At 38.6% G+C, this 94,400-nt stretch carries 75 protein-coding genes, 4 tRNA genes and 1 other RNA gene; 42 read left to right on the forward strand and 38 right to left on the reverse strand.

The window, feature by feature from the left end; genetic code table 11:
- The first annotated feature begins 174 nt into the window (after positions 1–174).
- Positions 175–1,029, forward strand: a complete 855-nt coding sequence (locus B2W36_RS11320; RefSeq protein WP_293881704.1) for an endonuclease/exonuclease/phosphatase family protein — start codon at positions 175–177, stop codon at positions 1,027–1,029.
- On the opposite strand, the gene B2W36_RS11325 is transcribed toward B2W36_RS11320, so the two are convergent.
- Positions 1,026–3,824, reverse strand: coding sequence for a hypothetical protein (locus tag B2W36_RS11325; RefSeq protein WP_293887815.1), 2,799 nt, complete (start codon positions 3,822–3,824; stop codon positions 1,026–1,028). The genes B2W36_RS11320 and B2W36_RS11325 overlap by 4 nt on opposite strands.
- A 701-nt stretch (positions 3,825–4,525) precedes the next feature.
- Here B2W36_RS11325 and mgtE point away from each other — a divergent pair.
- From mgtE to B2W36_RS11350, 5 genes are all read left to right on the forward strand, one after another.
- Complete coding sequence (gene mgtE / locus B2W36_RS11330) at positions 4,526–5,902, forward strand: magnesium transporter (protein ID WP_293887816.1); 1,377 nt, start codon at positions 4,526–4,528, stop codon at positions 5,900–5,902.
- A 248-nt stretch (positions 5,903–6,150) separates the two neighbouring features.
- Positions 6,151–6,224: transfer RNA gene (locus B2W36_RS11335), tRNA-Asn, on the forward strand.
- A 51-nt stretch (positions 6,225–6,275) separates the two neighbouring features.
- A tRNA-Asn gene (locus B2W36_RS11340) sits at positions 6,276–6,349 on the forward strand.
- Positions 6,350–6,436: 87 nt separating this feature from the next.
- A tRNA-Asn gene (locus B2W36_RS11345) sits at positions 6,437–6,510 on the forward strand.
- A 57-nt stretch (positions 6,511–6,567) separates the two neighbouring features.
- Positions 6,568–7,482 carry a PfkB family carbohydrate kinase gene (locus B2W36_RS11350; RefSeq protein ID WP_293887817.1) on the forward strand — a complete coding sequence of 305 codons (915 nt, stop codon included), beginning with the start codon at positions 6,568–6,570 and terminating at the stop codon, positions 7,480–7,482.
- Here B2W36_RS11350 and B2W36_RS11355 read toward each other — a convergent pair whose 3' ends face one another.
- From B2W36_RS11355 to murB, 3 genes are all read right to left on the reverse strand, one after another.
- Positions 7,483–7,728 carry a cytochrome b5 domain-containing protein gene (locus tag B2W36_RS11355; protein ID WP_209576049.1) on the reverse strand — a complete coding sequence of 82 codons (246 nt, stop codon included), beginning with the start codon at positions 7,726–7,728 and terminating at the stop codon, positions 7,483–7,485.
- 31 nt (positions 7,729–7,759) lie between these two features.
- On the reverse strand, positions 7,760–8,269 hold the full coding sequence (locus B2W36_RS11360; protein WP_293881714.1) for an RNA polymerase sigma factor: 510 nt from the start codon (positions 8,267–8,269) through the stop codon (positions 7,760–7,762).
- A 262-nt stretch (positions 8,270–8,531) separates the two neighbouring features.
- Entirely contained in the window at positions 8,532–9,596 is a 1,065-nt protein-coding gene (murB, locus tag B2W36_RS11365) for a UDP-N-acetylmuramate dehydrogenase (RefSeq protein ID WP_293887818.1), read from the reverse strand.
- 56 nt (positions 9,597–9,652) lie between these two features.
- Here murB and B2W36_RS11370 point away from each other — a divergent pair, with 56 nt between their 5' ends.
- Positions 9,653–10,267, forward strand: coding sequence for a TetR/AcrR family transcriptional regulator (locus tag B2W36_RS11370; RefSeq protein ID WP_209576044.1), 615 nt, complete (start codon positions 9,653–9,655; stop codon positions 10,265–10,267).
- Here the strand turns inward: B2W36_RS11370 and B2W36_RS11375 are convergent.
- Positions 10,260–11,243, reverse strand: a complete 984-nt coding sequence (locus B2W36_RS11375; RefSeq protein ID WP_293887819.1) for a YpdA family putative bacillithiol disulfide reductase — start codon at positions 11,241–11,243, stop codon at positions 10,260–10,262. The two genes, B2W36_RS11370 and B2W36_RS11375, sit on opposite strands and share 8 nt — an antisense overlap.
- A gap of 31 nt (positions 11,244–11,274) precedes the next feature.
- Positions 11,275–13,467 (reverse strand): FUSC family protein, encoded by a 2,193-nt coding sequence (locus B2W36_RS11380; protein ID WP_293887820.1) that lies wholly within the window; start codon positions 13,465–13,467, stop codon positions 11,275–11,277.
- Between the two features lie 334 nt (positions 13,468–13,801).
- Between B2W36_RS11380 and B2W36_RS11385 the strand changes: the two genes are divergently transcribed.
- From B2W36_RS11385 to B2W36_RS11405, 5 genes are all read left to right on the forward strand, one after another.
- Positions 13,802–16,378: a phosphoenolpyruvate carboxylase gene (locus B2W36_RS11385; protein WP_293881722.1), complete on the forward strand. Its 2,577-nt coding sequence runs from the start codon at positions 13,802–13,804 to the stop codon at positions 16,376–16,378.
- A gap of 75 nt (positions 16,379–16,453) precedes the next feature.
- Positions 16,454–16,996, forward strand: coding sequence for a hypothetical protein (locus B2W36_RS11390; protein WP_293881724.1), 543 nt, complete (start codon positions 16,454–16,456; stop codon positions 16,994–16,996).
- Positions 16,997–17,186: 190 nt separating this feature from the next.
- Complete coding sequence (locus tag B2W36_RS11395) at positions 17,187–18,065, forward strand: exopolyphosphatase (RefSeq protein ID WP_209576038.1); 879 nt, start codon at positions 17,187–17,189, stop codon at positions 18,063–18,065.
- A gap of 74 nt (positions 18,066–18,139) precedes the next feature.
- A tRNA-Leu gene (locus tag B2W36_RS11400) sits at positions 18,140–18,223 on the forward strand.
- 288 nt (positions 18,224–18,511) lie between these two features.
- Positions 18,512–19,537: a hypothetical protein gene (locus tag B2W36_RS11405; RefSeq protein WP_293881728.1), complete on the forward strand. Its 1,026-nt coding sequence runs from the start codon at positions 18,512–18,514 to the stop codon at positions 19,535–19,537.
- A gap of 39 nt (positions 19,538–19,576) precedes the next feature.
- Here B2W36_RS11405 and B2W36_RS11410 read toward each other — a convergent pair whose 3' ends face one another.
- Positions 19,577–20,029, reverse strand: a complete 453-nt coding sequence (locus tag B2W36_RS11410; protein WP_293881730.1) for an SRPBCC family protein — start codon at positions 20,027–20,029, stop codon at positions 19,577–19,579.
- A gap of 3 nt (positions 20,030–20,032) precedes the next feature.
- The gene (locus tag B2W36_RS11415; protein ID WP_293887821.1) at positions 20,033–20,701 is read right to left on the reverse strand and encodes a DinB family protein; all 669 of its coding nucleotides are present in this window, start codon (positions 20,699–20,701) and stop codon (positions 20,033–20,035) included.
- A 308-nt stretch (positions 20,702–21,009) separates the two neighbouring features.
- Between B2W36_RS11415 and B2W36_RS11420 the strand changes: the two genes are divergently transcribed.
- Positions 21,010–22,953 carry a glycoside hydrolase family 97 protein gene (locus B2W36_RS11420; protein WP_293887822.1) on the forward strand — a complete coding sequence of 648 codons (1,944 nt, stop codon included), beginning with the start codon at positions 21,010–21,012 and terminating at the stop codon, positions 22,951–22,953.
- A 48-nt stretch (positions 22,954–23,001) separates the two neighbouring features.
- On the opposite strand, the gene B2W36_RS11425 is transcribed toward B2W36_RS11420, so the two are convergent.
- Positions 23,002–25,365: a glycoside hydrolase family 127 protein gene (locus B2W36_RS11425; protein WP_293887823.1), complete on the reverse strand. Its 2,364-nt coding sequence runs from the start codon at positions 25,363–25,365 to the stop codon at positions 23,002–23,004.
- A 283-nt stretch (positions 25,366–25,648) separates the two neighbouring features.
- Between B2W36_RS11425 and B2W36_RS11430 the strand changes: the two genes are divergently transcribed.
- Entirely contained in the window at positions 25,649–26,239 is a 591-nt protein-coding gene (locus B2W36_RS11430; protein WP_293881738.1) for a TIGR00730 family Rossman fold protein, read from the forward strand.
- 671 nt (positions 26,240–26,910) lie between these two features.
- Here the strand turns inward: B2W36_RS11430 and B2W36_RS11435 are convergent.
- From B2W36_RS11435 to B2W36_RS11475, 9 genes are all read right to left on the reverse strand, one after another.
- Positions 26,911–27,705 (reverse strand): (Fe-S)-binding protein, encoded by a 795-nt coding sequence (locus B2W36_RS11435; protein ID WP_293887829.1) that lies wholly within the window; start codon positions 27,703–27,705, stop codon positions 26,911–26,913.
- Positions 27,706–27,712: 7 nt separating this feature from the next.
- Positions 27,713–29,011, reverse strand: coding sequence for a (Fe-S)-binding protein (locus tag B2W36_RS11440; RefSeq protein ID WP_293887824.1), 1,299 nt, complete (start codon positions 29,009–29,011; stop codon positions 27,713–27,715).
- 188 nt (positions 29,012–29,199) lie between these two features.
- A complete protein-coding gene (locus B2W36_RS11445) occupies positions 29,200–29,874 on the reverse strand; it encodes a TetR/AcrR family transcriptional regulator (protein ID WP_293881742.1) in 675 nt (224 codons plus the stop codon).
- A gap of 328 nt (positions 29,875–30,202) precedes the next feature.
- Positions 30,203–30,772: an OmpH family outer membrane protein gene (locus B2W36_RS11450; RefSeq protein WP_209576020.1), complete on the reverse strand. Its 570-nt coding sequence runs from the start codon at positions 30,770–30,772 to the stop codon at positions 30,203–30,205.
- Positions 30,773–30,875: 103 nt separating this feature from the next.
- Positions 30,876–31,409 (reverse strand): OmpH family outer membrane protein, encoded by a 534-nt coding sequence (locus B2W36_RS11455; RefSeq protein WP_209576018.1) that lies wholly within the window; start codon positions 31,407–31,409, stop codon positions 30,876–30,878.
- Positions 31,410–31,756: 347 nt separating this feature from the next.
- A complete protein-coding gene (gene bamA / locus B2W36_RS11460; RefSeq protein WP_209576016.1) occupies positions 31,757–34,321 on the reverse strand; it encodes an outer membrane protein assembly factor BamA in 2,565 nt (854 codons plus the stop codon).
- Between the two features lie 113 nt (positions 34,322–34,434).
- Complete coding sequence (locus tag B2W36_RS11465; protein WP_293881749.1) at positions 34,435–35,172, reverse strand: isoprenyl transferase; 738 nt, start codon at positions 35,170–35,172, stop codon at positions 34,435–34,437.
- Positions 35,173–35,479: 307 nt separating this feature from the next.
- Positions 35,480–36,364, reverse strand: a complete 885-nt coding sequence (locus B2W36_RS11470) for an NAD kinase (RefSeq protein WP_209576012.1) — start codon at positions 36,362–36,364, stop codon at positions 35,480–35,482.
- Positions 36,365–36,413: 49 nt separating this feature from the next.
- Positions 36,414–37,076, reverse strand: a complete 663-nt coding sequence (locus B2W36_RS11475; protein WP_293881751.1) for a CBS domain-containing protein — start codon at positions 37,074–37,076, stop codon at positions 36,414–36,416.
- Between the two features lie 251 nt (positions 37,077–37,327).
- Between B2W36_RS11475 and B2W36_RS11480 the strand changes: the two genes are divergently transcribed.
- Positions 37,328–38,161 carry a 1-acyl-sn-glycerol-3-phosphate acyltransferase gene (locus B2W36_RS11480; protein WP_293881753.1) on the forward strand — a complete coding sequence of 278 codons (834 nt, stop codon included), beginning with the start codon at positions 37,328–37,330 and terminating at the stop codon, positions 38,159–38,161.
- Positions 38,162–38,166: 5 nt separating this feature from the next.
- Complete coding sequence (locus B2W36_RS11485) at positions 38,167–39,126, forward strand: GNAT family N-acetyltransferase (RefSeq protein ID WP_209576006.1); 960 nt, start codon at positions 38,167–38,169, stop codon at positions 39,124–39,126.
- Between the two features lie 57 nt (positions 39,127–39,183).
- Here the strand turns inward: B2W36_RS11485 and B2W36_RS11490 are convergent, their stop codons facing one another.
- The 3 genes from B2W36_RS11490 to B2W36_RS11500 are packed head-to-tail and all read right to left on the reverse strand — an operon-like array spanning position 39,184 to position 43,037.
- Positions 39,184–39,924 (reverse strand): MIP/aquaporin family protein, encoded by a 741-nt coding sequence (locus tag B2W36_RS11490; RefSeq protein ID WP_293881757.1) that lies wholly within the window; start codon positions 39,922–39,924, stop codon positions 39,184–39,186.
- A 9-nt stretch (positions 39,925–39,933) separates the two neighbouring features.
- Positions 39,934–41,433 (reverse strand): glycerol kinase GlpK, encoded by a 1,500-nt coding sequence (gene glpK / locus B2W36_RS11495; RefSeq protein WP_293881759.1) that lies wholly within the window; start codon positions 41,431–41,433, stop codon positions 39,934–39,936.
- A gap of 26 nt (positions 41,434–41,459) precedes the next feature.
- Positions 41,460–43,037 (reverse strand): glycerol-3-phosphate dehydrogenase/oxidase, encoded by a 1,578-nt coding sequence (locus B2W36_RS11500; RefSeq protein WP_293881761.1) that lies wholly within the window; start codon positions 43,035–43,037, stop codon positions 41,460–41,462.
- A gap of 455 nt (positions 43,038–43,492) precedes the next feature.
- Between B2W36_RS11500 and B2W36_RS11505 the strand changes: the two genes are divergently transcribed.
- Positions 43,493–43,996, forward strand: coding sequence for a thioredoxin family protein (locus tag B2W36_RS11505; RefSeq protein WP_293881763.1), 504 nt, complete (start codon positions 43,493–43,495; stop codon positions 43,994–43,996).
- 88 nt (positions 43,997–44,084) lie between these two features.
- On the opposite strand, the gene B2W36_RS11510 is transcribed toward B2W36_RS11505, so the two are convergent.
- On the reverse strand, positions 44,085–44,246 hold the full coding sequence (locus tag B2W36_RS11510) for a hypothetical protein (RefSeq protein WP_293881765.1): 162 nt from the start codon (positions 44,244–44,246) through the stop codon (positions 44,085–44,087).
- A gap of 250 nt (positions 44,247–44,496) precedes the next feature.
- The gene (locus B2W36_RS11515; protein WP_121123983.1) at positions 44,497–45,888 is read right to left on the reverse strand and encodes an arginine decarboxylase; all 1,392 of its coding nucleotides are present in this window, start codon (positions 45,886–45,888) and stop codon (positions 44,497–44,499) included.
- A 108-nt stretch (positions 45,889–45,996) separates the two neighbouring features.
- Between B2W36_RS11515 and argS the strand changes: the two genes are divergently transcribed.
- From argS to B2W36_RS11530, 3 genes are read left to right on the forward strand one after another with little or no spacing between them, the layout of a single operon-like run.
- Positions 45,997–47,781 carry an arginine--tRNA ligase gene (gene argS, locus B2W36_RS11520; protein ID WP_293881769.1) on the forward strand — a complete coding sequence of 595 codons (1,785 nt, stop codon included), beginning with the start codon at positions 45,997–45,999 and terminating at the stop codon, positions 47,779–47,781.
- A gap of 1 nt (position 47,782) precedes the next feature.
- Complete coding sequence (locus B2W36_RS11525; protein ID WP_293881771.1) at positions 47,783–48,862, forward strand: oxidoreductase; 1,080 nt, start codon at positions 47,783–47,785, stop codon at positions 48,860–48,862.
- Positions 48,863–48,878: 16 nt separating this feature from the next.
- Positions 48,879–50,069 (forward strand): NAD(P)/FAD-dependent oxidoreductase, encoded by a 1,191-nt coding sequence (locus B2W36_RS11530; protein ID WP_293881837.1) that lies wholly within the window; start codon positions 48,879–48,881, stop codon positions 50,067–50,069.
- 106 nt (positions 50,070–50,175) lie between these two features.
- On the opposite strand, the gene B2W36_RS11535 is transcribed toward B2W36_RS11530, so the two are convergent.
- Complete coding sequence (locus B2W36_RS11535; RefSeq protein ID WP_293881773.1) at positions 50,176–51,192, reverse strand: helix-turn-helix transcriptional regulator; 1,017 nt, start codon at positions 51,190–51,192, stop codon at positions 50,176–50,178.
- A gap of 157 nt (positions 51,193–51,349) precedes the next feature.
- Between B2W36_RS11535 and rnpB the strand changes: the two genes are divergently transcribed.
- Both rnpB and B2W36_RS11545 read left to right on the forward strand, forming a co-directional pair.
- Positions 51,350–51,728, forward strand: an RNA gene (gene rnpB, locus B2W36_RS11540) — RNase P RNA component class A.
- 67 nt (positions 51,729–51,795) lie between these two features.
- Positions 51,796–53,187 (forward strand): sigma-54-dependent transcriptional regulator, encoded by a 1,392-nt coding sequence (locus B2W36_RS11545; RefSeq protein WP_293881775.1) that lies wholly within the window; start codon positions 51,796–51,798, stop codon positions 53,185–53,187.
- Positions 53,188–53,334: 147 nt separating this feature from the next.
- Here the strand turns inward: B2W36_RS11545 and B2W36_RS11550 are convergent, their stop codons facing one another.
- From B2W36_RS11550 to B2W36_RS11565, 4 genes are all read right to left on the reverse strand, one after another.
- Entirely contained in the window at positions 53,335–54,000 is a 666-nt protein-coding gene (locus B2W36_RS11550; RefSeq protein ID WP_293881777.1) for an HAD family hydrolase, read from the reverse strand.
- Positions 54,001–54,074: 74 nt separating this feature from the next.
- Positions 54,075–55,976: a DUF3857 domain-containing transglutaminase family protein gene (locus tag B2W36_RS11555; RefSeq protein ID WP_293881779.1), complete on the reverse strand. Its 1,902-nt coding sequence runs from the start codon at positions 55,974–55,976 to the stop codon at positions 54,075–54,077.
- Entirely contained in the window at positions 55,973–57,946 is a 1,974-nt protein-coding gene (locus B2W36_RS11560) for a transglutaminase domain-containing protein (RefSeq protein ID WP_293881781.1), read from the reverse strand. Before B2W36_RS11560 ends, B2W36_RS11555 begins: the two co-directional genes overlap by 4 nt.
- A gap of 65 nt (positions 57,947–58,011) precedes the next feature.
- Positions 58,012–58,386: a hypothetical protein gene (locus tag B2W36_RS11565; protein ID WP_209575985.1), complete on the reverse strand. Its 375-nt coding sequence runs from the start codon at positions 58,384–58,386 to the stop codon at positions 58,012–58,014.
- Between the two features lie 324 nt (positions 58,387–58,710).
- Between B2W36_RS11565 and B2W36_RS11570 the strand changes: the two genes are divergently transcribed.
- Together B2W36_RS11570 and B2W36_RS11575 are read left to right on the forward strand one after the other, a co-directional pair.
- The gene (locus tag B2W36_RS11570) at positions 58,711–59,235 is read left to right on the forward strand and encodes a hypothetical protein (RefSeq protein WP_293881783.1); all 525 of its coding nucleotides are present in this window, start codon (positions 58,711–58,713) and stop codon (positions 59,233–59,235) included.
- A gap of 100 nt (positions 59,236–59,335) precedes the next feature.
- Positions 59,336–60,235, forward strand: coding sequence for an OmpA family protein (locus B2W36_RS11575; protein WP_293881785.1), 900 nt, complete (start codon positions 59,336–59,338; stop codon positions 60,233–60,235).
- Between the two features lie 50 nt (positions 60,236–60,285).
- Here the strand turns inward: B2W36_RS11575 and B2W36_RS11580 are convergent, their stop codons facing one another.
- The 3 genes from B2W36_RS11580 to B2W36_RS11590 all read right to left on the reverse strand — a co-directional run bounded on the left by B2W36_RS11580 (position 60,286) and on the right by B2W36_RS11590 (position 64,541).
- Positions 60,286–60,918 carry a gluconate 2-dehydrogenase subunit 3 family protein gene (locus tag B2W36_RS11580; RefSeq protein ID WP_293881787.1) on the reverse strand — a complete coding sequence of 211 codons (633 nt, stop codon included), beginning with the start codon at positions 60,916–60,918 and terminating at the stop codon, positions 60,286–60,288.
- Positions 60,919–60,922: 4 nt separating this feature from the next.
- Entirely contained in the window at positions 60,923–62,659 is a 1,737-nt protein-coding gene (locus B2W36_RS11585) for a GMC oxidoreductase (RefSeq protein WP_293887825.1), read from the reverse strand.
- Between the two features lie 286 nt (positions 62,660–62,945).
- On the reverse strand, positions 62,946–64,541 hold the full coding sequence (locus tag B2W36_RS11590) for an ABC-F family ATP-binding cassette domain-containing protein (RefSeq protein ID WP_293887826.1): 1,596 nt from the start codon (positions 64,539–64,541) through the stop codon (positions 62,946–62,948).
- Positions 64,542–64,771: 230 nt separating this feature from the next.
- On the opposite strand from B2W36_RS11590, the gene B2W36_RS11595 reads away from it, so the two are divergent.
- Together B2W36_RS11595 and B2W36_RS11600 are read left to right on the forward strand one after the other, a co-directional pair.
- A complete protein-coding gene (locus tag B2W36_RS11595) occupies positions 64,772–66,109 on the forward strand; it encodes a sigma-54-dependent transcriptional regulator (RefSeq protein WP_293881792.1) in 1,338 nt (445 codons plus the stop codon).
- Complete coding sequence (locus B2W36_RS11600) at positions 66,106–67,851, forward strand: ATP-binding protein (RefSeq protein WP_293881794.1); 1,746 nt, start codon at positions 66,106–66,108, stop codon at positions 67,849–67,851. The genes B2W36_RS11595 and B2W36_RS11600 overlap by 4 nt, the downstream gene beginning before the upstream one ends.
- An 84-nt stretch (positions 67,852–67,935) precedes the next feature.
- Here B2W36_RS11600 and yiaA read toward each other — a convergent pair whose 3' ends face one another.
- Positions 67,936–68,403, reverse strand: a complete 468-nt coding sequence (gene yiaA / locus B2W36_RS11605; protein WP_293881796.1) for an inner membrane protein YiaA — start codon at positions 68,401–68,403, stop codon at positions 67,936–67,938.
- Between the two features lie 142 nt (positions 68,404–68,545).
- On the opposite strand from yiaA, the gene B2W36_RS11610 reads away from it, so the two are divergent.
- Positions 68,546–70,057 carry a hypothetical protein gene (locus B2W36_RS11610; RefSeq protein WP_293881798.1) on the forward strand — a complete coding sequence of 504 codons (1,512 nt, stop codon included), beginning with the start codon at positions 68,546–68,548 and terminating at the stop codon, positions 70,055–70,057.
- Here the strand turns inward: B2W36_RS11610 and B2W36_RS11615 are convergent.
- Entirely contained in the window at positions 70,039–71,142 is a 1,104-nt protein-coding gene (locus B2W36_RS11615) for a DUF695 domain-containing protein (RefSeq protein WP_209575969.1), read from the reverse strand. The genes B2W36_RS11610 and B2W36_RS11615 overlap by 19 nt on opposite strands.
- A gap of 233 nt (positions 71,143–71,375) precedes the next feature.
- On the opposite strand from B2W36_RS11615, the gene B2W36_RS11620 reads away from it, so the two are divergent.
- From B2W36_RS11620 to B2W36_RS11640, 5 genes are all read left to right on the forward strand, one after another.
- Positions 71,376–71,882, forward strand: a complete 507-nt coding sequence (locus B2W36_RS11620; RefSeq protein WP_209575967.1) for a BON domain-containing protein — start codon at positions 71,376–71,378, stop codon at positions 71,880–71,882.
- 11 nt (positions 71,883–71,893) lie between these two features.
- Positions 71,894–72,313, forward strand: coding sequence for an SH3 domain-containing protein (locus B2W36_RS11625; RefSeq protein ID WP_209575965.1), 420 nt, complete (start codon positions 71,894–71,896; stop codon positions 72,311–72,313).
- Positions 72,314–72,539: 226 nt separating this feature from the next.
- Entirely contained in the window at positions 72,540–73,379 is an 840-nt protein-coding gene (locus B2W36_RS11630; RefSeq protein ID WP_293881804.1) for a hypothetical protein, read from the forward strand.
- Between the two features lie 238 nt (positions 73,380–73,617).
- Entirely contained in the window at positions 73,618–74,817 is a 1,200-nt protein-coding gene (gene tyrS, locus B2W36_RS11635) for a tyrosine--tRNA ligase (RefSeq protein ID WP_293887827.1), read from the forward strand.
- Positions 74,818–74,952: 135 nt separating this feature from the next.
- Entirely contained in the window at positions 74,953–76,704 is a 1,752-nt protein-coding gene (locus tag B2W36_RS11640; RefSeq protein ID WP_293881808.1) for an aromatic amino acid hydroxylase, read from the forward strand.
- Between the two features lie 106 nt (positions 76,705–76,810).
- Here B2W36_RS11640 and B2W36_RS11645 read toward each other — a convergent pair whose 3' ends face one another.
- Positions 76,811–77,716 carry a flavin reductase family protein gene (locus B2W36_RS11645; protein ID WP_293881810.1) on the reverse strand — a complete coding sequence of 302 codons (906 nt, stop codon included), beginning with the start codon at positions 77,714–77,716 and terminating at the stop codon, positions 76,811–76,813.
- An 11-nt stretch (positions 77,717–77,727) separates the two neighbouring features.
- Positions 77,728–78,702, reverse strand: coding sequence for a fumarylacetoacetate hydrolase family protein (locus B2W36_RS11650; RefSeq protein ID WP_293881812.1), 975 nt, complete (start codon positions 78,700–78,702; stop codon positions 77,728–77,730).
- A gap of 316 nt (positions 78,703–79,018) precedes the next feature.
- Here B2W36_RS11650 and B2W36_RS11655 point away from each other — a divergent pair, with 316 nt between their 5' ends.
- The 8 genes from B2W36_RS11655 (at position 79,019) to B2W36_RS11690 (ending at position 88,874) form a co-directional block, all read left to right on the forward strand.
- A complete protein-coding gene (locus B2W36_RS11655; RefSeq protein ID WP_293881814.1) occupies positions 79,019–80,176 on the forward strand; it encodes a homogentisate 1,2-dioxygenase in 1,158 nt (385 codons plus the stop codon).
- 33 nt (positions 80,177–80,209) lie between these two features.
- Positions 80,210–81,337, forward strand: a complete 1,128-nt coding sequence (hppD, locus tag B2W36_RS11660) for a 4-hydroxyphenylpyruvate dioxygenase (protein ID WP_293881816.1) — start codon at positions 80,210–80,212, stop codon at positions 81,335–81,337.
- A gap of 4 nt (positions 81,338–81,341) precedes the next feature.
- Positions 81,342–82,577 carry a Glu/Leu/Phe/Val dehydrogenase dimerization domain-containing protein gene (locus B2W36_RS11665; RefSeq protein WP_293887828.1) on the forward strand — a complete coding sequence of 412 codons (1,236 nt, stop codon included), beginning with the start codon at positions 81,342–81,344 and terminating at the stop codon, positions 82,575–82,577.
- Positions 82,578–83,323: 746 nt separating this feature from the next.
- A complete protein-coding gene (locus tag B2W36_RS11670) occupies positions 83,324–84,103 on the forward strand; it encodes an N-formylglutamate amidohydrolase (protein WP_293881820.1) in 780 nt (259 codons plus the stop codon).
- Positions 84,093–85,925 carry a flavohemoglobin expression-modulating QEGLA motif protein gene (locus B2W36_RS11675; protein WP_293881822.1) on the forward strand — a complete coding sequence of 611 codons (1,833 nt, stop codon included), beginning with the start codon at positions 84,093–84,095 and terminating at the stop codon, positions 85,923–85,925. The genes B2W36_RS11670 and B2W36_RS11675 overlap by 11 nt, the downstream gene beginning before the upstream one ends.
- A 13-nt stretch (positions 85,926–85,938) precedes the next feature.
- Positions 85,939–86,952: a glutathione synthase gene (locus tag B2W36_RS11680; RefSeq protein ID WP_293881824.1), complete on the forward strand. Its 1,014-nt coding sequence runs from the start codon at positions 85,939–85,941 to the stop codon at positions 86,950–86,952.
- 112 nt (positions 86,953–87,064) lie between these two features.
- Complete coding sequence (locus tag B2W36_RS11685; protein ID WP_293881826.1) at positions 87,065–88,048, forward strand: lipoate--protein ligase; 984 nt, start codon at positions 87,065–87,067, stop codon at positions 88,046–88,048.
- Positions 88,049–88,088: 40 nt separating this feature from the next.
- Positions 88,089–88,874 (forward strand): methyltransferase domain-containing protein, encoded by a 786-nt coding sequence (locus B2W36_RS11690; protein ID WP_293881828.1) that lies wholly within the window; start codon positions 88,089–88,091, stop codon positions 88,872–88,874.
- On the opposite strand, the gene ybaK is transcribed toward B2W36_RS11690, so the two are convergent.
- Together ybaK and B2W36_RS11700 are read right to left on the reverse strand one after the other, a co-directional pair.
- A complete protein-coding gene (gene ybaK / locus B2W36_RS11695; RefSeq protein WP_293881830.1) occupies positions 88,861–89,337 on the reverse strand; it encodes a Cys-tRNA(Pro) deacylase in 477 nt (158 codons plus the stop codon). The two genes, B2W36_RS11690 and ybaK, sit on opposite strands and share 14 nt — an antisense overlap.
- Positions 89,338–89,340: 3 nt before the next feature.
- Complete coding sequence (locus B2W36_RS11700; protein WP_293881831.1) at positions 89,341–91,002, reverse strand: DNA polymerase/3'-5' exonuclease PolX; 1,662 nt, start codon at positions 91,000–91,002, stop codon at positions 89,341–89,343.
- Positions 91,003–91,235: 233 nt separating this feature from the next.
- Here B2W36_RS11700 and B2W36_RS11705 point away from each other — a divergent pair, with 233 nt between their 5' ends.
- A complete protein-coding gene (locus B2W36_RS11705; protein WP_293881832.1) occupies positions 91,236–92,360 on the forward strand; it encodes a lipid II:glycine glycyltransferase FemX in 1,125 nt (374 codons plus the stop codon).
- Positions 92,361–92,363: 3 nt separating this feature from the next.
- Here the strand turns inward: B2W36_RS11705 and B2W36_RS11710 are convergent, their stop codons facing one another.
- Positions 92,364–93,620, reverse strand: a complete 1,257-nt coding sequence (locus B2W36_RS11710) for a hypothetical protein (RefSeq protein WP_293881833.1) — start codon at positions 93,618–93,620, stop codon at positions 92,364–92,366.
- Positions 93,621–93,916: 296 nt separating this feature from the next.
- Here B2W36_RS11710 and B2W36_RS11715 point away from each other — a divergent pair, with 296 nt between their 5' ends.
- Positions 93,917–94,345 (forward strand): nuclear transport factor 2 family protein, encoded by a 429-nt coding sequence (locus B2W36_RS11715; RefSeq protein WP_293881834.1) that lies wholly within the window; start codon positions 93,917–93,919, stop codon positions 94,343–94,345.
- Positions 94,346–94,400 lie beyond the last annotated feature (55 nt).

Raw genomic sequence — 94,400 nt, forward strand, 5'->3', positions numbered from 1 at the left:
TGAGACTTTTTCAGTGCCCTCCATTGGGTTGTCCCTTTTTTATTTTATGGATCGCGCTATCGCTCGTGCTGAACTATGGATGTAATGTCAGATTATATCAATTATCCGTTAATTATCTGTACAGTACTCGTGAGTTTTTATTGTAATTGCTAAATTTATCAGACAAGGTTATATATGCAGATATCGATGGATGCAAATAAGAATAGAGAAAAAATAAGTTCCGGTTTTTTTTCAGTGCTGACGTATAATGTCGCGGGATTACCCGGGATTATTTCGTCGGCAATTACAGGTAGAAGCAGGAGTATTGCCGAAATTGGAAGGAAGATCAATCCTTTTGATATCGTGAATGTGCAGGAAGATTTTAACTACAATAGAAGTTTGTATTTAGGCGGTAATTTACATCCATATCGTACAAAAACAAAGGGCCGTGTTCCCTTTGGTGATGGTTTAAATACCCTGTCTCATTTCCCAATGACTGATGTTATCCGTATTCCATGGAAAAAACGTACGGGGGCAGATTTTTTAACACCCAAGGGCTTTACTTTTGTTCAAGTGGAGATTGTGCCTGATGTTTGGCTGGATGTCTACAATGTCCATGCAAATGCACAAAATAGCAGAAAAGCTTCAAGTGCACGTCGCGATAATCTGAATCAGTTGCGCGATTATATCCGTGAACATTCGGGCGATAGGTCAATTCTTGTGATGGGCGATTTTAATGCACATTATAGTTTTTGTGATGATAATCTGCATGATTTTATGGATTCAACGGCTTTGGTTGATAGCTGGGTTGAACTGGAAAATGGGGGCTTAGTGCCAGAGGCTCGCCACGAGTTTAAACCCCAGCATATGTTGTCGATATGTAATCAGAGCGAATCCATTGATAAGATTCTTTACAGGAGCAGCAGTGACCTCAGTCTTGCTGCCCGGGACTATAATATAGAAAACAATCTATTCACAAATGTCAAGGGGCTGCCGTTGTCGGATCATTATGCGTTGGCACTCAATTTTAATTGGGCGATCCACCCTTAGTAGCTGTAACTTAGACTGAATGTTGGCACTATACGTTGCGTTGTCGTGTTGTCATTGATATAGGTTCCCTTAATGATGAATTCGAAATCCGGAAGCGGATATCTGAAGGCGTTAAAGTCAAGTGAAACGTATGCGCCGAAGCTTTTTGGTGAAACGTCAGTGTGTTTGTGAATATTTTGATAGTCGGCGAACATTCCGCCTTTTACGCGCTTAATATAAGCCAGTGACCCTAATCCAAGGTCGGGATAAGCTATTGGAAAACGGTAGTTGACCAATACGGTATTTTTTACTTTTTCATATTTGTAATAGCTAAATCCGCTCACTAAAGGGATATCGTTGATATATTGATAAATTCCCGATCCTGTTTGGGCACTCAATCGGATCTGAAAACCGTGATTGCTCCTAAACCCTGGAAGATAAAATATTGTTCGTGCCGATAGGATATCACCTTTTGCGTGGTTTTCAAAGGGCGTATGTCGATAGGTGACACTCATATTTTGCCCCCATCTTGGGTAAAGATCCATTCTGGCCATTCGGGCGTTGCGATTGAGATAAAGCTGGTATGTCAATGGAAAGGCGGTTTCATCATTAAAATTTTTGACATCGGTACGGCTCAGATCATAACGTTTAAGATAGGCGGTAGCCAGGTTGAAACCGGTGGAATAGATGTAGTCTCTTCTGTAAAAGGAAATGGGGATAGCGATTTGTGAGGATATATAATGCTCCCTCCAGTCAAAGCGGATGCTGCTATCCGGTTTGTTAGGGATGCTTGCCGCGGCGATCTGCCCCCTGTTTTCGTAACGCAAGGAAAATTTTGGAAAGTATTTATTGTAAGTAAGTTCGGCGGAATATATTCCTTTTCGAATATCCGTATCGTATTCGTATCCTAATGCAATTTGTGTGGTGTTTAAGATGTTGTTTGACAACCAGAACACGCCAGGTTTAAAGTTGTCAAAACTCTCAAAATTACTGCTGCTTAAGGAAAGACTATGAAAATTGAAGGTTCGTCCGAGACCATTATAGGGGACGATTTGGCTATACTGACTGGTATCTACTGAGATTGAAGCGATGTTTTTGACACTGTCTTTGGTCAATGCAGTAGCGTAGTAGTGTGAAAAATAATCCGTTTCGGGAGCAATAGCAAATGAGGTGTCAATAGATGTTTGACCGATTTTATAACCATCAAATTGGTAATCATTGAAGAATAATTGTTTAGTTTCTTTATCGTAAAATGGGTTAAATGCGCCAAACTGTGCCTTCGTCAGAAGTTCCTTGTTGCCGGTTAAAAGGTCTATTGTGTAGATGTTGTCGATACCATTAAAGTTTGCTTTTGCCATAATTTTCGTACTCGAAAGGTATTGTGGTCGCTCAAATTGCTGACTCCCCCAAGCTGTTAGGTTAGTAATTTTATCACTTTTTAGATCAATTTCGCATATAGCAGTTCCTGTTTGTGACAATCGTATAGCAATAACTTTGTCGCCTTGGGCGTTGAAAGCAGGATGTTGGAGCTGTTCAGCATCACTTATTTTGATCCGTTTGACGACAGTGTTGTTTTTAAGGCTTATTAGCGTTAGATAACTATCGTTGGATAAATCTACTTCGACGCAAGCGATGACCTCCTCTAATGGGCTAAAAACAGGTGAATAATATCTAGATTGCTTGGTAATCTGTTTAATTTTTCCTGTTTGGAGGTTCATGATATTAATGATGCTATATGTTCGCTTATTGAAACGGGGGTCTTTGTGAAGCTCATCCCACATGATGTAGTGACTATTTACATCGAAATGTGCCGTTAGTTGGATGCCCGTTTTAACCAGCATATTTTCTGCTTTTGTTGACGTATCAAAAGTATATATAGCGTTTGTCTTTTGTGGATTTTCCCGGATAAAATAGATCGTCCCATTCTTGTATTTCGGCAATAAATTGCTGTTATAATATCGGTTGTTTTTTTTGTCTATTTCTGTGTATTTTTTGTAGTGATAATTGGCTGTTTTTGTCTTCCATATTGTGTCCAAATTTGCAATAGTTTTACGGTATAGATAGGCGCTATTCCCACCGATTTTTTTCTTTAAGACACGATTGATATTATAAGGGAACAGTGGTTTTCGATTTAGTTCTGAAAAGAGATCCGCTTCATAATTTGGCGGCAATTCTGATTTTAACGTCGAGGTCATCAGATAGCCTATTGTGTAGTAACTGGGAACGATATCTTTATAGGATCCCAATAAATATTTATTAAAACTATAGTTACGATTTGTTTGAAAGTTAGCTTTTATCGGCATTTCAAAAGCGGGTAATCTTCCCCTTCCTCCTTCAGAATATAGGGTCTCCGTCAGGGTGGCATCGCCTTCGAAGTACCACGAAGGAACAGTCAGTCCATAGTAAGCAAGAGCGAGCTGCTCAAAAAATGGTGCGCGTAATTTTCCTGTCAATTTGTCAAACTGATTGACGTGCCTAGACTCGTGAAGGATCAAATTGGGTAACCAAGTTTGGTTGTCGGGCTCTGCTCCAGCGGTGCTATATAACTCAGATTTACGCGGCGATAACTGGACAAAACCATTTGTTTGGAGGTTGGTGTTGTGAATAATGAAGGGAATCTTTCTAGGTTTAATTTTATAGTTTCTTGAAGTTGCACGGAGTGATCGGCTAAGTTGATCCGCTAGGGTGGGGGCTTTGTCCTTCATTTCCGCTGGGAAAATAAGTTGAAAATTTGCTGTCTCAATCTTCAGCCATTTTTGGCTTGAAGGTGCTTGGCTATCTTCAAAAAACTGAGCAAAAGATTTTTTTGAAGACATGGTTAATGTGATTACTGTTAATAAACTGATAATTATATGTTTATGATTCATTATTTTTCATATATTAGGGTTTTGCTATTTTTTTTAGTTTTATTTTTCCTTTATATGTCAACTTTAAGTTTCTATATTTAGTATTTAACTATTGAATATTAGATGTTTGTATATTTTTAATTTCTTTTTTTTATTATATTTTTTTTGTCTAAAATAGGCTTGAAAAGTGTTTAGGATATTACTTGAATGTTCCTTTACTTAACAGGTTAAAGCACACGACGAATATACTTAAATAATTGGCGATTCAATGCTTTTGCACTAAAAATTTGATCGCTTTTTTTAATCGGTTTCTCTGACTTTATTGCTTTGGCACTTGCACTGGATTTGTGCGTGAACGGGTGCTGAATTCATTTTTTTTGTTGTGAAAAGTCACGTAGTAAGTTTTAAATAGATAGGTCATATCTTTTCCTTTTCACATTGTACCTATTAGAGGTGATCATGTAATTAGATTAGCCTTTTTCTACATAATGACATAATGTCTTGTTTTTGTGTTGAGAGGTGGATTGCAATTACGATGTGCATGCGAAATACCTTGCTCAATAACTGCATTTTATTATTTATTTTTTTATGCAGAATTTGCTTTAAAAAAGCGATTTTTGTAACATATAAATTTTGTGTAGATGTAGGATTTTTTAAATGGATTAGGAGATATGGAAGAACTGGAAATGCACGTGAATCAAATAGAGCAATTGATAGCAAGTGGAGATGTTGTTGGTCTGGAAGAATTTTTGAATGAATTGAATATTTCTGAAGTAGAGGAGCTGATTGATGAACTGCCCGAACATGGTTCGCTATTTATAGAGTCATTAAATTTGAACCGTGCAGTAAACGTTTTTCGTATCCTGGATTTTCCTACGCAGAACAGGATTTTTAAAAAGCTTTCTAAAGCAAAAATAAGCGCCCTAATTAACGAGTTACCACCGGATGATCGTACCTCATTTTTTTCCGAAATGAAGGATGATATCAAGCATTTAATTTTATTGTTACCGCCCAAAGATCGCGTTGAGGCATTGGCGCTGCTAGGGTACCCGGAGGATAGTGTTGGACGCTTAATGACCCCTGATTATATCACCGTAAAAGAGCATTGGAGTATTGAGCGGATATTGGGTCATATCAGGCGTTATGGAAGGGATTCTGAGACGATAGATGTATTGTATGTGATTGATGGTGCGGGTAAGCTAATTGATGATATACGCATCAAAGATGTATTGATGGCGGAGCCCGATACAGTGGTTGGGGAATTGATCGATCATCGCTTAATATCGTTAAATGCTTATGACCCGCAGGAGGAAGCAATCAACATCTTCCGGATGAATAATCGGGTGGCCTTGCCTGTTGTTGATGAACATGGCGTGATGTTGGGGATTGTTACCGTTGATGATATTCTTTGGGTTGCCAACGAGGAGTATACCGAAGACATGCAGCGTATCGGGGGAACCGAGGCATTGGATGAGCCCTATCTGGATGTATCGATTAAGAACTTGGTGAAGAAGAGAGCCGGTTGGCTTATTGTGCTTTTTCTTGGGCAACTTTTGACAGCGACAGTGATTGAACATTTTGAAGAGCAAATGGCGAGTGCGATTATGTTATTCGCGCTGATGCCTGTTATTATTTCCAGCGGTGGGAATAGTGGTTCACAGGCGTCGACATTGATTATTCAGGCTATGGCTTTGGGGGAAGTTACGCTAGGCGACTGGTGGCGGGTGATGCGCAGGGAGATCATATCGGGCTTGCTCTTGGGACTTATTTTGGGTACATTAGGTTTTGTAAGGATCATGGCTTGGCAGTCTTTTGCACATAGCTATGGGGAGTACTGGGTACTGGTTGCGTTGGTTATTTCTTTATCCTTAGTCGGTGTTGTACTATGGGGGTCGCTAATGGGATCTATGTTGCCTTTTGTGATGAAGCGGCTAGGAGCTGATCCTGCGAGTTCGTCGGCACCCTTTGTGTCGACTTTGGTCGATGTCACCGGCTTGTTGATTTATTTTAGCGTGGCTACGCTTATTTTGAAAGATGTATTGCTTTAAGTGGGATCGAATTTGCATTATTAGTGATGGATATGTTCATATTCTTCGCTAACAAAAGAACAGTAAAGTTCGTTTCGAAGCTGAGAAAGGGGTTTTTTAAAGTGGAGTGGGAAAATAAAAATAAATTATTCTAATTGGAATTTAGGAAGTTGTAAAAAATGTGCTCAAAAAATTTGTAGTATTCTAATAATCTTCCGATACTTGCATCACGGAAACGCAATAGGGTCTCCGGAAAAATTGAAAAATACTCCTGAATAGCTCAGCAGGTTAGAGCATCTGACTGTTAATCAGAGGGTCGCTGGTTCGAGCCCAGCTTCAGGAGCAATGCGATAACTTACATAACCGGGGTTATCTATACTATTCAATTTTTCATTCCTGAATAGCTCAGCCGGTTAGAGCATCTGACTGTTAATCAGAGGGTCGCTGGTTCGAGCCCAGCTTCAGGAGCAGCAATGCAATAATTTTATTTGCATAACAAATTAAAATGTACTACTTTTGTACACTCAATGAGAAAGTAATTTCTCGGGATTAAATTCCTGAATAGCTCAGCAGGTTAGAGCATCTGACTGTTAATCAGAGGGTCGCTGGTTCGAGCCCAGCTTCAGGAGCAATATTTAAACCGGCTTTATGCCGGTTTTTTTGTTTACCATGCTTATAAAAAGACTATGAGTTTAGTAATTATTGGTACGGTGGCTTTCGACACAATAGAGACGCCGTTCGGTAAAACTGACAAAATTCTAGGTGGTGCCGGCACATTCGCAAGTCTGGCGGCATCCTATCTGTGTGATCAAATCAAGTTGGTCAGCGTTGTTGGAGAAGATTTTGGAAACGACCATTTTGATCTTATCAAGAACCGTGGTATAGATGTAACGGGCGTGCAGGTGATAAATGGCGGGCAAACTTTTTATTGGTCGGGCAGATATCATAATGACATGAATAGCCGCGATACTTTAGCTACGGACTTAAATGTATTGGCTGAATTTGACCCCATTATTCCAGAGAGCTACCAGGATTGTGAATATCTTCTCTTAGGTAACCTTACCCCTCATATACAATTGACAACCTTGGCGCGCTTAAAACACAAGCCGAAGTTAGTTGTACTCGATACAATGAATTACTGGATGAATGTTGCGATGGATGACTTAAGAAAGGTTCTTCTGAAGGTGGATGTATTAGCTATAAATGATTCAGAAGCCAGACAACTATCTGGCGAATATTCTCTTGTTAAGGCTGCAAAAGTTATTTTAGAAATGGGGCCGCGCTATTTAATTATTAAAAAGGGTGAGCACGGTGCACTTCTTTTCGGTGAGAATCAGATTTTTTCTGCTCCGGCACTTCCCCTGGCAGATGTTTTCGATCCAACCGGTGCAGGTGATTCCTTTGCAGGAGGTTTTATTGGATATCTAGCGAAAGTAAAAAGTATAAACTTTACAAATATGAAGAATGCGTTGATTTTCGGTTCTGCGCTAGCTTCATTTTGTGTAGAGAAATTTGGAACAGATCGCTTGGTTAGCCTCACTCAAGAGGACATACAAAAGCGATTGAACGCGTTTGTAGCCCTGTCTCAGTTTAATTTATAATCACTTATCTTTCAGTTTTCCGATAATTTGGAATTTTAAAAATACAGCGTCTGAATGAGGAGCGTCTTGAAGCTCCTCAGTTAGATCTTGTCCAGCCCAATGCTCGTAATGCATGCCATTTTTCCACAGTCTACTTTCGCCGACATCATAAATGTATCCACGATAGGCAACCCAGATCTGCGGTTTGTCGCAGCCGTTCCTTAAAGCCAATTGACTTTTGCTATATTCTAATAATTCCTCTGCCATTAGTAATGTTAAGTTGGCGAAGATATAAAAACTAGGCTACTTTATACGCCGATAGCGATCTTTTCATTAATTTTCTGGCTACATGTATTCTTGTCTTTACTGTTCCGATGGGGATATTGAGGTGTTCAGATATCTCATGATATTTAAAACCTTCAAAGTACAATGTAAAGGGGATATAATACTCTTCGGAAAGACTTGATAATGCTTCGTGGATGTCTTGCAGTACAAATTTACTTTCTCCCTGATTGGAGGAAGCAGACAAGAGGAGGTTTGCATTAGAAATATCCTGATCTTTCGTGATGAAGGAATTTGTTTTTACAATGCGTCTATAATTATTAATAAACGTGTTTTTCATGATGGTATAGAGCCATCCTTTTAAATTTGTTCCTTCTCTGAAATTTTTAAAATAGGTTACAGCTTTCAGAATTGTATCCTGAACGAGATCGTTTGCATCTTCGTAATCACTGGTAAAATTTCTGGCGTAGAGTTTTAATGAGTCAGATTGCTCAATCACCATGGTGTCAAATTCATTCTTAGTCATAGCTTAATGAATTATAACTGTTCTTTTTACAAAACAGTAAGTTTATAAAATGAGGTTCATTAAGTATGAGGCAAATAATGCGCCAAAAATGATAAAATATGATTTGTTAATGTAATTTTAAGGTTATTTTAAGGCCAATAAAAATGTTTTATGGCTAACTTTAAGTAAATAAAATTAGCTAAAAGTGATTCTATGGTGCTTTGAAGCGTTTTTCTAACCCGCTTTTATTTGTGGAAAGTCAAAACGGATTAGTTAGCGGTTTTTATAATAAATTTACCTCACGCTCTAACGTAACGCCGAATTTATCGGCTACGTCGCTTATTATATGTTCCGACAGCTTGTAAATTTCCTGTCCACTAGCGTTTTGTCTATTTATTAGTACAAGTGCTTGATTTTTCCATACACCCGCTTGTCCATATGTTTTTCCTTTCCAACCGCATTGCTCTATTAACCATCCTGCAGCTAATTTTGTTTCATTATTGGGCATGGGATAGTGCGGAATAGTTGGGTATTCTTTTTGGAGCGTAGCAAAGAATGATTCAGTGACTATGGGATTTTTAAAAAAACTTCCTGCATTTCCGACTGTACTCGGGTCGGGAAGCTTTTCCACGCGTATTTTGGAGACAACGGTTGCAACGTCGGCGATACTTGGATTGGTTATATTTTCTTTATCAAGCTCCACTTCTATTGCGCCATAACTTGTATTGATATGAGGGATTAGGCTGAGTTTATAGGTTACTTGAGTGATAATAAACCGGCCCTTATGTGCTGTTTTAAAGATACTATCCCTGTAGGAAAAGCAGCAATCTTCTTTCTGGAATCGTATAAAGCTACCTGTACGTGTATCAAAAGCCTGGCATTCGTGGAAGATATACATTAATTCTGCCCCATATGCACCTATATTTTGAACAGGAGAGGCGCCTACAGTTCCAGGAATCAGCGCCATGTTTTCGACCCCAGCGTAATTATGCTCAATGCAATACCAGACGAAGTCGTTCCAGATTTCTCCCGCTTGCGCTGTTACATAGACATCGTTGCCATCAATTTTTGACTGTATGCCTTTGCTTGTCATGCGGATGATATATCCCTCGAAAGCTTTGGTGAACAAAACATTGCTTCCAGCTCCCAAAACAAAAAAATTGTCTTTAAAAATGTTGTTTTTAAAAATTTCGGTCAATGTTTCATTATCATTCACTTCAATGAGAAAATTTGCCTTTTCCTCTATTCCAAACGTATTGAAAGGTTTCAAAGAAATATTCGATTGAACGTTTAATTCCATATTGACTTTAATTTTCAGAAATTCAAAAAAATCAGCTATCTTTAGCATGATAATCGGTAAAGATAGTATAAACCGTTTATTTAACGATAAAAAATATAAGTTTAATGGGTAATGCAGATGTAAAAAGAATCAAAATTCTAGAGGCTGCGACAAGGCGCTTTGCACACTTCGGAATGGCTAAGACAACGATGTCGGAAATAGCTAAAGATCTCAATTTTTCAAAAGCATTGCTGTATTACTATTTTCCAGACAAAAATAGCTTATATTCTGCTGTCTTCGAATATGTAATTGATAAAATGATCGAGGATCTGGAGGATGTCATAGGGAGGGGAGGCGACTTCGAGGAAATCATGATGTACTCCATTGATATGCGTGTCAAAATTATCAATCAATATTATAATTTGTTTGAATATACCATGAAGATGGTGAAAGAACTTCCCGATGAATTGGAGCAGGTGTTTAAAGAGTCTTATCTTCGGGAAGTTGAAATTATTGAGAAGATTCTGAAGATCGGCATCGATGCTGGAGAAATACAGGTTGAAGATATTAATGAAACGGCGAGAATTCTTTTATACTCGCTGTTCGGTATGCGTATGGGCATACTGAAGGATATGAAAAACATGTTATTTCCCACAAAAGAGGAATTCGATCATATCCTCAGTTTGCAAAAGAAAATGATGAAAATCTTCTTAAATGGCCTACGATTTCAGGTTAAGTAAGTGTTGATTGAAGAATGTGTCCGATAATCTGTTTGGCATGGATTCGTGAATTTTCAATAAACCATAGGTGAGTGTTTAAGCCGCCACAAACCACACCTGCTAGATAGATTCCCGCTACATTTGTTTCCATCGTGTCTTCATTATGACTTGGAATACAAGGCGCTTCTAGTGGAATATCAATCCCGATCTTTTTCAAAAAATCAAAATTGGGTCGATAACCCGTTAATGCCAGCACAAAGTCATTTTCGAGTTCGATAGTACCCTTTGGGGTTTGTATGTGCGCGGAAGTCGGTGTTACTTCGGTCAAGCAGCTATTATAATAGACATTAATTTCCCCCGCAGCAATTCGATTTTCAATATCAGGTTTTACCCAGTATTTTACCCGATGGCTAATTGCGCTACCACGGATAACCAAAGAAACTTGAGCTCCTTTTCGAAAAGTTTCCAGCGCAGCATCAATAGATGAATTACTAGCCCCCACAACAATTACTTTTTGACTGCTATAATAATGCGGGTCATCGTAATAATGCCTGACTTTGGGAAGTTCTTCGCCCGGAATATTGAGCAACATCGGAATGTCGTAAAAGCCGGTTGCAATAATGATTTTTTTGCTCAAATACATCCTTTTGCTGCTGGTAACCAAAAATCCGGATCCTTCCTGCTTGATATCAAGTACTTCTTCGAAGAGGTGTGTATCTAGGGCGAACTTTTGCTGTATACGTCTGTAATACTCCAAAGCCTCCATCCGTTTGGGCTTAGGATTGGTTGTTACAAAAGGAATATCTCCAATTTCTAATCTTTCGGAGGAAGAGAAAAAAGTCATATTCTGGGGATAATTATAAAGAGAATTAACCAAACAGCCTTTTTCAAGGATAAGATAATTTAAATTTGATTCTTTCGCTTCTAGGGCACAAGCTAAGCCAATTGGCCCGCCGCCAACTATAATCAGGTCGTACTGTTTCATGCTATCACTCATGATGTAAATGTCGATAATTTTATAGAATAAATCAGCTTAAAGCCTTTTGCAGATCATTTTCTGACATTGTTGTGCTTTTGGTGTGGAGATCCTGAACTATTTTATGTAGATCTTGAGCAATTTTACTTAAAAATTCTAACTGTTCGGTCAGGAGCTGTCCATCTACTGAACTGGTGTCTGCATGGGCAAATCGATCGTTTGGAATCTCGATGATCAAAGGAACGAATTCCTTGGTACTATCTTCGGAATGTAGGAGCTGAATGGATTGTTCAAGTGAGCTTAAGATTTTTCGGATTGCCCGAACATGGTCCTTATTGATATAATTATTGTCCATTTCGTCAAGATGGTTCATTAAAGTCACCGAGAAAGAAGCCAAAATATGGTTGAATATGACGAATTTATTGACTTCCTTCGTATATTTTTGACGTTTTTTTGGTTCCGTCAGCATCCGTTGGAATGTAGAACCCATATTGGCTGTTTCTACATAGACAGCCTTGCGGGTCAATTTATAATCGGTGACAGAAGGTGCTTGGCCTGCAATTTCTTTCAACGCCTGAACGATGTAATTGTAGTTGGCGATCAGTAGCTTACGCATGGATTCCTTGACTTGCATGCTTTCCCAATTAGGGAAAATAACATAACTGGATAGGAACGCGATCATACCGCCTATAAAAGTATCCAATATTCGTTCTTTTGTGACATCCAAGGTATTGGCACTGACGAAGCTCAGCATAATCAATACATATGGTGTCATAAAAAGTACGGCAATAACATAATTGACTCGGAACAAGCTATATGCAGTTAGAAAAAAGAATACCAACAGTACGAATAGCACAGTGGGGTCATGAATGGTTAAGAGGATAAGAGCTCCTATGAGCCCACCTATTGTTGTTCCGATAAGCCGTTGAATATTTCGTTCTTTTGTGAGTCCAAAGCCAGGTTTTAAGATCACCATAATCGTGAGCAGGATCCAGTATACATTGTTGGTGATATTGGTTACTTCAAACACATAATAAGTGATCGACATGACAATTGCCATCCGGCAGGCATGTCGAAATATAGTCGATTTTAAAGTAAGGTTTTCACGAAACTTTTTTAAATCGATTGCGGAGCTCTGAACAAAGCGTTTTGCATCATCAATTTCTTTTCGTTTGACATCATCGGGCTGTAGATGTGAATAGCCATATATATTTCTGATTCGGCGGACAAGATCGCGCAAATTGATTAATACTTTGCGTAAAGCGAACGTGCTGTACTGCTGGTTTCTATCCAGCTGATCGATTTTAGCATGAAGACGGCTGAGATCAGCGTCGAAATCATATAAGGGTTTAGGCTGAGTATTTGTATTGAGCTGATACGCTAAATTATCAAGCTCATTGGTGTATTTTAAGATTACATTTTTGAAATCTTCTAATATTCCAGTGGGGCCAAAGCGCTCACTGATGGCGTTATAATCATAATGCGCTGCCATACTTTGCTCAAAGAGGTCAACGATATCGTTGAAAACGAGTGTTAGGTAGCGTCCCACTTTCGTGGTATCTTTAATCGATCGTTTACTCTGAAACAGTACATCCCGTAAGTTTTCCTGATGCTGATTGACTTCAACTTGTTTGTCAATGAGCTTCAGGTAATTTTTGTCGTTATCGATTTTGGCATCGTAAAAATTAGCTTTCAGCCGGATGTAATCTGCGACATAACGGATAGTTTCGGATAGTTCCTGTTCAGCCAACCGGTAAGGACGAACCTGGGTGATGGAAAGACTGATGGCGATATACCATAATCCTCCTAATGTATAAAAGCCTAAATAGTTGAAGGCTTCGGCGATGGGGTAGTGAATCTGTACATGAATCAACATCATCAGAATACACATGAGACCGACATTGGCAGCTCTGCTATTGAATACCGCAAACATGGCGAATATAAAGCAAGCCATGCCGATGAATACTGCTAGTAGATATACATTTTGATTAACTAAATTGGTCAGAATAAAAGTTAACGTAGTCAAAATTGCTCCCGCAATCATCCCTTTCCTTCTGTGGCTGGGGGCTCCCGGTGTATCGGAAAGGCCCACTAGAAGGGCACCCAAGGAAACGATTGTTCCATTGGTAAACTGTCCGAAAGTAGCAAATATAAGGACAGGCACGATACATCCGATAGTGATTCGGAGTCCATCAGCAAAATATTGGCTGTAGAAAAAACTTTTTATTTCTTGTGTCTGTTTCATAATGTATAGTACAAACTTAGATAAATTGCGTTTCATATTAAAAACAATTGTTCTTCGATATTACTCCATGGGCGCTGTAAATCGCTATTTCATTTATAGCCCTCTTTCGTATGAAGAAGCTTAATTTTTAATATTGATGGTGAACTCAGGATGGCAATATTAGTAGTGTTTGTTATTATGTTTATAATAATATAATTGTTTTTTTGATCAATTTATATTTTTTTATTTGTTTAAATATAATATTATTATATTTGGAGGCATAGGGTAATTTCAGAGATATTACAGAATTTCAAGAGTCACCTAAACTCTCTTGACCACTTTCAAAGATTTAAATATGAAGCAAAGTAAAAATGAAGCCGTCTTTCAGGACGAGGTATTGACACGCTTTGAGCTTTTCAAAAGTTTGTTTTTAACATTGCCGTTTCAACGTGTTAAAGATACCGGAACTTTATTGCCATTTTTTGCAAAGCAATGTGAAAAGGGTGTCGATCAACATTTAACTCCTGATGAGATCATAAAGAGTTTCTTCGATCAGCATGAGGAATTTTCTTCGGAAGAGCAACGTATCGATTTGTTGTTTCGATTTGTTCAATATATAGAGCGTCAGGTCGTCTTATTTGACGCGATCGAAGATTCTTCATTTCAGATGGTCGGCCGTGGCGATGATGAAAACGTTTTGGGAGCATTGATTAAGAATGCCGAAGGCAGTGATGATATGCGCCGTAAGATCGTTTCTAAATTGAAGGATTTTTCTGTACGTCTCGTGTTGACTGCACATCCTACCCAGTTTTATCCCGGGCCAGTATTAGGTATTATAAACGACCTAATTGATGCAATCAAAACCAATGATATCCATAGTATTCACTTGTTGCTGCAGCAATTGGGTAAGACCCCATTCATCAATAAAAATAAACCTACTCCAGTAGATGAGGCTGCCAGTTTAGCGTGGTTTTTGGAAAATGTGTTTTATAAAGTCGCTTCGGAGATTCAGTCGTTTATTGATGATGAACTGAATGTAGAGACAGAAGAAGTGAAACAATTGATCGAATTGGGCTTTTGGCCGGGAGGAGACCGAGATGGTAATCCAAACGTAAGTGTTGAGAGCACCAAGAAAGTTGCAGCCCTATTACGTACTATTTTATTTAGATGTTATTACAGGGATTTTCGTATCGTTAGGCGGCGAATTACCTTTCGTGGGGTTGAAGAATACATGGAAAATCTGCAAACATTGTTCTACGAAAATAGCTTTAATCCAGTTGATCATCCTGTGGACGAAACCGACAATATTATCGCTAATCTAAAAGCAATCAAAAATGTTTTAGAGGAATACCACAATGGTCTTTTCGTTGAGATTGTTGATGATTTACTCCGCAAAGTGATGACTTTTGGTTGTTTTTTCACTACATTGGATATCCGACAAGATAGTCGCATATTGCGTGAGGCTACCAATTATCTGATCCAGCACAACCAAGAGAAGACCGGGATGCCATTGGATTACCTAACACTGAGCGAAAGCGATAAGCAAAAGGCATTAAAATTCAAAGAACTTGACTTGACGGTAGGAGAGGATGCTGATGCGTTGACGAAGGATACTTCCGGAGTGATAAAATTATTGAAAGATATCCAGCGTTCGGGTTCTGAGCGAGCAGCACAACGCTTTATCATTAGTAATTGCCAACAGGCCAGTGACATCTTGGGACTCCGTCAACTATTTTTATGGTCAGGATGGAAAAAAGAGGCTTTGACGATAGATTTTGTGCCTTTGTTCGAGACTGTTGATGACTTGACTAGGGCCGCAGATGTAATGAAAACCTTGTACAGTAATAAGGAGTATAAAGCACATTTAAAACGAAGAGGAAATAAGCAGACGATCATGTTGGGCTATTCCGATAGCACGAAAGACGGTGGGTATCTGATGGCGAATTGGTCGATTTATCGTGCTAAAATCGAACTTACGGCGATATCACGCGAGTATGAAGTAGATCTGGTATTTTTTGACGGTCGTGGTGGCCCGCCAGCCCGGGGTGGAGGAAAAACACAACGTTTTTATGCATCTATGGGAAAAGAAATCGCAAATGATCATATTCAGTTGACGATTCAGGGACAAACAATCAGTAGTCAGTACGGTTCTTTAGATACAGCGCGATTTAATATTGAGCAATTGTTGCATGCCGGAATTATTTCTGACTTGAAACAACGTGTGGGCGACACATTAACGAAACATCAACAAGAAATCATTGACAAACTGGCTGAGCTAAGTCACCATAAATTTATGGATCTACGTACGAATGAATTATTTTTGCCGTATTTGGAAACCATGTCGCCATTAAAAGCGTTATCATCGATCAATATTTCAAGTAGACCTGTTAAACGTAATTCAGGCCGTGAGTTGCGGTTGGAAGATCTGCGCGCAATTAGTTTTGTGACCTCTTGGAGCCAACTGAAACAAAATATCCCTGGATTTTATGGGGTGGGAACTGCACTGCAATGGGCGGAAAAAAATAACCTTTGGAAGGATGTGCAGCAACTGTATGTTTCTTCGGGATTTTTTCAGACATTGATCGATAACTGTATGATGTCGATGACAAAATCCAATTTTGACATTACCGCTTACATGAAAGACGATCCGATTTATGGTGATTTTTGGAAATCACTGTACGCCGAATATCAGATCACCAAAGAATACCTGTTGAAACTTAGTGGAACGTCAAAACTGATGGAGAATTATCCAGTGGATCGTGAGTCTATTTTAGCGCGGGAAGGAATTGTGCTGCCCTTATTGGTTATACAGCATTTTGCTATTCGTGCATTGAATTCGGATCAGCTGACGGATGCACAACGTGAAGATTATTCGAAATTAATAGCGCGTACAATCTTTGGCGTTGTGAATGCGGGAAGAAATGTTGCGTAATTTTTCTTTCTTTTCGAGGATAGGGTTTCGGAGAACATATATTTTATCTACTTTTGTATAGTTAACAAAATTGATATGAAGATTAATAAGTTATTTATTGTTGCGGCTTGTGCGGGTACATTATTTGCATCTTGTGGACAAACAGCTGAAGATAGACAGCGTCAATATGCAAATGCATCCTTAGCAGATGGTGATGCATTTGCAATGATTAAATTCGTTGGCGAAAATGGAAACTGCTTGGTAAATCTTGCCGATGTAGCAGCAAAACAATCTACTTCAGCTGAGGTGAAAAATGTAGCTGCTAAGATTAAAGAAGCATACGTAGCCGTGTTACCAGAATTGGACAATCTAGCAAAGGAATTGCATGTTGGCGACGCACAACGCGGGGTGCCTGCATTTCAGATTCCAGCGTCAATAGGCTCAGACAGTATATCCGCATTCAACGATAAAGCATTTTTAGCACTTGTGGTTGAAAAACAAGGAGAGATCAATACAAGATTATCGCATGAGGAGCACAATACGAATAAAGATGTGATTCATGTTTCGGAAGAATCTTTGAAAAAATTGACAGAAATCTATACCTTAGCCGGTGGTAAAGTTGAAGAACATCACCACTAAGCAGTAGGCTAAAGAAATGAAGAAAGGAGTATTCATGTAAATGAATACTCTTTTTTTATGGCTAAGTCTGATCAAACTCCCTGCAATAATCGTTTGTTATTTGTTAAATTAATGATAACTTAACATTCGTATAACATAGTTTTTAATTACTGTGTTTATTTTAGCATAATTTAATGAAATTATATATAAAGTGAGATACGCCGCAATAGATATAGGCTCCAATGCAGTTCGTCTTTTGATAGCTGACATTATAGGACAAAAAGACCAATATAATTTTAAGAAAACTACACTGCTACGTGTTCCACTTCGTTTGGGGGATGATGCTTTTATTCATCAGGAAATATCACCACGGAAAGCAGAAAGTTTGGTGAAAACAATGAAAGCATTTCGCGAACTGATGGACGTATATCATGTGGAAGATTATATAGCCTGCGCCACTTCCGCTATGCGTGATGCGAGGAATGGAGCTGACATTGTTGCTGAGGTAAAGAAAAACGGTATAAACATCGATATTATAGAAGGTGCGAAAGAAGCCGAGATTATTTACAATAGCCATTGGGATAATAAGATGGAAAAGGATAAAGTTTACCTTTACATTGATGTAGGCGGTGGTAGTACAGAATTGTCGTTGTTTGCGAATGGCATTTTGGTCAACTCGCGGTCTTTTAATTTAGGAACAATACGAATTCTGGACAATCAGGACAAGGCCGAAACCTGGGATGAATTGAAAGAATGGGTGCGAAGTAATACACATATGTATAAGCAGGTGATTGGCATTGGTACGGGCGGTAATATTAATAAGCTTGCGCGCCTATCCAATGAAAAATTGGATAGGCCATTATCCTATGCCAAATTAAAAGCTGTATATGAACATTTATCGTCATTTTCTCTAAAAGAGCGTATAATTTTATTGGGTTTAAACGAAGATCGTGCAGACGTAATTATTCCTGCGAGTGAAATTTTCCTGACGATTATGAAGCATGGTCGTCTTAAACAAATCATCGTACCAAGAGTTGGGCTTGTTGACGGTGTAATTAGAACGTTGATCAATAGGAATTTAGTAAAATAATGCTTTAAAAAGGTGTTTTCGACTTGTAAAAGACCGAAAATTCTTTATTTTTGTGGTACCAAAGGTGATCATAAGCCCAGGTGGCGAAATTGGTAGACGCACCATCTTGAGGGGGTGGCGCTCGTATGGGCGTGGCAGTTCGAATCTGCTCCTGGGCACTTTAGCAGACAACTCTTTAAATTGAGTTTGTCTGCTTTTTTTATGCGTAAAAATCCGTTACTTCTTCGATAATTTCAATATTCAGCTGTTCTAACAACATCACAATACTTTATCCTATATGCAAAATTAAGAGGTTGTTATTTTGACAAAAATTTAATAATGTTTGGATATATGTTGGATTTGTATAAAATAAACGTTATCTTAGGTTATTAAATTTAATTTTTCTGATAATAAATACATATCGTTTATTTTTACCGATAGTAGAACTAGCCCATTAAAACGCGATTATGCTTACTAGAAATCTTTTGCTTCTTATCAGCACACTTGTATGGCTTAGCTGTACCAAAGATCCAATCGAGCCAAAAGTGGAACCACCTGTGGTGGTACCTACAGATACCACGAAAAATGAACCTACTTTTCCAAAGGATAAGTACGAAATTCGGAAAGTACAGTTACAGATGAGTGAACTTTTTGCCGATGACAACATTGATGAGCAGGTTTACTTAGGTGGTATATGGCACCTCAAGGATACGATAGAAGGTCCCCGTTTGGAAAGCCTGGAATCTAAGGCAAAAAAAGTAAAATTCCATTTTTTATCTCATAACGACGCATCTGTCGATTTGGGATTTTTTGAACCTAGTTATAATAATGTCCTTAACTATGCAAATAAGTTCGAAAAATCGAAACAGGTGAGCAGCATAATATTCAGTTCCAGTACGTTTGAAGATTATGCCCAAATACAAGGATATCTCGGTAACTCAAAAGATGTCAAAAAAATATTGTCGCTGGTTAAGAGGGGTGACTCAACGACAATTAACAAAACAAATAGTACACTGCGGGTAAGCAATGTCAATAAACTCACACTATTTATCGATTATACGGAATATCATGATGCTTATCCAGACTCTGAAGTGGCTGTTTTTACCAAGGCCGGTTATTCTCCTTACGTACTCTCCTCAGTAACTTACGGTACGCATACGATTCTGATGGGAGAAACGGATTCAACACGGGTAAGCTTAAATACAGCCATAGATAAAATATTGGATAACAAAACACTGGATGAATTAGATATTAAGGTACTTGATTGCAGTAGGCTACTGCTCTATTACCGTGGTGGCGGAAAGAGCAGCTTTATTCAATATCCAGCAGGAGCAAAAGCCATCAAAACAGCGCTTAGTGATATGCTTCTCTATAAAAAGCAAACGGAAAATAGTTTTAATAATCCTCTTACCTATGACTTTATGAGTCTTCAGGATTATAGCACGTTGCGGTATTACAATATATTTGACATAAGGGTTAAAAAACAAAAGTAAACGAGACAAAAGGGAAAGGAAATAAGTAGCGATACTATTTTATTCCATTTCACTCAGATTTTTCAAGCGTTGTAATGCATTCGGCCAAACCTCATTAAAGTAGTCGATGAAGTCGTTGTTCGTATCTACTTCTACTTTCAATTCCGTGTTTCCTTCAATAGGGGTAAAGAAATAATTTTCCAGTGCGCCGGCCCAATCCTCGACAGCGGGACCCGATAATATTTCTTGACCCTTATTCAAGATTCCCAAATGCCTGATCGATACAAATGCATTGGGAATATATTCTGCAATCTCAGCGATCATCCCTTCTTTCTCACCATGTTCATTGATTCCGATGAAATTAATTTTTTGACCCTGCTCCCAAATACCTTCGAAATCAGAGCTTGGATTGAATGCGCTTGTCCACTGTTTATAGGTTTCTTTATCGAGCATTGTTTTAAAAACACGTGAGACAGGAGCATTAATCTTAATTTGATAAGTCAGTTTCTTCATTTTCTATTTTTTAGGAAAGTTTGGATCTGCTTTTATTTCCGCGATCTGTTTGGTATGACGTGCACAGTGTCCGGCACTAAACATCAAAGCTTGGAAACCATCAATGGGACCAGTCGGAGAATCGCTGACATGATTCCTGAGATCTTCTACATCAGCCTTTTTAATATAATCAAGCACGGGTTGGCGAGCTGCATTGAAATCAGTGAGTGCAGTTCTTACATTTTTATAAATCCCTTCTGGCTGAAGTTCCTTAGGCGCTTGATATTTTTGGCTCCGGTCAGTGAGGGCATTCTTGAGATTTTCATCTGTCAATTTGATTTCATTCCTTCTTTCAGGTTGGGGATCTTGATTTAGGCCCTTCTTCGCCATGTCAAATGTCATCCGTTCCGAGCGGATAATATGCTCAAGACATTGGCTGATAGACCATTTGTCGGATGCAGGTTTAAACTGAAGTTGGGCTTCGCTTAGTCCAGCAACTTGTCTTTCAAGTTCTGCACTTGTCTGGTTAAAGTATTGCAGTAGCGAGTCGGTTCCGACGTACTCATCTTTTAAAGTCTGTCTTTCTTGTAAAAAAGCAACGCTTTGATGGTTCTGAATGACGAATGAGGGGAGTTCAGCTCGTGAGGGCGCTGAGAAAGCAGTTGCTACACTGGCAATTGCTATCACGTTCATAATTAGATTCATAAGTTAATACATTTTAAGATTAAAAATAAATGTCACTACTTCTTTACAATTATAATGCATTTTTGTTTTTTATAACTTGCCATAGGATAAGAAAAAGCCATTATGAAGACATTTCTATCCAGAACAATGATTTGTCGGTCGTAGTGGTACAAGTTAGTGTGAAAAGGAACTATCCGATAATAAGTGTTTGTTGTACATTTATAAATAAAAAGCTTATCTTTAGCATAATAACAGACCTACAATTTAATAAATCTATGTTTAATAATATTTATAGGCACCTTTTTAGACGATCAACAGTGAAGCGGTGCATTTTATTGTGTGTGGTGTCATTAACCAGCACAGTTGCTTTAGCACAACAGACATCGGTATCTAGTCCGGATGGTGCTTTGACCGTTAAACTGAATCTCAAAAATGGCAATCTCTTTTATGAAGTTGAATTGGGTGGAAAGACTATGTTGGAAGCTTCACCGCTTGGACTCCAAAGCAGTACGATTAATTTAATTGATAGTCTGCGTCCAATAGCGGAAAAGAGGTCAGAAATCTCCAGTAATTATAACGAATTAAAAATAAAGCGTAGTCAGGTCACGTATCAGGCAAATGAGCTGCTTTACCGCTTAGAGAATCCTTCAAAGCAGCAGATAGAGGTCACTTTTAGAGTAAGCAATAACAATATTGCGTTCAGATACTATGTGCCTCAGATGGGGGAGCCGGCCAACTTTGCCTTGATAAAAGAAGAGAGTGGATTTAAATTTCCGATATTTACAACGACATTTTTGACAGCTCAGGCTCCTCCGATGATCGGTTGGATGAAGACAAAACCAAGTTATGAAGAGGAGTATGAAGCAGATCAGCATCTGGGACTTCCTTCAAAATATGGTGTGGGCTTCACTTTCCCAGCACTCTTTCATGTCGGAGATCGCGGATGGGTACTTGTCTCAGAAACTGGCGTATCAAGTGCGTATTGTGGATCTAAATTAAGTGAGGGAACGAAGGATGGCCTTTACAAGATAGCTTTTCCAGAAGATGGGGAAAATAATGGGATTGGACGGGCGGCTCCCACGATTTCATTACCTGGTTATACACCTTGGCGAACACTAACTGTTGGAAGTAATTTAAAACCTATTGTCGAAACCACCATTCCCTTCGATGTCGTCGAACCTCAGTATAAGCCTTCGAAGCAATACGAATTCGGACGGGCGACATGGAGCTGGTTGGAATGGCAAGATGGTAGTATTAATTTTGAAGACCAAAAGAAGTTTATAGACCTTTCATCTGCAATGGGTTACGAATTTGTTTTAATAGACAACTGGTGGGATACAAAGATTGGTCAGGCCAAAATTAAACAACTGGTTGCTTATGGAAAAGAACGCGGAGTCGGTATTTGCTTGTGGTACAACTCAAATGGATATTGGAACGATGCGCCACAAACACCTAAAAATAAAATGAATACATCCATCGCGCGTAAGGCGGAGATGCAATGGATGCAGCAAGTGGGGATTAAAGGCATTAAAGTCGACTTTTTTGGGGGTGATAAACAGGAAACACTTAAGCTATACGAGGATATTCTTTCGGATGCTAATGATTATGGATTAACCGTTATATTTCACGGATGTACTTTACCTAGAGGGTGGGAGCGAATGTACCCGAATTTTGCGGGTAGCGAAGCTGTATTGGCTTCTGAAAACTTAATTTTCACACAGCATGCAAATGATATGGAAGCTTTTAATGCGACATTGCACCCTTTTATCCGCAACTCGGTTGCCGCCATGGACTTTGGTCCGGTTTTGTTAAACAAACGCCATAACCGCGAAAATAATGGTGGTACTATCCGCAAGACAACGGAAACTTTCCAAATAGCAACCGCTGTTTTATTTCAAAATCCGGTTCAAAATTTTGGTTTGACACCGAATAACTTACAGGATATGCCAATCCATGTAATTGATTTTATGAAGCAGGTTCCAACACTCTGGGATGAGACAACTTTTATCGATGGTTATCCAGGTAAATATGTTGTACTTGCCCGCAGGAAGGCGGATACGTGGTATGTAGCTGCTATCAACGCAGCGGGTAAGGAAAAAACTATTTCGGTAACATTACCTATGTTTAGCACAGATACGGTACAGCTGATCGAAGACAATACAGCGCGTGCATCTGAACAAAAACAAATCCGACTTTCTAAGGCTAAAACAATAAAATTGACATTACAGCCTGAAGGTGCTGCTGTTTTAATAGGGAAATAGCCACAAGCACGTCTCTGGTAATTAAAGGAAGCTTTGAGGAAGCTTCCTTTAATCAGGCAGAAGGGTTCGGACTTCTAAGATCTTGTGACTTGTTGAAGCCGTCCCGGCCTTAATTTTCAGTTCTATTTTCGTCTTATCTATAGCATCTTGAGGAAGAGGTATTCGTATTGTCTTAATAATTGTCTTCTCATCCTTGTCTTCCAATGTACTTATGGTTTTACCATTGATCATAACTTCAGTTACCCGAGGCGAGCTATCTGCCAGCAATTTGATTGCTACCAGTTTAGTCTCGGGTGTTATTTTCATCGTATAACTAAACCAGTTTTTTGTATCTCGCCATCGCGTATCGCCGAATGCTCCCGCATTGCTACCTTCCTCGCGAAAAAAGTGATCTGATTCTGGTTGCTGTTCACCAGCCACTACTTTATCGACCGTTTTAGCATTAAGGGCCAAACTTTCTATCTCGTCTCTACTCATTTTATCCTGTAATTCCTGTAATTCTTTCGCTGTAGCTTGAGGCCAATAGATCATATAACGAGAATCATGAATACCAAAAAAAGGTTCGAGTTCCATTTGAAGACTTTCTTTTCCGATATAGAGATCCGAGAGTGTAAAATGCAAAGGTTTGGATGCTATAGGTTTTATAAGAGCTGGAATATTATTAGGCTCAGCCTTAAGGATTGGAAGATCACGTAAAGGGATTTGTTTTCCTGATGCGATGTGTCCCATTCGGCTATCATCTGCCTGCAGTCCGGTGAGGTTTTCCTGTCCTGTGCGAGCTCCCAAAACAATAGGTCCATATAAAATACTGTAATAGTTACTCTTATCGGGTAATTGTTCAGTATGTATCTCCATAGGCAGTTCTACGCTAACAATATCACCTTTTCGCCATGTTCGTTTGATTTCGATATGCTCATTCGTCAACTGGAAATTTTCGTAGCGCTTACCATTGACAGACACCTTTGGATTAGTGTTTAACCAGCCCGGTTTACGAATAAACAGGCTGAATGAAGTCGGCTTTTTGGGATTGATTCGTATGTTTGTGTTTGCTTCTGTTGGAAATTTTGTTTCTTGAATAACTTCCATATTTTGCTCCTTCCATTCTAGGCGTGAAGGAATGTAGAGATTGACATATAAATCATTGTTACGATGGGCATAGATCATTTCACCATATTTGGCGTGATTTTCCATACCTGACCCAACACAGCACCACATACTTGTCTGTGTCTGTGAATAAACGCGATAATGTCCCGGACGGATCTGTGTGAAATACACTAATCCACCATGTTCTGGGTGTTGTGTCGATAGAATATGATTGTAAAGAGCGCGTTCATAAAAGTCGAGATATTTGCCCTGCGGATCAGTTTGGTATAGCATTTTTGTGAGGCGTAACATATTGTATGTATTACAGGTTTCGGGGCCCTCGATGCTGTGGATCATCTTTGAAAAATCATCTGTCGGATTAAAATGTTCACTCACACTATTTCCACCAATGGAAATGGAGCGCTGTTCAACAACGTTGTCCCAAAAATACCTAACGGCTTCCGCCCATTTTTCGTCATGGGAAAGGTCAGCTATACGTTTGAAACCCAGAACCTTTGGAATCTGTGTATTCGCATGAAGTCCTGTTAAATGGTCTTCACGCTGCAAAAGAGGATCGAGAATGGATTTATGGCTGAATTTGCGGGCAAGTTCGAGATAAGCGCTATTTTGGGTAATAGCAGCGACATCTGCGAAGGTTTCATTTAGGCCGCCGTGTTCACTCCTTAGCATATCCTGTATTTGGGCTTCTGAAAGCTGACTAACCAGCTTAAGTGCCCAATCGGTCATTTTAATAAGCATCCTTTTAGCAGATTCATTTCCGGTCAAAACATAGGCATCCCGTAGACCCGCATAGGTTTTGTGTATATTGTATAGCGGCACCCATTTCCCATTCAGGTTGAAGCTACCAGCATTGATCTTGCCTTGTTGAACTTCCGCCCAAATAACTTGACCACCAGGTACACCACCAATATACCCATTTCCGTTTGCATCCTGACATCGTTTCAAGTTGTCGAGCATATAATTAAGGCGTTCCTTGATACGACGATCTCCTGTAGAAGCATACATATATGCTAGAGCGGATAAATAGTGCCCGCCAATATGTCCATCTAATCCCGTATTTTCCCAATTGGTATAAGATTCTTTTTTGAGTGGTAAACTGGCTTCACGCAAAAAGGGAGCTAGTAGTCGATCTGGATCCATTTCCAATAAATAATTGATGTCCAGATCTTCTGCATGTTTAAAAAAGCCAGGCAATAACCTTACCTCCCTTAAATCAAAATAATTTAATCGGGGTGTTGTTTGGGCGTAAAGCGCCAAACTAAATAAACTTGCAAGAACGATGTGGAAAAATTTGTTTTTTAAAATCATATCGAATGAAATTATCGTGTGTTTTTAACAAGATCTGATGAGCTTGTCTGGTTAGCAATTATTTAAGAGGAACGGTAAATCAAAGATATTAAATGTGTTACTTATTTTAAATGTTTTTTTTACATTTATACTCCTTTGTTCTAAAATAGGAGATAATTTTTGCGAATAAGGTGATATTGATGAGGCGTAATTTCGAAGCTGAATGGAGTGTGGGTGTTTTAACTTTGTGTAAGACCATATGAAAAATAAAGTTGATCCGTTAGTTTTTTAGCTATACTTGTATATGAATAAAGTTAAAAGTATTGTAGTTTTTTGTGCTTCCAGTTTAGGTAATTCGGCAATTTATGAAGTACAGGCTGCCCATGTTGGTCAGGTTTTGGCTAAATCTGGTATTCGTTTAGTTTATGGTGGTGGACGGGTTGGCTTAATGGGTGCTGTTGCGAACGGAGCTCTCGCTCAGGGAGGTGAGGTAATCGGAGTTATTCCTGACTTTTTAAATTCGAAGGAAAGAGAGCATACGGGAGTAACAAAACTGATTACTGTAGATACCATGCACGACCGTAAACGGATTATGAATGATTATGCGGAAGGGGTTATTGCTCTGCCAGGAGGTTTTGGTACGTTAGAAGAGCTTTTTGAAATGATAACATGGGGGCAGTTGGGTTTACATAAAAAGCCCGTTGGTTTGTTAAATATTAATGGATTTTATAATCATTTAATTCAATTTGTGGATCACATGGTAGAAGAGGGGCTTGTTAAATCGGAAAATAGAGCGATGCTATTGGTTGCTGATACGATTGAGGAGCTGATTGAAAAGATGCAACAGTATGAGGCACCAATGGTTCCTAAGTGGATTGAGAGAGATGAAGTTTAGACAACAATCGTTATTAAAATAGATCGTTTTTTTCAATAGCCTATTAGAAAAAAGCAGATTAGATTAAATCATTTGGTAATTATATGCTGAACAGCTCCTTGTAAATAATTGTTGGGGCGCATCGATTCTATTCTTGATAAAATGCCCGATCATTTGATTCGGGCATTTTTAGTTCAAAGACCTTAAAACCAATCTTTAAAACTCGTATAAAGGCGCTTTGCTTAATCCAGCACAGTAAGTATGCTGTTGTGTTCCCACATTCAGAACGGGCGTTCTTTACGTATAAAACATCCGAAAAATGTGGCCTAAATGAATTTTGTTTCAGATAGCCCTATAGAAATTATGACCAGATTAAAGAGCTTTAATGCCCATTAATAAGTTGAATAGCTATTAATTCAGATCATTTTTTTATAAATGGCAAGTTTTGAACAACATTTTCAACGAAATGAACAACAATTGATCGACCGATTGGGTGTATCTTTGTTATGGCTAGATGTTAGAGTCGTTTGGTCAGCAAAAATACAGCGCTGATCTTCGATTCGGGGGAATCCCCTATATTTTAACCGGCTTTGGGATTCCCCTAATTTACTCGTGAAAAGGAGATATTCTTCTCCCTACACAAAAGGCCCGATCGTATGATCGGGCCTCTTTTAATTTGTATGGCAATATATTTACAAGTGATTTGCCCGTGCAGTGATTTCTGCTATATCTAACACTTCAATCGCTGATTCTTTTTCTTTGATCTTTACGCCATCTTTTAACATAGTCATACAGAAAGGACATGCTGCAGCAAGAACATCAGGCTGCGCATCAATGACTTCTTCAATGCGTTCTATATTAATGTCTTTTACCCCTGGTTCTGGTTCTTTAAACATCTGACCGCCTCCTGCTCCACAACAGAGCCCGTTGCTCTTACAGCGCTTTAGTTCAATCAACTGGGCATCCAGGCTTTCCAATACCTTTCTTGGTGCTTCATACACTTCATTTGCACGGCCAAGGTAGCACGGGTCATGGTAGGTTATTTTTTTTCCTTTGAATACATTGTTGTCAGCTGGTTTCAATTTTCCTTCATCGATCAGACTTTGGATCAATTGTGTATGGTGAATGACCTCATAGTTTCCACCTAGCGACGGATATTCATTCTTCAATGTATTGAAACAGTGGGGACAGGCAGTAACTATTTTCTTAATTTCATAACCATTTAGTACTTCGATGTTCATCATGGCCTGCATTTGAAATAGAAATTCGTTTCCACTTCTTTTAGCCGGATCTCCGGTACACGTTTCTTCTGTACCTAAGATGGCATATTTTAAACCAACATGTGCTAATATTTTGCAGATATCGCGTGTAATTTTTTGTGCACGTTCATCAAAACTGCTAGCACAGCCAACCCAAAATAGTATATCTGGAGTTTCTCCTTTAGCCAACAGTTCTGCTACTGTCGGAACTTTTAATTCATTGTCCATCATAAAACTATTTTTGTTGAGTCCAATTAGCGCGGTCCAGTTGTGCATATTTCCATGGTGCGCCGTTGTTCTCAATATTTCCAAACATATTATTAATACTCGAAGGAGCTTGTGATTCTTCCATAATAGCAAAGCGACGAAGTTCAATAATAATTTCAAGGGGATTAATATTGACGGGGCACTGTTCTACACAAGCATTGCAGCTCGTACAGGCCCATAATTCTTCTCGGCTGATATACGTATCAATTAAAGATTTCCCGTCATCTTGAAAGCTCCCGTTTGTTTTGATATTGGTGCCTACTTCACTTAGTCGATCCCGTGTGTCCATCATTATTTTTCGTGGCGATAGCAGCTTTCCTGTCATATTTGCGGGGCAAGAAGATGTACAACGCCCACATTCAGTACAGGTATACGCATCCAATAAATTCTTCCAGGTCAAATCCTGTACATCTTTGGCCCCAAAACGTGCATTTGCATCTGTGGAAGGCGGAGTGAAACTAGGATCAAGCATGGCTTTTACCTCATTGGTGACAGCAGGCATATTAGATAGCTTACCTTTGGCATTTAGATTCGAAAAATAAGTGTTTGGAAAAGCCAGAATAATATGAAGATGTTTAGAATAGGGTAGGTAATTCAAGAAGGCAAGTACGCCAAGAATATGAAACCACCAGCAAAACCGTTCTATTAAAAATAATATATCTGTCGAAGCTGGAAGGTAGGGAAGGAGATAATGGCTTATTGGAAATGAACCTACAGAGGTAAAATGTGCATAGCCATACAGCTGCAATTTAAGATCGGAAGCGTTCATGAGTAAAAAAGCCGACATTAAAAGAATCTCTGTGATTAAAATAATATTTGCATCCGTCTTGGGCCAATTTTTCAATTCCAGGCTATTTAAACGAGCTACTTTAGCGCTATTTCTCCTGATTAAGAAAATGACACAGGATAGCAGCACGCCGAGTGCGAGCCATTCAAATGCTCCGATTAAAAAATTATAAAAGCTTCCTAAAAATGAAAAGATCCGATGTGTGCCGAATAACCCGTCTATGATAATTTCCAACATTTCAATGTTGATGATAACAAAGCCGAGGTATACGAATAAATGCAAGACTGCAGGAAAAATTCGCTTGAACATTTTTTTTTGTCCAAAGGCGACAAGGAGCATCATCTTCCAACGCTCTGCAGGTTTATCCGAACGATCCGCTGGGCGGCCCAGCTTGATGTTCCGATAAATCTGTTGTGCATTTTTGCTAAAAAGGAATAATGCTACAGCGAAACAAACTGCAAATATTAGTTGACCTATCATATGTTTGAATCTTGGTTATAAACAAATATACTATATTATTTTGTTATGCTAACATAGTAAAAATAAATCAAAAATGGATATATAGCAATATTTTATTGAAATTTTAAATGAGGATTATGGGTGCTAATGAAAAACGTCCAAAAATGATTATTCTCTTTGGACGTTTTCTTTATTTATAGCCGATTAGTCTATAGCTGGACATCAGCGAAGGTCTGCTCTAAAATTTTGCGCACGGTTTTTTCAATCCGTTGTTTCCCTGCTTCGGTATTGATATCGATACCAAAAAAAGCACTGCCTGTCGATTTCGCTTGTAGGCTCATATAGTTAATGGAACTCAACAGAATAGCAAATGTTGCCCGGAGGTCGTTTTCCGAATTTTCAAACTTAGAGTCTATGTGTTTAAACAATTCTTCACCAAGCATTTCTCTTCTTTCGGCAATGTTTTTTAACGCTTTGGTCTTTTCGCCTAATCCCCAATGAATGACTTTTTGTTTCGTTTTATCCTTTAAAAAGGTGTTAAACTGAGATTTAAGTAATTCTTCTAGCGAGGAGATAGTGATGGAGCGCGGATTCGAGATCATTTGCTCTAAGACTCCCTTATCTCCGATTTGCCAAAAGTCTTTTTGTGCCATGTAAGCTTCCACGAGTTGATCAAGACCACCAAAATAATTCCATATTAGTGCTTTGTTCAGCCCACATTCCAAAGCAATATTAGGCCCGTTCAATGCGTGATATCCTTTTTTCTGAATTACCTTTCCGACAGCTGCAATCATTCGAGCCTTGGTGCGTTCCTTGTCACGAATAGGACCGGAAGTCACCTTTCTTTCTTTTTTAGGATTATCCTCAATTACTTTCTTTTTCATGCGAATAAAATCAAATTAACGAAGAAGCATTCTTGGGCACCTCTTATTCGTCTGTTAAAGAACAAATTTGGGACCACGAAGTTTTCATTAGGGTAGATATGTTTGTTTTTCTGGAACAATATCCAAAATTTAGCTGGTAAATGCAAGAAAATCAAGTATGAGATTTTTAGTTTATCATATTCTTTAGGCTCAAGGGAAAGCTATGTTGGAGGAATTGTACGATCTATTACAATAAAATTGGGTTTGATTTATTGAAATGGAGTTTACATAAAAAAAAGGATCATCCATACTGATGATCCTTTTTTTATGTATCAAGTTATATACTAACTTATTTTCTTGCTGGAGCAGCAGCAGGAGCTGCCGTTGCTGAAATACCTAATTTAGTCTTTACAGCAGCAGTTAAATCTTCTCCACCTTGGAAGTAAGGTATATTTGTACTTGAAATATCAAATACATAAGCCATACCTTTTTCTTTAGAAACAGCATTTACAGCTTCGCCAACTTTTCTATGGATTGGAGCAATTAATTCTTCTTCTTTTTTATTTAGGTCTTCTTGAGCAGCTTGTTGAGCTGTCTGAATACGAGCTTGAATATCTTGCAATTCTTGACCTATTTTGTTGATTTCTGGATCAACTGTTTCTTTATTTGCTTCACTTCTGTTACGCAATTTATCGTTTGCATCTTTTTGTTTTGTTTGATAGATGGTAACCATATCTTGAATTTCTTTGGTTTTACCATCACTCAATGTTTTCAATTGCCCTTCAGCCGCTTTAAATTCAGATGTAGATTGAATAATTTCTGCAAAGTTGATATGACCAATCTTTTGTTGCGCATTTGCAAATTGAGTTGAGAAAAATACTGCCACTAAAGCAACCGCACCCTTTAATAAATTTTTCATGCTTTTCATTTTAATCTAATGAGCCATCACTATGGCAATCTTTTAGTTTTTTAATTAATTACTATTAATATTATTTGTGTTCACAATGATAATAAACTCCAGCTTAGTTTGCAAGACTAGGATTAGGTTTATACCCTAATTTTGTAATGACATCATTACTTTTATTCAATTTTGGATTAGCATAAAGAAAAGTTGACTCATTACCTTTATCCATAATAAAATCTACACCCTGTGCAGTAGCGACTTCTTGGATAGCTTTTGCTACACGATCTTGAATAGGCTTCATTAATTGTGCCCTTCTTTTAAAGAGGTCGCCTTCAAATCCAAACTTTTGTTTTTGATAGTCTTTTACTTCTTTTTCTCTTGTTACGATTTCATCCTCACGGCGGCGGCGCATGTCTTCATTAAGTAAAACTTGATCTTTTTGATACGCCTGATAGAGCTTTTCGATTTCCGCATACTTCTGATCAACTTCTTCTTGCCATTGTTTAGACAGATCATCCAGCTGCTTTTGCGCGGTTGTATATTCAGGAATATGTTTTAAGATATATTCTGAATCAGCATATGCAATTTGTTGGGCAAATGTCGCTGTAGCACTAACGACTACAAAAGCTATAACTAACAATAATTTTTTCATATTTCCTGTAAGTTTTTATAGACTATACGTTTAATTGTTTAACACTAATTTACCTTATGACTTTTGATAATTCCAAAAGTTTAATTCGATAAAATCGTTCTACGTAAATTTAACGCTCAAAAATAAGAAAAAAGAAGCAATCTAATAGATATTTGTCAGGTTTAACACTATTTAACTTGTTGGCCAATCGACCGATCATTGTTCTCCCAATGTTGGCATGGTTTTCTTTTTAGTGCTAACGCAAGGCATGATTTTGAGGAAAACGTTTTAAAGCAAAAAAGCTATCTACAATTTCTTGCGATAGCTTTTTTAAACTTTATGTCCCAATAGCTTGGAATCAACAAGGACTAGAAACCGCCCATATTTTGCATGATACTAAATGTAAAGTTTTGTTTCCATGTACTGCTCGGCAAACCAGGAATAGGATCGAATGCATGTCCATAGTCTATTCCCAACATACCAAAGATAGGTAAGAAGATTCGAGCACCTACACCCGCAGAGCGGCGTACTTTAAATGGATTATATTCGGTGAACTTGTTCCACGTATTTGCGGCTTCAGCAAATGCCAAGACGTAGACAGTCGCTTGGTCATTTAACATAACTGGATGACGTAACTCCATTTGATATTTTGTATAAATTGGACTACCTGAATTTCGTGCTACATTCACATTTTGTGTCCCTTCAGGAATGATTACGCCATTTGCATAACCACGTAATGCAACAATTTCCGACCCTTGTAAGTAATCAAACCCTTGCATACCGTCGCCACCCACTTTGAAACGCTCGAAAGTTGATATTTCAGTTTTGCTCGAATATTTACCCAAGAAACCAAATTGCGCTTGTGCTTTGAAAACAAGTTTACCAACAATTTTTGCATACCACTGCGAATCAAATTTCCATTTGTGATATTCAGTCCAACGGTAGCGTTCTTGTGCGGAACCATTTTTATAGTCAATGTTATTGAACAATGAATATGGAGGGGTCAATTGCACCGAAAATTTGATGTTCGAGCCCGAAGTAGGATAGATAGGAGCATCGATTGAGTTGCGGCTGAATTCTTGTGTCAAGTTGATATTATAGGCTGTACCATTATCAAACAGGAAGTAATTTCCATAGTTTTGTAGCTTATAGCGCTGGAATGACAAAGAAGTATTTGCCTGGAACCAGTTGTCTGGCCATTGCAAGCGTTTACCTAAAGTAGCCGTAACACCTGTCATCCAGATGCGGTTTAACTCTGAATCTTTTACAATTTGTTCGCCAGTATAGTAGTTAAACCCTCCATACGATGAGCTTGACGTATAGGCACTCAAACCAAAATAAATTGGTTTTTTGCCACCTAGCCAAGGTTCTGAGAACGAGAAGCTATACGATTGATAGCGTTTGCCCGAAGTTTGGCCACGTACACTCAATTTCTGCCCATCCCCACGTGGCAACGGTTTCCATGAACTTTTGTCAAAGAAATTGCTGGTAGAGAAGTTATTGAAGGTTAAACCTAAGGTTCCGATAATCTGACCTGCACCATAACCACCAGAAAGTTCTACCTGATCCGAAGGTTTTTCTGTTACGTTATATACAATGTCCACCGTACCCTCTGCATAGTTTAAATTGGTGGGTACCGGATTGGTTTTTTGTTCATCAAAATTTCCCAGCTGCGCAATTTCGCGCACACTCCGCATAATTTGTTCTTTTGAGAACTTTTGACCTGGTTTTGTGTAAATTGAACGTAATACAACACGGTCATTGGTAACATCATTACCTTTGACAATAACATTGTTGATCGTATATTGAGCCCCCTCATAGACGCGCAAATTCAAATCGATCGTGTCGTTGTAAATACGGGTTTGTTCCGGGTCTACCGAAAAAGTAAGATAACCATCGTTCATATAGATGGAAGAGATGTCATCACTATTTTTTGTGGGGCCCATCAATTTTGCGGTTAATTTTTCTTCTGAAAATACATCGCCACGTTTGATCCCTAAAATTTTGTTAAGTAAGGTATCAGAATATTTAGCGTTACCTGTCCAGACAATATTACCTACATAATATTTAGGACCTTCGTAAATGTCAAAATTCACCAACACATTTTTCTCACCCTCACGAATAACAGTATCTTTTAGGATAGTCGCATCACGATATCCTTTGTCAGCCATTTTTTTGATCAGGTTTTCTTTACCTTCTTTGTATTTTTCTTCCTTGAATTTTCCTGGGCCAAAAATACGGTACCACATTTTTTGTTTGATAGGTTTGGCCATTTTTCTCAACTCTTTCTGAGAGAAATGCTCATTTCCCGTAAAAGTCATTTTTTTGACTCTAACCTTATGTTTTTTATCTACATCGGCAATAAGTATTTCATTATTAGCCTGTGCCGAGTCTTTTACCGTCTTCAACGTAATCTCTGGATATAAATAGGCTTTTTCTTTCAGAAAACGCTGAATGGTAGCACGCGTAGTATTCATCAAATTTTCATTGACAATTTTGCCTGTGTTGCTATTTAAACGTTTGCGGACTTCTTCGGTTTGACTTTTACTTAAGCCATTGATGTCAATTCGAGTTAAACGGGGACGTTCTACTACACGAATGGTTAAAAATATATTTTCACCTTCAATTTTATCTGCCCATAATTCGACATCATCAAAGAGGCCTTGAGCCATCATATCCTTCACTACTTTTGCAGTTGCCTCACTTGGAACTTCCAAATATTGACCTACCGACAATTTAGATATGGTAATTAATACATTTTTATCTAAAAATTGTGTTCCAGTTATATCAATTGCACTAATTACATAGTTTTTAGGATTGAGATAGCTGATTTTTTCTGGGTCATTTAAATTGAACGCACCTTTGTCCTGTCCGTAGACGAGTTGCATTGATGAGAGACCAAAAAATAGTATTACGGGTAGTATACGCTTCATTTATCTATAATTATTGGCGCTAAAGTACACCAATCGTTTGTTAATTTTTGTTAATTAAGAAAATTTAACCAGCTTGTTTTCTTCAAATCAGTGGACAAATTTAATAAAATCATTTATAACTGCTCACTTGTTTTTCCAAACCTTCTTTCGCGTTGTTGGTAGTCTACAATCGATTTGTATAAATCCTCTTTAGTAAACTCAGGCCACATCTTATCTAAGAAGCACAGTTCTGAGTAAGCAATTTGCCAAAGTAAAAAGTTGCTAATTCTCAATTCTCCACTTGTGCGTATGAGCAGATCAGGGTCTGGAAGGTTTTGCGTATAGAGGTTTGAAGTAAATAAGTCATCGTCAATTTCATCTATAGTGAGTAGTCCATCTTTTACTTGTTGTGCTAGATTTCGAGTAGCATCCACGATCTCTTGGCGGGAACTGTAGCTCAATGCTAGCGTCAACGTACAGTGTTTATTTTCTTTCGTCGCTGCTATGGTCTCTTGAAGCTTTTTTTGTGCATGTGAAGGTAGTTTGCTAATGTCGCCAATGACATTCAAGCGAACCCCATTTTCCTGAAAAGTTTTGATTTCTTTTTTGAGTGAAGAAACCAATAGCTCCATAAGAGCCATTACTTCAAGTTTAGGTCTATTCCAGTTTTCTGCAGAAAATGCATAAAGTGTCAGAAATTTAATATTGGCTTGTACACATCCCTCTAAAGCTTCTCTCACTGCTTTTACGCCATTTTGGTGCCCAAAAACACGAAGTTTTCCTTTCTGTTTTGCCCAGCGGCCATTTCCATCCATGATGATGGCGATATGCTGTGGCAACTTAATATTATCTATCTGATCTAAAAAACTCATTTTTGCTGTTTTCAATAAAATTAACACCTTAGCCGGTCATGCTGTTTCGGCGTCTTAAAACCTATTCTCGGTTTTCTGTATTCCTATCAATGATTAGTGTTTATTAAACTTTTCATCGAATGAATGATTTCATGCGGATTTCTCATCGGAATTTGATCATTCTACCGTCCTTTATTTCTTCCAAATATCGATTTTTAATTGGAAATTCAGAAGTACAATATATATAAAGATTAATTGAAATATCTTGGGCAATCAGTTTTGGTGCTTTTTTTCAACTAGCGCAAGCTAGTTTGAACCTAGCAATAGCTTAGTAGTTCCTGACATCAATCCCCCAAAGTAATTTTTCTCGCAATGTGCTGAAAAAGCTTTCATGGGGAAGTCTAATAAGATTAATCGTAAATGGAGCCTGCTTAATCGTTAATTTTACGGATGTATCAATAGACTCATTTTTCGAATCACAGCTCAGAATATATTGATTGCTACGGCTTTCTATTTCTAACTCTAGGGTAAACTGATTGGAAATGACAATCGGTCTAACATTGAGATTGTGAGGTGAAATAGGGGTAATCACGAAATTACCGCTTTCGGGCATAATAATAGGCCCGCCACAACTCAGAGAATACGCCGTGGAGCCGGTAGGTGTAGCGATAATCAGTCCATCCGCCCAATATGAATTAAGCCATTCACCGTTAATGCGGGCATTTACGGTAATCATAGCCGAGCTATCGTAACGAAATACCGTAATATCGTTCAGTGCGTAGTGATTACCTTGGAACAAATTTGTCTGCTCGGATTCGACAGAAAGCAATACGCGCTTTTGTACACTATAACGCTGGTTAAGAATGTCATCCAAAGAGTCTTCAAAATCGTTTTTATTGATTGAAGCTAAGAAACCAAGTCGACCAAAATTCATTCCAGCGATTGGAATTCCAGAATCTTTTATTAGTGAAACGGCAGACAACATTGTTCCATCACCACCCAAACTCAGCATAATGTCGATACAGCCTTTAATTTCTTGGTACGTAGTGTATGTGGAGAAGTTAAAATCACATTCAAACTGTGTGATGAGAAATTTATGAAATGGTTCATACACCCAAATTTCAATATTTTTATCAACAAGATATTCAAATAAGTGTTTCACATGTGTTATAACAGAGGGTTGAAACTCTCTTCCATATATTGCGATTCTCATATTGTTTTCAATTTTAATGGGGGCAAAGATGAGAAAAAAATAATTCTAATTATATGTTGATGTAATTCATGAGCTGCTGATAGCGGTCGGCAGTGTCATCGAAGGCTGCAATCGTATTGTGAGTTTCCAAAATTAAGTAGTTATGCCGCAGAAATGAATTGAGCAAGGTGCCAATATTTGATTTGTCTATTTTTAGCGTAACTTCAATATTATCGTTGTCCAAATTTATTTTGGTAGCACAATTGAGAATTCTGCAATTATCACTTTCCACGAGATGCGCAATTTGAGACAATGAAAAATCATGTAGTCCGATTGCTAAGACAATAATTGCGCCCGATTCATTTTGTGATTGAATCAAACTGATTGCTTTTAAAATATCTAACTGCGTACAAACTCCAATATATTTGTTGTCCTGGTCCAAAATAGGAATAATTGTGCTATTGTACACAGTCATCATCACCAGGGCATCATAAGGATGTTGATTAAACTTTAACTGTATTGGAACTGTATTTATGGGGATGGAAGAAAGCAATGCCTCCTCGTCTTCGGCTTCCAATAAAATGGTTTCATTGACTAAGCCAATATATTCGTCTCCATTTAAAACAATTAATTCTTTACAAAGCATATCCTGGAGCTTTTCGAGCGCCTGTTGTATTGAATCAGCATTTTGAATACTGAAATCTGCGTTTGAAAGAAATTGACCTATTAGCATATCCAAACTTAATAAAAAAACTAGGTCAAAAGAAATTTTCAGGATGAGATTTCTGCTTAATTCTTTGAGTCGCTCTAGCACTTCAAAAACTCAGGCAAAAGGACAGATTGCATAATTGCAAATAAGTACATTTTTAAAGTTTAAAATTGTACTTTTATTACCGTTCTGTTATTATTTTTGTCAGCGAATTGAGAAAGGCTTGGTTAGAAGCCTTTCTAAGGATGTAATTTCTAATCAGAAAAATAGGATTGATGACCACAAGCGAGAATAAAAAATTTATTGATATACGTGAAGTTATTCACAAAAAGAACGCGGGGCTTGCTAAATGGATTCCGTCTTTTTTAATGAATTATTTAAAAAGGACAATTCATGAAGATGAGATAAATGATATTATGACGCGCTTTGCAGATCTTCAGGGATTGGATTTTGTTGATGCTCTGATCAATGATCTGGATGTAAAGGTCAATTTATACGGTGCGGAAAATATTCCAGCATCGGATCCTGTAATTTTTGCATCCAATCATCCTTTGGGAGGATTGGACGGTATCGCATTTATGAATGCTATTGGTAAGCAGCGGCGTGACGTCAAATTTTTAGTGAATGATATTCTGCTAAATATAGGCAATTTGAGACCTCTTTTTGTGGGTGTAAACAAGCTCGGAGGACAGGGAAAACAGGCTATTACAGCGATTGAAGAGGCATATGGTGCAGATGACGCGCTACTGGTATTTCCGGCTGGTTTAGTTTCCAGAAAACAAAAAGATGGGCATATTGAGGATCTTGAATGGAAGAAAAGTTTCATCAGTAAAGCAAAAAAATATAAAAAAGATGTCATTCCAGTGTTAATAGACGGTAAAAACTCTAAGTTTTTTTATAATTTTGCAAGGCTTAGACAGAAAATAGGTCTTAAGGTAAACATTGAAATGTTATATTTACCTGATGAAATGTTTGCTCAACGTGGACATACCGTCAATATTATAGTAGGAGAAAGAATCCCTTATACAGCGTTTGATCAATCAAAAAACGAAAAAACTTGGGCTGAGGAAGTGAAAAGAAGGGTTTATGGATTGGCTCAAGAAAAATAGAATTTATGCAAGAAATTATACCTCCAGTTGATAAAGCATTATTGAAGACCGAATTGAATAAAGACGTTTTCTTACGATATACCAACAATGGAAATAACGAGATATATTTAATCAACTATCATAATTCGCCAAATGTCATGCGGGAAATTGGGCGTCTACGGGAGTTGACTTTTCGTGGGGCAGGCGGAGGTACAGGACTTTCAATTGACATTGATGAAAATGATACCTGCGAAGATTGCTACGATCAGTTGATCGCGTGGAATCCCGAAGATGAGGAAGTAGTTGCTGGTTATCGTGTCATCAAATGTGCTGACGCAGGAGAGGTAGATGGTGTGCCCAATTTGTCAACAGCGCATTATTTTCAGTTTTCTGATTTGTTCGCACGTGAGTATTTGCCCTACACCATAGAATTGGGGCGCTCTTTTGTTCAACCTAAATATCAACCCGCCATAGATAATCGAAAAGGAATTTTTTCATTAGATAACTTGTGGGACGGTTTAGGAGCCTTGGTTATGCTTAATCCGGAAATAAAATATCTCTTCGGTAAGGTAACAATGTATCCGCATTACAATAAAGATGCACGTGATATGCTGCTTTACTTTATGGATTATTATTTCCCGGATCACGATAACTTGGTGCTACCCCTTCCTGCATTGGAAATAAAGAACGATTACGATCGTTTTATCGGTATTTTTGATGGATTGGATTATAGGGAGGGATATAAAGTGCTCAACAGTCGTGTAAGGGCATTGGGAGAGAATATTCCACCGCTCATCAATACGTATATGAACCTTTCGCCAACCATGAAATCTTTTGGTACAGCACGTAATAACGAATTTGGTACAGTGGAGGAAAAAGGTATCTTAATTGTAATAGACGATGTATATCCTGGCAAGAAGGAACGTCATATGAATACGTTTGAGCGGGACCGTGAATACGGTCATCGAAAGCCTAAACGCGGATAAAAAGCAAAAGGGGATTCATAAATTGAATCCCCTTTTAGCTGTTATAAAATACGCTGACTAGGCAGGTTTTATACAGATATAGAGCCCAAAAGCTAAAATAGCGCCTAAGATGGGGCCCACGATAGGAATCCATGCATATGACCAGTCCGAGCTGCCTTTTCCTTTAATTGGCCAAAGCGCATGAAATAGACGCGGACCGAGATCACGGGCAGGATTTATGGCATACCCTGTAGTACCACCTAATGATAGACCGATGGCCCAAACGACAAAAGCGACAGGAATAGCACCAAGGGAACCCATACCGATGGGCTCAGTTTTTTCATTGATGGTAATCTCTTGGCCTGTAATGAAGAAAATTGCAAAAATTAACACAAAGGTTCCGATGATTTCACTCACCAGGTTTGTTGAAGTATTTCGTATGTTCGGTATAGTGGCAAAAACACCGAGTTTGGTGGTGGCATCTGCCGTAGCATCGAAGTGATCTTTGTGCATGGCGTAGGTTAACATGGCGCCACAGAAGCCGCCGGCAATTTGGGCGAGAATATAGCCAGGTACTTCGATCCATGGGAGCCCATGATTGAGAGCGACAGCAATTGTTACTGCAGGGTTGAGATGCGCACCGGTATAGGGTCCGGCAAATACTACCCCCACGTAAACTGCAAGCGCCCATGCCGTGGTGATTACAATCCATCCTCCATTTTCCCCTTTTGTACCTTTCAATATAACGTTGGCGACAACTCCGTTCCCTAAAAGTACTAGGAGTGTTGTGCCGATAAATTCTGCTAAATAATGGTTCATGCTTGTGGGTTAGTGTTCGGTCCAGTACTGTAATGCTTTAACTCCCTTGGTCCAGAGTTTAATGATCTTGTTTGTCTGCTCTTCCTGCTCTGTTTCGGGTTCAAATATACGATCCTGTGCCCAAAACTTTGATATTTCCTGCGCGTCTTTCCAATAGCCCACAGCTAGTCCCGCCAAGTATGCCGCGCCCAAAGCCGTTGTTTCCGTAATTTTAGGGCGTACCACGTTGCTATTGAGTATATTGGCCTGGATTTGCATGAGTAGATTATTTGCTGTTGCACCGCCATCTACACGTAATTCTTTGATTGGTATGCCGCTATCGGCTTCCATTGCCCGGAGGACATCACGAGTCTGTAGGGAGATTGCTTCTAGTGAGGCGCGTGCGATATGGCCGTTGGTCGTTGCGCGCGTAAGTCCAAATAAAGTGCCTTGTGCACGGGCGTTCCAGTATGGAGCTCCCAATCCTGCAAAGGTGGGAATAAAGGTGACGCCACCATTATCTTTTTCTGTAAGTGCCAGTTGTTCAACGTCGGCCGATTTATAGATAATGTTAAGATTGTCGCGTAACCATTGAACCAGTGCGCCGCCGATAAATATGCTTCCTTCCAAGGCATATTCTGTTTTTCCGTTAATTTTCCAGGCAACGGTTGTTAAAAGGTTATTCTTTGAACGAATTGGTTTATCGCCAATATTCATTAACATAAAGCATCCCGTTCCGTACGTATTTTTGACCATTCCTTTCTCGATACATTGCTGACCAAATAGTGCAGCCTGCTGATCGCCGGCAATTCCAGCTATCTTGACTTTATGAGCAAAAATGGTTGTCCGGGATTCGCCATATATTTCGCTGCTTTCTTTTACTTTGGGAAGCATGGCGGGGGGGATGTCAAATAGTTCGAGCAGTTCCTTGTCCCATTCCATGCTATGGATGTTGAAGAGTAAGGTACGGGAAGCATTCGTTACGTCAGTGATGTGGACATCACCGCGAGTCAGGTTCCATACGAGCCAAGTGTCGATCGTTCCACAGATTAATTCCCCTTTTTGCGCTTTATCACGGGCACCTTCGACGTGATCCAGAATCCATTTTATTTTGGTCGCAGAAAAGTATGGATCCAATATCAGACCGGTTTTTTCCTGAATTATTTCATGTTTTTTGGACTTGCGCAATTCGTCACAATAATCCGTTGTTCGTTTATCTTGCCAAACGATGGCATTATAAATTGGTTTTCCGGTCTCTTTATCCCAAACGACCACAGTTTCGCGTTGGTTGGTAATGCCAATGGCTGCAATATTTTTGCCATTTAATCCTGCCTTAGTGGTTGCCTCTGCGGTAACGCCTGCTTGTGTTGACCAGATCTCATGAGGGTCGTGTTCGACCCATCCTGGTTGTGGGAATATTTGCGTGAATTCCTTCTGCGCAATGGATACGATATTTCTGTCCTTATCAAAAATGATGGCTCTGGAGCTCGTAGTACCTTGATCCATTGCCAAGATGTATTGCTGTTCCATAATTAAGTGTTGGTGGTTATTTTTTATTATTTTAAGATATAATTCTGTGCAACTTTACGAAAACTTTCTACTTGATGGTTTTGCCAATCTTCATCCTTTTCCAGCTCCTGAGCTAGTATTTTAGCAACTTCGGGAGCCGCTTCCATGGCGGCTTTAGCGTCAAGAAACAGCATGCGGACACGTCGGGATAGCACATCTTCCACAGTTCTGGCAAGTTCATTGCGTGCCGCCCAAACAACCTCTGCTTTTTTGAATTCAAGCTGTGTTATTAATTTTTCGTTCCATTCAGGTTTTTCTTGTGCCAATGCATTGATGGCTTCTTGGTCGGCGCCATAAATATATAGGTGATTGCTTCTGTCTGATGTCGGAATGGCGCTATAAATCTTTTGTGTGGCCGACCGGCTTTCCTTTTGCGGTAGGCAGCCAATTTTTATCGCATTGTCGATTGTATCTTGCCCCATTCGCCGGAATGTTGTCCACTTTCCGCCTGTTAACGTGAGTAATTTGGAGTCGCTGACGATAACCTTATGGCTTCGTGATATTTCTTTGGTTTTATTGGAATTACCAGTAGGTGCGGCAAGCGGCCTAAGACCAGCGAATACAGCCAAAGCATCTGCTCTTGTGGGCTGTTTTATTAAGTAGCGACCTGCAGTTTTTAAAATAAAATCAATCTCCTGTTCCAATGCTATAGGTTCAAGGCTATGTTCATCGATCGGCGTATCTGTTGTTCCTACGATAATGCGGTTGTGCCAGGGTACAAGGAAAAGCACGCGTCCGTCATCTGTTTTTGGAATCATAATAGCGTCATCTCCAGGGAGGAAAGATTTGTCAAAAACAAGGTGGACACCTTGGCTGGGACGTACCATTTGCTTAGCCTCGGGCCTGTCCATTTTTAAGATATCATCGACAAATATGCCGGTAGCATTAATAATCGCCTTCCCTTGTATGGTAAACACTTCGCCGGTTTCGGTATCATTGGCGATAACACCGTTTATTCGTCCGTTCTTATCCTTAGTGAGATTATTCACCCTCACATAATTTAGGGCAACACCACCCATTTGTATACAAGTCTGTGCTACATTGAGAGCAAGTCTTGAATCATCAAATTGTCCATCTTGATAAACTACTCCGCCATATAAACCTTTAGGTCTAACCGTACTTATGCGATGCAGTGTTTCTTTTTTATTAATATGAATGGATTTTCCTAAACTTAATTTACCGGCAAGAAGATCATATATTTTCATTCCAATGGTATAGAATGGACCTTCAAACCAATTGTAGTTGGGTATAATAAATGATTGGTTTTTCACCAGATGAGGAGCGTTTTTTTGTAGTAGACCTCTTTCGTGAAGTGCTTCTTTAACCAGACTAATATCACCTTGAGCTAAATAGCGTACACCGCCATGAACGAGTTTGGTCGCTTTGCTCGAAGTGCCTTTTGCAAAATCAACCTGTTCCAGCAAAATTGTTTTGAATCCGCGGCTTAAAGCATCTAATGCAACACCTAATCCACTCGCTCCACCACCTATTACGATAACATCCCATGTGCTCGTATCTCTTATTTTTTCTATCAGTTTTGACCTTTTGAATTCTTGGTGTTTCATTTTGTTTCGTTTTGGAGTTTTATGGTGAACTTTGTTGCTGCTTTGTTTTCCCTTCCTCAATACTAAGTTATGGTATATTCATCAAATTTTAAAAGAAATTACATAATATTTATGTTAAGATATGATGTTTGTTTTTATTTTGTTTTGTTTTTTATTGTTTTGATTTTAATTAAGAAAGCTTTTCCCTTTCCGCCAAAAGTTCGATAGGCAACATCAATAAGCTTTTTTTATTCGTTCCTATTCGATGGTTTGATCATGACCGAATTTGATTACTTAAGGCAGCAGCTGTACTGCGTTGATCATGTTTGACGATGCTGTCAACATGCAGGCTTGTGTGATTCAAAATGTTTTTCTGCATGGTCAATAGTTATATAATGTTTAACCATTATAGGTCTTGTATGTTTTGGTTTGGGTAAATGATTTTGTAATTTTAGTTTACTATTTAATTTATTACGATGAGGAAGATAAGATTAATACTTTGTGGGGCTGTTGTATTTATCGGAACCCTAGTGTTGCAGTTTAATGCATCTGCACAACAAGATGTGGCAACAGACCAGCTTTCAAAGCCTTACAATCCAGATGCTGATGCGCAAGATGATATTAATCGGTTATTAGTTCAGGCCAAGCAAGAAAGGAAAAATATTATTATCCAAGCTGGGGGAAATTGGTGTGTCTGGTGTTTGAGGTTTAATGATTATATTCACAAAACGCAAAGTGTAGATAAGTTGCTGAAGAATAGCTTTCTCTATTATCACCTGAATTATTCGAAGGAAAATAAAAATGAGACTGTTTTTCAGAAGTATGCTCCCGAGGGAAGTAAACTCGGTTATCCATTTTTTATTGTTTTAGATAGCAATGGAAAAACTTTGCATGTGCAGGAAAGTGGTAGCCTGGAAAAGGGAAAATGGTATGATGAAGAAAAAGTACTTAATTTCTTGACAGCTTGGGTGGCGGAATAAATTTTTGATACCATATCTATACGGAAAGAGGCTTTTCTTTACGCAATAAACTACCGAGTCGAACACAAAGATTGCGTCCTAAAACTTGTCATTCCTGTGCAGGAAAGATCGAAATGAAGAAGTCGTTCGGATATTTGATTCGTACCTGCTTCGAAGGATCAATAGTGGTCGCGATACTGTTCATGGGGCGAAGGTGGTGCGAACACAGTACGAAGACAACCCAAAACAACGATAGCGCTAAGGCCATCATCAGACTCTCTTTTATGCTGAAATTGGTTTACCGCTCTTGTATCCGCTTACTGAATATTTCCATTAATAGACATTGTGTTTGTCGGGTGTATTGATTTTGGCATGTCTGACGGTGAATACTTTGGCAGGCTAAAAATAAAAAAGTCTCTTTCCTAAGATTGAGACCTTTTTTTTGTGCTTTAAAACACGCTTTCTCTGCACGATATTTGTCATCCGGCAATTAAAAGAGCGCGTATTCTGGGTTTAACATCTTATTGATAGCCTAATAACTTCATGACTTGTTTGGAGTTTTGTTCCTCACCAAAAACCTCGTAGTTGAATGTTTCGTCTCTATTGCGGCGTACGAGCACATGTTTAGGCGAAGGCAATAAGCAGTGATGAATTCCTCCATACCCACTTAACACATCTTGATAGGCCCCTGTATGAAAGAATCCAAGGTATTGTACTTTGCGTGTCTTTGGCATAAATACCGAATTCATATGTGCTTCCTGATTATAATAATCCTGACCATCGCAGGTAATACCACCTAGATTGACACGTTCATATTCCGAATCCCAGTTGTTGATCGGCAAGAGGATGTATTTTTGATTCAATGCCCATACATCCGGTAAATTCGTAATAAATGAGCCATCAATCATAAACCAGCGTTCACGGTCGTTTTGTTGCTTGCGGCCGAGTACCTTGTAAAGAATCCCTGAAGCTTCAGCAACGGTGTATTTACCGAATTCGGTAATAATATCGGGTTCCATTACCTCGTGGTGCGCGCAGATTTGTTTGATTCGGTTCACAATTTCATTGACCATGTATTCGTAGTCAAAGTCGTGCACCAGTGAATCCTTAAACGGCATACCGCCACCGATATCCAACGTATCTAAGTCTGGGTTTACTTTTTTGAATTTGCAATACAATGTGACGTATTTTTCCAGTTCATTCCAGTAGTATGGAGTGTCCGAAATACCTGAATTGATGAAAAAGTGAAGCAGCTTGACTTTAAAGTTTGGATTGTCAACGATTTTGTTATTATAGAAATCGATAACATCTTCCTGACGGATTCCTAAACGAGAGGTATAAAATTGAGAGTCTGGTTGCTCTTCGGATGCAACGCGGATTCCTAAAGCACAAGGCTCGTCCAGTTCGATTTCATCGTCGTAAAGGTTAAACTCTTCTTTGTTATCTAGTACAGGTATAATGTTCGTATATCCATCATGGATCATATCCACAATATACTGTTTATACTGATACGTTTTGAATCCATTACAGATGACTGTAATGTCCTTTGTTACGGTACCTTGTCTTTCCAATGAATCGATCATCGGCATATCAAATGCAGACGAAGTTTCTAGGTGGATATCATTTTTCAAGGCTTCTTCTACAATGTGCTTGAAATGGGATGATTTGGTACAATAACAATATTTGTAAGATCCGCGATAGTTATGTTTCAGAATTGCGGTCTGAAAAAGGATTTTCGCTTGCTGAATTTTTTTGCTGACGATCGGCAAATAAGTAAAACGTAGCGGCGTACCGTACGTTTCTATCATTTCCATTAAATTCAAATCGTGGAAATACAATTCGTCGTCGATGATTTCGAATCCGTCTTGGGGAAAACCAACACTTAAGTCAAGAAATTCCTGATAGCTCTGCATTTTTTATTATTTTTGCAAAGATATACTTTAATGGTGAATACCTAAATAAGGAATGTTATTTATTTCCAATTCACTATCAGGAAGTTGTAAAATTTACAAAATCATTAAATGGCAAATTCTATTCAAAAGCGACTTGTTGAAGTCACTGTACAGGCAGTAAAAGAGCTTTACAATGCAGATATTTTAGAAAATCAAATTGCTTTACAAGCGACTCGAAAGGAGTTTGAAGGACAAATTACAATCGTAACTTTTCCAGTAACACGCTTTTCGAAATCTTCTCCGGAACAAACTGGAAATGAAATTGGAGCCTATTTGCAACAACATATTGCTGAAATATCGGATTTCAATGTGATCAAAGGGTTTTTGAATATTGTCCTTTCTGATGCTTACTGGATAACGTTGTTGAACCAGACCATCACCGCGAAAGACTTTGGCGTATTTCCTGCAAATGGAAAAAAACTGATGGTGGAGTACTCTTCTCCCAATACGAATAAACCGCTGCACTTAGGCCACATTCGGAATAATTTATTAGGATACTCCGTAGCCGAAATTCTGAAAGCCTATGGTTATGAGGTGATCAAAGCGAATTTGGTGAATGACCGTGGTATCCATATCTGTAAATCGATGTTGGCCTGGCAGAAATTTGGTGCCGGTGAAACGCCTGAATCTACCGGGATGAAGGGAGACCACCTCGTCGGAAAATATTACGTTGTGTTTGACAAAGAATATAAAAAGGAGATCGAGGTATTGAAGGCTGAAGGGCAAACCGAAGATGAAGCAAAGAAAAATGCACCTCTAATGAAGGAAGCACAAGCGATGTTACAACAATGGGAGGGCGGTAATGAAGAGGTAATCTCACTTTGGAAAACCATGAACAGCTGGGTGTATGCTGGATTTGAAAAGACCTACAAACAATTGGGCGTCGATTTCGACAAATATTATTATGAATCCAATACCTACTTGTTAGGTAAAGATATTATCCAAGAAGGTTTGGACAAAGGTGTTTTCTTCAAGAAAGAAGATAACTCCGTTTGGATTGATCTAACAGACGAAGGATTGGATCAGAAGCTGGTGCTTCGTGGCGACGGTACTTCTGTCTATATCACGCAAGATTTGGGGACAGCTCAATTAAAGTATGATGAGTTCAAAATGAGTGAATCTATATATGTTGTTGGTAACGAACAGGATTATCACTTCAAGGTATTGTTCTTAATCTTAAAAAAACTTGGTAAAGCTTGGGCTGAAGGTTTGTTCCACTTGTCTTATGGAATGGTCGATCTTCCATCCGGTAAAATGAAATCAAGGGAAGGAACAGTTGTTGATGCGGATGATTTGATGGCTGAGATGCTTAAAACTGCGCAGGAGCGGACTGAGGAGCTTGGAAAGACGGAAGGATTGGACGAAGCATCAAAAGCCGTTCTTTATGATACGATTGGAATGGGCGCACTTAAATATTTTCTATTAAAGGTAGATCCCAAAAAACGACTCTTATTTGATCCCAATGAGTCTGTCGATTTTCAAGGGCATACAGGGCCGTTTATTCAATATACACATGCGCGTATCAAATCTGTTTTAAGTAAAGCTGAATTCGATTTTGACAGTGCGGTTTCTGTACCGGCAACGATCTCTTCTTACGAACGTGATTTGATTCAGCAACTTGGAGCATTTCCGGAGACTATTGAAGCCTCTGCACAAGAATTCAGTCCTGCCCAATTGGCAAATTATATTTATGAAGTAGCCAAGGTTTACAATAAGTTTTATCATGAAGAAACCATCTTGAAAGCGGAAGATTATGATGTCAAAAACTTTAGATTGCACTTATCTGCTTCCGCAGCGAAGGTTATTGCAAAAGGAATGAATTTATTGGGTATCCAAGTGCCTGAAAGAATGTAATATGATGAAGAAAATTCGCGTAGGACTTATTGGTTTTGGAATTTCAGGCCAAGTTTTTCATGCCCCCGTGATGCGTTCGATTGTGGAACTGGATCTTGTCAAGGTGACAGCGCGCAAAGCTGATCAGCAGAGTTTGCTTAAGGAACGCTATCCGCAGGCGGAAATTGCCTTGTCTGCAAATGATATCTTCGATGATCCAACAATTGATCTAGTCGTAATCGCAACCTCCAATGAAATGCATTATCCTTTTGCTAAGCGTGCATTGGAAGCAGGAAAACATGTCGTAGTTGAAAAGCCGTTTACAAATAGCGTAGATCAGGCAGATGAGCTGATTGCGTTGGCAAAGCAGAACAATCTGACCTTGGCTCCCTACCATAATTTAAGGTTCAACTCAGACTATCGCACAGTTGAAAAACTAATCAAAAGTGGAAGATTGGGACGGATTGTAAATCTTGAATCTCGCTTTGATCGTTTTCGAAACTACCTGCGACCTAATGCTTGGCGCGAGGAAAATTTGCCAGGTTCCGGAATATTTTATGACCTAGGACCTCATCTCATCGACCAGGCTTTACAGTTATTTGGAAAGCCGAATGCTGTTTTTGCAGATTTGGCCATCCAACGAGATCACGCGAAGACTATCGATAATTTCGATTGCCTATTGTACTATGATCAGTTAAGGGTGTCTCTAAAAGGTTCTATGCTTGCAAAGGAACCTACTCCGCGTTATCGTATATTCGGTATGAATGGAAATTTTGTAAAGCATGGGATTGATCCACAGGAAGCCTTACTGCGTGAAGGTAAATTCCCAGATGAAGATCCCGATTGGGGAAGAGAGGATCCAAGCCTATATGGTAAATTGAATATTGTAGAAGCAGGTAAAGATATTGAAGAAATTATTCCTTCAGAAGTTGGTTCTTACCCCGATTTTTATCAAAATGTTGTCGATAATATATTAGGGAAAACATCCTTAATTGCATCGCCGGAACAAGCCCGAGACGTTATTAAAATTATTGAATTAGCATATCAGAGTCAATTGGAGCGGAGGGTGATTTCTGTTGACGACACATTGATTGCTTATTAGATCTGTTACTGTGAGTATAACCTACGATGCGATCATTATTGGGGCTGGGGCCTGTGGTTTGATGTGCGCTGCGCAAGCAGGGCTAATCGGAAAGAAGACTTTAGTTATTGAACGAAACGATAAAGTTGGTGCGAAGATATTGATTTCAGGAGGTGGGCGCTGTAATTATACCAATACGGGTACCAGCCCCGCCAATTTTATTTCTGAAAATCCAGATTTTTTATACAGTGTATTCAAACAATGGAGCGTGGAGGATACCATTACTTTTTTTGAAGGTTATGGTATTATTGGCCAGGAGAAGACTTTGGGGCAGTTGTTTCCAGTAACAAATAAAGCAAAAGATATCGTCGCTGTATTTTCTGAAATTTTACAGCACACAGGTCAGCATGTCGCATTAAATACATTGGTGAAGGCCGTAGAAAAAAAGGACAATGGTTTTGAGGTTGCGGCAGAAAATACAAGAGGTGATGTACGGTATTATGCACATAAATTGATTATTGCTTCTGGGGGTTTACCGGTGCAAAAGCTTGGTGCTTCAGATTTCGGATTACGTGTAGCGAAACAGTTTGGTCTGAATGTAGTTGGAACCGCTCCAGCATTGGTACCTTTAACCATAACAGGAAAAGATGCTGATTGGTATAGTTCTTTGGCTGGAAATGCGGTATTCTCAAAGGTATCTGTTGACGGAATGTCTTTTGAAGAAAACATTCTCTTTACGCACTGGGGATTAAGCGGACCCGCAATTCTTCAAATTTCAAGTTATTGGAGACCTGGAATGGAGATTACAATTGATTTGTTACCTAATTTTAATTTGGAAAATTTGATTAAACAGGAGCGCCAATACGGTGGAAAAAGACTTGTCTCCCAATTGTTAAACGATCACTTCACTAGGAAATTGGTTGATGCGCTTGGAAAATTCCTGGTATTGGATACCAAAATTGCCTCCCTTAGTAAAGCTGATGCGAAATTGATTGTTGATACAATTCATCACTTTAAGGTAAAACCTGCGGGAGATAAGGGTTATGATAAAGCTGAGGTCATGCGAGGCGGAGTATCGACAGCGGAACTTCATCCCAAGACGCTCATGTCAAAAAAAGTTAATGGTCTTTATTTCGGAGGAGAAACTGTGGATATTACCGGATGGCTGGGCGGTTATAACTTCCAATGGGCTTGGGCTAGTGGTTATGCCATCGCTCAACATATTTAGCCTTTGTGAAGGTGGCAATTGTTCCCATCTATTCTGGAAAAATCGCCTAACCGGGAGAATGGACTGAAATACTATACATTTTTTAATGCAAATGCCTGTCTACAGATTATTGGGTATAGTGTTGTATGGCAGCTCCCAAGCGCTGCTTTATTCGAGTTTGAAGACTTTTTGGTGAGAGCACCTTAACGGATTCGCCAAAACCTAAAATTTCTCTTTCCAGCTCAAAATTAAGTACAACATCGAGGCGAATCAAAATCGATCCGTCTTCCTTTTTATTCAAAATTTGCTGGGAAGAATGTATGGGTTTTGTTGTCACATAAGGCGCATTTTTTGCATTGACAAGTAATATTACGCGATGTCCACGGTCTTTGTGTGATTTAGTAACGCCAATGGTATCCGAAAAATAGCGTTCAAAATCTACACCGTTATATTCTTTATATGAATTTTTGCCCATTTCTTCTACAGAATTTATGCGATCAAGTGCTAGCGTCATCAACCCTTCATTCTTTTTATGATGACCAATTAGAAACCACCGATTACGATACTCTTTTAGAAGATAGGGGGAGAAGACAAGGTCTTGCTGTTGTTTCGCTTTGAACGACTGGTAGCTTATGAGTAGCGGGATTTTCTCCCGAATGGCTTGATGCAATGGATTGATAAAGGAAAGACCCTTCAGCAGATTGTTGCTTTCCATTTGTATAATCGATGGTGAGTTGTCCTTTTTGGTATGGATACTATCTTCGAGCCGTGCAACGATATCGCTCATTTCATCAAAGCTTGAGAAACCGCTCACATGCTTCAATACTTCCACAGCCTCCTTCATTTTTTGCATATCTCCGACAGAAATAGGAGAATTACTAATGCTGTAATTAGGATCTTCATAGGTATAAAATTTGCGATGCAAAACCACAATAGGTGCATTGTAGCCGAGCTTATTGCTCCGCATGAGTTGAATGTCGCCTTGTATCGTTCGTTTACTTATTCCATTTTTGATTCCTTCAAATTCATAGAGTGCATCTGCGACTTTTTCCATAAGGTCTTCTAACGTCCATTTTCGATGTCGCAAACGGAGACATTGATCAATTGTTCTATAGCGTATAAGCGCAAGTTTATTAAGTGCCATGTTCGATTTCCTTTGGTCAGCTGAAAATACGAAAACTTTCTTTTATCTACGCAATATGGCTGCGTAGATTTTGCAACACAAGTTAAATAATTTGTGGTCTTTTCGAAATTGAAAAGAATTTCAGTTTTATCCGAGTAAAATAGCTACTTTTGCGCAGAAGCAAACTGGTTCTATCGCTGCTCTTTTTGAGAGGAGAGGAAAGTCCGGGCAACATAGAGCGACACGCTTCCTAACGGGAAGGCTGCTATGGAAATAGTAGACAGAAAGTGCCACAGAAAATATACCGCTTTTCGGAGTAAGGGTGAAAACGTAAGGTAAGAGCTTACGGTCTTGTATGGTGACATGCATTACGGTAAACCTCGTGTGTTGAAAGACCAAATAGGTTGCGAAAATCGAAGGCTGCTCGTCTTCTTTCAATGTATTGGAATTCGTAATGGGTAGGTTGATTGAGTTTGTCAGCGATGGCAAATCTAGATAAATGATAGAAATTCCACTTCGGTGGTCTACAGAACCCGGCTTACAAGGTTTGCTTCTTTTTCGCTAATTGCCAAAAAAAACTTATATTGATTTTCATAATTGAAAAAATAGCATAATTCTCTATTTATGAGTACGATTTTAATCATTGATGATGAGCGCGCCATCAGAAGTTCGTTGCGTGATATCTTGGAATATGAAGATTATACGATTTTAGATGTCGACAATGGCCGGGATGGATTAGATATTCTAAAAAAGGAAAAAATAGATCTTGTTCTGTGTGATATCAAGATGAATACGATGGATGGGATGGAAGTGTTGGCGGATGCCCACCAAAGCAGTCCCGATATTCCCTTCATAATGATCTCCGGACATGGTACGATTGAAACCGCTGTTGAAGCTGCGAAAAAAGGAGCATTTGACTTTTTAGAAAAGCCACTGGACCTAAATAGGTTATTGATCACGGTTCGAAATGCATTGGATAAAAGTTCCCTAGTCACGGAAACTAAAGTCCTGAAACGAAAAGTTAGCAGTTCGAAAACGAAAGATATATTAGGTGAATCTGGGGCTATCAAACGTATTAAGGAAACAATTGACCGTGTTGCACCAACTGAGGCTCGCGTATTGATTACTGGTGCGAATGGTTCGGGAAAAGAATTGGTTGCGCGTTGGTTACATGAGAAATCAAATCGCGCACAAGGCCCATTAATCGAAGTGAACTGTGCGGCAATCCCTTCTGAATTAATTGAATCAGAGCTATTTGGTCACGAAAAAGGATCTTTCACATCGGCTATTAAGCAACGTATTGGAAAATTTGAACAAGCTAGTGGCGGAACATTGTTTTTAGATGAGATTGGTGATATGAGCCTTTCGGCGCAGGCAAAAGTATTAAGAGCGCTACAGGAACATAAAATTACGAGAGTGGGGGGCGATAAAGAAATTGATGTCAATGTACGTGTGGTTGCTGCGACCAATAAGGACTTATTGAAAGAAATTGAAGATGGTAATTTCAGAATGGACTTATATCACCGTCTTTCTGTTATATTGATCCATGTACCTGCATTAGTTGATCGCGTTGATGATATTCCTTTATTATCTACTAATTTCTGCGAAGAGATCTGTATGGAGTACGGAATTCCCGTTAAGGATATCACTGCTGCAGCCATGAAAGAGTTAAGCCATCTTCCTTGGACGGGCAATATTCGCGAGTTAAGAAATATGATTGAACGTTTAATTATTTTGAGCGACAAGTCTATTACCGACAAAGATGTCATTGCCTTTGCCAATCCTTCGCGCGAACCGGTAAATGGTGTAGCCCATGAAAAAGGTACAACAAATTATGGATTAGATATGGACTCCTTTGATTCATTCCAAGATTACAAGGATCATGCTGAGAAAGAATTTATAAAATATAAGTTGGAAAAAAATAATTGGAACGTCTCCAAGACAGCGGATGATTTAGATATTCAACGTAGTCATCTTTATAGTAAAATAGAAAAGTTCGGTCTGAAAAGAGATTAATAGCCGAATAAAATTTTAGTTATCCATTAGCTGTCCATGATTTTTTAGGGCAAACTGGACAATCGACACAAAAAAAAAGAGATTCCTCAAGGAATCTCTTTTTTTATACATCAACAGCAATTTGGGAATTGTGCCGTAAAGTTCTGGCTACTGTGTTTTTAAAATAGCTTCAACATTCGCAACTGATATTTCCGTATAATTATTGATATAATCATTGCTTGCCGGTAATTCTTCTTTTTTATGCGTTGAAAGTACGGCTACAACTTTCATATTAGCATTTTTAGCTGCAGTAATACCGGAAAAAGAATCTTCAAAAACGATACAGCGGTCGGTTGAAATTTGAAGATTTTCTGCCGATTTTAGGTAAACTTCAGGATGAGGTTTATGTAATTTCACGTCTTCGCTGCTTAGTGTGGAAGAGAATAGGTGCCGTATATTCAATTCGTCTAGAATTAAATCCATGTTCTCCCGGGGAGCAGATGTCGCTACAGCAAGCTTAAAACCTTTTTCTTTTAAGGCTGTTAAAAATTCAATTAACCCCTTGATAGGTGCTACATGGTCTTTGTAAATTACCCTAAAAAGCTGCTCTTTTTCAAATTCAAGCGTGCGCAGTTCTTCAGAAGAAATTGGACGTTTAAAGAAATGTTGCATAATATAACTATTGTGCTTACCATACATGTGCTGTTCAAATTCCTCCTCTGTAGCTTGTTGTACATTGTGGTTTTTAAAAAAAGCTCTAAAGGCTTGTGCGTGGAAAGGATTGGTGTGACTTATAACACCGTCCATGTCAAATATCGCTGCGTATTCTGTCATTGGGCTAATATACAATAATTGCCTTGCTTCGGCGGATTACACACATTCATATTCTGGTAAATATTTTCATTTGTTTAGAGAAAGCTAAGGTTAAAACGGCCTCTATCACTACTGCTTACTTCGTTATGAAATTGAAAAAATTCCTCATAATTACTAGCAGGATAGGTGCCTTCAAAAAGCTCCAATTTTCTGTAAGTGAAGAGTTTATTGTCTTTTATTTCTGATCTAAACTCATACTTACCAAACGATTTTTCAATGATTTTCTTTTCAGGGACTACTGTTTTAAGTATATTTTCAGGAAGAATAATGCTAATGCTGTCAACATCGGTAAAACCTCTTTCAATAAAAATATCTTCTGTTCTATTTTTGCTGTCAGGAATATTGGAATATGAGTTGAATAAATTAGGCTGGATCAAAAGTTTATTGCCATTTTTCACAGCATAATTTTTAATGAAAATATCCAGGTGCTCTTCAATAAATGGATTATCTTCTTTGTGTTCAATATAATTTATCCGGTTGAAATTGATATTGTCTATATTGTAATATTCAGTTAGAAGTTTATTCTTGTCATTATTGCTAGCCAAAAGTACATCCATATGGTTTGCATATTGAGTTCCGTAGAACTTGGTGTTTAGCGAACCTTGTATATTCCCGTCTTCTGAAAGTTTTAGATCGGCGTAGCGAAGCTGAAGATTGGTTGAATTTACGTATTTAGGAGTATGCATAATAACTCCACCATTTTCAGTGCAGGCAACGACATCTCTATCGTCGGTAAAATCGCTGAGAAAACCAAATGGAAGGTTTTGGCTTGTACATTCTAGCCAAGTTGTATCATTTTTAAACGGAATACATAATATGACGTGATTTCCGTCTTGAGCGTTCGCAAAGGTTTTATTGAAACTTTCTTTGCGTCTTCCGGCTTCGACGATGCAATAATAGGATGGGATATTGACGGCCGACAGCATACTTTGCATGTAGTTGACTAGCGCTTTACAATCGCCATACCCCAGACGGTCTACTTCTGAAGCAGGAAAGGGCTCTAAGCCTCCAATGCCTATCTGAATACTGATATAGCGTGTGTTTTTTTGTAAGTAATCGTATAGAATTTTTGCTTTATCCTTGTCTGAACTGGCATTTTTGGTCAATGCAATAAATTTTTGTTTGGAGGCTTCGGTTAGGTCTTGTTTCTTATTTAGCAAACTGTTGGATACCCAGTTACCGAATTCTTTCCAGTCTGAGAAATTTCCTTCTTTCCCGTAGTAAATGAAATTTTTGGGAACAATGAGTACATTCGTTTTTTTAAGACTGGAGTTGGGACGATATGATTCTTCCTTTCTTGCCGCTATCTGTTCCACATTCCACGTCTTGCTCTCGGTCTTTTCATTTTTTTCTTGTTTTGCAGTTCCACTGTAATTCTTTGTTTCTATTCGATAGTCTGTGCCAATTGGTGCGATAAATTGGAAACTGCTTTTTTCTACGGACACATTGTTGGAGACCTCCGGAGTCCAAGATGGAATGATCAAGTTTTGCTTGCTTCTGACCTCGTATTGATATTCGATGGTATAGGGATAGCTGTGGTAGTTTGGGACATATAATTTTACTCGGGAATCGGCAAACATCGTACTGTTGTCAACAGCGCTAATATCCTTAAAATCTTTCGTTGAAATTTTCTTTTGCAATATGCCCATTTCGTTATAGATCGCTCCCTTGATGCTTCTGATCTCAGTGGATTTATCATAATACACCGGAAGCGTGGCATAACGGTCTCCGTTTTTATTGTACACGGTAATGGCACAAGTTGTCGTGGTGACAACTTGTTCGGGAGATTTTATTTCTACCACAGTTTTATCATTGCGTACAGTCGCTACTGCTCTGCTTTTTAATGTACTGGGAATATTAGCAACGTCATAGTTTTCTTGCGCAATCGCAAGGATCGGAAGCAGGATGTATAGTAAGTTGACGAATAGAATTTTCATTTTTTACTAATTAATTTTAGATCTACTTTTTGTTGTTGAATGATACGGGAATATAATTCTTTGAGTGAAAAATATTCATCGACCGAAAATAGGGGTTTGTTGAACGTGAGGCTCTGTAGGATTTCGATTTTGTTGCCATCAGTTTGGCTGACATATTTATATTTTGCAGTGGACTCAGGCAGCGCTAAGGACACATTTTGAGGCTTTTCAACAATTTCATACTGATCTGGGATTGTTAACCTGACTGCGTACAATGTTTTGGATTTAAAGCCCATGTCGACGGGGTAGGTTCTTTCCTGCGCCTTAAATGGGTTGTGGGAGATCCTGTCAATAATAGTTGGAGCCAAAACGATCTCACCTTGTCCCGTCTGTTTGGAAACATCCGCGACGACATCGAATTCTTCTATCAACGTTTGGTCAATATCCTCAAGGTTTTGGATACTCGACTTTATCAGTGTAATGTTGGGCATTTCTTCGTCCATTTTTTCCCAATATTCTTCCAAAGAATTAAATTTAGCAATATGTTGACGCTTTAAGAATGCTTTGTTGCCGCTACTGCTTATGGTTAATTTTCCCTTAATTTTTGATTGTTCATCTAAAGCTCCTTCCAAGACATAGTTTACTTCGGAAAATTCTGTCGCTACAAGTGGGAACCAATTTGAGCTTTTTTTAGAATAGATGATTCTTCCCCGTTCATTTAAACATTGTAAAGGCAATTCTCCAAAAGGCAAATAAGCATTAGTGGCATCTAATGTATATTTTACGCCATCGATATCCACGCAAGCGATGACGTAGTCAAAGTCAGATAATACAGGAAAAAGCGCATTAGGCGTACCGTTTCGGCGAGTCGAGAGAATGACGGGGTATGCCTCCAGGTCTGCAGCCATCAAAGCGGTTACTAACGCTAAATTAATATCCCCAATATTCCCATTCCTTTTTTCTAGTGCTTTTTCAACGCCTGTTTCTGCATATTTGCCTAAATGATTATTCCATTTTATTTGTTTGTTGATATAGTTATATACCTTTTTTGCTTTTTCAAGTTTGCTATCATTAGACGATATAATTGTTGCTAAACTGGATTTGAATACATCTGTTTTTTTTAATTGACCACCAAAGGTCTTTTCATTCATCAGGTCTATATCGACGTCTTTCCAAGTTTTGCTAAATGTCTTCTTACTACCCGTGCTCGGATAAAAAATCGATTCAAGTTCATAATAAATTGCAGATTTAAAATTGGTGGGGGAAGTCATGTAATCCTCTTCGATAAATGCCGGAATGTTCTTCATTGTATAGGTCAATTTTGAACAATCCATTCTTAGACCATCTAGAAAAATATACTCTCTCAATACTTCACCTTTTTGATCAGTAAGTTTATAAGGTCCACGTAAAGCTACATTGTATGTGAAAGAAGCAGGTATAATTGCAATGTATTGACTTTGTATTTTAGGAAGATCATCTTGAAATTCCCATGTCTTAAAATTAAATAAGTCCTGCTCTAGCGTTCGATAAGATACTTCAATGATAGATCCTTCTTTAATATTCGGAAGCGTGAATTTATTAAGGTCCAGATGTGCTGAATAATTTTCTTTGAAAACTTTTTTATTTTCAAGCGCTGTTGTCTCTATTTTACCGTTTTCTAAGTTATATGTAACAGCCTTTAATTCATCAAAGTAGTCGCGTATATAATTTCCACGTTTATAAGATGGAATTTCAAAATTAGCTTTTTTAAATCCTTCTTTGTCTATGATGCGGATTAGTACATGGTATTCATGAAGAAGTTTGATACGGTTATCATAATCATCCACGAAAACAGAGCTTTGACCAAACTCATTCAGAACGATAGCATGGGCATTGCTATCCAAATCTGTACGTGAGAAATCCGAAATAGAAACTTTACCAAAATCGAAATTTTGGGCTACACTATTTGTATAAATAGAAAATATTAAAAATAGCGTTAAAAACTGGCGCATAACTATAGGTGTAATAATTCACAAATATAAGTTTTTAGCCAAAATTAAACGATAATTCAGGATAATTATTTATCTAACTGCAAAAGATTGTTTATAATTTCAGTGATATTATCGATATCCTCACCATCTTCCAGCATCGAGAATGCTAGATAGGTGGCATATATTTCTGGGCTGAATTTCACGTGCTTATCAGCGATAAATCTATCGATCTGTTCTTCATTGCATTCAAAATGAATGTTTTGTAATTCATTGAAAAGATTAGTCGAAATTGTCTGATGATTTTCACCACAGGCAAAACCTGCAATAATATGGAATAGAAACTTATCGGTTATTTCGTCATCTTCCTTTTTAAACATAGCACGAATATGCTTATAATCGAATTTAGTTTTTGCACTATTCACAATAGTATCCCAAATCTGATATTCTGCTTTTGTCTCCATAGCTCGTTTTAAATTTATAATGGTATACCTAATATAGTAAAAATAATTTGACTTTTGGCAAGGAACATGAAACTTATGAGCTATCCTGACTTGATGAGATAGGCTGATTATTCGTAGATTAACTATTGGGGATGTGAATTGAAGCCAAATCGCTTTTAAAATATACCTTAATGAATGTTTTTTCTTTTTTTGCTAGCTGTGGCGATAGAATGTTATGGAAACCTTTGTTTGGTGCGATGATAATTTAAAATTAATAGTTGGATTCGATTTTTTTAGTAATTTAAGCGGGAAAATGAAATGGTTTAGATGACCTAATTTATAATTATGATAACACGAATAGTAATGATCATTGTGCTATTTTGCCTATCAAAGGCTGGACTTGGCCAACAGGTGAATATAGATAAAATTCGAAGGGAATATGCGGGAGCTGTAAAGGATGAGGATCTATGTGAACATAATTTAAAGGTGCTAATTGAGGGAGCCAAATCACCTACTGAGAAAGTATACTTGGCAGCTTATCAGATCCTTTTAGCTAAACATATCGGTAATCCATTTAAAAAAGTTGGACAGTTTAAAGCGGGTAAAAATTATTTGGAAGAAGTGATAAAAGAAAATCCCAATCATATTGAAGCGCGGTTTATACGGTGGAGTGTACAGGTACATGCACCTTCTTTTTTGGGTTATAACAATAATATTCTTGAAGATAAAAACTTCCTTGTTAAAAATCTGTACAAATTACCGAATGAGGAAGCCAAATCTATTATTTATAACTATTTAAAAGGCGCGAATCCTTACCTCAAAGGTGCACAGATATTTAGTTCAACCGAATTAAAAGAGTTAGCTCAATAGACGTTAAAGGTTGTTAATTTGAAACGCCTAAGGTGTTTTGGCTAGAATATTGTGTATCTTGCTATATGAATTAATTCAACATCTACAAAAAGAGTATATCATGAAGAATTTAGTTTTTCCAATGTCAGTATTGACGGCCAGTTTGTTTGTTATCGGATGTGGCGTCAGCAAAAAACAATATGCTGGCTTACAGTCGGACTACAATAAATTACAAACAGAGCATAGTCAGTTAAACAAGCAATATCAAGACGGGCAGCTTCAAATAGCGGAAGGTCGCACGAGAATTAAGAGTTTAGAGGATCAGCTAGCCACCGAAAAACAAAATAATGCTGATCTGCGATCTGCCTATGTTGCTTTGCAGAAGTCGTTAGATAATAGTATTAATCAGAATTCACAGGGAAATATTAATATTTCCAAGTTGGTTGACGAAATTAACGCTTCAAACAAATACATCAAACATCTGGTAGAAACGAAGAATAAATCCGACTCTTTAAATCTAGTATTATCAAACAATTTAACTAGATCGCTTAGCCGTGAAGAGTTGCAGGAAGTTGATGTACAGGTCTTGAAAGGGGTGGTTTATATTTCACTTGCCGATAATATGCTTTACAAATCCGGCAGTTATGAAATTAACGATAGAGCAGATCAGACATTGAGTAAAATTGCAAAGATCATTCAGGACTATAGAGATTATGAAGTATTGATTGAAGGTAATACCGATACCGACCCGATTTCAAAACCTAATATTCGTAATAACTGGGATTTAAGTACCCTAAGAGCTTCTTCTGTGGTACAGGCTTTACAGAATAAATATGGTGTGGATCCAAAACGCTTAACTGCGGGCGGTAGGGGAGAATATAACCCTATAGCGGACAATTCCACAGCGCTCGGTAAGCAACGGAATAGAAGAACACAAATTATTATAACCCCAAAATTGGATCAATTTATGGAATTAATTGATAAAGCTCCAGAAGCTACAGAAGTTCCATCAGCGCAATAATTTGGATTAGATAGAATAAAAAAATCCTTTCNNGAAAGGATTTTTTTATTCTATCCAAAGAATTTAGTCGGGTCAAAACCGTGCTCTTTCAATACATCATCTGGTACACCATTCCAGACGCCAGGTTTATTTCCGGCATAGCCAATATCTTTTATACCCATTTCGCTCGTGTAAAATCCCGAAGAAGTAAGATTACGCATCAAGGAGAAAAATGCAGCACCTTGTTTCATCTCTGGTTTTGCCAACTCGGGATAGGCAATATCGTCTACTAACGCAAGCTGATCCTTTTCACTGCATTTGATGAAAACTGTACCATAGCGCTTTTTGGATTGGAGGTCTAGCCAACGAAGTCCACCGCGCATGGGGATTTTATTGTCGGGCAAATCTTTGACAATAAACTCGATAAAATCGGGTACACCAGCTTCCGATGCACTGCCAGACTTACTGTCTTTGGGTATAATAATATCAGCCAATACAGTTATTGTCGCCATTTCATGTTCATCAAAGAACTTTTCAGCGTATAGTTGTTCTGTGCGTTCGTATTCAAAATCCTGTACTCCAGGTAATTTTTTACTATTGTCTGCCGCAGCATTTTTAGCATCTTTTGAATTGCAAGCTGTGGTTAAAAGACCAGATCCAGCTGCAATTAATCCTAACGCTCGTAAAGATTCTCTTCTATTCATGCGTTTAACCGTTTAATTTTTTCTTTTCTTGAAGTATATATTCTGCTGTTCGCATCGATAAAGCGAGTATTGTCCAGGTCAGATTTTTGTCCCCTTGTTGTACAAATGGCCCAGCATCAACCACATAGAGATTTTTACAATCGTGCGCCTGCCCCCATTTGTTCAAAACAGAAGTCTTAGGGTCGTTACCCATTCTTGTGGTTCCACCTTCATGAATAATTTTTCCTGGAGCTTCCAGTCCATATAAGGTGTCGGCTCCTGGGATTTTTGATGTGATCACAGCGCCCATTTCATGCATAATCGATTGAAATGTCTCTTGCATGTGTTTCGCTTGTGCTATTTCTTCATTTGCCCATTTATAGTTGAAGCGTAGCACCGGAATGCCAAATTTGTCGACTTTATCTGGATCTATCTCACAGTAATTGTCTTTTCTTGCCAATGCCGTTCCCCTTCCGGCCATACCGACATTTGCACCATAATAGGTGCGGAAATCTTCTTTTAGAGCTGTGCCATAACCACCTTTGGCTTTTCCGTTTCCATCTGAATTTTTGGCGATATCGTTTACTTTCGGTACCCAGTTCAAAAATCCGTAAGAAGGCATATGTAAACCGCCTCCATATTCGATGTGATAGCCTCTAGGAAAGTTTAACTTAGCATTATCTTCCCACCAGGGGGAATAGATATGCACACTGCCTACACCATCCTCGTTATAGCGCTTCCGGTCAAGTAACTGTGGCAAAAATCCCGATAAGCTGGCTCCTGTAGAATCGTGGAGATATTTTCCAACTAAACCGCTGCTATTACCAACACCACCAGGATGCGATTTTGATTTGGAATTTAGCATAATTCGCGCACTTTCACAGGCACTCGCACCCAAAATAACGGTTTTACCCTTAACAGTATATTCCTGTAAATCCTTGGTATTTACATAAGAAACACCAACGGCAATCCCTTCATCATTTGTAATGACTTCTCGTACCATCGCATTGTCAATTACTTTTAAATTACCGGTTTTCATTGCTGGAATAACGAGACAAGAAGATGAAGAAAAGTCCCCGTAGACCTTACATGCACGACCGCATTGACCGCAATAGAAACAGGTTCCACGATCCTTAATGTCTTTCGACACTTCTGTCAGTACAGCGCCTCTCCCAGGAATCACTGGAACCCCTGCTTTTTTAGCGCCTTTTGCAATGTACAATTCGTTTAGACGTGGTTTGGGCGGTTTCATAAAAATTCCATCTGGTTCGTTATGAATACCCTCTACCGTTCCATATATACCGATCATGCGGTCTACACGGTCGTAAAAAGGCTTAACCTCCTCATAGGTAATAGGCCATTCTTCAGTAACTCCATCTTTGGGCTTAAAATCGTCAGGGCCCATGCGTAATGAAATTCGACCCCAGTGATTCGTTCTTCCGCCAAGCATGCGGGCTCTAAACCATTCAAATTCTGTTCCCGCTACTTTGCTGTAGGGTTCACCTTCGATTTGCCAGCCGCCGAAGGCCGCATCAAAATCCCCGAAAGGTCTAGTAGTACCTGCGCCCCTTCTTGGAGATTCCCAAGGCCAGCGTAGTTGCAATGAATCTTTTGCTGGATCATAAAAAGGACCTGCTTCCAGCATCAATACTTTAAGTCCCGCATGCGCAAGTATATAACCTGCCATGCCACCACCTGCGCCGGAACCAACTACGATGGCGTCAAATAATTCGGGATTTTCTTTAATTTGATAATCTGACATAATTAAATGAAGTAATTAATTGAGGGGCCTATGCGATACGTCTGCCATGAAGCTTAATTCTGTAAATGAAAGGTTCAATTAATTTAATGGTTATTATTTCATGTTTAAAATCATTGTGAATATATTGATAAAAATTTGTTTTTTTTAATTTAATTTATCGATTTAGCAGATTTTAAACAAAGAATATGGGATTGTTACAAAAAACGCGTTGTTTCTTTAAATTTTACAATGGTTAGTAGCATAAGCGAAGCGTAGTGCATTGGAGCAAAATAGAAGCAGCTGCCATTTATAGGTTGGCTAGCTGGACGACTTTGTTTACATAAATTTCTTCTAGAAATACTTCATCATGCGAAATAACAAGCAATGTTCCCTTATAAAGCTGAATTGCTTTTGTCAGAATGAGGATATTTTGAATATCTAAATTATTTGTTGGTTCATCAAGTATAATCAAATCGGGCGATTGTTGTTTAATAGTTAGACTACATAATATCAGCCGCATTTTTTCACCGCCGCTCAATTGTTGACATTTTTTATCCCACTCATCCCTTCCAAATAGAAAGCGATTGAGTCTGATTTTAATTTCATGTTCGGGCAATGCTTGAGTATTATATTGCTGAGCTTGTTCATAGATGCTCAAATGCGGAGATAGGATGGAATATGTCTGGTCTAAGTAGATCGATTCAAACGATTGTTGTTCAATTTTTCCCTGTTCAGGCACTAATTGATTAAGAAGGAGTTTAACCAATGTCGTTTTACCAGACCCATTCTGGCCCTGTAGTGCGATGCGATCTCCACTGAATAATTGAAAGCTTATATTATCTTTCCACAGCTGCTGCGAGCCATAGCTGAAATTGATGTTTTCTGCTTTTACCATACTCTTTCCTGTGGGAAAAGTACTGTTTCCTAAATCTATTTTAATTTCATCCAATGCCGATTGCGAGCCCCGGAGCTCGTGCAGATCGGATCTGATACCTCCGATTTTGTACTGATGTACACTCTTTATTTTTGCGGTGCTCTTTTCAGCATTATTTCGTAGCGTATTCATCATTATACGCGCCACACCAGCTTTTTCCTGCTTTTTTTGTCCCCGGTTATTTAATCTATTTTGACGTTCGATTGTTTCCCTTTCTTTCTCCTTCGCAATTTTTATCGCTTTTTCCTTGTGATGGATATCTTGTTGCAAAGCATGACGCTCACCTTCTTTTTGAGCCTTGTAAAAGGAGTAATTACCTCCGTATCGCTTAATGCCATTGGGTGTCATTTCGGCCATATCGTCCAATAGATTAAGCAGCGTTCTGTCATGGCTTACAACGATCAGTGTGCTGTTAGTTGATTGGATCCAATTGTATAGATTTTTTTTGCTATCCATATCCAAGTGGTTGCTTGGCTCGTCTAGGAGAATGAGTTCGGTTTGATGAACCTGGATTCCGGCCAACAAGACTTTTGTTTGTTGTCCGCCACTAAGTGAAGACATTTTTTGTGTCAGTTGGATGTTAGGCAGATTCCATAGCGAGAAGGCCTCTTGGCAACGCTCTTCCAAATTCCAATCATCCTGAAGTGTATTGAAATTTTCTTCAGAGGCGTCGCCCGCTAATATGGCATCAAGTGCAGCTAATTTTTTGTCAATTTTAAGTGCTTCAGCAACTGTCTTTTTCTCAAATTGTCCAACGACTTGGGTGACATAGTAGGAATTGGCGACGGACTGTATGCTCCCGCTGCTTGGAAAGAGTTCTTTGGCAATCAGTCGCAATAAAGTTGATTTGCCCACGCCATTGTGGCCAATCAATGCTATTTTCTCTTGCGCGTATATGTACAGACTTATGTTCTCAAACAATAAATCTTTATTCGGATGTATATAAGAAAGTTGTTGTATGGAAAGCATGTTGAAATTCTTTAAATGTTAGAAAAGACCAATTGCAAGGATATTGTCAATGGATGGTATTTATTTCGTTCTAAAGAATTTTAATCTTACATACAGTTTTTGATACTATTGAGGAAGTACAAAGATAGCGTTTATATTTTGATGTCGTAAAAATTTTCGATAAATAGTCAAATTGTTTATTTTTCTACTAATTGCTTCAGACAAATTGTAATTTTGAAAAAACGACACTTGTGAATAAAATTCTTCTTATAGATGACGAAGATAAGCTTCGGAAATTGCTAGCCAAAATTATTAGCCTGGAAGGTTTTGATGTCATTGAGGCTGCTGATATTAAATCCGGATTAAAAAAGCTTGAAGCCAGTGAAGTGGATGTGGTGCTTTGTGATGTCAAACTACCTGATGGTAGTGGCGTTGAAACCGCTAAATTAATTAAAGAGCGGTATCCCATTGTAGAGATTATCCTATTGACGGCATATGGAAATATCCCGGACAGCGTGCAGGCAATAAAAAATGGTGCTTTCGATTACATTACGAAAGGAGATGATAATAATCGTATTATACCACTTCTTTATAAAGCCTGTGAAAAGGTTGCGTTGGCTAGAAGAGTGCAGCAGTTGGAAAAAAGATTAGGAGATAAGCTTTCATTCGATAAGATTATTGGAAATTCCACTGCTATAAAGACCGCTATTGGATTAGCACAAAAAGTTGCTATTACAAATACAACGGTCTTACTCACTGGTGAAACGGGCACTGGTAAGGAGGTTTTTGCACAGGCTATCCATCAGGCGAGCGCTAGAAGAGAACGTAGTTTTGTCGCTATCAACTGTGCGGCATTTACAAAGGATTTGCTTGAAAATGAGTTGTTTGGTCATAAATCTGGCGCTTTTACGGGGGCAAATAAAGATCAACGTGGCCTGTTTGAAGAAGCGCACCTCGGTACTATTTTTCTGGATGAAGTGGGTGAGATGGCGTTGGAACTTCAGGCCAAGATTCTCCGTGTTCTGGAAACCGGCGAATTTTTAAAAATCGGCGACTCTAAACCAACTTACGTAGATGTACGAATTATAGCTGCGACTAACAGAAATCTCCACGAGGAAATTGCTTCTGAACATTTTAGAAGTGATCTATTTTACAGGTTGTCTGTTTTTACCGTTGAATTACCACCACTGCGTGAGCGTGTTCAGGATATTGCGCCCCTGGCAAAATATTATGTTGATATCTTTGCTTTAAAATCCAACTTGAAACCTTTGGAGATGACCACAGCATTTGTGCAGGCATTGGAAAGTAATGTATGGCGGGGAAATATCCGCGAACTGAAAAATGTGATTGAACGCAGTGTGATTTTAAGTGAGGGGGGCGTACTGGATGTTCAGAGTCTTCCCTTCGTGCAACGTGATTTTAGAGAAGGGGCAGGTATTTTATCAAACTTTTCAATGTCCGATATGGAGAAGCGGCATATAGCGCGGGTTTTGAAACATACAAATGGAAATAAAGCGGAAGCTGCTCGATTGTTAGAAATTGGTATAGCTACCTTGTACCGAAAAATTGAAGAATATAAAATCCAATGAAACTTAAAGCTAAGCTGACTTTTTGGGTAGGTTTTTTATTTTTCATGATTTTGCTGCTTGCGATAGTGAGTGGGTATTATGTTTATCGGTTAAAAAAAGATACAAATAACATTTTAGTCGACAACTATAACACGGTGCATTACTCCAGGAATATGCTGTTGGCGTTGGAAGATTTTCGTACCAGCAACAAGAGTGTTCAGCTATTTGAATATAACTTAAGGCTCCAAAATCGTAATATAACCGAGCGCGGGGAACAGGAGGTAAATGAACGTGTAAATCGTCACTTTTTGAACTTAAAAGAGGATACGAAAAATGTGAGCGTATTGGCTGACTTACGGAAAGATATATTCCATTTAATGTATCTGAATATGCAGGCGATCGAACACAAAAATGATGTCGCCAATGCAACAGCAGAGAAAGCTATATTGGCGATCTCCATTGTTGGCGCAATCTGTTTTATGATTGCGTTTGTATTGTTGATCAATCTCCCCATCGCCATTGCAGGCCCAATGGTACAATTAGCCGATAGTATTAAACAGATTGCTGCTGGGAACTACAAAATGAGACTCCATTTTAAGCGACGGGACGAACTTGGAGCGGTGTCAAAATCATTTAATACAATGGCTCAAAAACTTGAGGAGTATACAGACAGTAATTTGGGTAAGATTTTACAGCATAAAAAGAGAATCGAAGCTCTTATCGATAATATGCATGATGCTGTCATAGGGATCGATGAAGAAAAAACAGTGCTTTTTGCGAATACGCCCGCTTGTTTAATTTCGGGGTTAAAACTTGTTGAACTTGAGGGGGAAAATTTGGAAGAAATTGCATCAGTTAATGATTTGATTAAAAACCTTCTCAACAAAATTAACTCTTTGCATCAAGAGTCTGGTCATCTAGGGATGTTTCAGGTGTGTGTTGCAGGAAAACAAAACTATTTTGATTTAGAGGTCATTGATATTAATATTGTTCCAACAGGAGAGGAGGGGGCTCAATTTATCGGACAATTTATTTTGCTGAAGGATGTAACCCGTTTCAAGGAGCGTGATGTAGCGAAAACGAATTTTATTGGAACGGTCTCCCATGAATTGAAAACACCTATCGCTTCAATACGCATGGGAATCCAATTATTAGAAAATAAAAGGATCGGAGATTTAAATCAAGAACAACAAGATTTGCTCGAAGGCATTGCCGATGATACAGCGCGGCTTCTCAAGATTACGGGGGAACTTTTGGATATTGCACAGGTGGAGAGTGGTGCGATTCAGATGAGACTGACCGAAGCAGCTATCGAATCGATTGTAGACTACGCATTACTAGCCAATCGGTCGATGTTTGAGCAAAAGCAAATCCGGATAGACGTAGAATTGGAAAGGAATTTGCCGATGGTCCTTATCGATAGGGAAAAAGCCGCATGGGTATTAACGAATTTATTGTCCAATGCAATTCGATATTCCGATGTGGGGGGAGTGATCGCCATTGCTGCCAAAAGAATGGGAGCAAGGGTACTTTTACGGGTTGAGGATCATGGGCAAGGAATTCCAGCGCAATATTTAATGAAAATTTTTGATCGCTACTTCCGTGTTCCAGGAAGTACAAAAGAAGGAACAGGTTTAGGATTGAGCATAAGCAAAGAATTTATCGAAAGCATGGGTGGAGAAATTGATGTACAAAGTGTTTTGGGAAGTGGAAGTACATTTTTTGTTTATCTTCCGATTGCTCCGCCTAGGCCATCGGCCTAAAACCATCAACCTATCTTTTTCCTTCCAAAAGCGCATTGAAAGATCTAGCGGCTTGCATTGCAGAGGCCGCAAGATAGGCACCCGCTAAAGTTTTATTTCATTGTCATCAATAAGTTTTGCGTCGCGCGTATTCTTTTGTACTGCGATTGCTGAGAATATACTCAATGAAAAGGACATTGCGTAAAATCCTTTCTCACTCAAAAGCAGTTCTGCATTCCATAGGCCTACAGTCAACAGAACAACGGCTACAATTGTTGCAAACCAGCTTAAACCATAGTACAATTCGGTAACGGCGAGCCCTTCGGCTTTATCTCTGACACTTTTTTGAACAGAGATAACCGCAAACAGGGCAAACAGTAAAATCGTGAAATAATATCCTTTTTCATTCAATGCCATTGTTGCATTCCATAAGCCTACGCAATAGCCAACAGTTCCAACCAATAATGCAGTCCATGACGCACCGATAAATGCCCCTGTTGGTTTAAATGGATTTCTTTTGTTTAAATCTCTTTGAGTTTTTTTTTCGTCAATCATGTTTTTTAGCGGTTCCATAATTTTCTTTTTTTAGTTTTAAAATGTTGTTGTTTTCTTATCCAAATATCTATAGTATTCAATTAGTTTTAAACTTATCTTTATAAGAATACTGACGATATAATTTTGTTTCATATATTTATTTAATGCGAATTTTTAAACGATGATAGATCCAATATCAGACTTACTATTATTGCTTGATAATGATGATAAGAAGAGTTTTAAAGCTTTTCTGAAACGTAAAAACAAGCGAAATGATGTAAAAAATGTCAGATTGCTAGAAATTATAGAAACTGACGATATAAATAAATTAAAAAAATTGTATGATCCTACTAAAAATCGGAATGCTTACCATGCCTTGAGAAAAAGGCTTCATGAGAGTCTGTTGTTTTTTCTTTCCAACAAGGTTTTTGAGCGAGACAATAGCGAGGCGCATGAAGCACTGAAATTGTTTGTTGTTGGCCGTTTCCTATTGGAAGGCCAGTTTACTAAGATTGGGTTTAAATGTCTTCAGCGAGCAGAAGACAAAGCGCTTCATCTTGAACAGTTTAGTTTGTTGAACGAAATCTTACAAACTAGGCTACAATATGCTCATTTAGACGCAACTGTTCATGTGGAACTGCTTGTCGGAAGGCTTGTCGAAAATCAACAAAAATTGCAGCAAGAAGCGAAATTTCAGATTGCTTATGCTTTGTTGCGCGCTGAATTGCAGAATATTCATTTGAGGGCAAAAATAGTTGATCTCAATAAGTTGATTTCAGATACGTTGAGTAAATACCGTATTTCCTTGGATGATCTCTTGTCATTTAAATCACTTTATCAACTCTTGTATATCGCAAATGAGTATGCTGCAATACATCAAAACTATGCGCTGGTTCGTTCTTTCTTAAAAACGGCAGATAATTTTCTGTTTAAGCATCCGGAGCAGGCATTCCTTCAGTTATTTTACTATCTGCATATTTTGTATTATCTGGCAAATTTCAATTTGCGGAATGGTTTTTTTAAGGAAAGTTTGATGTATTTGGAACGGATGGATGTAGTTTTGTCGCAGGGAAGCCCTGCTTTTCGAACGCAGTTTCAGCTACGGTGCCAATTGTTGAAGGCATTGAACTTTCATTACCTTGGCGATGGCGCAGAAGGTCTTGCGCTGTTAAAGAAAGGGATCAACCAATCAATAGCAAAATCAAGTGAGGTTGATCTGGCGGATCTACAATTATGTTTGGTCATGTTTTTAACCCAATTCCGCGATAAAACTGCTTTAGTTGAACTTCAAAAATTGACTCGGACGGATGCCTGGTACGAGAAGAAAATGGGGATGTTATGGACTATTCGGAAGAGGCTGCTCGAAATACTGATCCACATTCAATTTGATCATATCGATTTGGCAACTTCGAAACTAAAAAGCTTTGTTCGCCGGTATAAAAAATACTTGATGACTGTCAATGAAAACAGAGTGATTGATTTTGCTAAATTGATTGAAAAATATCTTTTAAACCCTACCATTATTCACACAAAATCGTATCGTGCAGCTGTTGATGCTATGGTGAATCAAAAAGAAAATAAGGATTTATTCGTTATGGGGTTTGCTGCTTGGTTAAAGGCTCTTGTTACTTCTGGAAGCCCTTATCAGGTTTTGTTGGATTTGATCAAAGAATCTTACTCTATTTGTGTATAAAATCGCTCGAAGGATTTCCAATATTTATCTTTATAGATGCCATAATCGATTTGGAGTTTTTCCTCGTACTGTTCGATTAACTGATCAATGGTCATGGTGATTTTTCGGAATTCTGTACAGGCCAGATAAATTTCCCTTAGGTTATCAGCCGTTTCTCGGCCAATATTAAGAACGCCAATATCATCTGGAAGGCTGTTCATTAGTTCCTCTTCAAAATTATCCATTAAATCATAAGTTTCGCGATTTGGCATTCCTTGAGTTGTCGTTCCATCATAGCTAATTTTTAGCGTAACGATCCAAGGGTGAGATGCTTTTCCATCCCAGTCTAATAGCGTTGTATTGATAATAGCTAATATCGGTAGGTCGTTTTCTAATATACCTTCAAAAGCTGTATAGATGTCATCTGTGGAATGATGTCTTAGATCAGTGTATTTTTCCACAAATTCCTTTTCTCTCCAGATCAAATAGTCTTTTAGCTTGAGCAGTGGAATCAACTCTTCGGTTGCGAGATCTTTTGAAGTCACATTCAAGTTATCAATGGCTATGATAGAATTCAATTCACCCATGTAATTGTCGAGAAATATCTCTATTCCATGGGTGATACTAGCCTTGTTCTCTTCCGTATAATCGGGATGGACAATAACGATATCGACTTCATCAGGGAAGTATTTATGCTGAACAGGATAAAAATACATTTCATTAATGTCAAAGGAAAATCCGTACATTTTAATTTTGAATTTTTCCATATCCGCGATAGCAGGTTTTAATGCTGTAAATTTCCAGTGAGGCAGTGATGGAGCAGAAGCGATCAGAAGTTCTACGAAAGCAATATTTTTGATGACTCCATCAGGAGTGATGACAAGTTCTACTGTATCACTATCGTACATCCCAGTTAAGAAATACAGTTCCTTGCGAAGCGAATCGATCTTTGGTAAAAGCTTGCTGAAAAAATGCTGATCAATTTGTTCTCCACTCTTTACGATTTGAAAAAATGTCTGTTCGTTTTTTTTAAACCACTCCCAAAAATCTTGTACGGCGTCGTTTTCACTTTCTTTTTTACCAAAAATATTATTCAAAAATCTCATATTTAATAGCTATTCGATTGAATTATCAACTTTACGTATTTGTTTTTTCATTTATTATTCCATAGCCCAGCGGAGAAAAATGATTTGAATGAAGAATCAAGAATACCGCTGTTCCTAAATTTAATTATATAATTACGGTCCGGCAAGTGAATTCAAGTTTAAAATAATTGAACAAACAATTGTTATAGGAATTTGTTAGGGTATTGTTGGAATTATAAATTAAAATTGGTCTTATGAAATTTAGCAAATTAACATTTTGTCTATTGGCAACTACGTTCGCACTTTCCTTTTCTGCTTGTAAATCGGGTTTATCTGACGATAAATTAGAAGAAAAGATCGAAAATGCCCTTACTGGTCGTAAAACGATAGACGTTGAAGTTGAAAAAGGAAAAGTTATCCTAAGTGGTACAGTTGGTTCGGAAGATGAAAAGCAACAGGTGGAGTCTATAGCTAAAACAGCAGGTGATAAAGACATTAAATCTATTCAAAATGATATTATCGTTAGCGCTCCAGTCTCATCAACACCGGCGCCAATTGAGGTATCCAATAATGATGCGGTACTTGGTGCGGCGGTGAATACGTTTATGAAAGATTTTCCTTCCGTGCAGGCTAGTGTAAAAGATGGTGTGATCTCTGTTACAGGTACATTGGAACAACCAAAGATAATAACCTTAAAACAGGGACTGGATAATTTGAATCCTAAGAAAGTAGATCTAAGCGGTATTGTTGTCAAAAAATAAAATAAGAAACTATGTCATTGCAAGAAAAATATAAAGTTCTTTTAGATACGGCTCAATCTTCAGGTGTAAATGATCTGAATTATGCCGAAATGGATGGTGTATTGCAGATTCGGGGTACTGCACCTACTGCAGCTATAAAAAATAAGCTGTGGGAAATCTACGGCAATATAGATCCAAATTTCCAAACGGGAGATGTGGTCCTCAATGTGGATGTGGCTACAGAAGTGCCGGGAAGTCAGGTTAAAGTCATTACAGAAAATAGCAACTTGAATGTTAGAAAAGGGCCCGGTACAGATCAGCCTATTGTAGGCAAAGCCGCCAAAGGAGAAATTATCACTTTGATTAGTAAAGCGAATGACCAATGGTGGCTAGTCAGAACGAAAGATAACGAAGAGGGATATTGTTATGCACAGTATTTAGAGTCTGTTTAGTGGTTGGAAGTTGTAGGACCATAGGGGGCAAACTCTCTTAGACCTTGAAAAAAGGAGAATTACCTAACGATAATTCTCCTTTTTTATTGATAACGTAAGCTGGTATTGGATGAGTTAGCGCGTACGGTAGCTACATGTCTACTGGAAAAATATGTCGAAAAACACTCCTATTTTAATTTTTGGTGTAATAATTGTGTTACTTTTAATGCAACAATTCTATTACATTATGTCGAAATTACGTCTTATTACAGTGTTATACCTGTGTTTAGCTTTAAAGTTTGGAGTTGCACAAGAATATGTTCGATTAGATAAAGATAGCTACCAGCTCCATTTATCAGAATATCCAAAAGATACAATCCGGATACTTGAAAAAGGAAGAAAAGCGAAGTTGAAGCCGGGTAAGTATATTTTGCAGAAAAATCAGTTTATGGGGCTTTCAAACGCATTTATCTCGATTAATCAGGACGGTATAGTCGAACGGGATTTTAAGATTGAAAAAGATGGCAAACAAGGTGTTGTTGTTGTACGACATGGTGTATTGCAGCAAATGAATGTGAAAGCTGCCACCTTGCCAGACTTTCAATATACAATAACGGATACTTCAAGTGTGCAGCGTAATTTTAAGAATGGGAAAATCAGTCAGGAAAAAACGGTATTTTACGGAGCTGCAAATAATGGGAAAAAAATAACAAAGGTATTTTTTGATAATTATTATACGGTTGAGAATGATTTTGACCATACTAGAGCTAACTACAGATTAGACAATACATTAATTTACAGTGCCAAATTGAATTGTAGTGGGCAGATACAGGAATCAAAGTTATTTGATGCTCATGGGCAATTACTAAAGCATACCTATCGGAAAGCTAAAGTTGAGTATATTGATGTATATCAGAATAATAATCTTGTCGAGCGGAAATATAACCTCCATAACCGCCTTTACCATGAGTATTTTAAGAATTCATTGCTCGTGCAAAGGGTAGTGGAGAAGAAGGATAAAGGGAATATCGAGAAGTATGTTTATAATGCGTCGGGAAAATTGATGGATAAAAATACCGGGGGCTAATGGAAAACACAAGCCTAATCAAGCAGAGATCGCTATATTTTTGCATTTTAAAAATATAGCGCTACCTTTGTGAAGCAATGAAGAAAATGAACAACATATTACGTTTTCCGTTTTTCTGTAATTATTATCGCCCGATAGTCGTTCGGGACCCCTATGCCTATTAAATTAAGAAATTAAATTATCATTTATAGCTAAGCCCGAACATAACGTTCGGGCTTTTTTTATTTTATATAACATTATGTTAAAAGAGTTAGAAGAAAACATTGAAATTATTTTACCGAAGACAGGACTTGCATCGAAGTTGAAGGAAGCTCAAGAAAAGAATCGTTCATTAATTATAAAACTTGGTTTTGATCCCACAGCGCCGGACCTTCATTTGGGGCACGCTGTGGTATTGAAGAAGCTAAGACAGTTTCAGCAGCTGGGTCACGAAATCGTAATTTTGGTGGGCAGCTTTACGGCCCAGATTGGAGATCCTACAGGGAAAAATAAAGCTCGTGAACCGTTGTATCAGGATGAGATTGCCCATAATGCGGCTACTTATATTGCGCAACTGTCTAAGATTATTGATGTTTCAAAAGCAAAAATTGTTTTTAATGGTGACTGGTTGGATCAGCTAAATTTTACAGAAGTTATTCAACTGGTGTCGAAAGTCACTGTTGCCCAGATCATGCAGCGTCATGATTTTAGTAAGCGTTTAAACGAGAATCGGTCAATAGCCATGCATGAATTGCTTTATCCAATATTGCAGGGCTTTGACTCCGTGCATATCAAAAGCGATATTGAAATGGGCGGAACAGATCAAATGTTCAATTGCGCAATGGGACGGCAGCTACAGGAATCTTTTGGACAAGATCCACAAATAGTGCTGTGTATGCCCTTGTTGCGCGGGCTGGACGGAAAAGAAAAAATGAGCAAATCATTAAACAACACGATCGGTCTTTTGGATGATCCGAATGAAATGTTTGGTAAAACCATGTCAATTCCAGATCATTTAATTCCTGAATACATCGACTTGACGACAGATTTCAATCAGGAAATCAAACTTGGAATGAAGACCCGTCTTGAAATGGGGGAAAATCCAATGGAAATTAAGAAACTTATAGCACATAATCTTGTAGTCCAGTACCATGGCGATGCATTTGCGTTGGCTGCGAATGATTATTTTGTCAATCAATTTCAGCGTAAGAAATTGGAAGAAAAAGCTTTTTTAGAGGTGTCTTGTCAAACATTGCGCGAGCAGTTTGGTGAAAAGGCCAAACTGGTTGATCTGTGTTATTTCCTGAAAGGATCGACAAAGTCAGCGATGAGACGATTGATTATAGGCGGAGCTGTGCGGATCGATTCCATAAAACAGTTGAATCCGGATCTGACGATCTATGTAAATGCGGGGCTTAAAATAAAATTAGGCAAAAGAAGTTATTTTAAAGTTGTTTAGTATGGTTTTGGAAAGTATACTATTGTAATATTTTGTGAAAATCAGATAATTAACATGGTAATGCTTTACAAAGCCGTATATATTTTTTACCTTCATATTGAAGTCACATACTTTATTTTTTCATACCAATTATAGATGGAAACTTACAATAATACAGTTTTGGAGCAGTTGCCCCAACATCTGAAACGCTATGTTGTTGCGCAGAGATACGAACGCTATACCGCCTTAGATCAGGCACTGTGGCGTTATGTTATGCGTCAGAATTATTCATTTTTGAAAGATGTAGCGTATTACCCCTATATCCCCGGATTGAAAAAAGCGGGGTTATCCATTGAAACTATTCCCAATCTACAGGAAATGAACGATAGTCTAAAATTGATTGGCTGGGGAGCAGTGACAGTAGACGGTTTTATCCCGCCAGCAGCCTTTATGGAATTTCAGGCACATCGTGTATTAGTTATTGCTGCTGACATACGCCAATTGGAACATATTGAATATACTCCAGCCCCGGACATTATTCACGAGTCCTCTGGTCACGCACCAATAATAGGGGAGGCTGATTATGCAGCATACCTCCAGTATTTTGGAGAGATAGGCACAAAAGCACTCTCGTCAGGAAAGGATTTTGAGCTCTATGAAGCTATCCGCCAATTGTCTATTTTAAAAGAGCAAACAACCACGACCACAGTTGAGTTGGCTGCAGCAGAGAAAAATTTACAGACTATTCAGCAAAATATGGGCGAGCCATCGGAGATGGCACTGTTAAGTAGGCTGCATTGGTGGACTGTGGAATATGGGCTGATAGGAGATGCTCTTAACCCTAAGATTTATGGAGCAGGTTTATTGTCTTCCATTGGGGAGAGTGCAAGCTGTATGCAAGATGATGTACCCAAATTGCCATACGATTTATATGCGATTGAGTATTCGTACGATATTACCAAGCCACAGCCACAGTTGTTTGTTACTCCGGATTTTGAGCATCTAAGGATGGTGTTGGATAAATTTGCCGATACCATGGCTTTTCGAGTTGGAGGCAAACAGAGTGTTGAAAAAGCAATAGACTGTCGTTCTGTTTGTACTTTAGCGTATAGTTCTGGTCTGCAAGTGTCGGGAATTTTTACCTCAGCCAACGTAGATAAAAATCTTTCGTACATCCAGACACAGGGGCCTACAGCTTTGGCATTCGCGGGTAAGCAGCTCGAAGGACACGGTATAAATTATCATAGCGAAGGATTTGGTTCTCCAGTAGGAAATTTGAGAGATGCAGATCATGATCTGGAAGATTTTGATGACGCAACATTGATCCAATATGGTATAGTTGAAGGCCAGCAGTGTCTTTTAAACTTTGCTTCCGGAATTACGGTTGCAGGAACTGTTCAACGTATTTTCCGTCAATTTGACAAGATTGTTTTGATTTCATTTACCTCCTGTCGAGTATATCGTGGTGAAGATGTTTATTTTAGACCCGAATGGGGGCCGTATGATATGGCTGTCGGATCGGAGATTGTATCTGTTTTTGCCGGCGCCGCAGATAAAGATGCCTATGAAGCTCTGGAAGAACATCTCGATCACGCTTCGTCTTCAAAGTCTAATGAACCCGAAGATGTAAAGCTAGTGAACCTTCATGCGGCGATACGGAGCTTGCGGGAAAAAGGGTTTGATGAAGAAGCGTGGCTTGCTATCTTCAATCTCTTTGGATCGGAAAATGCGGATCATTGGTTAGGTTTGGTCGAGTTATTTGAAATTGCTCAGGCTAATGGTACAGAAGAGTTAACTAAGCTGGCTGAAGAGCAGCTCTTGGAATTTATCGATCGATATGCATATTTAAAAAAACTGATCGATGATGGACTGCGTGTTGCAAAGGAGGAGGCTATAAATAATCAGTAAGGAATTAGTGTATAAAACAGTATGCTGAAGCTAAACGTTGAAAAAGTTGTTTAAATCTCAAAAGGGAGCTGTCTAGTCTTTGGTTAGCTCCCTTCCTTATCATTCATTAGAATGATACTTGCAATGCTATTTGCCAGGCTTTGTCTATTTGTCCTTCATCCAATAGCTTCCCAACGTATTCATGAACATTTTCGCTGAATTTTGATGGACTGTCTTCAAAGTTCAGTTTCAGGTAGTTTAGGTACTTATCCGCTGGTTGTATATTTTTTAATGTGGGTAGGGCTTCGACATTGGCCAACAAGCCGAGGTGGTTTCCGGTCAGTACATTAGAGAATCTAATTTTTTCCGGAAGTTGATCAATACCAATTCCAAGGCTACGGAGGGGCTTTGGTACAATAAATAGATTTTCATCGGTGACGCGGCAGTACCAGTCACCACCGAGTCTAGCGACCAAGTCCAAATCTTTTTGCTCAATGGTATTATCCTTGCCCAATAAGTGTTTATGGACATGCATATACAGGATCTCGGCAATAACAAGATTACCAGCCCCAGGTTCATCGCTTAAAGCGACAATCTCTTTAACCCGACATTCGAGCTGGACTGGAGATTCGGCTACTCGTGGTGGCGCCACCTGAATAGAAGGCACAGCAGTAAAGCCAGACTTATCGAATTCATTTATTTCCTTCGCATATTCGGTGCTGGCAAGAGATTGCTGCTGCACCATATCGTAGTTGACAATATTGATGACGACTTCCTTTACTTCCTGTATGTTATCCAAGGTATGCTTGGTGCTGCCATCGCGCATCCGCCGCAGGGGTGAAAAAACACAGATAGGCGGCTGATGGGACATCAGGTTGAAATAGCTGAAAGGACTTAAGTTTACGTTTCCATTGCGATCTATTGTGCTGGCAAAGCAAATTGGACGGGGGGCAATAGCATATTTAATTAAATTATCGATGATAGCTTTGTCCGCTGCAGACTCAAAGGTCGTCGTTTCGAAAGGTGATGTCATATTCGGTAGATTTATGAATGATGTAGAACAATAGAATTGGAAAGTTTTCCGAGTGCGGTGATCTCCAATTCAATCTCATCGCCAAGGTTGAGCCATTGATCTTTATGGTTAGGGTCTTTTAAGCGTGCCGTGCCATTAAGTTCAAGAAAGCAGCCTGTTCCAACAGTGCCTGAACCGATCATATCACCAGGGAAGATCTCCACACCGTAAGAAGCCCGCTCAATAATTTCAGCAAAAGTCCAGTGCATGCTTGCAAAATTACCCGCTGAAACTTGTCTGCCATTTACTTTACAAGTCATATCGAGATCATAACAGTCGCCAATATGCCCCGCAGCTGCTTGAACTTTATAGGGCTCCAACTCATCTTTTGTAACTAACCAAGGTCCAATTGCTGTTGCAAAATCTTTACCTTTAGCAGGCCCCAAGCTTAATTTCATCTCTTCCATCTGCAGTTTTCTTGCGCTAAAATCATTCATGATCATGAATCCTGCAATGTACTCATCTGCTTTAGCGGCAGAAATGTTAATTCCCGACTTATTGATGACGATAGCGATCTCAAGTTCGAAATCAAGTTGATCTAAATGTAATGGCATACAGGGTATAGGCCCAGGGCCTTGTATTGCCTGATGATTTGAAAAATAGAAAACAGGAAATTTGTCAAATTCGGGGATCATTTCAAGTCCACGGTTTCTTCTCGATGTTTCCACATGCTGACGAAATGCGTACGCATCACGAAAAGAACTTGGATGAGGTACCGGAGCAATAAGCTGTGTGTCCTGTAACAGATGATAAGGTCTTTCGATCGTTCCCTGGACCAAAGCATGCTCAAATTCCTGGAGCGAACTCATGGTCTTTTCACCGCCTTTTAGAAAATCTGACATATTTTTAGGAAGAGTTTGATCGATTGCTGAACAAGGATAAAATCGGTCGGCTATAACCATGCCCAATTCTTGTTGACCATTTTCAGTGCTGGTGGCAATTCTCATATATCGTGTGTTCTATTTGGTTATTCAATGTTGTTGGCATTTGACACAAATATATTGTATAAGATTTGAAAAAAATATTCTTCTCTTGAAAATAGAAAAATATTCTTACCTTTATTAAAGCATTATAAACTATAAAAAATGATTCATTGTCGCGTACATCGCTTTGCGTTTTCCGTGCCCTATATTGCTTTTAACAGAGCAATTATAGCTGATATCGTTTTTGCACAATACTAACCTTCTCTTTTAATACTTGCCAATGGTCCTATTGGCAATTGGGATATTCATTTAATTTTATAACCGTTTAAATCGTAGAATTATGCCATTTTATGTTAAACAAGGGCAAATTCCAATGCAGCGACATACTGTTTTTAGAAAGCCCGATAATATGCTTTATGCTGAGGAACTCGTATCCACCCATGGTTTTTCAAGTCTTTATTCTTTGGTGTATCACTGCCATCCACCTACATTAGTCAAGCAAATTAGAGACCCCTACGATGTATCGCCCAATATCGCCCGGGACAAACATCTTAAGCACACCAGCTTAAAAGGATTTCAGGTGCAGGCTAAAGATGATTATCTCGAAAGCCGAACGCCCGTGCTGGTTAATGAGGATTTGCACATATCTTTGGCTGCTCCACGTCAATCTATGGATGATTATTTCTATAAAAATAGCCAGGCAGATGAGATTGTCTTTATTCATCAAGGAAGCGGAAGATTAAAGACTGGATATGGAAATATCCCATTTAAATATGGCGATTATTTAGTGATTCCCCGCGGAACGATTTATCAAATGGAGTTTGAGCAAAAAGAGAATCGATTGTTTATCGTTGAATCGTTTTCTCCTGTACGTACGCCCAAACGGTATCGTAATGAATTTGGTCAATTGATGGAGCATGCTCCCTTTTTTGAACGCGATATTCGGGTGCCGCAAAATTTGGAAACCTTTGATGAGCTGGGGGATTTCGAAGTGAAAATCAAGAAACAAGGGATGATTTATCCTTATGTCTACGGAAGTCATCCATTTGATTTTATTGGTTGGGATGGCTATCATTTTCCTTGGGCCTTTTCGATTCATGATTTTATGCCGATAACCGGCAAATTACATCAGCCGCCACCTGTCCACCAGACCTTTGAAACAGACAGCTTTGTACTGTGTAGCTTTTGTCCACGTATGTATGATTACCATCCCAATTCGATTCCCGCACCGTATAATCACAGCAATGTAGATTCGGATGAAGTGCTGTACTATGTCGATGGCGATTTTATGAGCAGAAAGTCTGTTGAAAAGGGACAGATTACGTTGCATCCAGGTGGTATACCTCATGGGCCCCATCCAGGTACAGTGGAAAAAAGCATCGGACAGGTTAAAACCGAAGAACTGGCTGTGATGATCGATCCTTTTCGACCATTAATGCTTACTCAAGAAGCGCTCAATATAGAAGATCCAGATTATTATAAGTCTTGGATGAGTTAGAATAATAAAACAAGAGTAACCTTTATATAAATTATGGCAAATACATTTGCAGAAAAGATTGCCCAAGCGCAAGATTTTTTACCTATTAATGGAACAGATTATATCGAATTTTATGTTGGCAATGCCAAGCAAGCGGCGCATTACTACAAGACAGCCTTTGGCTTCCAGTCGGATGCTTATGCCGGCCCTGAGACAGGAGTTCGAGATCGGGTATCTTATGTGCTAAAGCAAAATAAGATACGTTTAGTGCTTACTACGGCACTAAAATCTGACCATCCCGTCTCAGAGCATGTTAAAAAACATGGTGATGGCGTTAAAATATTAGCTCTTTGGGTGGATGATGCCAGAAAAGCATTTGAAGAAACAACAAAAAGAGGAGCGGAGGTATATCAGGAACCACAGCTTCTGAAAGATGAAAACGGCGAAGTCTGGACTGCCGGTATCTATACCTATGGCGAAACGGTGCATCTATTTGTCGAACGAAGGAATTATTCCGGTAGATTTATGCCTGGATATGAAAAATGGGAAAGTGATTACAATCCAAGCGAAACAGGTTTGCTTTATGTAGACCATTGTGTTGGTAATGTCGGATGGAATAAGATGAACGAAACAGTGAAATGGTACCAAGATGTGATGGGTTTCGTCAACATCCTATCTTTCGATGACAAGCAGATCAATACAGAGTATTCCGCGCTAATGAGTAAAGTGATGAGTAATGGAAATGGCTATGTTAAGTTTCCGATCAATGAGCCAGCCGAAGGAAAAAAGAAATCACAAATCGAAGAATACCTCGAGTTTTATGAGGGAGAAGGAGTGCAGCATGCCGCACTGGCAACGAAAGACATTGTTGCTACGGTGAAAGCACTTAAAGCAAGAGGAGTAGAGTTTTTGGGTGCGCCGCCCGAAGCATATTATGATATGTTACCTGAAAGGGTTGGAAGAATTGATGAAGAAATAAAGATCATTCAAGAACTCGGAATTCTGGTTGATCGTGACGAAGAAGGGTATCTGCTGCAGATCTTTACAAAACCTGTAGAGGATAGACCAACTTTATTTTATGAGATCATCCAACGCAAAGGAGCGCAGAGCTTTGGAGCAGGAAATTTTAAGGCCCTTTTTGAAGCAATAGAACGTGAACAGGAACGTCGAGGAAATTTATAGAAGCATGGAAGAGATGAAAGAATTGTTACGGGCCTTTGAGCATAAAAGCCCAGAAGTTGTTTTCGAATGGAAGGATAGTGAAACGGATGCAAGAGGATGGATTGTGATTAATTCTTTGCGAGGAGGTGCTGCCGGTGGTGGAACACGGATGCGGGCTGGGTTGGATAGGCACGAGGTGGAATCGTTGGCAAAAACAATGGAGGTCAAGTTCACTGTATCGGGACCCGCAATTGGAGGGGCAAAATCGGGGATTGATTTCGATCCACATGATCCACGGAAAAATGAGGTTTTGAAGCGTTGGTTTAAGGTAGTTACGCCGTTATTGAAAAACTATTATGGTACAGGTGGTGATTTGAATATAGACGAAATTCACGATGTCATTCCTCTGACTGAAGAATATGGACTGTGGCATCCCCAAGAAGGAATTCTGAATGGTCACTTTAAAGTAAATGAAAGCAATCGTATTCATCAAATTGGACAATTGCGATATGGCGTTTCCAAAGTATTGGAGGATAGTTCCTACAGTCCAGATCTGAGGCGTAAGTACAAAGTGGCAGATATGATCACTGGTTATGGTGTGTCAGAGTCAATTCGTCATTATTATCAACTTTTTGGTGATAATTGCTTCGGCAAGCGTGCCATAATTCAGGGCTGGGGCAATGTAGCTGCCGCCGCCGCATTTTATTTGTCTAAATGCGGTGTTAGAATAGTAGGTATAATTGATCGGGCCGGTGGCCTGATAAATCCCGAAGGCTTTGATGAGGCAGCTATCACTCGCTTGTTTCTAGAACGGAAAGGTAATGAACTTCATGCCGCAAACTTGATCCCTTTTGATCAGGTACAAAAAGAGATTTGGAACCTAAAAGCAGATATTTTCGTGCCCGCCGCTGCTTCCCGATTAGTTTCGAAAGATCAGATCCAACATCTGATAGATCATGGACTTGAGGTAATAGCTTCCGGTGCCAATGTACCATTTGCAGATCAAGAAATATTTTATGGGCCTGTTATGGAGTTTGCCGACCAGCATGTGGCGGTTATACCAGACTTTATCGCAAATTGCGGCATGGCGAGAGTATTTGCTTATTTAATGCAACGCAATATCGAAATTAGTGATGACGCAATTTTTTCTGATGTCTCCAACATTATCTTCGAAGCGCTAAAGAAAATTAGGATGGTTTCTTCTAATAAGACTCATATTTCATCAAGAGCATATGAAATCGCATTGAAACAGTTGGTATAAAATGGGGGTTAAATACAAGGCCTCATAGCTTTACGCTTTGTGGTAAAAAAAAACACTTGAAGCGGGGAACTTCAAGTGTTTCTAACTAACCAATTATTAACCTAAATTTATGAATGCTTAAAACAGTACAAAGGCTGTGCCAAAAAATATTTAATTTATGTGATGATAATCGCCGTTCAAAATGTGACCTACTAAAGGTAAATTAAGAAACCTGGTCGCTATGATATGTGCTGTCTTTCACTATTTTAATACCGGATAAATAGAAACTCCTGAAGCTGGGAGCAACAGGAGTTTTCCTAACCAATTATTAACCTAAATTTATGAAAAGTATTTATATAACGTAGTATCTTCAAAAAATGTTTCCCTTTTATTTCAGTTATTTAAAATTTTAACATTTTTTAATAATTGAGTGTCGAATTCAATAAACAATCACGTTTTCTATTAGATCGCTTTCTAGAAATAAAAAACCTGTTAGTGGGGATACTAACAGGTTTTTTATAAACTAACTAAATTATTAACCTAACTTTATGAAACTACTATCTTTTGTTCAAGAAAGATGCCAATACTTTGTATCGAACTTGACGTTTAACGATTTTTAACATGCGCTTATTTGCGTAATGAAAAAGTTTCTGATTATAGCGGTAATCCATTTTATTTTCAAACTTTTTTTTGGCCATAGCTGTTAATTTAACACAGGGGGCTATCAATTAATATGGCCTTGTTTTCATAAACTATAAAAAAAGTCTATGTCACTAACATACCGTTATCAATTTGAAAATAACGAAAGTCCATTTTGGGCTTTTGCAATACATGATGGTCATCACGTCGACGATAATATATTAGTCAATTTTAATATTTCTGAAGAGGAGCGATTACGGGAAGAGGATCCTTACACAGCTATTTTGGCGGAGCTACCTTTCAATAGGTTTGTGTCTGGAACGTCTAGGTTTCAATTGGACTTGAACCGAAAGCGAGAAGATGCTATTTATCTTAAACCTGAGCAATCGTGGGGCTTGCGTGTTTGGCGAGCAGCATTACCGCAGGGGCAGATAAATGAGTTATATGCAATTTATGACCGTGTGTATGCAGATGTATGTCAGCAGATTCAAAATACTATTGATCGTTACGGTTATTTTGTCATCTATGATATCCATAGCTACAACATGCGTCGCGAGGGACCTAAGGCACTTGTGAACAGTGCTGCCGATCCACAAATCAATTTAGGGACGCAACATAATCACCAAAAATGGAGAAACTTGACTGATCAATTATTAAAAGTATTACAAACTGGAAAAGATGGGCAAGTTTACGACGTGCGTGAGAATGTGAAATTTAAAGGTGGTTTTCTTTCTGCGTATTTGAATAATAAGTTCGGCGATAAAGGCTGTATTTTTTCGATCGAATTTAGGAAAGATTTTATGGATGAATGGACGGGGGAAGTTTTTCCACAAAAACTACAGGAGTATAAGCAACTTCTTTTGCAAAGTATAGAAACATTGGAAAATTATTTTGCCTATGAAAGATAATGCGAAACAACTCGCTGGCATTTTAAAAATGATCAAAAATAAGGAAGTTTTTCACGTACAGATTCCGTCTAAGAATAAATTGGTATTCAATCAAGTCGTTCCTTATCTATTTTTATACCGACAGTTTTTGAGTCCAGATCCTATGCTTGCAGAGCTGGTCAAGTCAGAGCCAGCTTATTTTAGAGTAAGAGATCCGCAGATGAATGTTTCTGAATGGATTGCCCCTATACTAAACAAACTTGTAGAGGAGTTTGGTGCTTGTTTGATCATTGAAGCCTGGGCATCAGATCCTGGGCAGGAAGAGGATATTCTAATCCATATTGCCCGTAAAAACGTCCAGTCTATTGCTCAATATTTAGGAAAGCAACTGACCACTGAAGAGTCGATTTCCAAAGTAGAAATACTTACGGATTCAAAAACGAATGCAACGCAGAGTCTCTCACCGTCAAGTATTCAATTGGATAATCTGAACACAAATATATTTTACATGGGGCTCGAGGTAAAACCGAAGTATCTATTAGGAGTAGATCAGCAAATTTTACCGATTGATCTTCGCCATTTTCGTGAAGCCATATCTAGGAGCTTGTCTAAAACATTCTTTGAATTCATTCGTATTCACACATTATCGAAACCTACTGCGTTTAAAATCAGCCAGCCAAAAAAAATGCTTCCTTTAGCATGGGAAATTGATCAGAAATTGGCTCGAGAGAGCCAGAGATTTGATTTTTTGCTGTTGATTACTCCTACAAATTCTTACGATGCTTGGCAACAGTTTAAGAAAGGTAATTACCGAAAAACACCTGTGTTTCATTATAGACCCATGCCTATCGATCCAGATATTATCAAAAGGAATCTTTATAATTTGCATATAGAGGATTTATTTGATCCCTCCATGGCATACTTATTTCGTGATAAACGAAAGGAGCTCGACCAGATGATGACAATGTTGAGTGAACGTGGAAAAGAGGGATTTTTGCTAGGAAGTATGCAAGTTTTTGGTACAGTTAATGAGAAATTATTGGAAAAAGCACAAGCAATCCTAACGATTACCACAACTGATCGAGAAGTGAGGACAAAAGAGGAAGATATTGTTTACGCCGAGGAATTCGCCAAGCTGGCCCAGGAGGAATTGGATTATTTGAAAAGCCAAGATCCAAACTTTGGAACGACAGTAAGACTTCGCGATGACATCTACGGCGTGATGGTCAACCAAGGCGTGCTCAATATAAGCAAGCAGTACAGTTTACCACGCAATAGGGTAAAGGCACTCATACAGCATGAAGTTGGCACACATATCGTCACTTACTATAATGGAAAACAGCAACCTTTCAGCCTTTTTAGGTTAGGGGTTCCTGGTTATGAAAAACTTCAGGAAGGTCTCGCTGTACTCGCTGAATATTTGGTCGGAGGGCTGACCAATAATAGATTGCGTATTCTAGCGGGAAGAGTTATTGCTGTGCATCATATGCAACAAGGCAATTCATTTATTGATACGTTCTCACTTTTAGTAGACAAATATCAATTTCTGCACGAAACTGCTTTCCAAATGACAATGCGAGTCTATAGAAGTGGTGGACTTACAAAAGATGCATTGTACTTGAGTGGCTTGATAGAATTGACCAATTATATCAAAAGCGGAAGGGAACTTGCACTTTTAACTATGGGCAAAATTCGTGAAGATTATATACCAATTGTTGAAGAGCTCACTTTAAAGGGGGTCTTGAAGTCTCCAATTTTAACCCCAAGATACTTAATGGCTCCCTATAAGGATAACTTGTTAAATCTCAAAAAGAATAATGGAATATTCCAAATGATTCAATAATCGAATTTTGTATATGAAAATAGCATTCGTGATCAACCAAACCCACAAAGAAACTGCTCGTTTTACGACTACTCTTTTGGCATTAAAGGCCCATCAAATGGGACATGAAGTTTATTATATTGGCCTGGCCGATTTTTACTATGAGTCGGCATATATTGCTGCCCATGTGCGAAAAGTAATGCCTGATCAGATGCTGACATCGGCTGACCGTTTCATGGAGGTATTACGAGAAACGGAAAAAACTAAAGTGTCGTTGGAGGAGATGGACGTAGTTTGGCTACGATTTGATCCAGTATTGGATATGGTAAGCAGACCTTGGGCGGCGGCTTCCGCACTGCAATTTGCATCTTTCCTAAAAGCGAAAGGAGTATTGGTCATTAACGATCCAGATAGCCTTGGTAGAGCCAGTAACAAGTTGTATTTAGAAGAGTTCGATGAATCTATTCGACCTAAAACTATTGTAACGCGAAACTATGCGGATGTGGTACGGTTTTTTGAACAACAGAACAGCCTAATTATTTTAAAACCTTTAAAGGGTTCGGGGGGCAAAAACGTGTTTTTGATCAATAAAGACAACCAGCAAAATCTAAAACAGACCGTAGAGGCTATTGCGCGAGATGGTTATGTAATTGGTCAAGAATACCTGCCGGAAGCTGCGCGTGGTGATATAAGGTTCTTTTTGCTCAACGGAGAGCCTATTTTAATCAACGGTAAATATGCTGCTGTTCATCGGGTACAACAGGGCGATGAGATCCGGAGTAATGTACATCAAGGTGCAAAGACCCAAGGTGCCGTTATTTCAGCGGAATTATTGGGGATGGTTGACAAAATAAAAGACAAATTGATCCAGGATGGAATGTATTTTGTTGGTCTAGATGTGGTTGGTAATCGTATTATGGAAATTAACGTATTTAGCCCAGGTGCGTTATGTCAGGCGGAAGAAATATTAAAGGAGGATTTTTCAGGGTTTATTATTAATAAACTGGAGGAAAAGCTTGTCGCCAGCAAAAAACTATCACTTAAATAAATTGGTTGTAAGAGCAGCCCTGGGGGAGTATTGTAAGATAGATTTGAGATAATTATGGATTTGAGATGAATAACCTTGATTAATTTATTTTTATTTTTGAAAAAAGAAAAATATGCTGATTATAGAATCTCCATCCGACGATGCCTATTTTAACATCGCTTCCGAAGAATATTTATTGGGTAAATATCCCAAAGAAGATATCTTTCTACTCTATATAAATGCTCCCTCAATTATTATAGGTAAGTTCCAAAATACACTCGCTGAAATAAATCTCGATTACGTTAATGACAATAATATTAAGGTTGTTAGAAGAATGTCAGGTGGAGGTGCTGTTTATCATGACGCTGGAAATCTTAATTTTTCGTTTCATACGTTATTGGGGAATCATGATTTTATGGATTTTTCAACCTTTACCCAGCCAATTATTTCGCTACTGAATCAATTGCATATACCCGCAAAATTGGAAGGAAGAAATGACCTCTTGGTTGACGGGAAAAAATTTAGCGGAAATGCTAAAATGGCGAAGAATGGCAAAATGATTCAACATGGCACAATATTGATCGATTCTCAGATGCAAATCCTTAGCGATGCTTTGAAGGTCAATCCATTGAAATTTGTAGATAAAGCTGTAAAATCAAATCGTGCTCGAGTGACTAATTTAATTGGATATTTGCCAAATGGTTTTACGACAGCTCATTTTAAAGAATTGCTCATTAAAGAAATAAAACGGGAAAACTCTGAAGCTAAAATCAGCACCCTTTCTCCGTTGGATATCGAAAATATCCAAAAACTGGTCAAAGAAAAATACGAAACATGGGATTGGAATTTTGGTTTTTCGCCAAATTACAATTTTAAAAAAGCAATTAAAGTAGCCGCTGGCTTTATTGAATTACACTTGGATGTACAAAAAGGATATATTGAACGCGCTAAAATTTTCGGAGATTTTTTTGCTTCCAAATCGATTCATGATATCGAAATTCTATTGGTTGGAAAAAAACATGAATTGGAGGAGATTGATTTTTTACTGCGGTCGATTGATCTGACGGATTATTTTGGTAAAGTCGATTCAGCTGAAATTCTCACTTTGTTTAAATAGGAAATGTTGTACTGCCCTGCAAGGGTTTAATAAGAAAAATATGCCTTGGAACCCGAATAGCTATTATCAGTTTAAAGATATTCGTTTTAAACCATTTTATGACTTAGCCGAACTTATTGTTGGAGATAACGTGCTGGATGCTGTAGATTTAGGCTGCGGTACCGGCGAACAGACTGCTATACTAAGTGAAAAATTTACCAATATAAATTTCCTTGGGCTGGATTCTTCAGCAGAAATGCTGTCTGATAGCTATAATCTCCAAACCGAACGTTTGAAATTTAGACAAAGTAAAGTAGAAAAATTTGTTGCTGAGCCAAGTACCTGGGACCTTATTTTTAGCAATGCTGCCTTGCAATGGGTGGATGATCACCGGGTTCTTTTTCCTCAGCTTATTTCCAAATTAAAAGTAGGAGGCCAATTAGCGGTACAAATGCCTTATCAGCCAGAAAATATCTTAAATAAGATTTTATTTGAACTGGGGAATGAGGAACCTTTTCGTACATATTTAAATGATTGGAATAGACCTTCTCCAGTATTGGATATCGATACTTATGCAAAGATGCTGTTTGAAAATGGCTTGGATCAATTGGATCTTTCGCTCCGAGTCTATCCTTTGCTTGCGGCTGATGCAGATACGCTCTATAATTTTATTGCAGGTTCAGCTTTGATTCCCTATTTTGAACGATTGGAGCAGGCTAAAAAGGTGGCATTTGTTGATGAGTTTAAAACTCGTATCAATAAACATTTCTCAAAATTTCCTAACATATATCCTTTTAAACGCATATTATTGTATGGACGTAAAAATAAATCTATTAATAGCCAATAAGATCTGACCAATCTGCATGTGCAATGTTAGCCAGGTCGACCGGATTTAATACCATCTGAAGACCTATTTTTCCTGCGCTTACTGCAATAAGGGTTTCTAGTTGAGCACCTTCCTCTATAAACGTTGGAAATTGTTTTTTCATTCCGATGGGCGAGCAGCCGCCACGAATGTAACCGGTGACTGTTAGGAGATCCTTCATCGGAAGCATCTCACAGTTTTTATTACCCGATGCTTTCGCAAGTTTTTTTAAATCAAGATGCGCGTTGCCAGGGATGACAGCGACAATATAAGGGTCTTTGTTTCCTTTTAGCACTAAGGTCTTGTATAATGTTTTGAGCGGTAAACCTAAAGTTTCCGCAACGTGTTCAGCACTGACATCCTGTTCATCAACTTCGTATTCTCGTAGTTCATAGCGTATTCCTGCGGTCTCCAGCAGGCGAACGGCATTTGTTTTACTGGACATACACTAGCGCTGTCTTTTCGTATTAAAATAATTTGTAATGGTCTCTAACGGAAATGTGTTCAAGCAATTAACCGCTTGAATCCCTCCTTTTTGAGCGACTAGCACGCCATATTGCATATCGCGTAGCCCTTCAGTGCGATGGGCATCTGGATTCACGGATAGCAATACTCCCTTTTCTACGGCATAACGGTGCCATCTCCAGTCAAGATCCAGGCGTAAAGGATTGGCATTGATCTCAATGACAACTCCATTTGTAGCACATGCATCGATGACTTTTTTAAAATCTAATGGATAGCCGGCTCTGCTTAACAATAGCCTTCCGGTAGGATGTCCCAATATGGTTGTATAAGGATTTTCTATCGCTTTAATTAACCTAGCGGTTGCTTTTTCTTCATCCATCTTTAGATTGGAGTGAACGGAAGCAACAACAAAGTCGAATTTCGCCAATATCTCATCCGGATAGTCCAATGAACCATCACCTAAAATATCAGATTCAATCCCGCGAAAGATCTGGAACGGCGCTAATTTTTCATTCAAAATAGCGATTTCCCGCCATTGTTCTTCTAATCTTTCGATGGAAAGTCCATTCGCATAAACTGCCGTTTTCGAGTGATCACAAATTCCAAGGTATTCGAGACCCAATACGTCTTTACAATGCAATGCCATTTGTTCAAGACTATGCACACCATCGCTATAAGTTGAGTGATTATGGAGTGTACCTTTGATATCCTGGTATTGGATTAGCTTAGGTAGCGTATGGTTTTGGGCCTGTTCTATTTCATTTAATCCTTCACGCAATTCGGGTTCGATATAATCCATGCCCAAGTTGCGGTAAATCGCTTCTTCACTGGAAAGTGAAGGAAGATCAGGTAGGATATTAAAGAGCAGCTCAAGGTGTGCAGTGGATCCGGTGCTAAGGATCAGGTCACGATAAAAATCATTGATATTGGTGTTGAAAACTTTGAACGTGAAGCCCAATTCATCGGTCAGCTCAATGGAGTTTTCTGTTCTTTCCACTAAAATATACCCTTCTAGGTATTTGATTACACTGTCTATACTTTCAGATATTAAAAGATCCACTGTACTTAATACTTCGCACTTTCTTCTGAAATCGCCCGTAAAAGATAAAAGAGAAGAAGGGAAATGTATTTTTAGATTATTGAAAAATTTCTCCGCGAGCGGAAGCACTTTTGCATATAAAAACCAACCTTTATTTGAGATTGAAAATTCAATGGATTTTTTTATATCTTCCTGTGTTTTGAGTCCAAATCCTTTTGCTTCGACGAGGCGATTTTCGTTACAGGCATAAAGTAGCTCACCGATACTTTCGATCTCTAGTTCCTTCCAGATAATTTGAATTTTCTTAGGACCCAATCCTTTAATATTTAACATTTCAACAACACCGGAGGGTGTCTTTTCAATGAGTTCGCTAAGTTCCTTAAAAGTTCCCGTAATAGCGACCTCCTTAGCTTTTTCAGCAATACTCTTTCCGATTCCCGGATGTGCGCTTAATTCTTCAAGACTTGCCTCTAATATGCTAAAAGGCAACTTATCCAATTTAAATGACGCACTCGCTATGGACTTTGTCCGAAAAGGATTTTCGTTGTGTAGCTCCATCAATTGGCTGCATAATTTGAAAATTTTTGAGATCGCTTTATTGTCCATTGTATGCTGAATTGTTAAGCTGCAAATATCTTAAATTTTACCACAAATTAATAATTCCGATACAGATATTACGACATTGACTATTTTATACTATTTCCGGAAATCAACAACAATATGACAAATGCAGGGGTGCTTAACCAAACATTTTAGCTATTTTTGCCGTTTTTTGGGGTTAAAATTAGGGTCTCTTAAAGACTTCACTATAAAAATAGCCCTATCAAACCAGAAACAAAATGATAGCAGACATTAGTGACAAAGACATCAGTAGTCTTTATAAGACGGGTATTATTCAACAGACAGCTTATTGGTCTGCGGTAAAAAAAATGCAAGGAATACAGTCCAAAGCATTTAATTTCAAATCTAAACGCTCCGATTTATATGTCGGAGTACAAGACGATACCTATTTTATCGGAGATCTATTGGTTATCCTTCAAGCTGTAGATCAAGAGCATAGCATTGCCTACGTACCCTATGGGCCTGAGATTGAACCCTCGGATGAAAACCAGGGATTCTTTTTAGAACAGTTATCAGAGAGTTTACGTTCCCATCTCCCACCAAATTGTATCATGATTCGTTATGATCTCTCCTGGGAATCGCACTGGGCCAAAGAAGAGGATTGTTACGATCTCCATGGTAATTGGCTGGGAGTACCAGAGAAACGTATTCAGGAGATGCGTTTTAACTTTAATACCGAAAACTGGAATTTTCATAAAGCAAATACCGATATACTTCCTTCCAATACGATTTTTATGGATCTTCGAAATGAAGAGAACTTATTGCTTGGAAATATGAAGTCTAAGACGAGATATAATATTAATCTTGCCGAGCGAAAAGGTGTACGCGTCCGTTCATTGGGAATGGAAAGTCTAGAAATTTGGTACGAACTTTATAGACAGACAGCACTTCGAAATAACTTTTTTTTACATGATATCAATTATTTTAAGATTGTTCTTTCTGCAAGGGCAAATGATACATTATCGCCCGCTGATGTGTATCTTTTAGTGGCGGAAGTGGATAATCAGCCCTTGGCAGCTATGTTTTTGGTGATTGCAGCAAATCGGGGTACTTACCTTTATGGAGCCTCTGCGTCCGAGAATCGTAATTATATGGCAACATATGCTCTGCAATGGCGTGCAATGCAGCTTGCGAAAGAAAAAGGTTGTACAGAATATGATTTCTTTGGTGTCTCTCCACAGGCAGATCCTTCACATCCTCTGTATGGGCTTTATCGTTTCAAAACAGGATTTGGTGGAAAGATTTATCACCGTATGGGATGTTGGGATTATCCGTTGGACAATAGAAAATATCAATATTATGCTTCAATGGAGTTTAAAAACCAAAGTTATCATTTGAGCTAACAATTAGAAGACTTCACCTAAGGTGAGTCGGACACCGCGGTGGTTCTTACTAATTCCATAATCGATGCCGATGTTGGTGCCTGAATTTTTGTTAAACTTAATTCGCGCACCAGCCCCGGTACCGACATTCCAATCTTCAAACATGGCATTCTTTGGCCCGTTTAAAGTGGTAAAATTCATAAACGCTACAAATCCAAATAAGCCATCTCTCGTAATATCACGACGATATTCCGTTTCTAGATAATAAAGCGATTTACCCCGAAAGCGACTTACAGGAAAACCCCTTCCAGAACTATTATAGGGATCCCAACCTAAATTAGGAAGATCGAGATAAGGGGCTTTGCTGTTAAATACAGTCCAGAAGAAGCTCCTTACGGCAATCATATTCTGTCGATTTCTGTCTTGGGTAAGCCTATGGTATCGTCTGACTTCAAAAAATAGCGATTTCCAATTTTGATCACTACCTAAAAACGTCGGATTGACTCGAAACTGCAGGTTGGCATAGTTCCCCGACCAGGTGTTGATCGAATTGGCGCGTGTATCGTAAATTAAATTGAAGCTGACTCCGGAAGATGTGGTATTATCTCTTAAATCTGTTCCATAAGGATAAGAAGTGTAGTCTTCGAGTTTGGTATCGCTCGTAGACTTAATGTTCATTCGGTAATCCAAGTCATATCCGATACCCATAAACAGTCCGCCGTGAATTCTTTTTAATGCGTGTTGATATAAGCGAAAATAGGTGTAATCTAAATTAATCTGTTGTTCACCTTGGTGCTCTTTACCTATTCCCCAAGTTTCGTGCGGATATTTTAAGAGACGTATATCGCCGTCGATTACCCATGAATTCTCCTTTAACCAAATATAGGATCGGATTGGAAGGCCAAATCTTTTACCAAAATTTGTATATGGAGTAAATGTCATTTTAGACATATAGGTGTTAGACCGATCACCCAGATAAAATCCTGCTGTCGTACTGGTAATTAAAGCATGCCCTCCGCCAGGAACATTTGTCGAAAATGGCAAAAAGGAAAAATAGACTTTCTTTCCTGTACTTTTTACCGTTTGCGGCGGCCTGATGTTTAATATTTCTTTCCCAATATCAATTAAGTCACGTTGTTTGCTTGTGTCAGCCAGATGTTTGGTGGTTTCTATTTCATTTGCAGGGCGCTGAGCATATATAAATTTCTCGCTGCACAGCAATAAAATCAAGAGAAGGGGCAGCCTAAAGTCAAAAAGATATTCGTTATTGTTGTGTGTCATGAACGCATGCAATCTAATAGGAAAAAGACAGAATAACAATATTCAAACCAATAATTTATTCATTCTGTCACGTTTTGGTTATACAAAGAACAGATCGAAAATTTCACTCGCCTAGAAAATTAGATCACTTACCGATTTTAATACAAGGTTAATCTAAATGTAATGATATCAATAGATGAGTTGTCTTAACTTTGAAACAGAAAATAAATAAATAAAAAGTGCGCAACAAATTTATATAGTAAGCGACAATACGATAGAAAAAATATACTAATACATTATAAAATTTAAAAAAAAATATGAAAACTCTAGTAAAAACATTTGTAGCAGCGGCAATGATAGCAGTCTCTACCTGCTCAATGGCTTCAGTTAAACCTGAAGAACGCAATCTAGTAACCGCTGATTTGGCCATCGATGAATACGTTGGGGCAATGACCGAAGGTCAAGTAACGAATTTAGAGAAACTTTTCACAGCTGATTTTAACCAAAAAATTTGTGGTAAGCAAGATTTGAAACATAGCCGTCTTGAGATCATTGAGTTTTTGAAAAAACAAAAAGGGATCAAATTGAACTGCAGAACAACAACACAGATTGTTGAAGAATTACCCGATTACGCAATCGCGAAAGTTACCATGCAATTCGACGATTTCGCTAAAACAGATTTAATCACCCTGGTCAAAGAAAATGGAACCTGGAAAATTTCAAAATCTGTAAATTCTTACAAATAGAACTGTGTCTTAAAATGTGCTTTAAAAAATAAAAAAAGAGGGTGTCCGAAAAGTC

Origin of the sequence: Sphingobacterium sp. UBA3549, assembly GCF_002376635.1 — a bacterium.
In the GTDB taxonomy this organism is placed as follows: Bacteria; Bacteroidota; Bacteroidia; order Sphingobacteriales; family Sphingobacteriaceae; genus Sphingobacterium.

Coding starts and splice junctions, on each gene's coding strand:
- B2W36_RS11665 (WP_293887828.1), top strand. CDS start 81,342: ATGGAAGAGATGAAAGAATTGTTACGGGCCTTTGAGCATAAAAGCCCA.
- B2W36_RS11430 (WP_293881738.1), top strand. CDS start 25,649: ATGAATAAAGTTAAAAGTATTGTAGTTTTTTGTGCTTCCAGTTTAGGT.
- B2W36_RS11610 (WP_293881798.1), top strand. CDS start 68,546: ATGATAGATCCAATATCAGACTTACTATTATTGCTTGATAATGATGAT.
- B2W36_RS11325 (WP_293887815.1), bottom strand. CDS start 3,824: ATGTCTTCAAAAAAATCTTTTGCTCAGTTTTTTGAAGATAGCCAAGCA.
- B2W36_RS11405 (WP_293881728.1), top strand. CDS start 18,512: ATGCTTACTAGAAATCTTTTGCTTCTTATCAGCACACTTGTATGGCTT.
- B2W36_RS11350 (WP_293887817.1), top strand. CDS start 6,568: ATGAGTTTAGTAATTATTGGTACGGTGGCTTTCGACACAATAGAGACG.
- yiaA (WP_293881796.1), bottom strand. CDS start 68,403: ATGGAACCGCTAAAAAACATGATTGACGAAAAAAAAACTCAAAGAGAT.
- B2W36_RS11490 (WP_293881757.1), bottom strand. CDS start 39,924: ATGAACCATTATTTAGCAGAATTTATCGGCACAACACTCCTAGTACTT.
- B2W36_RS11510 (WP_293881765.1), bottom strand. CDS start 44,246: ATGATGGCCTTAGCGCTATCGTTGTTTTGGGTTGTCTTCGTACTGTGT.
- B2W36_RS11515 (WP_121123983.1), bottom strand. CDS start 45,888: ATGCAGAGCTATCAGGAATTTCTTGACTTAAGTGTTGGTTTTCCCCAA.
- B2W36_RS11585 (WP_293887825.1), bottom strand. CDS start 62,659: ATGTCAGATTATCAAATTAAAGAAAATCCCGAATTATTTGACGCCATC.
- B2W36_RS11700 (WP_293881831.1), bottom strand. CDS start 91,002: ATGGACAATAAAGCGATCTCAAAAATTTTCAAATTATGCAGCCAATTG.
- B2W36_RS11555 (WP_293881779.1), bottom strand. CDS start 55,976: ATGAAAATTCTATTCGTCAACTTACTATACATCCTGCTTCCGATCCTT.
- B2W36_RS11655 (WP_293881814.1), top strand. CDS start 79,019: ATGCCATTTTATGTTAAACAAGGGCAAATTCCAATGCAGCGACATACT.
- B2W36_RS11525 (WP_293881771.1), top strand. CDS start 47,783: ATGATGAAGAAAATTCGCGTAGGACTTATTGGTTTTGGAATTTCAGGC.
- B2W36_RS11410 (WP_293881730.1), bottom strand. CDS start 20,029: ATGAAGAAACTGACTTATCAAATTAAGATTAATGCTCCTGTCTCACGT.
- argS (WP_293881769.1), top strand. CDS start 45,997: ATGGCAAATTCTATTCAAAAGCGACTTGTTGAAGTCACTGTACAGGCA.
- B2W36_RS11685 (WP_293881826.1), top strand. CDS start 87,065: ATGCTGATTATAGAATCTCCATCCGACGATGCCTATTTTAACATCGCT.
- B2W36_RS11565 (WP_209575985.1), bottom strand. CDS start 58,386: ATGGAGACAAAAGCAGAATATCAGATTTGGGATACTATTGTGAATAGT.
- hppD (WP_293881816.1), top strand. CDS start 80,210: ATGGCAAATACATTTGCAGAAAAGATTGCCCAAGCGCAAGATTTTTTA.
- B2W36_RS11440 (WP_293887824.1), bottom strand. CDS start 29,011: ATGATAGGTCAACTAATATTTGCAGTTTGTTTCGCTGTAGCATTATTC.
- B2W36_RS11465 (WP_293881749.1), bottom strand. CDS start 35,172: ATGAGTTTTTTAGATCAGATAGATAATATTAAGTTGCCACAGCATATC.
- B2W36_RS11715 (WP_293881834.1), top strand. CDS start 93,917: ATGAAAACTCTAGTAAAAACATTTGTAGCAGCGGCAATGATAGCAGTC.
- B2W36_RS11535 (WP_293881773.1), bottom strand. CDS start 51,192: ATGGCACTTAATAAACTTGCGCTTATACGCTATAGAACAATTGATCAA.
- B2W36_RS11375 (WP_293887819.1), bottom strand. CDS start 11,243: ATGAGTGATAGCATGAAACAGTACGACCTGATTATAGTTGGCGGCGGG.
- B2W36_RS11640 (WP_293881808.1), top strand. CDS start 74,953: ATGGAAACTTACAATAATACAGTTTTGGAGCAGTTGCCCCAACATCTG.
- mgtE (WP_293887816.1), top strand. CDS start 4,526: ATGGAAGAACTGGAAATGCACGTGAATCAAATAGAGCAATTGATAGCA.
- B2W36_RS11705 (WP_293881832.1), top strand. CDS start 91,236: ATGATAGCAGACATTAGTGACAAAGACATCAGTAGTCTTTATAAGACG.
- B2W36_RS11360 (WP_293881714.1), bottom strand. CDS start 8,269: ATGACTAAGAATGAATTTGACACCATGGTGATTGAGCAATCTGACTCA.
- B2W36_RS11645 (WP_293881810.1), bottom strand. CDS start 77,716: ATGACATCACCTTTCGAAACGACGACCTTTGAGTCTGCAGCGGACAAA.
- B2W36_RS11670 (WP_293881820.1), top strand. CDS start 83,324: ATGTCACTAACATACCGTTATCAATTTGAAAATAACGAAAGTCCATTT.
- B2W36_RS11675 (WP_293881822.1), top strand. CDS start 84,093: ATGAAAGATAATGCGAAACAACTCGCTGGCATTTTAAAAATGATCAAA.
- B2W36_RS11415 (WP_293887821.1), bottom strand. CDS start 20,701: ATGAACGTGATAGCAATTGCCAGTGTAGCAACTGCTTTCTCAGCGCCC.
- B2W36_RS11550 (WP_293881777.1), bottom strand. CDS start 54,000: ATGACAGAATACGCAGCGATATTTGACATGGACGGTGTTATAAGTCAC.
- B2W36_RS11590 (WP_293887826.1), bottom strand. CDS start 64,541: ATGCTTTCCATACAACAACTTTCTTATATACATCCGAATAAAGATTTA.
- ybaK (WP_293881830.1), bottom strand. CDS start 89,337: ATGTCCAGTAAAACAAATGCCGTTCGCCTGCTGGAGACCGCAGGAATA.
- murB (WP_293887818.1), bottom strand. CDS start 9,596: ATGCTAAAGATAGCTGATTTTTTTGAATTTCTGAAAATTAAAGTCAAT.
- B2W36_RS11580 (WP_293881787.1), bottom strand. CDS start 60,918: ATGAATAGAAGAGAATCTTTACGAGCGTTAGGATTAATTGCAGCTGGA.
- B2W36_RS11385 (WP_293881722.1), top strand. CDS start 13,802: ATGAAGCAAAGTAAAAATGAAGCCGTCTTTCAGGACGAGGTATTGACA.
- B2W36_RS11690 (WP_293881828.1), top strand. CDS start 88,089: ATGCCTTGGAACCCGAATAGCTATTATCAGTTTAAAGATATTCGTTTT.
- B2W36_RS11435 (WP_293887829.1), bottom strand. CDS start 27,705: ATGGACAATGAATTAAAAGTTCCGACAGTAGCAGAACTGTTGGCTAAA.
- B2W36_RS11710 (WP_293881833.1), bottom strand. CDS start 93,620: ATGACACACAACAATAACGAATATCTTTTTGACTTTAGGCTGCCCCTT.
- B2W36_RS11455 (WP_209576018.1), bottom strand. CDS start 31,409: ATGAAAAAATTATTGTTAGTTATAGCTTTTGTAGTCGTTAGTGCTACA.
- B2W36_RS11470 (WP_209576012.1), bottom strand. CDS start 36,364: ATGAGAATCGCAATATATGGAAGAGAGTTTCAACCCTCTGTTATAACA.
- B2W36_RS11630 (WP_293881804.1), top strand. CDS start 72,540: ATGTCGAAATTACGTCTTATTACAGTGTTATACCTGTGTTTAGCTTTA.
- B2W36_RS11425 (WP_293887823.1), bottom strand. CDS start 25,365: ATGATTTTAAAAAACAAATTTTTCCACATCGTTCTTGCAAGTTTATTT.
- B2W36_RS11480 (WP_293881753.1), top strand. CDS start 37,328: ATGACCACAAGCGAGAATAAAAAATTTATTGATATACGTGAAGTTATT.
- B2W36_RS11370 (WP_209576044.1), top strand. CDS start 9,653: ATGGGTAATGCAGATGTAAAAAGAATCAAAATTCTAGAGGCTGCGACA.
- B2W36_RS11355 (WP_209576049.1), bottom strand. CDS start 7,728: ATGGCAGAGGAATTATTAGAATATAGCAAAAGTCAATTGGCTTTAAGG.
- glpK (WP_293881759.1), bottom strand. CDS start 41,433: ATGGAACAGCAATACATCTTGGCAATGGATCAAGGTACTACGAGCTCC.
- B2W36_RS11615 (WP_209575969.1), bottom strand. CDS start 71,142: ATGAGATTTTTGAATAATATTTTTGGTAAAAAAGAAAGTGAAAACGAC.
- B2W36_RS11650 (WP_293881812.1), bottom strand. CDS start 78,702: ATGAGAATTGCCACCAGCACTGAAAATGGTCAACAAGAATTGGGCATG.
- tyrS (WP_293887827.1), top strand. CDS start 73,618: ATGTTAAAAGAGTTAGAAGAAAACATTGAAATTATTTTACCGAAGACA.
- B2W36_RS11500 (WP_293881761.1), bottom strand. CDS start 43,037: ATGAAACACCAAGAATTCAAAAGGTCAAAACTGATAGAAAAAATAAGA.
- B2W36_RS11575 (WP_293881785.1), top strand. CDS start 59,336: ATGAAGAATTTAGTTTTTCCAATGTCAGTATTGACGGCCAGTTTGTTT.
- B2W36_RS11620 (WP_209575967.1), top strand. CDS start 71,376: ATGAAATTTAGCAAATTAACATTTTGTCTATTGGCAACTACGTTCGCA.
- B2W36_RS11380 (WP_293887820.1), bottom strand. CDS start 13,467: ATGAAACAGACACAAGAAATAAAAAGTTTTTTCTACAGCCAATATTTT.
- B2W36_RS11570 (WP_293881783.1), top strand. CDS start 58,711: ATGATAACACGAATAGTAATGATCATTGTGCTATTTTGCCTATCAAAG.
- B2W36_RS11475 (WP_293881751.1), bottom strand. CDS start 37,076: ATGCTAATAGGTCAATTTCTTTCAAACGCAGATTTCAGTATTCAAAAT.
- B2W36_RS11680 (WP_293881824.1), top strand. CDS start 85,939: ATGAAAATAGCATTCGTGATCAACCAAACCCACAAAGAAACTGCTCGT.
- B2W36_RS11485 (WP_209576006.1), top strand. CDS start 38,167: ATGCAAGAAATTATACCTCCAGTTGATAAAGCATTATTGAAGACCGAA.
- B2W36_RS11390 (WP_293881724.1), top strand. CDS start 16,454: ATGAAGATTAATAAGTTATTTATTGTTGCGGCTTGTGCGGGTACATTA.
- B2W36_RS11545 (WP_293881775.1), top strand. CDS start 51,796: ATGAGTACGATTTTAATCATTGATGATGAGCGCGCCATCAGAAGTTCG.
- B2W36_RS11450 (WP_209576020.1), bottom strand. CDS start 30,772: ATGAAAAATTTATTAAAGGGTGCGGTTGCTTTAGTGGCAGTATTTTTC.
- B2W36_RS11505 (WP_293881763.1), top strand. CDS start 43,493: ATGAGGAAGATAAGATTAATACTTTGTGGGGCTGTTGTATTTATCGGA.
- B2W36_RS11445 (WP_293881742.1), bottom strand. CDS start 29,874: ATGAAAAAGAAAGTAATTGAGGATAATCCTAAAAAAGAAAGAAAGGTG.
- bamA (WP_209576016.1), bottom strand. CDS start 34,321: ATGAAGCGTATACTACCCGTAATACTATTTTTTGGTCTCTCATCAATG.
- B2W36_RS11320 (WP_293881704.1), top strand. CDS start 175: ATGCAGATATCGATGGATGCAAATAAGAATAGAGAAAAAATAAGTTCC.
- B2W36_RS11560 (WP_293881781.1), bottom strand. CDS start 57,946: ATGCGCCAGTTTTTAACGCTATTTTTAATATTTTCTATTTATACAAAT.
- B2W36_RS11600 (WP_293881794.1), top strand. CDS start 66,106: ATGAAACTTAAAGCTAAGCTGACTTTTTGGGTAGGTTTTTTATTTTTC.
- B2W36_RS11625 (WP_209575965.1), top strand. CDS start 71,894: ATGTCATTGCAAGAAAAATATAAAGTTCTTTTAGATACGGCTCAATCT.